We start from the raw sequence: 98,271 nt of genomic DNA on the forward strand, positions 1-98,271 counted from the left end.
CGACGGTGCGCCAAGGGTGCTACCGGTTCCCGGCGGACGACCGACCGTCGGGGACTCTTTTCTAAGAGATCATTGGACACCGGAGCCATACCTCCAAAAAACCTTGAGTCTGGGTTCCGCGCGTTTCGGTCGGATGAGCCGGTTTTTTGACCGAGGAGTCCGAGAGCCACCCCGCCCATGAACCGCACCTCCGTGCAACAGGCTTTCCCATGTTCGCAGCACCAGCGCGAACCGCAAGGCAACAATCATTCGCAGCGGTTTGTCGAAAGACCAGAGCGAAATCTCGTCACCTACCCCGCAGATGTATTAGACAGCACCCGAGATGCGCGGTACAACGAGCTGCGCGGGCAGGGGTGGTTGGATAGGCAGGGGTGGTTGGATACCTAAACACTGTTTTAGTCACAACTTAGAAACTGCACGACCCATTCCGTGGGAGGGCCAATACTTGAAATACGGCCAATCCGTCGTTCACCGCTGTGAAAATACGGTCTCAATCTTGCCAAACCGCGACGGAGTAGCTATTTTGCGGGGCCTGTTAAACCACGTTTCACTCGAATTTTGACCTCATCGAGCCTCAATATGACTATGGATCGCAGCCTCAAGGTGCAAGCTGGGGCGATTAAATCTCGAAATGTAATGACCCGGGCCGAGCGTATTGCTCGGCTGAAAGAACTCAACCGCTTCGATCCCGAAGCCAGTATCGTTGGGATGCCGAAGGTGCGCGTTCCCAAGGTCTCGCTGAAGAAGAAGAAGAAGGTGAAGAAGGACGAGGATTCGGCGGACAAGTAGTAGGCGATTTCTCCCATTCGACGCCCTTCATGAGGCCATGTTATCGCTGCTTCCAATCCACGCGCTCACGATGTGCCAACGGAAGAAATTGAATTGCCGACGGAGGGGATTGATCCGCAGCGGTTGCCGCTGCCCGAAGCGACCCAGCCGCTGAAGATCCTTTGGCAGTATGTGATCGTTTTGTTGGCCATCCATGCGTTCGCTTTGCTGGCCCTGCTTCCGTACATGTTCACATGGTCAGGCGTGCTGTTGGCCATTCTTGGGCATTTCACCTTTGGAATGCTGGGGATCACGATCGGCTACCATCGCTTGTTGACGCATCGTGGGTTTGCTTGCCCGAAATGGCTTGAGCATACGTTCGCGGTTTTCGGCATGTGCAACCTGCAAGACAGTCCTGCCCGCTGGGTGGCCATTCATCGGATGCACCATCAACACAGCGATCATCAACCCGATCCGCATTCGCCCCTTGCCAATTTTTTGTGGGGGCATGTCGGTTGGGTCGTTTGCCGACATCGGGACCTCGATCGAACCAGCCACTATGAACGCTATGTCCGTGATTTGTTGCGGGATCCGTTCTACCTTCGCTTGGAGCGACGCGGTGGATGGTTTTTCGTCTTCCTTGCCCACGCCGTTCTGATTGCCGTCGCAGGAGCCCTGTTTGGATATTGGGCCAGTGGCGGGGTGACCAGCGAGTCGATCCGTTATGGCTATAGCTGGGCGGTTTGGGCCGTTGCCGTCCGGACCGTGTTTGTCTTGCACGGTACGTGGGCGGTCAACTCACTTTCGCATGTGTTCGGCTATCGAAACTACGAAACTCGGGACAACAGCCGCAACAATTGGTTGGTGGCGTTGTTCAGTCACGGCGAGGGATGGCACAACAACCATCACGCTCAGCCCCGCGCTGCGGCGCACGGCCATCGTTGGTACGAATTTGATATGTCGTGGCGAGTGATTCAATTACTCGAAGCGGTGGGCTTGGCCAAGGATGTCGTTCGTCCAAAAGCGAACGCGGCTGCCGAGGAGTAAGGACCACAAGCAGCCGATCGTAGATCGTGGTGGGCGACCGTCACTTTTGTGTTGGCTTTTTCTCATGAGCACTCTCACCACCTCGGTCATCGCCGCGCGTTGGATTTTTCCGATTTCGGGGCCACCGTTCTATCATGGCTGGATCCGCATTCGCGACCAACGGGTGACCGAATTCGGTAGCGGCCAAGCTCCGCGGGGGGCCGTGGACCTTGGGGATGTTGCGATACTTCCCCAACTCGTCAACGCCCACACCCATTTGGAATTCTCTGATTGCACGGTTCCCGTTGGTGAAGTTGGTGTAACGCTCGATCAATGGATTGGTGAAGTCGTGGCGGCGAGGAAGAATGCCACCGAGGAAAGCAAAGCCAAGGCGATCCGAGCCGGAGTGGAGGAATCAGCCCGCGCGGGCGTCGCTTTGGTGGGTGAGATTGCCACGCCACCGGTCGTCGGCACGATCGAGGCAGGCACGATCGAGGAAGGCGGGATGGAGATCATTTCCTTTGCGGAAACCCTTGGTTTGTCCGAATCGCGAGGGGCGGAAAGATTGGCGGCTGCCCGTCATCATTTGCAGAGCTTTCCCACGGCCGGCATTAGCCCGCACGCGCCCTATTCGACGACGCCCGAGGTGATTCAACAATGCATCGAATTGGCGATCCGTCACCGGCGACCGCTCGCGATGCATGTGGCGGAATCACCTTCCGAGCGCGAGCTGCTTGAGTCGGCAACAGGGCCGATGGCGGATCGGCTCAAAACGATGGGCGTTTGGCGCGAGGGGCTTTTTCCTTGGCCGAAAGATCCGTTTTGTCATTTGATTGCGATGCTCGCCAAGGCGCCTCGCTCGCTGCTGATCCACGGCAATGATCTGCGGCCCAATGAAATGGCATGCGTTGCCAAGCATCCCCAAATGACAGTCGTCTTCTGCCCTCGCACGCATGCATTTTTCGGCTACCCACGACATCCGGTCGACTTGATGCTGCGTCATGGCATTCCGGTTGCCCTCGGCACGGATTCACGAGCGAGCAATCCCGACTTGAACCTCTGGGACGAGGTCCGGTTCCTGCTCAACCATCGCCAAGACCTCGATCCGCAGGATGTCCTCGCGATGGCAACGATTCACGGTGCGAATGCGTTAGGACGACTCGATTTAGGCCGGATCCGAGGCGGCAGCCTCGCGCGATTCGGATGCGTGCCAACCGACGCATGCTCGCTTCAAGAAGCGATGGCGGATCTCGCTCGCGGTGATCGTCTTCAACCCGTGTTCATTCCAACTTGCAATCCGTCGGGTGCGTAGACACTTCGTCCTCCGTCAACCGGCAAACAGACGCCAGTGATGAAGTCGTTTTCGCACAAGAATTGAACGGCATGGGCAATGTTCTCTGGCGTTCCGATCCGTTCGACCAAGGTGCTGTTCGCAATCCGTTCGCGCTGATCCGCATCGACGTCGTCGCCAAGCAGCACCGGCCCCGGTTGCAGACAATTGACTCGAACGCGGTGATTGCGTGCCCCGAGTTCAACCGCCAACGATCGGGTCATCACTTCGATCGATCCTTTGCTCGGAAAGTAGGCGGCATGGTCGAGATAGGGTCGAACGGTCGCCCAATCGCCAAGGTTGATGATCGAGCCACCAGACGGTTGTTCGACCATCCTCAACCCGGCAGCGCGTGAACACAAAAACGTCCCGAGTGAGTTGATGTCAAAATAGCGACGAACTTCATCCGCCGTGACCGATTCAAGAGGAGTCGGATGCCAGATGGCAGCGGAATTGACGAGGATGTCGATGCGGCCAAAGTGATCGACCGTTTGCGACACGATTCGGTCGCCAACGCCCTCCTCTTGAAGTGCACCTTGCGTCACGATCACGTCGACGTTGTATCTCTGACGTATCTGGTCCGCGGCGAGGCTCGACTGTTCGGTGCTGCTGTTGGCGTGCAGCGCGATACGGCATTGCAGCTTGGCGAGCCAATCCGCGATCGCTCGACCGACGCGCGGTGCACCGCTGCCGGTCACCAATGCGACCGGAGCATCGCAATCAAAGGTTTGCTGTAACAGTCGCATCAGGTCACAAAATGGGAATTCGTTGCACGGAGCTTTCGTAAATGCTTACGGTCAAGGATCAGAAAAGGATCGACAAGCGGTTGCCACTGCTCCCCCCGTTGGACGATCCGATTCTCGTCAATCGGACCGAGTCGGTTGGCGGCAAGAGCGAGGTACGGTATGCGGTCTGGCAAGATATCCATCAAACGAGCCATGGTCGCATCGACGGCGGTCAAGTTCGTGCCCACCAGGATCAGGCCCATGTTTTTGGGGGTTCCTAAGATGGGCCCATCGCCCTCCATGCAATCGATACCGTCGACAATTGCGATCCGGCGGCCGACCGAAGCATTGATATCGTAAACCGTTTGGGGAATTCCGTTGAAATGCAATACATTTTTGGGCCACCCGTATTTGATCCCCGGGATGACGCCGTACAGATTTTTCATCGCACCGGTCATTCCCATCCAATGGTGCGTTTTCATCTTTGGCATGCTGACCACCAAATCCGCTTCAATGACCGCTCGCGGAAAGTAGAACTGCTTCAAATCACACGCTTTGCCCGCATTCGCAACCGGTCGGATTTCTTGATAGTTCAAATCTTCGAACGACATTCGTACCTCTTGGAGCGCTTCCATGACGCCTGATTCCATCAGCGCTTGTTCGGTATCACGCACATGGCCGGGGCCCTCGCCAACGGTCACGTCGGCGTCCCAGCCACGGAACACTTCGACCGCTGCCTGGATCACGATCGGATGGGTCGTCATCTGAGGGGACAACCGCGAGGGTTCGACGAGGTTCGGTTTCAGCAGGACCCGTTTGCCACGAATCGTCCCAGGATCAAATTCACAGGCCAACAATCCGTCGCGAATCGTTCGAACCAATTCACCCGTATACGATTGGTGCCTTGCAATGAAGACAGAACTTTTCCTCTGAGACCGATGAACCAAGTAGCCCGCGCCTGCAGCGGTGGCCGCCGTGGCAGCGGTTGCGACCAAGAATCCGCGCCGATCGGGTTGAGAAGGGCTCGCGGCGGTCTCGTTGTTGGGGTGGGGATCGCTCATCAATGGACACCGCTTTCGGCTGGGGCGATCCGGTGCGGTTCAACATTCAACAGCGGCGATTCGCGAGTCTTGGCCGCCAGCAGCAACAGGTTTTGGCGATGGGGGTTCTCTTCGATCAAGCGAAGCCGATTGATCGCCGATCGAAGGGGCCACTCAAACTCGATCTCAGACCGGTCCTCTTCGTCCCAGGCTGCGGAAACGAGTGCATGCATCACCCACGACAACGAGATGGCTGCCATCGGACGGTTCAGTTCGTTTTGTAGGTAGCGGATCGTCGCTTTGATCGGTTCCGGTCGTGGCGTCACGCGATGAAACGCCACCACACACATGGCGCTGGGCAACAGGTGAGGCCGAAGTTCTTGACCCAGCACAAAGGTATTTCCGTAGTTGGCACCCCCATCGGGCAATTGTCGATCAATCAACAACTCCGCGGCCTCGATGGCTCGCGGGTGATCGGCGTAACCACAATGTCGCATTGCTAGCAGCGCCATTGCAGTAGGCTCTAACCATGAATGAGTTCCCTGAACCCAAGGCCATCCCACCAATTGGCTGTCGTGGCCGAACGTGTCATTCGGCTCAATCTTCTCGCCACCGAAACCGGTCAGGAAATCGATTGCGCGACGATAGGCGTCGCGATAACGCCATTTGGCTGATTCGTTTGCAGCATCGGGCCACTTTTGTTCGAAGGTTCGCCAAGCGATCGCGGCGAGAGACGTCGCCCAAAAGGGCCCTTGGTCATGCAAGTTGACGGAGACCGCCCCGTGGCGGTTTTGGGCTTGAATCAGACAGCGGCAGGCTTCGATCGCGGCCTCCTTCAATCCGTAGGCCGATGCGGAAATCGCCGCAAACGCGACCGGTTCGGCCGCCGCAGGCTCACCGCGCGCGTATCCGATGATCGGCTGGGCATTCAATCGCTTTTGTTGCTGATCGATCCAGTCAGCGAGGGTCACATCCATGTCTTGATTTGGCATTTGTCGGAGGACTTTAAGATGCCACTTGGTCACGGTCTGCAATCGTACGAAGGACCCGGGACCAAGGCAAGGCAGATTGTGTCCACCCGTGCACCGAGGGTGTGCAGAGGGGGGAACGGTGCTTATTGCTGTCCCAATGCAACGAGGTATTGCTGCTGTTTCGGCCCTTCGATGACGGTCGTCCGGATCAACAGTCGATCGTCAATGGCAAGCGGTGTGGCAAAGATCGAATCGCCCGTTTGATTTTCGGCAAGCAAATCGAACCGATCCGGCGTTGCGGCCAAGACATAGACCGTACCTCGTTCGGACGCGATGTAGATCCGATCTCGGACCAATGTCGGTGAGGCGCTAACGCCCCCTCCGAAGAGTCTTTTCTGCCACATCGGTTTTCCGTCAACGGTTCGCCAACAAAATGCGACGCCGTTATCTGCCACCGCGAACACGTAGTTGGAAATCGTCAACAAGGATTGTTCATAGCATTTGATTTGGTTGTCCCAGATCAAATTGCGTGAACCGTCCCCCGCGACACACCACGTTCCCGAGTCGGGATTTCCACCACTGATGAGGACTCGGCGATCGTCCCAAACCACCGTTCCGCAGATCGCTTCGGTCGTTGTTTCGACTCGCCACAATTCTCTGCCGCTCGGTGGGTCATAGGAACAAATCAATTCGCCACCGGCCAGCAGGATTTGTCGCTTTCCAGCGAGTGTCGCGGCGATGGGGGATGCAAAGTTCAAATTGACGGGTCGCTTTGCGTTCCAAACCACTTGCCCCGATTGGACATCCAAGGCGTACAGCCCGCTATCGGCACCATCGTACTCTGACGCAACGATCACCAAGTCGTCCTCGACGATCGGACTGGCGCCATAGCCAAACTGAAATCGCTGTGGTTTGAAATCGCCGATTTTCTTTTTCCAAACTTCGCGTCCTTCGAACGTCAAAGCGGTCAGCCAAATCGCATCGTCGGTGTGGAAACAGGCAAACACACGCTCTCCGTCGGATGCCGGACTTGGCGACGCGTAGGAGTTTTTCGAGTGGATCCGCTCGGGCAACGTGCCGCGGTGCAGAACCCAATTGTCCATCAAACGACCACTTTGGCGATCCAGTTTCAAGACGCTCTGAGTCCCAGCGTCTTCATCGGCCGTCGTCAAGAAAATCGAATCGCCCACGACGATTGGCGTCGAATGACCGTAGCCTGGGATCGCCGTTTTCCAAGAGACATTTTCCGACGTGGTCAGATCCCATCGAAGTGGGGCATCGGTGGACGGGTCCGCGTGGTTGTCGCCATTGGGGCCACGCCACTGAGGCCAATCTTGGGCCAAAGCTGCATGACCGAGCAAGACATAGGTCGAAAGCACGAGCCAGAGTCGCGGTTGAAGCATCGCTAAGGTATTTCGAAAGAGAAGAAGCCTCTCCAAATGCGCGAGACCCGCTGAGTGGATCGATCGCGTGATGGAGTCGACCGGAATCGGTCGGTGAGTAGATACTGGCTAATTGTACCGTGAAACCGCAACCAGCGAAGTGCGGTAGCGGCGTTAGCGACCGCCGACGAGAATTTGGCCGACAATCAACCAAACAGCAGTGAACAAAATGCCAAGGGCAGCATGAAGCGTATCGACATTCATCGTGAGCGGGCCTTTTCCTAAAAAGGATATGAACGGTGTGGTTTGGCCCGTTCCCTGGCCCGTCGTTCGCGATTCCGGTGGGTGGACCCCGCCGATCACGAACGTTTGTTCAATTGCGCTCCATTCCAGTGCGCATGGTGTTTCATCGGGTGCCGTCGACCCCAAACTGGCGATAAAATCCTCGTCTCCGTATAAACCGCTCATCCCCTACACTTTGCCATTTGCGAGCCGATGACGATCAAATATTGGTTAATGAAGACCGAACCCACGACTTTTTCGATTGACGATTTGGCGGCTCAGGTGGACCAGACGACGTGCTGGGAAGGGGTCCGCAACTACCAGGCTCGCAATTTACTGCGTGACGAAATCGAAGTCGGTGACCGAGTGCTGTTCTACCATTCCGCATGCAAGCAGCCTGCGGTGGTCGGAACGGCGGTGGTCTGCAAGGGCGGTTACCCCGACCCGTTCCAATTTGACCGAAAAAGCAAGTATTTTGATCCCAAGAGCGATCCGTCGAATCCTCGGTGGTACCTCGTCGACATCAAGTTAGAGCGGATCTTCGACACCCCGGTGACGTTAGCGCAACTTCGCGATCGGGCGAGTTTGAAGGAGATGGTGCTTTTGCAAAAAGGGAGCCGATTGAGCGTTCAGCCGGTGCGAAAAAAGGAATTTGACACCGTCGTCAAGCTAGCGAAATCGCTGTAATCGACGATTCAATCGCGAACAAATCGGTTGCAGCAACGGTCCAAACCCGCAGGGGGCTTGTCGAAAGAACCTCGATCAAGCAAATTAACCGCTTCGGACATGTTTCAGAGTGGATTCGCCTCTGTTTTGGAACGCGTTCAGAGCCGAAGTGGCGGAATTGGCAGACGCGCTGGATTCAAAATCCAGTTCTCGCAAGGGAGTGAGGGTTCGAGTCCCTCCTTCGGTATTCGAGGCCTAGAATGGCCGCAAAGGGTCTGGAACGGACATCATCCGTTCCAGATTTTTTTTTGCACTTACGATTCCTCTGCCGCCGTGATTTTTAGAGCAGCCTGCTGCATCGGACGTGCTTGCTGACGCCGGTTGGTACGAAAAAGGGGTTGCAACCATTTGCGGTGGCCCTATTTGCGATTTCTCCACTGCGGATACTCACGTTCCAAGAGAGCCTGAGGCCAAGTGCCATACCAAGCGGTGCCAGTTCTTCGTTCGCGTTCGATCGAAGCCAATTCGTACTTCTTGATCCCATCGCGTCCGGCAAAGACGGGGCGATCGGTCTCGATTTCATAGTGCCTTGCCCAAATCGGTTTTCCATTCGGATCCTGAATGACAACGACATCGATGTCCGTATCGTGACGCAGGAAAGATTCTCGGGTCGACTTGACCTTCTCGATTCGAAGGTTGGTTAGACGAACGGTCTTGAGCCATGCAATTGCCGAATCAACCGATTCATTCACTTCGTCGGACGGTGAAGCATCACGCATCAGAAATCGAACGATCTCAGTCGTCTCTTGCGGACAGAGGGAAGCCAGCTCAAACGTGCGTGCTGGCTGTGGCTGGAAGGTTTCCTCGTGATGTTGTTGGCACCAACCGGTTCGCTTGCCATTGCGTTGAATCTGACAACGCAAAATGCAGTCGATTCCACTCGCAACCGCTCGGCGAGCTTGTTGGCGTCGATCATCGTCGAGCCATGCAAAGTGCTTGGCGCCTTCGGCAGCATCCTGCAAGACATTCAAGATCCCCATCATGACGCCATCATTGAAAGTGATATGCGCATGATAGCTGTTCGGTTTGGGGAAGCGCTGAGGAAAACCTCCATGAGCGTATTGAGATCTGAGGATAAAGTCGAACCCGCTCTGACACGCGTTTCGCCATCTTGGATCATTGACTTGCGATACGGCACGAGCCAGATAGGCGACTTGAGAATGGAGATTACCGTTGTCATACGACGTGTCGTCGTTGTCTCTTGTGGCAATCACTTGGGCACGTTGGTTTGCAGTCAGCACGGCAGTCATGTCATAGTCTTTTGGCCAGCCACCATTGCTGCGTTGAAAGAGCAGAATATTGTTGACGATCTCGCGCACCTGCTCAGGGCGATACGAAGGCTGGTCTTTTTCCACTTGGATAAAGCGTGACTCGTCGCGCAGGTCGCGCCAGTGATGAATGCAACTGCCAAAAGGCGATAGATCGATCGGTTCTAGGTGAGAAGCCTTTTCGGATTTGAGCGGACCCTTGGGGCCGGTTGGACCCTCGGCACATGCCTGGTCAAGCGCGGCAGCGAATGAACCACAAGCCATGGCGACGAGTGCAATCAGTTTCGCGTTCATACAGGCAATCGTTTCGGTTGACGGAAAGGGAGGGCCGTGAAAATAGCATTCTATCCCTTTGCGGTCTCATCATGCATTGCACTCGTATTCCGTCTCAGCTTGTTTTGCGGGCAGGCGTTCGAAGTAGGGCCGGTTCCCACCGGCCAATTCATTTGAGAGTGTGGCCGGTAGGAAACGGCCCTTCACGAAAATTGAGCTGCGGCGGAATACTAGCCCGGGTTATTCATCCATCCAAACCTATTCCCCATAACCCTTTGAATGCAATCAGCTTACATCGGTTGAGTCAATAACAGACTGCGCATGTTGGAGTCGCAGGCTTTAGCCGATTCAGCAAGGATCCAGCACGCAATCGGCTAAAGCCTACCACTCCAACGAATCATCCGGGCTCGTATGCGGCCAACATGGGGATCAAGTCCGTCAGCGAATCGATGACGACGTTCACCTCATTGCTCCACGAGGGTGAACCCTTTGGAATGTAGCCAACAACCTGCATTCCCGCAGCAATGCCTGCTCGAACGCCGGCTTCGCTATCTTCCACCACGATGCAACGCGAGGCGTCAACGCCCATTTTCTCGGCCGCGTACAAGAACAATGCAGGGTCGGGTTTCCAAGTGTCAATGTCGTACGCACTAAAGCATCGCTCAAGCGGAAAAAAGGAAGCCAGATTCGTGACCTCCAGATTGATGCGAATCTTTTTGTGAGGCGCGTTCGAGGCAAGGCAAAATGGAAGTTGCATGACCTCCAAAAGCTGGCGGGCACCCGCAATCGGTTGGAGCTGGCGTCGAAGTTCGATTTCTTGACGGCGGCGGAACTCCTCCGTAAACCCCTCTGGCAAGTTGGCTCCAATTTGCGATTCGATGTAGGCCCGGATCGCTGGCATATCGACGCCAGCGAACATCGCCAGCGCGTCCGCGAATTGCATCTCAAAACCGAATTCGCCGGCATACTCGACCAGTACGCGCGTGGTGATGGGCTCGCTGTCGACCAGCGTCCCATCGCAGTCAAAGATAACGACATCAAATTCAGAGGTGATCACGTGGCGTTGGCTGGCTAAAGGAGGATCCCGTGCAGTGAATCGTTAACACTGTAATGGACTGGGCTCTGGAGTCGAACCGCTTGGGGGCATCGAATTCATCACTGCAAGGTTTGTTTCATTGATCCTGCCGAAGGCATTTCAGCAATGAGCCCCAGATCGCGGATACCGCATCTGGGGTTGAGAATGAAAATCAGCTTTTCGACCCCGAAGCGGGTCGCAGAGAACGCAGGATGAGCCGCGACGCCCTTCGGGGTCATGGTCTCGCGGGTAGGGTCACCCCAGCCAGCCCCTCCCGAGTGGGTGGCCTGACGAATCGGTGGGGGTTTGGAGACCGATGGAAAGTAACACCGATTCGAGAGTGGTCGTATGGAGCAAGTCAATGGGGTGCCAGGAAACCCTCTCCCTCGCTGCGCTCGACATCTCCCTCTGCGCGGCTCGTTGTACCGCGCATCTCGGGTGCTGTCTAATACATCTGCGGGGTAGGTGACGAGATTTCGCTCTGGTCTTTCGACAAACCGCTGCGAATGATTGTTGCCTTGCGGTTCGCGCTGGTGCTGCGAACATGGGAAAGCCTGTTGCACGGAGGTGCGGTTCATGGGCGGGGTGGCTCTCGGACTCCTCGGTCAAAAAACCGGCTCATCCGACCGAAACGCGCGGAACCCAGACTCAAGGTTTTTTGGAGGTATGGCTCCGGTGTCCAATGATCTCTTAGAAAAGAGTCCCCGACGGTCGGTCGTCCGCCGGGAACCGGTAGCACCCTTGGCGCACCGTCGACCGGGATATCCCTTGTCAAGTTGCACCTCTGCAGAGCTCGACTCCGTTTCTACCGGCAACTGCACGATAACCAGTGAAAATAGCTCCTGCCAGCAATCATGGGACACCGGAGAGATGCCTCGAAAACCTCCTGCGCACGCTTCCGCCGGATGAGCCAAAAAACCTAGGTGCGCAAGAGCCTCAGTAAGCTTACACCTTCGCAAAAATCGGACAAGCGACGTAGTCCCCCCATCTCCGAGAAGGATAGTATTCGTTGGCTCGAAGGATCTTCCCCCGAGCGTCCGCGTCAACGTGGTGCTGTGCGAAGAGGTCAATCTTGTAAGTCTTTTTTAATTAACAACTTAAAAACCGGACGACCACGGAATGGGTGGGTGATCGTATCCAGGCTGGCGGTTTTCTTAGGCATGACAGGGCAAACAGCTGTCCACCCATTCCGTGGGAGAGCCCAAGTGTTTTTGACGGTCGAAGCGTTCCGCAGCCCCAGCGACGCTGGCCGGTCTGGGGCCGGTGTGACTCCCTTTAGCGTCCCGCAAGGATTGCGGTATGATCAGAAAGGAATCGCTGAATTTCCGCCCACCCCATCGCTACCCCACACCCTGTCAAATATCGGGAGACACCGATCATGCCCATTCATTTTGCATCCCAGTCCCGTCGAACCTTTTTGCGCAGTCTTTCGGCGGCCGGAACCGTCGCCTTCTTGGCTTCTCACGATCGCGTTTCCGCCGCATCCGAATCAACCCGCTCTCCTGCGATCGACAAGAACCTCATCGCGCTGCTTTCGGACACCCATATCCCCAGGAACCCCTCGGTCGAGGCGCATGGCGTCAACATGACCGACAACTTGAATGATGTGATTTCGCAAATCAGCAGCCTTTCGGTTCGTCCCGCGAACCTGTTGATCAACGGCGACTGTGCCTACCTGAAAGGTTTGCCCACGGACTATGCCAATCTGGCGAATTGCCTCGCACCGCTGGATGATCTTGGGATTTCGCTTCACGTCACGATGGGCAACCATGACGATCGCACAGCGTTGTACGAAACGTTTAGCGAACAGCGTCCCGCCGCCGCGGCGGTCGCGAGCAAACACGTCAGTGTGCTGGAATGTGAATTCGTCAATTGGTTCTTGCTCGACACGTTAACGCAAGTCAATGTTGTGACCGGTGAAGTCGGCAACGAGCAGTTGCAGTGGCTTGCTCGAGAACTTGATGCCCGCCGTGACAAGCCCGCTATCGTGATGGCCCACCATACGCCACAGTACACCGAACCTGAACCGGGGAAACCGTGGTCCGGGATCTCGGACACGGCAGCGTTCTTTGACGTCTTGGACAACCGATCGCACGTACGCGGCTTCCTGTATGGCCACAGTCACAAGTGGAATGTCGAAGAGCGAAGACATATTAAATTAGTGAACTTGCCACCGGTTGCCTATCTGTTTAGCCAAGGACTGCCCAACGGTTGGGTTTCCGCACGAATGAGCAACGATTCGCTTCACCTTGAACTGCAAACGCTTAATCCCAAGCATCCTGACTCGCATCAACAGGTCGAGATTTCATGGAGCTGAAATTGAGGATGGGATGTGTTGAATGATGACTCTTTTTGAAAGAACACAAGCTTGAGCGAATCGATGTGGGTGGCGTGCCAGTTAACGCTGGGGCTTGCCTGTCTTGTCGGCGGTGGCGAATTATTGGTTCGCGGTGCGGTAGCGATTGCCGCGACGCTACGGATTTCGCCCTTGGTGATCGGTTTGACGGTGGTAGCCTTTGGCACCAGCGCGCCAGAACTCGGGGTGAGTTTGCAAGCGGCGATGAGTGGCAACGCAGACGTCGCGGTGGGCAACGTCGTCGGCAGCAACATCATCAATGTTCTATTCATCTTGGGGGCGGCATCGATCATCACACCGTTGGTCGTTTCAAGTCAATTGGTGCGGCTTGACGTTCCGGTGATGATTGTTTCGTCGATCACCGTTTGGTTCATGGCCTCCGATGGATCGATTTCACGCGGCGAGGGGCTGCTGCTATTCGGCTCCTTGATCGCCTACATCACCTACTGTATTCGCAAGAGTCGCAGTGAGAATCGAAACGCCAAACCAGAATTTGCCGAGGATTTTCCGCATCGACCCGAGTTAGAAAAGGGGCTATCGACCCAGCAATCGCTTCTTTTGAACGTCGCTTTTGTGGTCGGGGGATTGGTGCTGCTTGGGCTGGGGTCAAAATGGTTGGTCGGCGGGGCAACGACGATCGCGACGGCATTGGGGGTCAGCCAATTAGTGATCGGGTTGACAATCGTCGCCATCGGCACTTCGCTTCCGGAAGTCGTGACGTCGATTGTCGCCAGTTACCGTGGCGAACGCGATATTGCGGTAGGAAACGTCGTCGGCAGCAATATGTTCAATCTGCTCTGCGTTCTCGGTTTGACAGCCACTGTATCGCCGGCAGGCGTGAACGTGGCGTCATCCGCGATCCAATTCGACATTCCGGTGATGGTTGCCGTCGCCGTCATCTGCTTACCGGTTTTCATGGACGGCAATATCATCCGTCGCTGGGAAGGTGCACTGTTTCTTCTCTACTACGCCACCTACAACGCATTCGTTGTCTTCACGGCGAAGAACCCGCTCTCTCCACCACGAGCTTCGCTGCTTCTCACCTGGGTCGTCGTTCCGCTGACGGTCGTTCCCGTGATCGTTTCGATCGTAACGCGACGAAAAAAGCGACGGTCGAAAAAAACAAGCTAGTGGACCGTCAGCATTAAATTTGGGGGTAGTGGATTTCGCCAGAAATCGGTAACTCAAATGTTCTTAGGGACTTCTGGCGAAGTCCACGACGTTCGCTATTGACCCCGCGATGCTAAGCGCTGATCACACATTGGTTCAGTTGTTCGACAATCATCGCCAACGCCGCACTCACCATCGGTGTGCTCATACTGGCTAAGCGTTCGCCGTCGCGCGCGACTTGGGCGGGGGAAAGCGGCAGATGAATGAATGCGCTTTGAGTTCGCATCCCAAACGAACGCGAGTAGTGCTGGCTGAGGTACAAGGCGGCGTTGCAAAGGTACGTTCCCGCGTGATGTGAGACCTCGCAGGGGATTCCCGCATCGACAAGCGAACGCTGACACCGATCGAGCGGCAGTGGGGATCGGTAGGCAGCGGGTGAATTGTCAAGCAAAACGGTGCCGTCGCTGCGCACGTTCAAACCAATCGACTCGAGCTTGATCAGGGTGGATCCTGGGGATTGGCCAAGATGAATCGCGAGATCGTAGTCGTCCTGCAGATCCTTCTTCAGCCGTTCGCTCATCCCCGTCAACTCGACCGGATAGCGACGGGTCACGATTTCGGCGTGGCCATCGTACCATCGTGTCAACTCGACGAGCGCTAGCCAGCTACTGTTTTCTGGCCACCGATCATACGGCTCGAACGCGGTGAGAAGAACGCGAGTCACAAATCACAATCCACTGAAAAACGATCCGGCGATAAAGGCTGACGACCCACAATGATAGTTCACAAAAGGGAGTGGCGGGGCGGAAACCTCATTCCTCGGTGATCGTTGGCGGCACTTCTTTACCCTCGGCAATGAACCGCATCGAGAGGGAATTGACACAATGCCGCGTGTTTTTCGGCGTAAAACGCTCGCCTTCGAACACATGTCCGAGATGCCCGCCGCAATTGTGGCAAACAATTTCGATGCGTCGGCCATCGGCATCGGTGTGCCGGTCGACCGCACCGTCGATTTCATCGTCAAAACTGGGCCATCCACAATGGCTCTCGAACTTGGTGTCCGAGCGGTACAGCGGTGCGTTGCAGCGACGGCAAATGTAGGTTCCCGGATCCTTCGTGGACGTGTACTCGCCGATCCCCGGCGCTTCGGTCCCTTTGTGCAAGATCACGCGAGCCTCTTCGGCCGTCAGCGGATTGTAGTTGGCTTTGCTTGCGTTCTCAGAATCGCTCATAGATTCCTTCATGGGTTCCTTCGTGGTTTGCGTTGTAGTTTGCTCAAGTTCGGCAGCAGGGGCCGCGGTGGTCTCGGCCTGAGGCGGTGCCACGGTCGGTCCAGCGGCCGTTTGCTCGGACAGCGTTCCCGCCGCTCCGCTGTTTGCTTGACCGTCCGCTCCGGTGGCCCCGTCCGCTCCGGTGGCCCCGTCCGCTCCGGTGGCATTGGTCGACCGCAGCTTGGCGTCACAGCCAACGCCCACCAGCGATCCGACAATCAAGAGTAGGCAGACAATTCGCAATCGATTTATTCCTGTCACTGGGTCAAGGCGGACAATGCTTCGTCGCAAGTATTCTATCTTAACCGCCAAGTCTCGTGGCCCCGTCGCCTGGAATCCCAATCGCTTTGGAAATTGCGTTACACTGATTTTGAACCCGCCACGGCTGTTGCCGTAGGTAGAAGGTTGGTTTTGCGGTGGTTTTTCGGATCCGGCCGGTCGCGGGCATCCATCGCTGGAACCGGTTGCGGGCGAGCCGCGCGACGGAAATCTCATTTTGACTTCATCTTTTCTGGAAAGCGTTTCTATGACTGACTCCTCCTCAGGCCAAATCGACCATGTTTTGATCGAAGATCGGCTGTTCCCGCCCCCTGCCGAGTTTTCTCAGCAAGCGGTCTTTTCATCGCAAGCACAATATGAATCGATGTACCGTCGGGCCGCCGAACAACCGGAAGAGTTCTGGCGATCCGAAGCACTCGAGCATCTGCATTGGTTCGAACCGTTCGACGAAGTCTGCCGCTGGGACCCGCCCCACGCGGAGTGGTTCGTTCATGGCAAAACCAACGCCAGCTACAACTGTTTGGATCGGCACATTGACGCGGGCCGCGGCGACCGCACGGCGATCATCTGGGAGGGTGAACCGGGTGACGAGCGTACGCTCAGCTATGCGGAGCTTCGCAGCGAAGTGAGCAAGTGTGCAGCGGGACTAAAACAACTGGGGATTTCCGCAGGCGACGTCGTCAGCATCTACATGCCGATGACGCCAGAATTGGCGATCGCGATGTTGGCGTGCGCCCGCATTGGTGCCGTCCATTCCGTCATCTTTGCGGGCTTCAGTGCCGAGTCGATCGCAGATCGCAACAATGACGCCGGAGCAAAATTGGTGATCACCGCCGACGGACTTTATCGTCGCGGCAAGGTGTTGCCGCTAAAAGAAACCGTCGATGAAGCCCTCGCCAAATCGCCGACGGTCGAACATTGTCTGGTACTCCGTCGCGTGGGCAACGACGACGTTTCGATGACACAGCCGCGCGATGTTTGGTGGCATGATGTGGTCGATACGCAATCCGATGATTTCCCCGCTGTGCCGATGGATAGCGAAGCGTCGCTGTTTATCCTGTACACCTCCGGCAGCACGGGAAAACCGAAGGGGATCCGTCACACCACCGCGGGTTACAATTTGTGGGCCAAACGAACGTTTGAGTGGGTTTTTGACCATCGCGAGGACGACATCTTTTGGTGCACCGCCGATTGTGGCTGGATCACCGGACATAGCTACATCGTTTATGGCCCCTTGTCGGCTGGGGCGACCTGTTTGATGTATGAAGGCGCGCCAAACTTTCCCGCCGAAGATCGGTTTTGGGAACTGGTTGAAAAGTACAAAGTGACCATCCTCTACACCGCGCCGACCGCCATTCGGGCCTTCATTAAATGGGGGGACGAGCATGTCGACAAGCACGATTTGTCGAGCTTGCGATTGCTGGGTAGCGTCGGTGAAGGGATCAATCCCGAGGCATGGATGTGGTACCACAAAAAGATCGGTAACGAGCGATGCCCGATCGTCGATACGTGGTGGCAAACCGAAACGGGCGGCATCATGATGAGCCCGTTGCCGGGGATCACCGCCACCAAACCAGGGTCGTGTACCCGTCCGTTGCCGGGCGTGGTGCCTGTGATTGTGGACGAGACAGGAAATGCGGTGGACGACCAACATGGCGGCATGCTCTGCATTTCCAAACCGTGGCCGGGAATGTTGCGCGGTATTTGGGGTGACGAAGATCGTTTCGTGCAACAGTATTGGTCGACCGTGCCCGGTAAATACCTGACCGGGGACAATGCGCGGAAAGATAGCGATGGCTATTACTGGATCATGGGGCGCATTGACGATGTGATCAACGTTTCAGGACATCGGCTCAGCACGATCGAAGTGGAAAGTGCTTTGTGCAGTCACGAAGCGGTTTGCGAAGCGGCGGTTGTGGGTCGACCGGACGAACTGAAAGGCCAGGCGATTGCGGCCTTTGTCACCATCCGCGACCGAGAACCGGACGAGGCATTGCGTCAAGAACTGTTGCTGCACGTGCGGAAACAGATCGGCGCACTCGCTCAACCCGATGACTTGCGATTCACCTCAACGCTGCCCAAGACTCGAAGTGGCAAGATCATGCGTCGATTGTTGCGAGACATTGCATCCGGAAACGAGGTCGCGGGAGACACCTCGACCCTGGAAGACCTAACGGTCCTCGCCAAACTCCGCGACGATGAAGGTTGAGCCGCAAAAATAGCCGCCCGAAATATCCGAAGGAGACCTTTCGTGAACCCATCCGGCGTACGACGGCCTGAAATGCCGTCAGAACGGTGCGTTTGGGCCGTTTCGAGAGAAAACGCCGCTCGGTTGCCATTGGCGATATAATGACGAATGTTTTGGCACCCGCTGGAATGCTCGGCCTGACGAATCGGTGCAAGTTTGGAGACCGATGGATAGTATCAACGATTCGAAAGGGGTCGTAGGGAGCAAGTCAATTGGGTGCCAAGAAACCCTCTCCCTCGCTGCGCTCGACCTCTCCCAAGGGAGAGGTAATCCACTCCTCCCGCAAGCGGGAGGGGTCGAACGCAGCGAGGGGGAGGGCGCAGAACGCGCGCCCCACTTTTCAAGACGTCTTACTATCGATTCGTCAGGCCACCCGGAAGGCTCGGTGTGGTGCCCAAACCGATAAGTGTCGAATCACATCGTCGATCGACTTAGAGCGTCGATCGATTCAATAAGGGAACTCGATGAGCACCGAAACGTTGTCCATGGAACAAGAAGCGGAAGTCGTCCATCAAATTCGCGAAGGACGCGATCGAATTGCCGCCGAGTTGTCGAAAGCCATTGTCGGCCAAAATGATGTGATCGAACAGTTGTTGATCTGTTTGATGGCCGGCGGTCATTGCTTGATTACCGGAGCCCCAGGGTTAGCCAAGACGTTGCTGGTGCGCAGCGTTGCCAAGATCTTTCACCTGAATTTTCAGCGAATCCAATTCACTCCCGACTTGATGCCCGCTGACATCACGGGAACGGAAATTTTGGAAGATGCCGCCGATGGTCACCGCCGCATGACGTTCGTGAAAGGCCCCATCTTTGCCAATGTGATTTTGGCGGACGAGATCAATCGCACGCCACCCAAGACACAGGCCGCCTTGCTCGAAGCGATGCAGGAACATCAGGTCACCGCAGCCGGGCATCGCTATGAACTTGATGAGCCTTTCTTTGTGCTGGCGACTCAAAACCCGATCGAAATGGAAGGGACCTACCCTTTGCCGGAGGCTCAACTCGACCGGTTCATGTTCAACGTCCTGATTGACTACCTTCCCAGGGACCAAGAATTGGCGGTCGTGATGCAAACCACCTCGGGGCGTTCCGAACCGATCGAGCCGCTTTTTACCGGCGAGGATGTGATGCGGTTCCACGCAGCCGTCCGCCGCGTCCCGATTGCCGAAGAGGTGGGCGCCTATGCGGTCCGACTGGCCTCCTCGACACGGCCCGAACGTGAGGGCACGCCCGATTTTATCAACCACTGGGTTAGCTGGGGGGCCGGACTTCGCGCCGCACAGACGCTGGTGCTTGGCGCAAAAGCGCGAGCCCTGCTGGCCGGCAACGCGCACGTTCGGCACGATGACGTCCGAGCGCTTGCTCATCCTGCCCTTCGACATCGGGTGCTGCTGAGCTACAAGGCCGAAGCCGAGGGTGTCACCATCGAAGATGTCATTGATCAATTGCTGGAAACCGTCTCGACAACCGGAAACGAATGACCCTTATCCCAAGCCCCCAATCGGATGCGTCCACGCCGATGCAGCGTGGTTCGATTGATCCTTCGGCCGTGATGCGAATCAAGAATTTGCAACTTCGCGCTAAAACGATCGTCGAAGGTTTTTTCAATGGCCTGCACCGCAGTCCACTGCACGGATCGTCGGTCGAGTTTACCGAATACCGTCCCTACTCGGTTGGCGATGACCTCCGTGGACTCGATTGGAAGCGGTTTGCACGGAGCGATCGGTACTTCATCAAGAAGTTTGAAGACGAAACAAGCCGCCGCTGCTACTTGGTGGTCGACCAAAGCCAATCGATGGGGTTCGGGTCGCTCGAGTATTCCAAGATCGATTATGCCAGAACCTTGGCTGCGACGTTCGCCTACTTCTTAACGCTGCAGCGAGACAGCGTTGGCGTGTTGACGTTCGACGAACAAGTTGCCGACTACATTCCCGCTCGCCGTCGACCGGGACACTTGCATCAGCTGCTGGGTGTTCTGTCTCGTCCTCTGAGCGGTAAAGGAACGGATATCGATGCTCCGCTGAAACAGATTGCATCCCTGGTGGGCCGACGCGGTTTAGTGATCTTGATCTCCGATTTACTGACACCCGTTGACACGCTGCGGACCAATTTGGCTTACTTGAGATCGCGCGGACATGAGGTCGGCATCCTGCGGATCCTCGACCCCTCGGAGGTCACGTTCCATTTGGATGCACCAAGCATGGTGGTCGATATGGAATCGGGCCGCGAGATGTATCTCGATCCCGATGCGGCTCGCGATGTCTATCAACGGGCGTTTGACGAACACAAACATCAATTGCAACAGGTTTGCGATTCGCTGGCCGTCGATCTGCACATGATGGTAACCGACCAACCGCTCGACGATTCGTTGTTCCATTTGGTCCAATCGCAACAGCGTCGGACGCGTGGTACCGCCCGGTCAGGGATGCTGGCTCGTTCGGCTCGTGGTGCCGTCAACAGCGAACGAGGTGGAAAATGAGTCTGCTTGCGCCCGTTTTCTTTCTCGGTGCGTTGGCAATCGGACTGCCGATCCTGTTTCACCTGATTCGCCAACAACCCAAAGGTTCGGTGTCGTTCAGTTCGTTGATGTTTCTGCGGCCGACACCACCACGCTTGACTCGCCGCAGTCGGTTGGAGAATTGGCCACTGCTTTTGATGCGTGCATTGGCAATCCTACTGCTTGCCGCCGCGTTTGCGCGGCCCTTCTTTCGAACGGCTGACAATGCCGATGTCAAGTCGTTCGGCCGCCGCTTTGTCTTGATGATCGATACCAGTGCTTCGATGCAGCGAGCCGGAATCTGGTCGAGCGCGGTCCGTATCGCGAAGGAATTCATCGAGGAACTTGGGCCTGGGGATCAATTGGCGATCGTCACTTTCGACAACCGCCCCGAACAGGTCTTTCGCTACGACCCATCGCAGAGTCTGACCCCTCCGCAACGGCGGGATGCGGCAATGCAAAGGGTCAACGGACTGAAACCCTCCTGGCGAGCGACGCAGTTGGGCCAAGCCTTGCGGTACAGCGCCGATGTCGTGTTGCAGATGCAAGCCGATGAAGAGGCCGACGCGGAAACCAGTACGGACCCGCTGCCGACGCAAGCGACCTTGGTTCTCGTCAGCGACCTGCAATCGGGCAGCGAGATCGAGAGTTTGCAGTCCTACGGTTGGCCAGAACAAATCAAGGTTGATCTGCGACGGGTTCAACCCACAAAGGCAACGAACGCCTGGGCGCAAGTGTTGTCCGACGTGAACGATCCCGCTGCCAACCGAAAAAGAGACGATGGCGTGGACCGTACGCGAGTGCGTGTGTCGAACTCGGCCGACGCCGGACAATCACAATTTCGCCTCTCATGGCAAACGGACAAACCTTCCGCCGGATCCGAGATTCCCGTTACCGTTCCGCCCGGCCAGTCGCGTGTGCTCATGGTGCCTGCGGCGACACCCGAGACGACGTCTTTGGTTCTTCGCGGCGACGATCATCCGTTCGACAATCAGCGGTTCCTTGCCGCCCCAAAAATCGAACTCGCGCGAGTGCTCTATCTCGGCGACGATTCCGACACAACCGCGCCTCGGGATAGCTTGTTTTACTATTTGAACCGTGTCCCTTTTTCCAACTCGCGGCGTACCGTATCAACCGAGCGAGTCGAGACGTTTCCAACGCTCGAGGCGGATGAGACGCCCCTTCCGTTGGTCGTCGTGAGCAAGCCGGCGACCGAAGCGGAGGCAACCCAGATTCACCGCTATGCCGAACGCGGTGGCAGCGTTTTATTGGTCCTTGCCGATCAGAACGCTCGTTGGGCATCGTCCATCGCTCAAGTCGCCGCGGTGGATCCGATCCAGGTGTCGGAGGCGAAAATCGATGACTATGTGATGCTGTCGTCGATCGCATTTGACCATCCGTTGTTTTTGACGATGTCCGATCCCCAGTTCAACGATTTTTCCAAGATCCGATTTTGGGCTCACCAAACCATCAAAGGGATCCCCGAGTCGGCCAGCGTTTTGGCCACCTTCGACGACGGCGATCCTGCGATTGTCGAGATCGAGGTGGGGCAAGGACGCGTTTGGATTTTGACCGCGGGTTGGCAACCGCGGGTCAGTCAGTTGGCTTTGTCCACGAAGTTTATCCCCTTGATGTTTCAGTTTTTCGAGGCCGGGCGGCGTGGACCGGCAACCCGTCCCTCCTATTTCGTAGGCGATCCCGTTTCCTTCGCCCCCACACCGACCGCAAAAATCGTCAAACCAGACGGTTCGACTTTCGATTTCGCCTCGACATCAACGGCGGAACAGATCGACCGGCCTGGGGTTTATCAATACGTCGATGGCGACGACCGTCACCGGTTTGCCGTCAACCTGGACCCGGCCGAAAGTCAAACCGATCCGATGGACTTCGATTCGCTGCAACGGTTCGGTGTCGTGACAGGCAAGACGACGTCGGTAGCGGAAGCGGAAACCCATGCACGTCAACTACGTGACGTGGAACTCGAAAAAAGCCAAAAGGTTTGGCAATGGCTCATTTTAGCGGCGTTAGCGTTGATTGCCGCCGAAACCCTCTACAGCGGTCGCAGAAAAGGATTGGCTCATGAGTGATGCACTACGCCATCGGATCGACCAAGTCACCGACCGATTTCGCAAACGCTGTTTTGGCTGGTCAGCCGCGGTGATTGCGATGGCCGTTGCTGTGGTCGGCGCAATGCTTTTACCCGCTGCGCGTTCGGGACAAATTTCAGGTTCAAACTCGGCGATCGCCTTGGCCGCCATTGGCATGCTTGGACTCTTGCTGGCCTACGTTTTGTCAAGACGCAGTTATACAAACGAGCGTGGCATTGCCACGCGAATCGAAAATCAGTTTCCCAGCCTGCAGCAGCGCTTGCTAACCGCGGTGACCCTAGCGAACCAAACCGAGCCACTCGGTTTTCTGCAACGGCAAGTCGTTCGCGAAGCCTACGACCACTCTCGAATCTATCGCTGGCCCGACACCGTGCCAAGCGGTCAATTGGTCATGAGCCGGCTGTTAGGTGCCAGTGCGACCGTGATGATGGGGGCCGTGCTCGCGACCCTTTTCATTTCGCAAGGGTTGACCCGCGACGCCGGAGCCAGTTCCAAACGCATCATGCCTCTCAACGTGACCGTCGAACCTGGAAATACGGAAATTGAACGCGGCAGCAGCTTGGTCATTACGGCGCGATTCGAGGGGCTACGGTCCGGCGCTGAACGAGGTTCGAGTGGAAAAGGTCAGAGTAGACAGGGCGATGAGGTCGCTCCAACCGATGGCGAGCTGTTGTTGACCGCAAAGGACGGCACCCAACGGCGGCTAACGATGACTCAAAACTTAAACGATCCGATCTTAGCGGCATTCATCGCTGCGGTGGATGCACCGCTTGATTATCGGATCACCACGCCTGTTTGGACAAGCGACACCTATTCGGTCGATGTCTTCGATTTCCCCGCCGTGCTGAGAAGTGATGCTGATTTGGAGTTTCCTGATTACACGGGGTTGCCCGCGAGGCACATTGAAGACACCGTCCGAGTCGCTGCGGTGGAAGGAACCCAATTGACCTGGACCTGCTTCTTGAACAAGTCGGTTCGCACCGCTGAACTGATTGCAGAAGACGGAGTGACGTTACCTCTGGTAGCAACGGAGGACACGACCAATACGTGGTCGGTGGGGTTCACCATGGATGAAACACGCCGATTCAAGGTGCGGCTGATTGACGATGCTGGCCGCGAAAACAAGTACCCTCCGCAATGGGTTGCTACCGTTTTGCCCAACCAGGCCCCCGAACTCAAACTAAAGCAAGCAGGCGATGCAACGGTGTCGCCGCTCGAAGAGTTTCCGATCGTCGTCGAAACCAGCGATGACTTTGGTGTTCAGCGGGCCGGACTTTCCTATACGTTTGCGGGGCAAAACGAAGAGATCATTTTAAAACGCGATGTCCCGCGCGGCGCGACCGAAACAATCGAACACCTCGTTGAATTCGAAAAGCTGAAAGCAGAACCCGATCAATTGTTTGCCTATCATTTTTGGGCCGAAGATATCGGACCGGATGGACAGCCACGCAGGACACAAAGCGATATGTACTTTGCCGAAGTACGCCCGTTCGAACAAATTTTTCGTGAAGGAGAACCACCACCCAATGGTCCGCCATCGGCGCAGCAAAGCCCCAATGGCCAGGAGGCGGAAGAATTGGCGGAACTTCAAAAAGAAGTCATGAATGCGACTTGGCGAGTGATCCGCGACGAAACCGAGAATCAACTTGGCGAGGGGGCGGGCGAGAGTGTTGCCTTATTGGTCGAGGGACAACGCGAAGCACTCGGATTGCTGGAAGATTTGGCTTCCAAGCTTAGCGATGCCAAATCGATCGCGATCGCCGACAGCATTCGAAGCCAGATGAGTGAGGCGGTTACGCAATTGGAGATTGCGCTGGGGGACAACAAGACTTCACCCTTGCAACAAGCATTGTCAGCAGAACAAGCAAGCTATTCGGGGCTCTTGAAGTTGCGAGCTCGAGAGTTTGAGGTGACGCGTTCTCAAAGACAAAACCAGAGCAGCAGTTCAAGCGCCTCGCAGAAAAGACGCCAACAGCAACTGGATGATCTTGAGTTAGAGCAAAATGAAAATCGTTATGAAACGCAAAACCAGGCCGAAGCGAACGATCCTCAAGAGCAAGCCGAACGCGAGAACCGCCAAATCCTAAGTCGGCTCAAGGAACTGGCTCGCCGACAAGAGGACTTGAACGAGCAATTGGCTCAGCTGCAATCGGCACTCGAGCAAGCCAAGACTCCTGAGCAGAAAGAGCAGGTCCAACGACAGTTGCAACGACTTCGAGAACAGCAACAAGACATGCTGCGGGAAACGGATGAGTTGTCGGAACGGATGCAGCAACCCGAAAATCAAGCAGCGATGCAGCAAGCCAATCAGCAATTGCAAGAAACTCGAGAAAACGTTCGCCAAGCTGCTGAAGCCCTTGAGCAAAACGACGCATCCAAGGCACTCACCTCGGGCAAGCGAGCGGAACGCGAGTTCGAGCAAATGCGAGATGAATTTCGCCGTCAATCCGCTGGTCAATTCAATGATGCGGTTCGACAAATGCGCGATCAGGTTCAGCAGTTGGACGAGAAACAACGTGCCTTGTCAGAGGCCATGACCGAATCGGAACAGCAACCCACGCCGGGACTGCGTGAAGGGGAGAGCCGTCAAGAAATCGAAGCGAAGATCGCGGAACAACGAAAGAGGTTGTCGGAGCTGCAGCAGCAAATGCAGACAACGGTCGAAGAAGCCGAGGACGCCGAGCCGCTATTGGCCGAAAAGTTGTACGATTCGTTCCGACAATCGGAACAGCGGCAAATCGACCGGCGTTTGGGACAAACCAACGAACTGCTGAGACGAGGCTACGCCGCACAAGCTCAAGAGACGGAACAGATGGCCGCAGAAGGGATTGAGGGCCTACGTGAGGATCTTGAAGCCGCAGCCACCGCCGTGCTCGGCGACGAGACCGAAGGGCTCCGGCGGTCGCTCGGAGAATTGGAACAGCTGACCCGAGATTTGGAAAAGGAAATGGAATCCGCACGGTCTTCGCCATCCAATGACCCGTCCAACCCAAATCCTCAATCGAACCAAGCCGACGAGCCCCAGCAAGGGCGTTCACCGCAGCAGGGATCGAGTGGGGAAAGCGGGGAAAGGAGTGAAGACGATTCTCAATCGACCGAGTCGCAGAATGCTGGGCAGTCCCAAGGTGACCCGCGAAGCGAAGGGGATCAGCGCCCCCCGACGACACCTGGAAATGGTCCATCCCAACAACCCGGCGACGGTTCGCAGCCCAGCGATGGGGGCCAACCGACCTCAGAACGACAACAACAGCAACAATCCCAATCGCAACAATCGGGAACGCGTAGCGGGGGGCTAAGCCAGTTCGCGGCCGATAGCCCGAATGAATCGGCCAGTGGATCCCCACTGACCGGTGATGGCTTTCGCGAATGGACGGACCGCTTGCGTGATGTCGAAGAAATGCTTGATTCACCGGAACTTCGTTCGCGTGCAAACCGCATTCGCGATCGGGCGCGTGACGTGCGGGTCGATCTACAACGCAAATCGAAGAATCCTCAATGGGATCTTGTCGACGAAATGATTGCCGAGCCGCTTCGAGAACTTCGCCGTGATGTTCAAGAGGAACTGATGCGTCGTTCTGCGGAAAAGAACTCGCTCGTCCCAATCGATCGCGACCCTGTACCGGACCAGTATTCGGATGCTGTTCGCCGCTATTACGAAAACTTGGGGAGTGGTCGCTAGTGATGATCGCGACGATCGAAATGCTTGCCGATATCTTTTGGGGGTCGGCCGATTGGATGATTCCGGTCATCGGCGTCGCCGTCGTCTTGACCGCGTTAACGATCTGGAACTACTCACGGAATCGACCTGTCGGCGTGGTCGGAATGCTCGCGGCGATTTCCAAAATTCTCGCCATCGCTTTGATCGCGGTTTGTCTACTCGAGCCGATGCAAAATGGGACTCGGCCTCGTCCGAAGTCGAACGTCTTTCCAATCATCGTCGACAACAGTCAAAGCATGCAGTTGAAACCCAATGATGCTTCGGAGAGTCGCGGCGAACGCGCTCAGCGTTTATTGACCAGCGGCAACACCTGGGTCGACCGACTAGAACAAGACTTCGATGTTCGACGTTACTCGTTCGATTCACGTCTGAAGAGCATCTCGTCGGGTTCGTTCGATTTGCCACTCGATGGCTATGCGACGTCACTCTCAGCCAGCATCGAGGCATTGGGGCTTCGATTTGCGTCTCGTCCGGTTGGCGGCGTCTTGCTTTTTACGGACGGCAACGTCACCGACACACCGACGGCCGATTTTGATTGGTCCAAGTTAGGATTTCCCGTCTATCCGGTACTTCCCCGTCGAGAAAGCGACATCCGCGATGTCCGCATTACGGATGTCAGCGTCAGGCAAACGGATTTCGAATCGGCGCCGATGACATTGCGTGTTCAAGTGGAAAGCGTCGCGATGGGAAGCACGCAACTGATCGTCCAACTTCGTGAAATCGGCTCTGGGACGCTGATCGAGGAACAATCGGTTGTCCCCGAGGCGTCGGGACAACCGGTCGAAGTGACGTTTCGATTTCGTCCAAAATCCAGCGGTGTCCTGTTCTATCGCGCCGTTGTCTTTACCGAAGCAGACCGTGAAGCGGTCGAAGCGACGACCGCAACGTCGCTGCCGCGGACAACGACCGAAGCGACGCTTGTCAACAATGAGCGGATCATTACCGTTGATCGAAAATCAGGGCCTTACCGTATTCTGTATGTTGCTGGGCGACCGAATTGGGAGTTCAAATTCCTGCGCCGGGCGCTATCGGAGGATGCAGAAATTCAGTTGGTCGGGTTAATGCGAATCGCTAAGAAAGAGCTCAAGTTTAGTTTTCGCGATCAGGGTGTCTCTCGTAGCAACCCGTTGTTCCAAGGACTGGGGGACGACCAAGAGGAAATCGCTGAGCAGTATGACGAAGCGGTGATGATCCGTTTGGGAGTCAAGGAATCCGAGGAGTTGAGTGATGGTTTTCCTGAAGCTGCCGATGAGCTGTTCGCGTATCAGGCGGTGATTTTGGATGACATTGAGTCCGATTTCTTTTCTCAGGATCAATTGCTGTTGCTGCGGGAGTTCGTCGGATCACGCGGCGGTGGGTTGTTGATGCTCGGCGGTCAAGAGTCCTTCGCCGGAAAAGCGTTTGCAGATAGCCCGCTTGGCGATTTGTCGGCGGTCTACGCGGCGCGCGGTGACAACGAAAGTCGTCCAGGAGCCTACCGTATCGAAATCACTCGCGAGGGGATGCTGCAACCTTGGGTACGACTGCGTGACAAGGAAGAGGCAGAACAGGATCGGCTCAAAGCGATGCCCCCCTTCACGACGCTCAATGCTGTTGGTGATCCGAAACCGGGTGCCTCCACGTTAGCAGTGGTTCCGCTGGCTGGCCGGAAATCGGCGCCGGCACTTGTCACCCAACGTTTTGGCAAAGGACGCACCGCTGCGATGCCGATTGGTGATTTGTGGCGCTGGTCGATGCGACGCAGACAAGATCAACGAGATGACCCGGCGCAAACTTGGCGTCAACTTGCGCATTGGTTGGTCGGTGATGTACCGCGCCGAGTCGAGGCGACCGTGAAGGTCAATCCCGATCCCAGCCAACCCGCCGATGTGATCGTGACCGTGCGAGATGAAGGCTACTTGCCGATGGACAACGCGAAAGTGACGTTGAAGGTCACGCCGCTCGGTGGTGAGGCTTTCGAGATGATTGCTGACGCGGACGATTCGGAGGCTGGCGTCTACAAAGCCAATTACTGGTCAAAGGAACCGCAAGCCTATCGTGTCGATGCGACGGTCAGGGCGGCCGATGGAAGCCGTGTCGGAACGGCTGCGACCGGATGGACCGCTCAGCCGGATGCGGCGGAGTGGAAAGAACTACGAATCCATCGCGAACGGCTCGAACAAATTGCCAGCGACACCGGCGGCGAAGTTGTCAATGACGATCAATTGGACGCGTTTGTCAACGATTTACCTAATCGAAAAATGCCGGTCAACGAAACCTGGGTGTACCCTTTGTGGCATCGCGGTTGGGTCATGATGTTGGCCATGCTCTGTTTGTGTAGCGAGTGGGGACTGCGGCGATGGAAGGGATTAGCATGATACGTTCATTCCGATGGGCTCACTTGGCTTTGGTCCTCTTCCTTTCCGCAGCCAGCGACCTGAGTGGTGCAGATACAACCACACCGGCTGACGTCGAGTTGATTGTCGTTGTCGGTGCCGACGGAACCGACCAGTATGGCGAGCAATTTCGTGATTGGGTTGGCCAATGGACGCAAGTCGCGACCAGGGTGTCCGCCCAGTTGACGACCATCGGCCAAGCCACGCAGGACGACCCCAGCGATCGCCAGCGTCTGAAAGCTGCATTGGAAGCACTGGATCCAAGCTCGGAAATCCCCATCTGGATCGTGCTGATTGGCCATGGAACGTTTGCTGGAAACGAGGCGAAGTTTAACCTACGAGGGCCCGATGTTTCGGCAACGGAGATGGCCGATTGGGTCAAGCGGTTTGATCGTCCCATGGTGATCGTCAACTGCACTTCTTCGAGCGGCCCGTTTATCAACCAATTGTCGGGTCCCAAACGTGTCATCGTGACGGCGACCAAAAGTGGCAGCGAACAAAACTTTGCTCGTTTTGGTCAATACTTTGCTGAGGCGGTCACGTCGGCGGATTCGGACCTGGACCATGATCATGAAGTATCCGTTCATGAAGCCTTTTTACGAGCAAGTGCGGACGTCGAAGCCTTCTATGACTCGGCCGCACGAATCAGCACCGAACATGCTCTGATCGATGATAACGGCGACGGCCTCGGGACCCCTGCGACAAGGTTTCGTGGCGTACGACCCATCCCATCCGCAAACGATAAGGAAAAATTGGATGGAAAAGTCGCGTCGCGAATGACGTTATCGCCCAGCGCCAATGCCTTGCGACTGTCCGCGGAAGCGGCAGAAGAACGAAACCAGATCGAAAACCAGCTTGATCAATTGCGTTTAGCGAAGGAATCGATGTCATTGGATGATTATTTGAGTAAAATCGAACCCTTGATGATTCGATTGGCAATCATCTACCAAGCCGCCGAAGGCGGCACTCACAACCATCTGAGAGAGTGATCCATGAACTACAAATTCGTTCTGGTCGACACAACGACGGGAAAAGACGTCGCCGAATGGATCCTACCGCCGCCCGTCACGGTTGGACGTTGCTCGACGACGGAAGTCACCTTAGGCGACGTTTCGATCAGTCGTCGACATTGCCAGTTTTTCCTCGATCCCTACGGTTCACTGGTCGTGCGTGATCTGGCATCCAAGAACGGCATCTATGTTGACGAGCGTCGCGTTGACAAAGCGGTTGTCATTCCAGGGACGGAAGTTCGTATTGGCAAAGTCACCATGCGAGTGGAATTGACCGATGAGGAAATGGACAGCGGACCGGAACCAGCCGACATTCTCGATCTCGACGAAACGCAACCCATGAAAATAATCGAAATCGACCCCGAGTTTTCCTGAACCTTACTCTTGTTCGACCACTAACTTTTCAACACGATCATCTGCCATCATCAAAAGCTGAGGGATTTCGACGTAGCGGCTGACGTTGAGTAAATCGGGGGCATCACGGTTCGACATCGGAAGATCGCGAAGTTCAAGGTTGCGGATTCCATCCACGAATAGCGATGCGTACAGCGCCCAAACCGCTGACTCACCACGACCGACAAGATCCCGTTGCCCGCCGCCCAGTGACTGAACTTGTGACGCGGCGCGCAAGGCTTGACAAACATCAAAAATCTGCATTCCCGCAACGGTTTGACCAAGCAGCATGAAGCGACGACGAATGTGAATTCGTTCCTTTTCATCGCGCGTCCATTGCGTCGGTCCGACACCGCGTGGAGCTATCATCACGATCGACTTGCCCTGCATCGTCTGCGCCAAGGCCTGCCACGCCTTCGCGTCCGGTGCAGCGGTGACTACCTGATTGGGAAAAACGTGTGCCAAGGCCGGCGCGACTTCGTCCCAACCCTTCGAATCCAACACGCGGACTTCGACCGCTGGCCGTTGAGGCACACGCGGCGGATCAGGCGGGATGGACTCCAGCACATACATCGTTAACCGATACGGCGTCTGCGCCGTGTAGTCGATCGCACGAAGGTGGAAAGCATCCTGGTCCACTTCGGACAGGACTTGGATCTCGACCGGTTCCGATGGCTCAGGCCAACCCCGGAAACACTTCTCGCGTAGGTCGCCCGTCCACCGAGCGAAGGCATCTTGCCGTTCGGCTTTCCCCCGCGGCAACTCATCCATCAAGACCTTTGGCACGAACGTTTCCTGAATCGTTGTCACCACCTCGTCCGCTGGCAGCTCCTCGAAAACTCGAAGCTGCTGTGTTTCGAAAAAGGGTATCGCAGTTGTTTCAATCAGCGATTCATCTTGTTTCAAGTGTCGATTGAACCAACGAAATGCGTGTACTCGTAATTCTTGCGTGTCTTGATGCGGCCCCTCGGTGATCTGCAACCCAAGGTTCGCTTCAGCACCATAAAGTTTGTAGATCTGACGGACCTTTAAGTGGACGTCGACCACACCGTCAAGCGGAAAGATCTCGTCTTTGTCGGTATTCGAAATCAACAAGGGCCGCGGAGCAACGAGGGCCGCCACCATGGGATAGTCCCAGCGATAGGTGTTGACCATGAACATGCAGTCACAATGCCCTTCCACACAGCCATCGACAACATGGTTTTTCAAACTGGTGATGCCCGCAACCGGAACGGCAACCTTGATCCGTTCATCCAAAGCAGCAGCCCACCACGAATAAGCACCGCCACCGCTACGCCCGGTCATGCCAATCCGATCCGGGTCGACCTCGTCACGAGATTGCAAGTAATCGATCGCTCGGATTGAATTCCAAGCCTCGACACCCGCCGGCGTGTACCCACGGTTATTCCACCACCACAGATTGTGCCGGTACGTTCCATGATGCAAGCCTTCGATTTCACCGAGTTGAATCGTGTCGATCATCAAGCAGACGTAGCCATTGCGTGCGAACCAGGCGCCATGATGTTGATAGTGCGTCTTATTACCAAGACTCACCCCGTCCTTCTGTTCGCGACCGTGACCACAAACATACAGAATTGCTGGCAACGACCCACTCCGCTCGGACGGACGATACAGATTTGCGGTCACGTACAGACCAGGCGACGATTGAAAATGGAGTCGCTCAACGACAAACCCCTCCCCTTCAAGAGTGCCCGTGACCACGGGGTGGAGTTCCGTTCGCTCAGGCATGGGAAAGAGGCCCAGCATTTCTTCAAGCTCACGGCGATACCGATCACGTCGGCTTGTCCAATCTTCAAGTGTCTCGATCCCCGCAAACGCGCCGTCGGTCAACTTTGCCGTTTCGCTCGAAAAATACTCGGCAACCAAGCGGTCACCCTGCTCGGTCGACGAAACCGCATCGGTCGCCTGGACGCTTTGTGGTTGCAACAGAACCAACAAAAGGACGAAAACAACGTGACTTCGATACATGCGAGTACTCCCTCTCACCAACGTTGCGATGAACCGTGTCTACCCCATGCGACCCTTTCAGGATCCTTCATTGAGGGGAGTGTTCCCCCGAGACATGCGTGATTTCGATCCAATTCACGGTAGCCCAGCGATTGGAATCGGATTCACCTTGATAGAACTGCAAACTAACGTAGGGCGTTTCCGGCGCATCGATCTTGGGTAACGTGCAGTGCCCCGCTTCGACCCAATTCGTCGAACCGAGCCGTCGATAGTCGCCATGGATCTCGTTGCCATGGACCGAGAGCCGAAGTTGGACAGCAGGGTCCGCGTAGGGAATGATCGCCAGTGTCTTGGTCTTGTCCCTTTCCTCGCGGCCCATGACGATATTGGTTTCGCCGTGCTCAATTTCGAGTCCGATTTTCACCATCGCACGGTCGCTGTAATACCAAACCAAATCCGCTTGTTCCCAGCGTTTCTCGGGCTTGTGCGATAACTCGGCACAGACCTGGACCGCGTCATCCCAACCATCGGGGACGCGTCGCAACAGGACATTCTTGGCATCGTTCGCGCCACCCCACATGTTCCCCGGTTCGATCAAGACCTTCAATCCCTCGTCCGAGACACGCCACCCGGCCTTGTTCTCTCGAAGCCATTGCCAATCGCTCCCCAAAGCATCACGAAAATCATCTCGAAAGGTTGCGTCGGACCGATCCGCAGGCGACATCGCCGCGGCCGGCTGGCCCAGAGGCGCGGCCGGCTGGCCCAAGAGCGCGGTCGGCTGGCCCACAAGGTGGGTTGCGACCACAAAACGGATCGCCGCCAATAGCAAGAAACGCTGAATCATCGGAATCCCCACCTTACAAGCGGCGCATGATATCGTTGGCAAAGACAACCACCATCAGCAACAAGATCGTTAACACACCGGCCATGGTCAGCCGCATCTCAAGTTGCTCATCCAACTTTTTGCCACGAATGGCCTCGGCAATCAAAAACACCATGTGTCCTCCATCGAGTGCAGGAATCGGCAAAAAATTCAAGATTGCCAAGTTCATGCTCAACATCGTCAAGAACAACAATTGTGGTGAAATGCCTCGCTCGGCTTGGTTCTTGGCCATGTTCACAATTTCAAGCGGCCCACCCACATGGCGCATTTTTACGCGTCCTTTGGGGATCATTTGCAAGAAGCGAAAAACGTCAGCCAAACGTCGCTTGCCTTCACGGAATCCAAGCGACAAAGCGCTCGCAAACGAGTCTGCGGTTTGCGTCGCCTCGACCGCTGTCAGTGCCAAGCCACGTTCGGGCCAAACTCGATCATCTTGCTGGACCGTTGCAACCGATTCAATCACTCGACCCCGTGGAGACCGAGTTGCAAAGACTCGCAGAGGTGTTCCTTCGGGCAACAATTGAATCGTTTCAACCAGAGCTCCCAAAGGCATCGGACCATCGGCTTTCCAACCCTCACGTAATTGTTCGAGGATCGGCGCGAATCGATCGTCCTTCAATGGCTTCGGCAATTCAGCGTCGCTGAGGATCAGCCGAACCTCTTTGATCTCGTCACCCGGTTCCAATTCGGTATCGGAGGAGCCACTCCCCTTGGACAACAAATTGGGCATCACCGTAGCGACCGTCGCACGCGGTGAATACGAGAAACCAAAGCGGTTGATCGCTATCTGTCCATCAATCCCGGACGTCGTTGACAACGTCTGCGGTGATGACTCAGCCGTCAATTCGACATCGATCGTTCTGCTCTGTTCACCCTGACCGCGACGCAGTTGCAACGATACAGGACCCTCCGACGCGAACAGCATCAACGGCAAGCCGTAAGCATCGATGTCGGTATTGCCGTTTACGGCGACGATCACATCGCCCACCTGGATACCGGCCTTCGCTGCGGCACCCTCTTCGACCAAAGCGGTGATCGGGCTGATGGCGTAACGAAAACCGATCGATTTGGCTTGCTGAGGCGGCAATTCGACGGTATGCGTTGTGTTATCGGCACGTTCAAGCGTTAACGAAATCGTCTTGTCAGGATGCGAATACAAGTAGTCAAAGAACGGAGTCGATGGAACGATCGAATTGGGACGGACTTCGTTTCCATCGTAGGCAATGATGCTTGCACCACCATCGGCTTCGCTCAGCACGCCATCAGCAACACTGCCCGGCAACGCGGGCGTTTCGCTGCTGAGTTTTAGAGAGGTCGGGTTGGTAATCCCAATCATTCGCAAATCCGAATCCACCGGATGCGGATCGGTTTTCAATTTGTATTGACGGATCCCATCGTCGTAGCGAATCGCGACGTCGATCGGTTTGTCGGGGTACTCGAGACCTTCGCTAACGATCGCGACCCGCATCTCACGAAAATGCATCTGATCATCGCTAAGTTCGCCGACCGAAATCACCTGCCCCCCCGGTTCAATCCCCGCACGCCAAGCGGGACCACCTGGGCTCACTCCGCCGATGATCGCGGGATTGTAGGAGACGCCATAGCCAAACGCGATCGCAGCGAACAACACACCGGTCACCAAATTCATCACGACACCGGCACTGATGATGATCATCCGCTGCCAAACCGGTTTTGCGGGATAGCTACGTGGATCAAGCCGTTCCACCTCTTCTTCGCCGTCGCCCGCCTCTCCACCCGATCGGATTCGCTTCGCTTCCTGTTCGGCTTTGCGCGGATCGTCATCTTGGCCGAGCATTTTGACGTAACCTCCAAACGGCAGAATCCCAATCCCGTACTCGGTTTCGCCATATTGGAATTTGCCGAGCGTCCGAGGAAATTTGATGGGCCCGATTTTGATCGGCACGTCAAAGCCCACGTAAAACTTCTCGCATTTGACGCCAAAGGTCTTCGCCGCCAAGAAATGCCCCAGCTCGTGGACAAAAATCACCAAGCCAATGCCTAATGCGACCTGCCCCCACAACAAAATTTGCGTGAGCAATGCCGACACGAAGCCGGTCTCTTCGGTGGCGCCAAGCGGCAACGATTGGGAAATGAAGTCGAGGAACATAAGGGCGTCTGTATTGGAATTCATATGAAAGTGTCTGGTTTCATTCTCCCGACCTGCGGAGCGGTCGGTCGACGTTGGCCTGCTTGGCAACCTCTTTACGCGCCCAACGGTCGAGCCGAAGGAGCGTTTCAAGCGTCGGATTTGGCTCGAACGAGTGGTTTTCTAGACAGGTGCGGCAAGTTGGCACGATGTCAGTAAAGCGAATTTTGCCTTCCAGGAATAGGCCGACCGCCGATTCGTTGGCCGCATTGACCACCGCTCCGGCCGTTCCACCCGCCGCAGCGACTTCGAAACCGAGGTCCAATGCCGGGAATCGTTCGCGATCCGCCGGTTCGAGGGTCAGATCCCAACGTTGTTCGCGGTCGAGCGGCGGAACTTGGCAGGCCAATCGCCGTGGATACGTCAAGGCATACTGGATAGGTAAACGCATGTCCGGTGGACTCAGTTGGGCGATCACCGATCCATCCTCGAATTCTACCATCGAATGAATAATGGATTGCGGATGCACGACCACCTCGATCGATTCGGCAGGCAAATCGAACAACCAACGGGCTTCGATCACCTCCAAAGCCTTGTTCATCATCGTTGCCGAATCGATGGTGATCTTTGGCCCCATGTCCCAGGTGGGATGATCGAGGGCCGAATCCGGCGTCGCCTGATCCATCTGCGCGGCCGACCAACTTCGAAACGGCCCCCCGCTGGCGGTGAGGATCAATTTTCTCGGTTTGCAGGACTTTTCACCCAAGCACTGAAAAATGGCCGAGTGTTCGCTATCGATCGGCAGCAATTCCGCGCCACTCTGCATCAACGTTGCATTCACCAGCGAACCGCCCACGACCATCGTTTCCTTATTCGCCAACGCAACCCGCTTGCCCGATTCAACGGCCGCCAAAGTGCTTTCCAAGCCCGCACGGCCCACGATCGCAGCGACCACGATGTCCACCTCGGGATCACTCGCTACCTCGACCAACGCGTCGGGACCCGTGCAAATTTGCATCGCCGCCGTCGCATGGCGTGACCGGAAATGGATGGCCGATTCGGGGTCCGACAACACGACACGCCGCGGCGGACGATGAAGACCATCAAGTAATTTTGCAAGCAAATCGAGATTGGCGTGACCCGACGCCGCCCACAAATTCCATTGGTTCGCCCCGTCGATACGATCAAGATGCTGCAGAACGTCCAGCGTGGCGGTGCCGATGCTGCCGGTTGCCCCCAAAACAGCAACGTTTTGTGTCGCCATGTCTCGATTTGCTTCGCTAGGCGGCATGGGCTTCGGCAGAACCATTTTGATGAAAAGTGTGTAACAACGGCACAGCCGGTCTTAACGTTACGACCCGCTCAGGAAAAGAGTTCCCACAAGATAGACTTGTCGGCGAGCATAGGCAATCAAACAATGCCTAACGAGACTGGGGTGGCAGCCCTGGCAGCCGGCTCTCAGTCGATTCGATTCACGGTCACCGTTTCAGCGGACCACCGTCATTCTTCCCTTGGAAACCCAATGAGCGACGAAAAGCGACGAAAACCCACTAGCAACGAAACACGTGGTGGCGGAAACATGTGGTTCGTGCTCGCCGCAATCATCTCAGCAGTCTTGATCAGCGCATTTTGGTTCGGAAATACCGAGCAACGACTCCGTTACCCCGATCTGCTGGCACTGCTGAAAGAGCAGTCCCGCTCGCTTGCGACCGAGCAGCCGCAAGGGGACCCGAATGTGAACCGCGAGAGTGCGGCGACCGAGGATGCGGAAGCCGAAACCGACGATGGCGTGATCGTGGTTCCGTCGATTGCCGATTCGTCGCGCCAGATCGAGTACAGCAATCCGCAAGACATCCTGGTCGCCGAGGACATGATCACCGGCACCGTGCTCTACCGCGAACTCAAAAAACAAGGCGACTTATCAGCCTCGCCGCGGACACGTGTGAAGTTCGAGACCATCCGGACGATGCGGAACGAAGCCGAAGACGCTCAATTGGCCGAATTGCTCGAGTCGTCGGGCGTCGTTTGGGACAATGACCGACCGAGTCGTTTTTTTGAAGACCATTGGCCAGAACTGCTGATGATCGGTGTCTTGGTGATGTTGGGCATCATGATGCTGCGGCGAATGGGTGGCGTCGGTTCGCCGATGTCGTTTTCTCGCAGCCGAGGCAAGCTTTACGGTCAAGAGGATTTGCCGGTCACGTTCGGAGACGTTGCCGGGATCGAAGAAGCGATCGATGAGGTCCGCGAGGTGGTCGATTTTTTAAAGAACAGCGAAAAGTACCAAGCGCTCGGCGGTCGGATTCCCAAGGGAGTCCTGTTGGTTGGCCCTCCAGGAACCGGTAAGACATTGCTCGCCAAAGCGATCGCGGGCGAAGCGGGGGTTCCGTTCTTTAGTCTGTCCGGCAGCGATTTTGTTGAGATGTTTGTCGGCGTTGGAGCGGCTCGTGTGCGCGACATGTTCCAACAAGCAACCAGCCGTGCGCCGTGCATTATCTTTATCGATGAGCTCGACGCATTAGGGAAGAGTCGCAGCGGCAGCGTCGTCGGCGGCCACGACGAACGCGAACAAACCCTCAACGCATTGTTGGTGGAAATGGACGGTTTCGATTCGAATTCGGGCGTGATGATTGTTGCGGCAACCAATCGACCCGAAACACTCGACCCGGCGCTGTTGCGTCCTGGACGTTTCGATCGACATGTCTTGGTCGATCGGCCTGATGTTGGCGGCCGTGAAGAAATCTTGAAGGTTCATGTCAAGAATGTTCGTTTGGACGATTCCGTGACGCTGAGGGATATCGCGTCGATTACACCTGGATTCGTCGGAGCCGATCTGGCCAACCTCGTGAATGAAGCGGCGTTGTTGGCTGCCCGTGCGAATCTCCAAACCGTGGGCATTGAGCAATTCAACGAAGCCGTCGAACGCGTGACCGCGGGCTTGGAGAAAAAGAACCGGGTGATGAACGAGGATGAAAAGATCCGCGTTGCTTATCACGAATCGGGCCACGCGGTCGTTGCCGCAGCGTTACCCAACACCGATCCGGTCCACAAGGTTAGCATTATTCCACGAGGCTTAGCCGCTCTGGGATACACCATGCAGCGACCAGAGTCCGAGCGTTATTTGATGACCAAGGCCGAGTTGGAAAGCAACATGAAGGTGCTGCTCGCGGGAACCTTGACCGAAGAAATGATTTTCCAAGACATCAGCACGGGAGCTCAGAACGACCTGGAACGTTGTACCGAAATCGCCCGCAGCATGGTGATGGATTACGGAATGAGCCGACTCGGACGAATCAATTTTCGGCGCAGCTCACGATCCCCCTTCTTAGCCGGTGGTGGAGGCGATGGGTTTCAAATGATGCACAGTGATGAAATGGCAAAAATGATCGACAAGGAAGTGGCCAGAATCATCGAAGACGCCTTGGTGCAAACCCGCGAGATCTTAGAGCAGCGTCGTGATGTCCTCGAAGCGGTGACCCAGAAGCTCTTGGATGTTGAAGCCATCGATAGCGACGAGCTGATGCGGTTGATTAAAGAGCATTCGCGGGGCCCGTGGTTGGTTCCTGGAACCGTCACCGCGAAACCACGAGCGGTGATCGCACCCGACACCAGCGCAACGGACGCTGCTGAGGGAACGTAGCACAACCTCTGCTTCCGTTTGCCGCTTGCGAAGTTCGCGAGCGTCTTCGAGGGGGTTTCGTTTGGTCATGCTTGGTTCGTTTGTGGGTAGACAGGTATTGGGTTCAACCCTCTCCCTCGCTGCGCTCGACCTCTCCCAAATGGGAGAGGTAAACAACCCCTGCCCGCGCAGCGGGAGGGGGCGAATGCAGCGATGGGGTTTCGTTTGGTCATGCTTGGTTCGTTTGTGGGTAGACAGGTATTGGGTTCAACCCTCTCCCTCGCTGCGCTCGACCTCTCCCAAATGGGAGAGGTAAACAACCCCTGCCCGCGCAGCGGGAGGGGTCGAGCGCAGCGAGGGGGAGGGCCCAGAGGGAGCCGCCGCCGGGAACTCTCAGCAATCTTCCCCGCGCGCGCGTGCGAGAACCGTGACAGACCACGCGTGAATCGAACGCAAGGGTTCCGCTTCATCGCAACGTGGAACGAAAAGACGCACCGCGTTGCGTCCGAGTTGGGTCAAGTCGACCGAGCCGTTCGATCGCCATTCGTGCTCGTCCGTCCAATCATACGTTTTCCCTTTGGCTTGGAACCGGAACTGGTTCTCCTCCGGCAGTAGCTTGCGGTCTTTCGGATCGCCATAGATCACGGGCTGGATCCCGATTCGTTTGGCCGCCTCGATCGCAATGGCAACACCGTAGGGCTCATTGTCCCAGCGACCCAAGTGCGGTCGAAACGTTCGCTTGCTTAATCGCTGCGATAACGAGGTGTGTGAAAAGCAGACGACGGGATATCGCTTGTCACTCGCGATCGTGTTAGCGACAAGCATTCCGCTACGAGCGATTCTCCTAAGCGTGTCGAACGCCGTTCGCTCCGTCAAAGAAGCGTTGCCGATCAGCAGATCGTCTTGGTACTGGTGCTCCGTTTCCCCCGGCCAAGCTCCGGAGCAGCCGCGCGTGCAGTGAATCAACCAGCCGTCGGAGTCATGAATCCAACGATCATCGGAATCCACTCTTACACCCTGACTTCTCGGAGCCGCCTTGGCACTTCGGTCGTCTTGATCCTCACTCGCGAAGTACCACCCAATGGCTCCCGCAGCAATCAGTTCCGTCGCCGCCGTCTTGTAATCTGGCATGACCGCCACACGCGTCGACGACGCAGGGGCCGCTTGGATTCTTGCACGCAGACAACTTGCAATCGATCCACGTTGGCGGACATAAATCCCATCGACGAAATCCGCCAACGCGATCACCCAGGCGTCTCGCGTCCAGGCCGATCGAGCCGTGGCTTGAACCTCGCAAACGGAGTCCTCGGTGTCGGTTGCCAATGGAGGTGGTTTGTTCACCCAGATGCGGACGCAGGGCACCTTGAAAATCGCGGCAGCGCGGAGCGCCAAGGGCTCGATGGCCGACCCCGCCGCGACCAGCAAGCGGGCTTCTTTGCGGCGCAGCTCATCGATCCGTCGAGCGAGAAATCGACTGACTTCGCGGTGCAGCTTCATGTCGTGTCCCAGCCGGCTGCTGACCGGTGCGACAAGAGGCCGCGGGTCGGCGAGCCAATCACTTGAGGAAAACGCAACCGTGCTGATCGACTCCCTTGTGAAGGCCTGAAGTCGCTTGAGCCGTCGTTCTTGGTTGATGCTCGATTGATCGGTCACCGTGAATCCCAGCGATTTTGGGCTCGCAACGTAAAACCTCTGTCTAACTTAGTGTATCGCGATTCCAGCAGTCTTGCCGAACACCGCCTCCCGTGGTGACAATGGGCAGCCTGCGACGTTTGCGTTGGCCTGTATTTTCTTCTGTCCGAGGACGCCCCCACGATGATGAGTCGAACTGATTACCGACCGCGGCAGCATCGATTTGCTAAGTTTTCAATCAGCCTGGTCCTTTGCATGCTGTCCTCAGTCACGACACCCTTGGTGACCGCTGAGGAACCGGCTGCCGTAGCGGCAAAGGTGGCCGAGGCGGACGCAGTGGTTCCCGTTTGGCCAACGGATCCTCCGGCCTGGAACGCTCCGACGATGGCTGAACAGGATACCAGTGGCCCGGATGGTCGCAACGTTGCGGGAAAATCGGTCATTCGGCTCGGGTATGTGACAAGCCCCGAACTCCACATCTATCGAGCAAAGGCGGGTGTCCAATCGGACACCGCCGTCGTGGTTTGCCCCGGTGGGGGCTATTCCATTTTGGCTTGGGACCTCGAAGGAACCGAGATTGCTGAACTGCTGCAAGAAATGGGCGTCACCGCGGTCGTGTTGAAGTATCGCGTTCCGTCGCGGGGCGAAGCCGAATCATGGAAACCAGCCGTCCAAGATATCCAACGAGCGATCAGCTTAGTGCGTGCAGGAGCCATTCCAGAAGTCAAGGTTTCCAAAGTCGGCGTGCTCGGCTTTTCAGCTGGCGGAAACGCGTCCGCTCGGGCTGCTACCGCGACCCAGCGGCACTACGACTCGGTCGATTCTCACGACCAGCAGAACTATCTGCCCGATTTTGCCGTTCTGGTCTATCCTGCTTGGCTGGTGGAGAAAGACAATCCGACCCAATTGATTGATGGCATCACGGTCAGCGACCAGACGCCGCCAATGTTCTTTGCCCATGCTCGCAACGATGGGATCAGTTGCTTGAACAGCATCACGTTGTTTACGGAATTGCAGAAGCGAGACAAACCAGCGTCGCTGCATGTGTTTTCAGGCGGTGGTCACGGCTTCGGAGCTCGCCCGAACGATCAAGAAACCGATGCTTGGCCTGAATTGTTAGAATTGTGGATGCGTGAGCAGGAGTGGCTAGGGAAGTGAGTGCTAGTAGTAACACCGTCATGATGGAAATTGGCGACGCGCCGATCAAGCTTGACCAGGAGTGGGCCAATGCGCTGACCCATGGCGTTGCAACGATCGTTTCGATTGTTGCTGCCACCCTATTGATCGGCCGAGCCGCCACCGTTGATGCCGGATTGTCCATCGCATGTGCGGCCTACATGGCCGGAGTGATCGGCACGTTTGCCTGTTCGACACTGTCTCATTTGATCCTTCGTCAACCGATGCTCGATACGCTTCGCGCATGGGATCAGGCGATGATCTACACCATGATTTCAGGAACGTACACCCCCATCGTGTATGCCTGTGCCCCCGACACCGTACGAACCCCATTGCTGGTCGCGATCTGGGTCACCGCCGCAGTCGGCTTTTTGGGAAAAATCTTCCTGCGGCATCGCATCAATTCAATCAGCACCGCGTCCTATCTGCTATTGGGTTGGTTGCCATCGATCCCGTTGATCGGGCAAATCCCCTCCTCACTGATCACCGCGATGTTTATCGGCGGATTGCTCTACTCCTTCGGAGTGGTGTTGTTGATCAATGACAGTCGCTTGCGTTACCTGCACGCCCTTTGGCATGTCAGCGTGATGCTGGCCGCGTCCTGTCATTTCCTAGGGATCTACTGGTTCTTGTTGGGGTAAGGCCGAACGATGCCGATCCCATAGAGCATCGAGATTTTCGGCAAGTGCCGATGCGTCACCCACCAACAGCCAATAACGATAGCGGTAGCTCGCTGCGGGTCCCAAGTTCGCTCGATCGATCGGAGCGATCAAGGTGGCGAGCAAGCGGTAACGTTGAGGCATGGTCATCAGGATCCGAAAAAAGGTGAACTCAGCATCGACTCGATCGATCACTTACCGTCGTTCCGCGTTGATGCTGCCGAACCAAGATCATCGTCGTCAACGCGATGGCTGCAAGAGCGCTTTGCGGGGTCCAACACAGAAAGATCCCTTTCAGCACCTTGTCGAACTCCATGCCCAGCCCATGTCCGACGGCAATGGCGACCGCAATCAGCGTGAAGGCAGCTGGCGTGATGATGGCGACTCGGCGTTGCCATGACAAACGACGTGGCAACATCGCAATGGCCACCAAACAGATCGGTCCAAGGACGTAAATGGCAACGAGGGTCTCGGGATGAATGGCCAACTTGCTCGCGACCGCTGCGAACACCGCAGCGAGGGTCGTGGCGACCATCAATCCAAACAGACTGAACTGCACCGGTTGCTGCATCGGGTTTGACTCTTCGGCATCCAGTGCTTCGACCAAACGATTGAGCCGATCATGCTTCGACACTGCGAGGAGCCCCAAGACCATTCCCAAGGCGGCAGCGACCAAAATATTGAGCCCCATCGCAGCATAGTCGGCAAACAGCCCACCATAGGTCCGGCCGCCTTCCCAAATCACAAAAGGAAACCCAATCGCTTCGGCATTTGATTTCGGCTTGCCAATCAGGCTACTCCAATCACTCGAACGGACGAAGTATGACAATGCATTGACCGTCGCCATGATCAACATGCCGACCGCTGTAGCTCGCAGGAACCAGCGCACCCGCGTACCGGTCAGCGGGGTTGTTGAAGCGGCGGTGTCGTGATCATTCAAACGCAATTATCCTGACGTCAAACAGCAGGTGCCTTCGCCGACCCTGCCTACACCGCTGGTTGCGTCGGCCGGGCGAATCCAAGTTCCGCCAAATGCTCTGCGGTTCGTTTGACCGTGAAACGGATCTGTTCTTCGCTGTGCTCACACGTGATGAAGAAACGCAGTCGCGCGGCGGACTCGTCGACGGCAGGGTACAAGATCGGTTGAACGTTGATGCCGTCCGCTTTCAATCGGTTTGATAAACGGAGCGCAACCATCGAATTCCCGGTAATCACGGGGACCACCGGCGTCCCTTCGCTATCGCCTGTATCCAATCCCGCTTGACGGCAGAGCGAGAGGAACAATTCGCTCCGCTGGTGAAGCCGTCGAACTCGCTCGGGTTCATCGGCAAGGGTTTCAATCGCAGCCAGGGCAGCTGCAACTTGCGCCGGAGGCATCCCCACACTAAAGACGAATCCGGGCGCGGTGTACTTTAGCAGTTCCACCAGCTCGCAGCTGCCAGCGATATAGCCGCCACACGAGGCACCGGATTTACTCAGTGTTCCCATCCAAATGTCGACGTCGCGCGCATCCATATGGTAATGCTCCGCCATGCCTCGCCCCGTCTCCCCCATGGTCCCGAAACTATGAGCCTCATCAACCATCAGCATCGCTCGATGCTTGCGTTTGACCGTGACGAACTCGGGCACATTCGCAAAATCGCCGTCCATGCTGTAAACGCCCTCGATCACGATCAACACGCGGCGATATTGTGATCGCAATTCGGTCAACATCCGATCGAGAGCATTGAAGTTGTTGTGAGGAAACGGTCGTCGTCGAGCTCCCGACAACAAGGCGCCTTGCACGATGCTGTTGTGAGCGAGCGAATCGTGCAAAATCAAATCCCCCGCACCAACGAGGTAACCGATGGTGGTCTCGTTGGTTGCATGGCCGCCAACCATCAACACCGAATCGTCAACCCCAATCCAATCGGCGATCGCTTTTTCGAGCTTCCCATGAATCGGCTTTTCACCGGATACCAATCGACTTGCCGAAACACTCGTGCCGTACTGGCGAACCGCTTTGGCAGCCGCGTCGGTCACTCGCGGGTGACCACTCATGCCGAGATAATTGTAGGAGGCAAAGCTGATGTATTCCTTGCCATCCACAACCGTCGTGTCGCGAACAATGCCGTCGTGAACCGTAAAGTACGGATTCGAACAACCGGTCATTTCCAATTGCTGCATCGTGGTCTTCAAGCGGCGATATTCCGCAAATTGGGCAATGTCGTCCTCGGGTTCGATCGCTGGCAAATCCTCTGCGAGGGTGCCCATTCTTTTCGACGATGCCGAATCCTCGCTATTGAGAAACGCGACGGCTCGCGTCTCGCCACCCGGCGGCAGATATCGCTCAATCGCTTGAGCGGTTTGACCTACCGTTTCAATCTCATCGAGAACTTGCTCGGGGAACCGTCCACCGAAGGTTCGTTCCAAACTGCGGGCGATTTCGAGTCGTTCGAGGCTATCGAGTCCCAGATCAAGAACAATGTTGGTATCGAGGTCCAACGTCAGGGCTCGCTCGCTGGCAACGTTGCGAATGTGCTTCTTAATCGCCTCGACGACCAACTCATTCACGTCCTCGGCACGGACGGTCGTGGCACGTCCCGTGGCGGCAGCGGCTTGCATCATCGGTTGCAAATATCGGTCGTCAACTGCGGCCGATTCTTCTTCACGCCGAACCCATTTGGCGATTAATTTCAAATCGCCGTCACGTACCGCGTGCAAGCACGCATGACGTTGGATCTTGCCACTGCTGGTCTTCGGCACACTACTGTTGCGAATCAAGTAAACCGCATCGGGCGGTAATTCGTGGTCGGCGGTCACGGCTCGCCGGATCGCTTGGAGGTGGGCATTCCAGTCGAGATCTCGCACGCGAACCGCTTCGGCAACGATCACCAATTGCTCACGACCGTCGTACTCCATCGCGAACGCCGCAACCGAACCCGCTTGAACCGCATCGCTGGCACCTTCAACCGTTTCTTCGATGTCTTGCGGGTAACGGTTGACGCCGCGGACAATGATCATGTCCTTCAACCGACCCGAAACGTACAGTTGGTCCTGGTGTAGAAACCCGAGATCACCGGTGCGCAGAAAGGGGCCTTGCCCGTCCGCAGTGTGGGCAAAGAAAGTCTGTTCCGTCGCGTCTTTGCGTTGATAGTAACCCTGGCCGACCGAAGGGCTCTGAATCCATATCTCGCCAATCTGGTCGTCGGCTAACGGCATCCGAGTCTCGGCATCGACGATCAACACGGTCTCCTCGGGCAACACGCGGCCACAACCGATCAGCGAACGGGCCGATTCACTATCCGGCTCGACGGCTTCGACGACTTTCTTATCAAGCTGTTTGCCGCTAAACGGGGTGATGACCGGCCGCGTTTCCGCTGGGCCACCGGTGACCAACAGCGTGGTTTCTGCCATTCCGTAGCAAGGTAAGAACGCACCACGCCGAAAGCCACTCGCTTCAAAACGCTCGCAAAATGCATGGATCGTAGACGCTCGGATCGGTTCGGCGCCGTTGAACGCGATTTCCCAACTCGACAAATCAACGCCTTGCAACTCGTCTTCCGCGATCTTGTCCACACACAATTGGTAGGCAAAGTTCGGTCCGCCGCTGATCGAAACCCCATACTTCGAAATGCCTTGTAGCCAACGGGCCGGCCGCTGCAAAAAGGTCATCGGACTCATCAACACGTTGGTCCTGCCAATGAACATCGGCATCAAAACGCCGCCGACCAAGCCCATGTCGTGGTACGTGGGAAGCCAAGACAGTCCACAAACGGCGTTATCCGGCTCAAAGGCCTGCAAGATCAACTTGCTGTTGGCGATCAGGTTGCCCTGAGTCAACATCACCCCTTTCGGCGAACCGGTTGACCCGGACGTGTATTGCAAGACCGCAAGCGAATCGCAACTGAGTTTGGGGATTCGCCACTTATCAATCCGGCGGCACGATTTGTCATCCGTGCCGAGCAGTTGCACTCCGACAAGGTCATCGTACTTTTGATCGCCTGTGAGTTGCTCAACGACCGATTGGGTCGACAGGGCCCAGCGGGTATCCGCATCGACCACAATCGACCGAATTCGTGACGCTTTACGATTCCGTCTCGGCGGATAGGCGGGAACCGCCACGGCTCCCGCAGCATGACAGGCAAAAAAACCGATCACGAAATCGAGCCCCGGCGGATAAAGCAACAGCACCCGGTCGCCGCTGCGGATCCGACAGCGGTCTTGAAGGTAGCCCGCCAAGGCGCGAACCTCGTGCCACAATTCCGCATAGGTGATGCGTTGTTCCGAAGCTTCGACGTCGGTGAACACAAATGCCGATTCGTCTGGCCGCTGCTCGGCCCAATACCCCAAGACCGAGACGTAGTGGTCCCGCGGAGGCGATTGCTTTCCAAAAAACTCAGTGAGGTCCACGAACGTTATTACCGCCTGGAATCGAGGGTCGCTGTTTGCGAGGTCATCCGCCGCACGCCAAACTCCCGCGCCGGGTGAACCGAAAACCAGCCTCCTAGGATAACGAAGCATCTTCCCGAGTCACTCTGTCAATATCGGATTCCGGCGAAAACGAAGCCAATTCGGAGGGATTTTTTGAGAGATTCGCCTTGGAGGTTTCAACGGATCTTCCGAGAGGGTGCTTTTTACCCCTTTGCTCTCGCGTGCAATCACCGAACCAGGACAAATGTCCACTTCCAAGGATGGGGGATCCGCTTTTTCGTCGCCTCGCTATGATGAACAACCATTCGGCCTTATTTCGATTCGTGCTCTCAGAGGACACCGCTGACGTGACCAACGACATGCCTCAAAACGCTGATGCGACCCTGCCACCCGATGTCGCCGATCCCGACACACCTTCGCACCGCGGTAAATCGCCGACACGCCATCTTTGGCGGGCGGGATGGGGGGCCACCGTGACGCTGGTGCTGATTGGAATGGTGCAAAGCTACGCCCCGAGCACCGATCACCAAATGGCCAACTTTGCCAGCTTCGCGGTCGGGCTGTTTGGAATCCTGTTCGTCGCCTACCAACTGCATCGTTACCTGTCCGCTCAGCGCCTCCCACTTCTGGTACCGCTGGTCACGTTGGCGGTTTTGTTGGGACAGCCGGTTTTGTATCGTTTTGATGGGTTCAGCGGCGAGATGCTGCCTCAGTTTCAACCCCGGTTCTGGGGAGCCGCTCGGTTGGATCGCGCCGCGATGGAAAACGAGTCCGACCTTGCCTTGCTTGCACCGTCCGATATCACGCAATGTCTCGAACCTTCGCTCGGATTCCTTGGGAACGATCGAACCGGCGTGATTTCCGAACGCCAATTCGCGATTCCGACCGCCGTCGATCAGGTGGAAACCCTGTGGGACCAAGGGGTCGGTGAAGGCTGGTCCGCGTTTGCCGTGTCGGGCGATCGCGCCGTGACCCTCGAGCAACGTGACGCAAAGGAGTGCGTGACCTGTTACCGTTTGGGGGATGGCAAGTTGAACTGGATCGTCGAAAAGGAAACTCGCCACGAAAACCCACTTGGCGGAGTCGGGCCACGTTCAACACCGCAAATCGAGGCGGACCGAGTTTACGCAAGCGGCGCAACCGGAATGCTCTGGTGCATCGACCTGATGACGGGCAAAACGATTTGGACCGTCGACTTGCTTGACTTGGCCGGCTGGGACCAGCCGACTTCGGAACAGGCCATTCCATGGGGACGATCCGCGTCCCCGCTGCTCGTCGAGGGGCTCTGCATCGTTCCCTTTGGCGGACCTGCCGACGCCGGTTCCGAGCTTGCCAAAGCCGGGCGAACGTTGATCGCCTTGGACGCCGAAACCGGCGACATTCGCTGGACGACCGGCGAGGATCAAATCAGCTATGCCTCTCCGGTGTTGATGACTTTAGCGGGGGAAAAGCAGGTGGTATCGGTTAACGAATCCAATGTCGGTGGATACCGCATCAGCGACGGCACTCGATTGTGGTCTTTCGATTGGCCCGGAAATTCCAATGCCGATGCAACGTGCACCTCCGCCATGCCTGCGGGGCCTAACCGGTTCGTGGTCGGCAAAGGTTACTCCGGCGGCAGCGCCATCGTGGAAATCACGGCCCAAAGTGATGAGCAACAGAGCGATGGACAACGTTCCGCCGACGTGATATGGGCGTCCAACCGTGTCCTCAAAACGAAATTCACGCACGCTTGCCTCGATGGTGAGACCCTTTACGCCCTCAGCGACGGATCGCTCCAAGCCGTTCGCAGTGAAGACGGGAAACGTCTTTGGCAGCAACCCCGCAGCGACCGTGCTGGCCAAGGACAAATCCTGTTAGCATCAGACACGATTGTGATGCAAACGGAACCGGGTGAAGTCGTCTTTGTTGAAGCGGCGCCCACACAATACAACGTGCTTTTTCGGCTGCCTGCGCTCAGCGCAAAGACATGGAACCTGCCGACGCTCGCTGGCCGCCACCTGTTGGTACGGAACGACCGCGAAGTCATCTGTTTCCTCTTGCCACCGTTGGAAAGGTCGTGAAAGTTCGTGCTGTCGTCGGAGCAGTGTGCGTGGCAGGTTCTCCTCAATCCTGGGGAGTTCCCAACCAAAACGAGACCGTCGCAACGACATCGTCATGGTCGAGAGCTTCATGGGCTAACAATTCATCCGACAACGCCGCAATGGCCGCCCAGAACGAATCCGCGGATATCTTTTGGTGCAACACGACCATCACAGACTCTAAAAAGCGAACCTGTTTCAAGGGGGTTGAAAAATAGCGTGCCGATCGTTGCACCGCTTGATGCCAATCCGATTGCCAAGGTGCGAACGAGGCCGGGTGCAGACGCTCACCGCGATAGACCATTTCGGCAACCGGTCCTGCCAAAATGGTCATGATTTCACACTGCGTTTGCCAATCGCATGCGGGGTGAACCGCCCCCCAATTGACGATGCAATCGCCAAATCGACGAGGCAAATCGTCATCAATCATGCTGCCAAGCCGAACCTCATCGATTCGCGCACCGAGCAAATAGCCAACGACCACATGGCCGGCTTCATGGTAGGCCGTTAACGTTTCGTCATCATCCAAAATTTCGAATCCTTCTGCTACACTGGTCGGGATCGTTTCAAGCGACGACTTGGAACTCCCCCGCGTTTTCAACTCACCCTCCTTGCGGACACGATTCCCATGAAAGCAGCACTTCTGACCGAATACAAGAAGATGCAAGTCACCGAGGTCGAGGAACCGGAGGTCGGCCCCGATGACGTTTTGGTCCAAGTTGAAGCCTGTGGAATTTGCGGAAGCGACATCCATGGCTACGACGGCAGCACCGGCCGGCGTATCCCGCCGCTGATCATGGGCCACGAAGCGGCTGGCACCGTCGTGTCCACGGGGCAGAGCGTAACCGATTTGGCCAGCGGGACGCGAGTCACGTTTGATTCGATGGTCTCCTGCGGCGATTGTGCGTTTTGCCGTCGTGGCGATCAGAACCTTTGTGATCACCGCATGGTCTTGGGAGTTTCCTGCGGCGATTTTCGGCGACACGGGGCGTTCGCGGAACGAATCAGTGTCCCACGACGGATTGTCTATGCCTTGCCGGATGCGTTGCCGTTTGAACATGCGGCACTGATCGAAGCGGTCTCGGTGGCGGTTCATGCTGCCAATGTGACTCGTGTTCAACTGGGGGATACCGCGGTGGTGGTCGGCGCCGGGATGATCGGGCTGTTGACGCTGCAAGCGATCCGCGCGGCAGGCGCCTCCACCGTGATCGCCGTCGATCTGAATGACAAACGCTTGTCGGTTGCCAAACAACTGGGTGCCGATGTCGTTCTTCGTGCGGACCACGTCGATGTGGCGGAAGAGATTCGCAAACTCAGTGGCGGTCGAGGTGCCGATATCGCATTGGAAGTGGTCGGGGCGACGGCGACGGTGCAAACGGCGATCGATTCGGTTCGTAAAGGCGGGGTCGTCACCTTGGTCGGAAACCTGTCTGCAAAAATAGAATTCCCCCTGCAATCCGTGGTCACTCGCGAAATCACGTTGCGAGGAACGTGTGGCTGTAACGGGGAATACCCGCAATGCATTGACTTGATGAACCGCGGGATTATCAATGTCGCACCGCTGATCACTCAAAAAATTCCCCTCGCAGAAACGCCGGCTTGGTTCGAACGATTGCATGCGGGGGACGCGGACCAGATGAAGGTGGTCGTGCTACCTCAACAGCTTTAGAACCTATCCGAAAAGGGGTCTGACCCTTTGTCGACCGACGTTTCGATTGCTCAAGAACTGGTTGTTTTCCAATGGAATCGCTACCGATGCGCTCAGACCAAGAGAGGGTCAGACCCCTTTTCGGATAGGTTCTTCGGTCCGGTTGCACCGATTATGTGCGATGATCCACGCTTGATCGTGCTAGCAAAGCCGGTTCTGCCAGTTTTCCTGGTTGGTCGATTCCGGTGCCGCCGATTAGTCCGATGATGCCGATCGACCGAATCGGGACCATGGATCCTCGTACATCGATGTTTCGTAGCCGTGCTGACCGCTCGCGAATTACCGACCTTGTTTCGCTTTCTGTTTGCCGCAGGTCCCGGCCGGATGACCGAGTTTCTAGGCAATCAGTTCCTCGGGCGATGTGGCACCATCGCGTCCATCTTGGCGATTCTGTGGGCCACCGTCAAATTGGCCCTGCGGCCTCAATCATGGACACCACCGGTTCGCGGCGTCCTTGCCCGACAATTGCTGTTTACCGGTGTCGATGGCATTGCGGTCGCCTGTCGCTTCGGAGCCGCCGTTGGAGTGCTGATCATTGTCCAGGCTGCGCTGTGGATTGATGCCTTAGGGGTGACCACCGATATCATCGCCCCCATGTTATGGCGGGCCATCGTTCGAGAGCTCGCACCGCTGCTGGCATGCATGGTCGTGATTGGTCGCAGCGGCATCGCGATCTCCACCGAACTTGCAACGATGTTGGTCAATGGGGAAATTGAGGTTCTCGATGCACAGGGAATCGATCCGATGACCGCATTGGTGATGCCTCGCATCATCAGCATGGTCGTCAGCGTGTTTGGTTTGGCCATCATCATCGCCAGCTCGATGGTGGTCACAGGCTACGTGATCGGATGGTCGATGGGCGCGATCCATGTTTCGTGGACAACCTTTTTGGATGGAATCATTCGTGAATTCAATTCTCTCGATTTGCTCTTCTTCGTTCCTAAAACGGTGATTGCAGCTGCATTTGCCGGAGCCATTTGTTGCATCGATGGGCTCAATGTTCGTGGCAGCATCACGGACGTCTCGCGTGTTTCGAGTCGCAGCGGCATTCGAGCCCTGACCGCCGTCTTCTTTGTCTCCGCAGTGCTTTCGGTGCTGATCTACGGACGCATCCTCGTTTTCAAGATTCTTTAGCGAGGGCCTGCGATGAATCCAACCAAAACGACCACCACCGAAAAACCTGAAGTGCTCACCCTGCGAGATGTCACGTTCGCAGGATCGACCGACAGCAGTGTTCAATTGGCAGCGGCCAATCTCGTCATTCGCGAAGGCGAATTGGCAATCGTTCGTCTGGATCGTTTTCAGAAAACACGAGACACCGTCTCGATGATGCAGGGTTTGAGTTCGCCCCTCCGCGGCGAGGTGCTGTTCCACAACAAGGATTGGCGTGGACAAGACTTCGAACGTCACTTTCGTATGCGCAGCAAGATTGGCCGCGTCTTTGACGATCATGCCTGGATCCAAAACTTGAATGTCGGGAAAAATGTCACACTGGCGAGCGAACATCACGCACTGGCGACCGCAACGATCTTCGATGAGGTACACGCTTGGCGAAAACGATTTGGCGTCAAGGATGTGTTGCGTCAACGACCGGCGTTCGTCGACGAGTCAATCTTGCAAGTCTACCAATGGATTCGTGCCCTCATCCTGAAGCCCAAGCTGATGATTCTTGAACGTCCGATGCAATCGGTATCGATGAAACTGCTTCCGAAATTCACCGATGCGGTCAACGGACTTCGCCGCAGCGGGACCGGGGTTTTGTGGTTCACCGCAAATCCCGCTGACGATGCAGCCCGTCATGATGCTCCCCAGGTAAGCTACAAGATTGAATCCGGAAAGTTTGTCCCCATCGCCGGAGGAATTGCCTGATGAACGAACCTTATCGATTGCGCTACACCAACCAAATTGTGGGTGCCTTTCTACTCATTCTGTTGCTGTTCTTGATCGTCTTGTCGATCCTGCTGCTGCGGGCCAGTGACTATTTTGTTGAACAGGACCACTACTGGATCGAAATCGCACAAGAGGACATCGACGATTTGCACAAAGGCGCCGACGTGATGATCTTGGGCGAACGAGCGGGCAAGGTTGAAAACATCCGCTATGTGGACGACAGCGATAAGGTTCGCGTTAACCTTGCGATCGACCCCCAGAAGAGCTCCGAGATTTTTTCGGATTCCATCGTCTTGCTCGAACGCAAGTATGGAATTGGCACTCCGATTCTTGACATTCGACGTGCCAAATCGGCCAACGGGGCGATGGTTCCACTGTTGCCTGGGAACCAACTCGCCAACTTCCGCGGTGAAGCCGATCGTATCGACCAAATGGCTCACGAAGTCGAATCGGTCAGCGAATCGGTCCGCCGCATCCAACAAAAACTCGATCCAACGCTATCCGGTATCGAACAAGCCGCAGACCGTTTCCGCGGTTCCCTCGACAATTCCATCGATCCGACATTGTCCCAAACCATGAAAGCTTCCGATTCCTTCTATCAAACCAACGAAGCAATCCGACCCGAGGCACTTGAAACCTTGCAGACGGTTCGTAAGGCAACCGAGAACCTTGAGTCCCAGGTCGAGAGTTTAACAACGAAGATCGAGTTATTGGTCGAAAACGATATGCGAGACACGTTGGTCGATGTGCGGGAATCAACGGATGACATCAGTGCGGCAGCAAGTCGCGTCAATCAAAGCTCGGTCACGGTCACCGAAAGCATTTCCGAAACGCTTCGTACCCTGCGCGATGCGGCGGAAGAGATTCATCAGCTTGCGACAGAAACACGCGAAGTGGTTCGAATTGTTCGCAAAGAAGCCAATGAGTTGCCTGGGACAACGCAACGCGTCAACGAGACGGTGAGTGACACGCAGGACCTTGTCGGAGAAGTCCGCAGTCATTGGCTGCTTCGCCGCTACAACACACAACCGACATCCACGCCGCAAGTTTCACCCTCGAGCCTACGCGGGGGGGCGGTACGTTGAAATCTTCTTTTATCACCTCTCTCTTGATCTTGAGTTCGTTGATGCTGTCCCTTGCATCCGGTTGCCGAAGTGCATCGACCCCACAGCGCAAGGTGGACACCTCACTCACGCGGTTTGCTTCGTCGGGCCATGAAGCCTTCGCCGAAGGAGATCTCGATGTTGCGATTGCCCAGTATCGCAAAGCGCTTCACCGAGCATGGTCGATCGATGACCCCTACGAGTCCGGAACCAGTGCGTACAACTTAGCGGCTTGCATGACAAGCTTGTCCAAAAATCAGGAAGCCAGGGATTGGTTAGTCGATGCGCGCGTGGAGCTTTGCCGGGCAAAAAGTTCTGCGGGAAACACTTGGTTGTTGGAAGCCAAGATCGCACAACAAGAATGCCGTTTTGAGGAAGCCAAGACCTTTGTGGATCGAGCCGCGTGCAGTCAGCCACCCTGTGATGCGGGCAGTGGCGATTGCCTTTGCGGCCCGAAGGATCCCTGCAAGGAATCGTGCGTCATGCGCATCCCCTGTGTCGGATCGCGAGTCAAGCAAAAGAAAGCTGCCGAGCAGTGCGAAGACGATTACACCGCTCAAATCCACCTGGCTCGAGCTCGATTGGCAGCAGAAACCTACGAGATTGAATGCGCCGAGATGCATTTCGCTTGTGCTTGCGAATTAGCAGCAGACGTTTGTAGCGAAAGCCTCCAGGCCGAATTGCAGAATGTTGCCGCGATGATTCATCTTGCCAAAGGCGAATACCTACAGGCCGCATGGCATTTTGACAACGAGGCGAAGCATCTTCGATTGGCAGGCAATTATCGAGAGATTCCCGTTGCCTTGGAATTGGCGTCGGCGGCCTATGAACAAGCGGAACGAGCGGATTTGGCGGCCAGTCGGATGTGCCGCGTTGCCAGGATCTGGTTCGGCCGCGGCGAGTTCAAAAAATCGTGGAGTTATCTTCCGCAGGCTCTATGCCTCGCGGAACACTGCCGTTGCCAGTCCGCCAAGATTCGCTTGGCGCTTCTCGCGAAGGAAATCGAGTTGGCGTTGGCAGACCAGGGGGAACCGATGCTGCCCAAACCGCCAAAGGATTCACTCCTGCTCGACAACTCGGAAAACCTCGAGAGTTCCTGATTTGCCTTTGACCCGCTGAGGCGGTTCGGCTTCGATCACAAACTCCTCGGTCAACCGGTCACGCGTGGTCCGCGTGATCAACAGCTGGCATCCCACGGCTTTGGTGAGTGCCTCGACGCGAGCGGCAACGTTGACGGTATCACCAATCGCCGTGTACTCCTGACGTTTCGGGGAACCGATGCTTCCCACGATCGCTGGACCGGAATTGATACCGATGCCGATTTGCAGATCGGGCCATCCAACGTCGGCAAACTTCTCGGACGCCTGTTTCATGCAGCAAATCATTTCCAAGCCCGCTTTGACCGCTCGTTGGGCATGCTGGTCCGAGTGCAAACCGATGCCAAACAGAGCCATCAAACCATCACCTAAGAATTTGTTCGTCATGCCTCCATGCGACTCAATCTTCTCGACCGCTTCTCGAAAAAAGACGTTCAGGGCTGCAACAACTTGCTCCGGAGAATGAGAAGAAGCGTATTGGGTGAAGTTGCGAATGTCGACGAACATCACCGTGATGTCTTGTTCGCGCCCAGCCAAGCTGTTTTGCTCACTCAGGATTTGGCGTGCCGCTTCCTGGCCCACATGCCGACCAAACGTTTGTTGCAATTGCTCGCGTTGTCGCAACCCCTCGACCATCGAGTTGAAACTCTCTATCAGCAGCCCAAAGTCATCGGCGCGAAGCAAATCCACTCGAACATCCAAGTGACCTCGGGCCACCTTGAGGGCGGCTTCCTTCATCAGCCGCACGGGGGTGGCGACCATCTTTCCGAGCATCCAGCTACTGCTGAGCCCGAACAGAATCGCGACCACTCCAACGGCCACCGCAAACGCAGGGGCTTCGTGTGCGGCGTCTGGGACGAGCAGGATCAAGACCAGCGAAACCACCGGGCTGACGACCGCCGAGAACGCCCACAACACGCCTCGTGTGGTGATGTTCAGAGGCACCGCGCCAGGAACATGAACGGGGATCGCATCTTGAAAGAAGACGGGAAACAAAGCCTTTTGAATCGTCATCTCGACCGCAAAAAAGCTGTGCGTTAGCGCGATCAGCGACGCGATGATGAACGACGTGATCAGGTGCGTGACCACATCGGCGGACAAAGGCTCGGGCACCGCGCGAAGTGCAGCCGGAAAGACCGGGATGCAACTCAGCCACCCAATGGACGCGACCAGCAGAAACCACCAAGGCAGATTGATCACGATCCGCCGAGCCCGTTGCAACCGATCCGGCGGCACCGACTCTCCTTGAAGCAAGGAGCGATGAATCGGCCTCAGCCAAAACAACGGTATCAAGAAACACCCGATCGCGACCGGGTAAACCAGCAGATTGAACCCTTGCCAACAAGCGTCGAACCGCTCCATCTGCGCGTCGCTGAGCAGCGGCCGAATTTGCTTTGCATTGTAGAGGACGTTGATAACGCTGCCGATTGCGTTTGCAAGGACCGGTGAAACGCAGACAAAGAACAACCCGTGTCGCTGCCACACACTCCAACGAACGAGCGGCAAGTTCTCCGATGGCTTCGCAGCGGCAACCGGCACCTCAAAGAGCCCTAAAATGGTGCGTCTTCTTCGCTCGCTTCGTTGAACGCATCATTGGGCGACTCTGAGACCCGTTCCGTCATCGTATCCCCGCCGCCATTGAGCACTCGAAACGATAACGCCTCGGCATTGAGAAAGAACTTAACTTCGCTTTGCTCGTCCTTTTGCCAACGACGGCCATTGAGCCGATAAACCACTTCAATCTCGTCGCCCACGTTCAATTCGTCGGCCAAATCGCAACCGTCCTTGATGAACTCAAGCGGCACAAAGTTCGTGAAGCTGCCCTTTTCCTGTTCCAGCACCACCAAACGTTTGCGAAACCCCTTACTTCCATAACTCTTGGTGTCCTCAATCAAATGCACGACACCGCTAACCTTCGACTCGCTCATACTTTTTGCTCTACAAACTGAATGGGTGATTTGCCAAGATCCATTATGGTTGAGTTCCCGGGCGTCTGACAACCCACAGCGTTTGATCGAGTTGCGGTCGCCAAGATCGCGTGAAAATGAGGTACGTCTCGGACGGAATCACGAATCCCAGTCCATTGGCAGCCGCTCATCCTCCGGATCCAACTTTCCAGGTTCGCGACGTTCACTGCCCCCTTGGTCGGTCAAACGGTCTCCGAGTTCCTCGCGTGCCTGAGCCGCGGCAGCCATCAATTTCGCCACCACCTCCGGATACTGGTCTTTCACATCCTTGGTTTCCGAGACATCGGCGTCGAGATCAAACAGACTTAATTGAATTTTGTTCGTTTCATATCCAACCGGGAAGCCACCCGACCCACCCTCGCGCCCGTTCAAGCTGCGATAGCCATGGGGGAACATCAACTTGAAGCGTTCGTTGCGAACCGCTTCCAATTCGCCTCCCTTGTAGTAGCACCAAAACGCGTCATGGGGTGATGCGGCACCGGCTTCGCCAAACATCAGCGGCCGAATGTCTCGGCCATCCAACTTGCGAGAGGGCAAATCCGCATCAATCAGTTTCGCGACGGTGGGAAGAATGTCGATGGTGCTGCACAGCTTGTCGCATGTCGTACCTGCGGGAATTTTCCCCTTCCAACGCATCAACGTCGGCTCGCGGTAGCCACCTTCAAACATCGTCCCTTTCCCTTCACGCAACGGTGTCGCCTTGCCAGCGTGGGCCCCGTACGAGAGCCAGGGCCCATTGTCGCTCGTAAAAATAACCAGCGTCTTCTCATCCGCTCCGATCTCTTCGATGGCCTTCATCACTTGCCCCACCGACCAATCAACTTCCATCACGACGTCACCGAACAACCCCGCGCCGCTCTTTCCGCGAAAATCTTCGGAGACGTACAGTGGCACGTGCACCATCGGATGCGGTAGGTACAAAAAGAACGGATGGTCGGCGTTGCTCTTGATGAATTCGACCGCCCGCTCGGTAAACTGCTTCGTCATCTGTTCTTGGTCGGCGGGTTGGATATTGGGATTCACAATCTCGTATCCCCCTCCGCGTGTCGCCGAAATCATTGGCAATGCGGGCCACGGTGATTTCGCATCCGGGTTCTTTTTACGCTTCGAAAGGAAATCGGGGTGAAGCGGCCACATGTCGTTGCTATAGGGAATACCGTAGTAGAGATCAAAGCCATGGTTGGTTGGCAAAAATTTCGGGTGATGTCCTAAGTGCCATTTGCCAAAGATGGCAGTCGCATAGCCCTTCGATTTGCAGATCTCGGCAATCGTCGTTTCGTCGGGGTTGATGCCGATTTCAGACTTTGGCCCGAGAGCACCAGCGATGCCGATTCGCCGATGATAACAACCGGTCATCAGTGCCGATCGCGACGCCGAACAGACAGCCGAGGAGACAACGAAGTCGGTAAACTTCCGGCCTTCGGCAGCCATCGAATCCAAGTGGGGCGTCGGATAATCGGTCCCACCAAACGGGTTAATATCGGCGTAACCCATATCGTCGATGAAGATCACAACGACATTTGGCGCAGCAGGATCGCCCCCATGAAGTTGGCCGCAAATCAGGGTGGCAAAAAGTGACAGGACGTAGAATCGAGACATCGGGCAACAGCTCACGATGGGAGGGAAGGCGGGTGTGTCAGAATGGACTATCTTAACCCTTCCCCCGCACCGCTGCAAAACCCGGGTGACGATTGCGTGCAGGAACCAGCTGCGACCCGCTCCGCGGTCGGTGCAGGATCCAACGCGGGATCACCGAGAAGCGTCGCGGCTGCGGGTCTTCTCTTGTCGACAAGTCGCTTGGGTGATGAGCTATGGCCGCGACGCAGGCAGCAAATGGCAGCGAGTCATTGGGTCGTGTAGAATGAAGTTCTGCATCCAACTGGCGTATTGGCCGGTCCCACCTTTGCTAAGAAAGTCCCACCGATGAGATTTCGTTGTTTCCCGCGGCTCGTGTGCTGCCTGTATGTCTTCTCGCTTGGCTGGTCGGCAAACGCCGCCGATTTCCACGTTGCAACCTTTGGGAACGATGCCTGGTCAGGAACCGTTGCGACGGTCAACCAAGCCGCGTCCGACGGTCCCCTCGCATCGCTCGCTGCGGCCCAGCAGCGCGTTCGGACGCTTCGCCAGCAACAGCCCAATCGGCAATCGCCGATCGTCGTCGAACTCGCCGAGGGAACCTATTTCCTGGAGGAACCCTTGGCGTTCAGCGCCGAGGATTCGGGGACACCGCAATCGCCCGTGATCTACCAAGCTGCCAAAGGTGCTCGGCCTGTGATCAGCGGTGGTGTGAAGGTCAGCCAATGGAGGACGAACGATCAAGGAGAGTGGTACACCGATCTTGAACCGGGAGCGTGGAGCTTCTCGCAAATGTTTGTGAATGACCAGCGTCGGTTCCGACCGCGATGGCCAGAGCAGGGTTACTATAAGATTTCGAAGAAACTCGAACCTTCCGATCAATCCGCTGGCAAAGGGCACGACCAGTTTGGCTTTGCGGCTGGCGAACTGAACCCGAATTGGCAAAACCTTCAGGATGTGGAAATCGTTGCCTTTCATCACTGGACGGCATCCCGTATCCCGATCGCCGAGGTGGATGATTCGCACAACCGGGTACGACTTGGCGGGCACACCACCGGGCTTAGTTCTTGGGCCGAGTTCAAGCAGGGGCATCGGTATTTCGCCGAAAATGTCAAGGAAGCACTCCGCAAACCGGGCCAGTGGTATTTCGACCGCCCGACAAGACGCTTGACCTACATCCCGCGTCGGGGTGAAACGCTTCAAAACACCACGGTGATCGTGCCAAAAATCAAGAATTTGTTGCTGCTTCGTGGCGAGGTTGCTCGGCGTGAATGGGTGCAACACCTTGGCTTCCGTGGCCTGACGTTCGCCCATGCCAATTGGTCGACACCCCCGACCGGTCAGTCGTTCCCGCAAGCGGAAATCAATCTGGGCGCGGCGATCGCGGCCATGGGGGCTCGGTACATCGATTTTGACCACTGTGCCGTTCGCCATGTTGGTGAATATGCGATGGGATTTGGACCTGGATGCCAGCACAACCGAGTCACGGCCTGCGAACTGGTCGATTTGGGGGCGGGTGGAATCAAGATTGGCAGCAGTTTGCCGACCGTGTGGGGCAACACACTCGCCGCCCCGAACGATGACGAAGCCTTGGTTTCCCATCACACCATCGAAGATTGCTTGATCGCTCATGCGGGGCGGTTGCACTCAGCCGGTATCGGTGTCTGGGTAGGTCATTCGCCGCACAACGCAATTCGCCACAACGACGTTTTTGACCTCTACTACTCAGCGTTTTCGCTCGGCTGGGTGTGGGGCTATGGCCAAAGCCGTGCCCACCACAACGAAGTGGCCTCCAATCATGCTTTCGACATCGGGCAGGGTGTTCTGAGTGATATGGGATGCATCTACACACTCGGGATTTCACCCGGCACCTCGATCCAAGACAACCACTTCCACGATGTGATCTCGTATGACTATGGCGGTTGGGGATTGTACACCGATGAGGGATCCACCGGCGTCACGATGCGCAACAACCTGGTCTATCGTTGTTCTCGAGGTGGATTCCACCAGCATTACGGGAAAGAGAATCGCATCGAGAACAATATTTTTGCGGAGGGCGGCCAGCATCAACTGCAACGTACGCGAAGCGAAGACCACACCTCGTTCACGTTCGAGCGCAACCTGGTCTACTGGACCAAGGAAAGCCCCTTGCTCGGAAGCAACTGGTCTGACAACCACTTTCGCTGCGATCACAATTTGTATTGGAATGGGGGGCGTCCGATTCGGTTTGCCGATGGCTTGACCCTTCATCAGTGGCAACAAGAACGCGACCAAGACACTCACTCACAGATCGCGGATCCGGGCTTTGTCGATCCCGCCAATGGCGACTTTCATTTGAAGGCGGATTCGCCCGCATTCCAAGTTGGTTTTGTGCCTTTCGATTACACCGCTGCGGGGCGACGGATCCCCTTGGAATTGACCGCCGATCTGCCGGAGGTGCCAGCGGCATTTGAATGATCGCGCGACTCGAACTCGCTGAAATCGCCGATGCGCTTCTCGGTTCGAAGAAGCCCCTCACCCCCGACCCCTCTCCCCGCTTGCGCGGGGCGAGGGGAGCCAGGGTGGTTGAGCCTCTGCGGTTTAGCCAGGGTGTTGATCGTCTGCGGTCTACTAAGTCGTGTCGTAAGCAATGAAGTTGGGCTCCCTTCTCCCCGCGCCGCGGGGGGAGAAGGGCTGGGGATGAGGGGGCTCAGCAGACGCACACGTCCAATAAGGTGCGAGCAACCTGGCACGGTGAAAGCCCCTCACCCCCGACCCCTCTCCCCGCTTGCGCGGGGCGAGGGGAGCCAGGGTGGTAGAGCCTTTGCGGTTTAGCAACTGATGCAGACACCGATCGGATTGTGCTCGCGTCTCCGCTTGCGCGGGGCGAGGGGAGCCAGGATGGTAGAGCCTGTGCGGTTAGCCAGGATGGTGATGGTCTGCGGTCTACTGAGTCGTTTAGGAAGCCTTGAAGTTGGGCTCCCTTCTCCCCCGCGCCGCGGGGGAGAAGGGCTGGGGATGAGGGGGCTTACGCTTGTTGTTCGCGGCGATGACTCCGAGAACGCTTTCAGAGTGCAGTTGGCGGGGCTTTGGAATCCAACCGCCTCGTGGTAATGTTCCCAACGACAACAGCCTTTTATTCCGAAGCTCGCTCTTCGACCTCCGGCGCAACGGCATTCATTGCTTGATCCAACTGCTTCATGTTTTCCTCGGCGTCTCGCAACATCAACATCGCGGTCTGTTGCGTGCTTTGCCGAATCATGGCTTCGTTTCGGTCGCTGGTCGCCGCCTTTAATTGCTTGTTCGCCTTTTCTAATTCGACCAAACGGAGCTTCACCGTTCGCTGCGTCGATGTCGCATCGATCAATGGCTGACGCGACGGACAGTAACACCTCCTGACCCCTGTACCCGATCGTCGGAGTGTAGGATGAGCTGCTATTCTTGGGAAATGCTTGAAAACCTGACTCACATGAAGACTTCCGAAATCCAACCTCCCTGCTGATTCGTCTTACCCGTAGACCCATGGAACCTCGGCCCGAAACGTCCGATGCAACCGAATCGCGACTCCGCCATCGGCTGGAGACGCTGTTTGACGATGCGCAGGGCGAAATTCTGGGGACGTTGTTCTATTTGGTGGGCAACCGGGAAGATGCTCGCGATGCCTTGCAGGAAACGTTCTTGAAGTGTTGGCGGAATCGTCAACAAATTGACCAGATCAGCAACCTGCGTGCTTGGGTCTTTCGCATCGCACTGAACACTGGCCGCGATTGTCGCAAGGCCGCCTGGAACCGGCGGCGGCAATCGTTGTCGGATCCATTTTCAGGGGACAACCTCATGGTATCAACAGCGGAATCGCCCGAAACGGGGGCCATCCGGGACGAAGAACTTCAGCAACTGCAACGGCAGGTGATGAAGCTTCGATCGGAGGAACGCGAGGTCTTTTTGCTGAGACAGAACGGCTCGCTGACCTACGAACAGATTGCCGAAGCGATGTCGTTACCGCTGGGGACCGTCAAAACACGGATGCGCACGGCGATCCGAACCCTCCGCGAAGCTGTGGGAGGACGATCATGAATCCAAAACAACCTTCTCGTCCAAACGAACTTCGCCAGACGCTGCTCGAGCTGCACTACGACTTACTCGACCCCGAGGAAGCAAACGAGCTTCGTGGGCAAATCGCGAGCGACCCCGAAGTCGCCTCCGCTTGGGCCGAGACGTTGAGGCTGGCCAGCAAGATTGCCGATGCGGCCAAGGCGCCCGGTCCCGTTGTCGCCGCCACGTTGCCACCCGACGAAGTCGCTGGTGAGGTCGTGACGGGCAAGTCGCCCAAGGGTGTTTGGATCGGCCCGACCGTTGCGGCTGCCCTTGCCGCATCGATTGGGATGATGGTTTTGGGAGCTTCGTACCTTCGACGCGTTCCAGAAAATCCTGTTGCGGCCGTTCGGATCGAAGCAAACGTTGCGCCGTCCAAAGACGTGAGTGTCGATAACCAATTCGAGATTTTGACGACGAAACTCGACGCTCGCGGATCGTCGATCGGTGGTTTTGCGGTGACCCCCGCTTCTTTGTCGTTTTCGGTACTGGCTCGTGGAACCGTCCTGTTTGCGGGCCGTGCGGAAACGGATCAAACGGGGGCAGGCCGAATTGTGCTGCCGCCGGAATTGGTGATTCCCGAAGAAGCGAAGTTGACGGTGACGGCGTCGTCTGGCGTCGCGAACGTGACGCCGTCGACGATCGAAGTGCCGCTCGAGCCGACACGATGTTTGACCTATATAACAACCGACCGGCCGGTTTACCGGCCCGGCGAAACGGTCTTTTTTCGATCGTTGACCTTGGAACGGAAATCGTTTCGAGCCAAAGTCGATGTGCCGATTCGCTATGAAATCATCGACCCCAGCGGTTCGATGGTCGCCGGTTTGGCAACCGAAGGTGTTACGGACGGGGGTGTCGGCAATGGAGCTTTGTCGATTCCTTCGACGGCGCCGGGTGGGCCCTACACGTTGGTTGCAAAGAGCCTTGATGGGTTCTTTCCCGAGGAACGGTGTGAATTCCAAGTCCGAGCCTATCGCGTTCCCCGTTTTAAAACGCAGCTCGAATTTGACCGTCGCAGTTATGGGGCGGGCGAAATGGTGAATGCGGATTTGATCGCCGAGCGAGCCGAAGGTGGCCCCGTTGCCGGTGGTACGGTTCGTGTCACCGCAACCGTGGATGACCGCGTGATCCATTCCCAAACGACAACGATGACGGATCAGGGAACTTGTTCGATTTCGTTCCCGTTACCGACGCACCTCAATCAGGGCAAGGGTCAATTGTCGGTTTCGATCGATGACGGAGGAACTCAAGAAACGAGAACCAAGACGATTCCGATACAAACGGGGTTGGTGGCTGTGGAGTTTTATCCTGAGGGCGGCTACCTGGTCGGCGGCTTGCAAAACCGTGTTTACTTCGTTGCTCGCAATGCACTTGGTAAGCCGATCCATTTGGCGGGTGAGATCCAAACACGCGACGGCCAACGTGTCACGGAGATTGAAACGGAACGGGACGGGATGGGGCGTTTTCAGTTTGTACCGCAGCGTGGCGAGCGGTATTCCTTGAAAGTGACGGCCCCCGTCGATATCACCAACTCGCCGAAGTTGCCGGTCGTGGCGAAAGACTTGCCGGTCCTCGATACCGGTGTCGGCGTTTTTGGCGCCGACGAGCCGATCACCATGACGATTCGCTCGGATCAGCCAAGACCAGTCGTCGTTCGTGCCGTGTGCCGCGGCCAATTGGTGGGTGAAAGATCGCTCGAACTGCATCCAGCCACCCCATCAATCACGCTGCCGATCCGCAAGAATGCCTCAGGCGTGATTCGAGTGACGGTGCTTGATTCGGCAAGAAAGCCGGCGGTTCCGCTCGTCGAACGATTGGTGTTCCGCCGGCAAACGGAGCAGTTGCACGTCGTGATCGCGGAGGAGTCGTTGCCGCTGCAGCGATCCCCTGGCGAACCGCTTCGATTGAATCTCGAGGTGCGTGACGAAACGGGGGAACCGACCGCGGCGATGCTGGGAGTCGCGGTGGTCGATGATGCATCTTTGAGTTTGAGCGAGGCCGAGCAGCCAAGCATGCGGACTCATTTCCTGCTGACGAGCGAGGTTCAAAAACCAGAAGATTTGGAACATGCTAATTTCTATTTGGCCGATTTGCCCGAAGCGGCGGAGGCTGTCGATCTGTTGCTCGGTACTCAGGGATGGCGGCGTTTTGTCAGCGGCACCGGAAACGTGCCAAACGTCGATTTTCGTGAGCAACTTGTTCGTCTGCTTCAGCTCGACGGCCCCGAATCGGCGAGACAAACGCAGACGTTTCAGAGCAGCAACGAGCATGCCTACGAGTGGTCGAAATATCGCGAGACGGTGGCCTCCGCATGGCGAGCTTTGGTGCTGCAAACTCGATTGCTCCTGTCGGCGATCTTCGTGATTTGGTTGATCACGATTGCGATTCGAATGCGCCGTCGGCGGCGATGGGAGATGGCGTCTTGGATGCTCGTTGCCGCAACGTCGTTGGTGATCTATGGCTGTGGCGCACCGGTTAATTCGACGGTCGAAATGGCTTCGGACGCGGAAATGGCGATGCCCGAGCGATCCGGTGCGGTCACCAATGCAGCGATCGAGCGGCCCGAGGCGTTGGATCCCGAATCTTTGGGGCCCGAAGCGATTGAACCGGGACCAAACACGGGACAGGACCGCGTCTTGTCGCTCGACGAGTTTGGCGAGTTCGACGATCAGGGCAAACGTTTGCTGCGGACGGCAACGCAAGATTTGCCTGCTCGATCCTTGACCCAAGCCGATCTGGAAAAGCTGCTGGCCGCTCGCGGGATCGACGCCGAAGCGATGGCGGATCAACTCATCGACGAACTTCGTTTTCCCGTTCGGCAATATGCCCATCAGCATCCATCGGATCGCGAGGCCGCGAGAAACGATTTTACGGAAACACTCTATTGGAACCCGCTCTTGATCACCGATTCGGAAGGTCGAGCGACGATGCGATTCGACTTGTCGGATTCGGTAACGACCTTCCGTGTCAGCGTTGACGCCCATGCCAGCGGTGGTCGGATCGGTTCGCTCCGCGGTGAGATTCAATCGCGGCTTCCGTTCCAAGTCGAGCCAAAGATGCCGCTCGAAGTGACGGCGGGCGATCGTATTGATTTGCCGGTTGCGTTGATCAATGCAACCGATTCCCCAACCGAAGTCACGTTGTCGCTGAAGTCCGACTCCGTGCTGCAGCGAAGTGACGAAGCAATGGAGGATCGTACCGTTTCGCTTTTGGCAAGCGAGCGAAAACGCGAGGTCTTTTCGCTGCATGTCGCCAACGACGCCGCGGCACAAGACGCTGCCATCGAAATTCGTGCAGCGGGTGATGCGGTTTCGGATTCGATTCGCCGTACGGTCCATGTTTCGCCCTCGGGGTATCCTCAGACCCAGTCCTTTGCGGGAAGACTTGACGGACGGACGACCGTGCTTCTTCCTCTTCCGGACGAGATCGTGGCGGGGTCGTTGTCGGTGACCGTGCGAGCTTATCCCTCGCCGGTTGCAGAAGTGATCTCGGGGATCGACAGTCTGCTGCGTGAACCCCATGGTTGTTTTGAACAAGCGTCGGCGACGAATTATCCCAACACGATGGTGTTGCGGTACATGCAAGAAAGTGAATCGGTTAACGCCGAGGTCTCGCGCCGGGCGATGGGGATGCTCGACCGTGGCTATGAAAAGTTGACCCAATTCGAATGCGCCCAGCGCGGCTACGAATGGTTTGGTGATGACCCCGGACATGAAGCGTTGTCCGCTTTCGGTTTGATGCAATTCGCCGACATGGCCAAAGTCATGGAGGTTAGCGAAGAAATGGTCGCCCGAACGCGAACGTGGTTGATGGGGCGGCGTGATGGCGCAGGCGGATTCAAACGCAACCCCCGCCACTTGCATGAGTGGTCGGTCCAGCAACCGATCGTCAACGCGTACGTGTTGTGGGCGATCAGCGAGGCGGATGTTGCCTCAGGGCAACCGCACCGCACGGCAAGTGATTTGGCATCGGAACTGGATCAATTGAACCAGTTTGCTCAGCAATCGAATGATCCGTATTTGATCGGATTGTCCGCAGCAACGTTGATGAACGTCAAGCGAACGCGCGACGCGGAGGTGTTGCTTGAAAAACTAACGCCGCTACAGAACCCCGACGGAAGCTTGCAAGGTCAAACAACGGTCGTTTCCAGTCGCGGATTGTCGCTGACCATGGAATCCACCGCGATCGCCGTCATCGCATGGGCGAAGCATTCTGGTTTTGGCGAACGGGTTCAAGCGGCAGTCGGCTGGATCCGCGACCATCGAACCGGCGACGGAGGTTTCGGGTCGACCCAGGCGACGGTGCTCGCTTTGAAGGCTTTGGTTGCAGCCGGCAACCAGACACCAACGCATTTGGGCGGTGGCGAATTGAAGGTGATGATGGATGGCCACGTCATCGGGCGAGCGGCGATTCCGGATCAGACAAGTGGTGCAGCGGTTGAAATTGTGGGTCTTGGCAAGATCGTGGGCCATGGCACCGACGTCCGTTCTTCGAAACCCAGGCGACCGGTGCCAGTCACCTTGGTCGCTGACAACGGGAACGCACTCTCGTACAGCATCGACGTGTCTTACCACGTGTCCACGCCGAGCAGCGAGGATGCTTGCCCCCTGCATTTGACAACTCGGTTGAGCAAGGAATCCCAGGATGTGGACCGCATCGCAGCGGGGCAAACGTTGAGCATGGAAGCGGAATTGGTCAATCTGACCGGCGAAGGACTGCCTATGACGGTCGCGATCCTTGGTGTGCCGGCAGGCTTGGAGCCGCGCACGGCACACCTCGACGAGCTCAACGCAGCGGGGCAGTTTGACTACTACGAGCTACGGGGTCGCGAGGTGGTCTTGTATTGGCGGATGATGAAGCCAAACGAAACCAAGTCGATTCGGTTCGATGTGACGGCCGAGATCCCCGGTTCGTACACCGGCCCGGCTTCGCGGGCCTATTTGTACTACACTTCCGAGCAGAAACAGTGGGACTTGCCTTTAAAACTGCAGATTCAGTAGCGGTTTTGATGCATCTTTTTCGGGCATTCGTCACTCGATGTGTAGAATACGCGAGTTGACTCTTCTGACGGCTTCTCTATCTTAGTGCCTCGGCATGCTATCCGCTTCCTAGCTCTTCAAGGATTGACCGCTTTGACCGATCAAAGGCCCTCGCTTTTCGCAGCTGCGACGCTGCCTCGTGACCTCGTTTCCGGTGGAGTGGTTTTTCTCGTCGCGCTGCCACTCTGTTTAGGCATTGCGCTCGCTTCGGGTGCGCCCCTGTTTTCGGGCCTGTTGTCGGGGATCATCGGGGGCATCGTTGTCGGCAGCCTCAGTGGATCGCACACCAGTGTGAGCGGACCGGCTGCGGGGCTCACGGCGATCGTTGCAGCTCAGATTGCGATCCTTGGTTCCTTCGAGGCCTTTTTGTTGGCTGTCGTGATCGGCGGCTTGATGCAGATCGGCCTTGGTCTTGTTCGTGCAGGTGCCCTTTCGGCATTCTTCCCCTCAAGCGTGATCAAAGGGTTGCTTGCGGCAATTGGCGTGATCTTGATCTTGAAGCAAATCCCTCACTTGGTTGGACACGACGCGGACCCCGAGGGTGATTTGGCTTTTTCCCAGCTTGATAACGAAAATACGTTCACAGAGTTTGCAAGCATGTTGGGCGATATCCATGTCGGTGCTTTGGTCATCGGACTGTTGTCGCTTGCGTTGTTGTTGTTTTGGGATCGCTGCAAACCGCTGAAACAGTCGATCGTGCCGGGGCCACTGGTCGTCGTCCTACTCGGTGTTGCGCTGAATTTCCTGTTTCACAAGATCGGTGGGCCGTGGGTGATCGGCGTCAAGCATTTGGTGCAGATCCCGGTTGCCGAAAGTGCGTCGGAGTTGGCAGGTTTCTTGAGGTATCCTGATTTCTCAGCGGTCTTGAATCCGGCGGTCTACATCGGTGGCGCAACCATTGCGATTGTTGCCTCGCTCGAAACGTTGTTGAATCTCGAAGCGGTCGACAAACTTGATCCCCAACGACGCGATTCGAAGCCCAGTCGCGAGCTGGTCGCGCAAGGAATTGGCAATGTGGTCGCAGGGTTTGTCGGTGGATTGCCAATGACATCGGTGATCATTCGCAGCAGTGTCAATGTGAATGTCGGTGCGAAGACCAAAATGTCCGCCGTCTTTCACGGTGTCCTGTTGGCTGTTGCGGTTGTGTTGTTTCCTACCTACATGAACATGATTCCGATCTCGGCTCTCGCAGCGATCTTGTTGGCAACCGGATTCAAGTTGGCCAGTCCAACGCTGTTTCGTCAAATGTGGAACGAAGGACGCTACCAGTTCATCCCGTTTATTGTCACCGTGCTGGCGATTGTCTTTACCGATTTGTTGAGCGGAATCTTGATTGGTCTCGCCATCAGTTTGCTGTTTATTCTCAACAGCAATCTGCGGCGGCCCATCCGTCGGATCGTCGAAACGCATGTTGGCGGCGATATCATGCATATCGAACTGGCTCATCAAGTCAGTTTCCTCAATCGTGCGGCACTCGACAAAGTGTTCATGGAAGCCCCCCGCGACAGCCATGTTCTGATCGACGCAACCGACACCGACTACATTGACCCCGATGTTCTCAGTTTGATTCGTGATTTCAAAGACAAGACCGCAGCCGTGCACGGTGTGAAGGTGAGCTTGAAGGGTTTTCGCAGCAAGTACCAACTGCATGACGAAATCCAGTTCGCGGATTACTCGACGCGTGAATTGCAAGATCGGGTCACCCCGGAGCAGGTGCTTGCGTTCCTTCGAGAAGGCAATCGTCGATTCCGGACGGGTCAGCGTTTGACGCGGGACTTCGGGCGCCAACTTGAAGCAACCAAAGAGGGTCAGAACCCATTGGCTGTGATCCTCAGTTGCATCGATTCTCGAGTCCCTGCGGAATTGGTTTTTGACCTTGGACTCGGCGACATCTTCAGCGTTCGCGTCGCCGGCAATGTGATCGGAACCAAGTCACTCGGAAGCATTGAATATGGCGCCACCGTTGCCGGTGCCAAGTTGATTTTGGTTCTCGGCCATACACGATGCGGCGCCGTGACGTCCGCGGTCGAACTGCTTTGTTCCGACCAAGACACCGAGCAAGCGACCGGGTGTTCGCATCTGCATGCGATCATTTCGGAAATTGAACCCTGTTTGGATCGCGAGAAGTGCTGGATCCCCAAGCAAAAGGATGAGCAGCAAACCAAGAAGCTCATTGACGAAGTGGCGGAACGCAACGTACATCATACGGTCAACGCCATCCTCGACCGCAGCGAAGGAATTCGCCGCGCGGTCGATGAAGGGCGATTGTTGGTTGTCGGTGCGATGTACGATGTCGTCACAGGAAATATCGAATTCCTCAACGACCGCGTTCCAACCGGGGGCTGAAGCCTGAACTCCAGCACATGTTGGAGTTTAGCCTTTAGGCGATCTTCGTGTGGATTTCCCCATTCCGGGCGGCTGAAGCCTGAACTCCAGCGATGCACTCTCTTCTTCCGCCGGGTCAGACCTCTTTCCACAATCCGGCGTGCGGGGCCGGGAAGTAGCCTTCTTCGTTGGCCGTGACCGGTGGGGGACTGTCGTCGGTCAAGTCGTCCAGGTAGCTGCAGAATTGGAATTCGGAGTTCGTGATCTCATCCCAGGTGACGATCTTGTTGGTGTGTGCCGCTGCCCGGCCCATCAACGATGCATAGTCCGCATAGACCGCTCGCTTGCATTCATTGTGCGGCTTGTCGTTGCGGATGCTGTTGACAAAGTCGATCCACTCGTAATCCCATGGTGAGCTTGCATCGGGCGTCGGTGACCATTCGATGTTGTCCTTATCGATATGATGGTCTTTGAACATGTGCACGGTCGCTTGGTGCACGTTCCCCGAAAACTGACCTGCCTTCTTGTCACAATGCACATAGGTTGCAAACTCGCTGTACCCTTTGAGAGCACGACGGAAACCACAAAACGCTTTCTTGCCGCTGGGGAACGTGAACTCCATCGAATAGGTGTCGATGTTTTGACCATGGTCGTCGCTACCCACTTCGCGTCCGCCCATCCCGTGACACGAAACCGGCCAATCGTCCATCAACCAACAACATTCATCGATCTGGTGAATCAAATTGTCGACCATGTGTCCCGATCCAACCCACAGCAAGGCCGTCTTGCCAAACTTCAATTGCTGTTTGAAATCATTCGATTGTGCGCCTTGGTTTCCGAGCCATCTGCGGCCGGTCAATCGATTGGCTCGAATGTACGACAAGTCGCCCATCACGCCGCTGTGGATCTTGTCGATCAAGGCGGCTCGCGCGGGTGAGTGTCGGCACTGCAAACCGGCAGCGATCTTCAGCCCCTTTCGGTCGGCTTCTTCCCCAGCACGTAGCAACCGCTTCAGCCCCATTGGGTCGGGCGAAAACGGTTTCTCCATAAAGACGTTGATCCCCTTGCTGATCGCATACTCGACATGCTTCGGTCGGATGTAGGCTCGCGTGGTGCACATCGCGATATCACCGGGTCGCAACACGTCGACCGCTTGCTTGTAAGATTCGAATCCAATGAACTTGCGATCCTCGGCGACGTCCACCTGCTCGCCATGCTTTTTCCCCAACAGATCGATGCGACGGTTAATGTTGTCTAAGTCCAAATCGGCCATGGCATGAAGCTTGATCGGCCCTTGGTCGCTGGTTCCCAACGCGTTGCTGACGGCGCCGGTTCCTCGGTTCCCACATCCGATCAACGAAAGCCGAATCGTATTATCTTCGGCCGCGTGCACGGCGGGGATGTTGTGGTAGGCAAGCGAGACACCGGCCGCGACGGCGCTGCCTTGTTTCAGGAATTGGCGGCGGGACGATGGGGAAGTGGCTGAGGAGGAGTTTGCAGAGGACTTCGGTTGAGGCATCTCGGTTTCCTTGCTTGGATTGTGGTAGGTCTGATCCACGACGGTCCGCCGCAGATCATTTGATGAGGGAGGGATACCCATGATAGGACACACGTGGTCCTCATCCTATCATAACCATCCTCCCGTCATGGGGGTGCTGCGGTTCGGCGCAGGCCTACGTTTGTTGCAGCGCGCGCTTCGCCCGACTGTAGAGCCTCTGCGGATAGTCAGGATGTAGAGCCTCTGCGGTTAGCCAAGATGTAGAGCGTCTTTGGTCTACGAGTCGCGTAGGAATCATTGAAACCTGGCTCCCTTCTCCCCCGCGCCGCGGGGGGAGAAGGGCTGGGGATGAGGGGGCTCACCAGACGCTCACATCCAATAAGCAGCGATCAATCTGGCACGGCGCAAGGCCCCTCACCCCCGACCCCTCTCCCCGCTCACGCGGGGCGAGGGGAGCCTTTGCGGATAGCCAGGATGTTGAGCCTCTGCGGTTAGCCAAGATGTAGAGCGTCTTTGGTCTACGAGTCGCGTAGGAAGCATTGAAGCCTGGCTCCCTTCTCCCCCCGCGCCGCGGGGGGAGAAGGGCTGGGGATGAGGGGGCTCACCAGACGCTCACATCCAATAAGAAGCGATCAATCTGGCACGACGCAAGGGCCCCTCACCCCCGACCCCTCTCCCCGCTCACGCAGGGCGAGGGGAGCCTTTGCGGATAGTCAGGATGTAGAGCGTCTGCGGTTAGCCAAGATGTAGAGCGTCTTTGGTCTACGAAGTCGTGTAGGAATCATTGAAGCCTGGCTCCCTTCTCCCCCGCGGCGCGGGGGAGAAGGGCTGGGGATGAGGGGGCTCAGCAGACGCACATCCAATAAGCAGCGATCAATCTGGCACGGCGCAAGGCCCCTCACCCCCGATCCCTCTCCCCGCTCACGCGGGGCGAGGGGAGCCTTTGCGGATAGCCAGGATGTAGAGCGTCTGCGGTTAGCCAAGATGTAGAGCGTCTTTGGTCTACGAGTCGCGTAGGAAGCATTGAAACCTGGCTCCCTTCTCCCCCGCGGCGCGGGGGAGAAGGGCTGGGGATGAGGGGGCTCACGCTTGTTGCTCGCGGCGATGACGGATGGCTTGTTCGATTTCGTTTCTCACCCCGAGGCGGTCTTGTGTCACACGGAATCCGTTAATCCGTATGACTTCAAACCCTAATGCTCGAAGGTAAGCGTCTCGACGTTCATCATGCTGCTTGCCTTGCTCGGTGAAGTGATCTTTGCCGTCGATTTCGATTGCAAGTTTCAAGTCCAAGCAGACGAAATCGAGAGTGTAGGGACCGACCGGATGTTCACGTCGGAACTTTTCACCCCGGATGCGGCGGGCACGGACCAGTTCCCAAACGTTTTGCGAAAACTCATTCGCTTGTTGTCGCTGTTGGCGAGCAAATGCGATTTCTTCGGGAACGCTGCGGGGTGGTTCGTTTGGTTCGGTCATCTGCGGTTCTCGGCACGATGAAGCTTCTCTCCCTAGAGCAAACCCCCCGACCCCCGACCCCTCTCCCCGCTCGCGCGGGGCGAGGGGAGCCAGGATGTTGAGCGTCCACTATTTACCACGTCGTGTTGACACCTCTTTGCATAAAAAAACCGGGGCGATCTCGCCCCGGTTTTTCGAACGCATGCTGTCGCTATTGGCGAATCGCCTCTTTGCCTTCTTCGCCAAACAACATCAAGATCGGAACACCGCCTTGTGCCCCGCCGTTGTAGGTGTACCCCGCTTCGAGGGCACGGGCGATTCGCTCGGAGGCTTCCGATAAATGGGCTCGCGAATAGGCGTCCATTTTACCGCCACACTTTTTGACCATGCCGTCGATCTTCGTGCGAAGGTCTTTCAGTTCCATCCGAGCCAAGTTACTGATCGGTTTGTACGCCGCCGTGCCAGCCGAATCTTCTAAGACCAAATCGACCAACCGTTGCAGGTGCTCGCGTTGCAAGTTGCGACGCAGCGAACTGATCATCGGTTGGCGGTCGTTACGGCCCTCGGGGCACTCACCATCCAATTCGGTCCAAACGGCCGTGCCAACGGTGTCCAACAACTCGGGCAGCGTCAATGCGTCTTGATCCTCTGGCAAACGCAATTCATTGTCGTAAACACGTCGTAGCGTGGTTGGATTCATCAACAACGTCAACGCAGAGGCTTGAGCACCCAAAATCCGATCATGGATGGGCCAAGTCGCCTCGCTGCCCATCGAAGAACGCGCGCCACCGTCGAGCCACTTATCGACACTCATTCGTTCGAGCAATTCGGGAGTCAAGCCGAACGCGTCGTCATTGAACGTGGTGTCAATGACAAACTTCAAGGCATCTCGCTGCTGATCCGCAGGAACCACTTCGACTGGGGGCCGATTGCCGGGATCCCCTTTCTTGTCGCGATTGACAAAGGCTCCGCCGATCCAATTCGCCATCATGCTGACGGCTCGCGTCTGTAATCCAAGCGTCAATTCATAGCCTCGTCGCGCCTTGGCCCAACTGTCGCCCTCTTTGACAAACTTGTCCAAGATGCGGCTGCGATACAAATCGATCAGCTTCATTTGCTCCTTCGCATACTCCAACGGATCGGCTGCGAAGTCGTAACGTCGTGCCAACGGATCCGGACCGCTGGTGTCTTCGTCCGTCGCGTATTGCAACTCAGGTTCGCTACATCGTTTCAAAATATCAGCCAACTTCTTGTCGTCCGAAGTGTAACCGTACTCGATGGCCCAGTAATCGTAGGGGCCGATGTCAATCATCGCGTAATCGCCTTGCACCTCACCCGCTTCGTATCGGTAATTGATCGGCGAGTAATCCATCACCGAAGAGGCAAAGGTCTTCTTGCCTTTCACTTCTTCGCTGTTAATCTCCGCAAGTGTCATCAGGGCAGACGCTTTGAAGTTGTGGCGTAGTCCGAGCGTATGCCCCACTTCGTGAGCCACCAAATCGGACAACAATGGACCAACGAACCATTCCGGCATCCCGTCGAGCAATTCGCCTTCGGCCACCTTCTCGGGTTGTTCCGATTCGTCTTTGTCTTCGGCTGGCTCCTCGGCTGGCTTCGCGTCGTCGTCTTTGGCAACGTCTTCTTCCTTGGCTTCCGCATCGGCAGCTTTGTCTTTCGCTTCGCCTTGCTGCTTGACCTCCGCCTCTTCGTCCTTCTTCTTTTTCTTCTGCTTCTTCTCCTTCGCGACTTCTTCGTCGGCCAACAAAGCTAGGCTCCAATTCATCCTTGCGATGGCGAGATCAAGGTTCTTGCCACTGGCGGCCATACAAAGACCATTTTTTTGGCTGATCTGACCAAACAACCCATCAAACTCGTCGTCGCCCATTAGCGACGGGTCGGCCTGGGCCATCACGTAGCCAGCCATCGGCGTTTGAGCTTGTCGTGCGTAACGCATCTGCAGTTCCGCGGCTTGTTCCGGCGGAGCCAATCGGATTCGAGGGTCCCACGAGGGGTGTTTCGCCAGCCATGCTAACGTTTCAGGACTCGTGCCTTCCATCGCCAACTTCGGCATCAAATCGTGATAGTTGAAATTGAAATGTCGAATCCAACCATCGGTCAGGATGATGTCGGCATCTAAGATCTCACCCGTTTCCGGATGGACGCGACTGGGACCGATCGCGGTGCCGACGTCATTATTGAGCCAACGAATGAAGTTAAACCGGACATCCTCAGGATCCTTTTCCATGTGAACGCCACTTTGAGCATCTTGATACTCGATCACAATCGCATCGACCAAACCAACTTTCTCAAAGGCTTTGTTCCAATAGTCGACGCCGTTCTTGATCCAACGTCGATAGCGAACCGGCGCGGTGTGTTCGACATAGAATCGAATCGGTTCCTTGGGTGGACTGAGTGCGAGTTTGGGATCGCGTTTTTCCAGATTCCACCGGTTGATGTAGCGGACGCGTGTGTCATCGTCTTCGTATTTGCTGAGGTCCGAGAACGAGGTGGTGAAGAAGCCAACTCGCTCGTCGGCAACGCGTGGCTTGAACCCGTCTTTCGCCTGGGGGACCTCGCTAAACGAGTAGTGGATGGTTTGCAATTTTCCGCCGCCGCCGACGATTTCAAAGGCAATCTCGACGTTGTTCGGAAACACTTTCGCCGAGTCAATCTTCGTAATCCGAGAGTTGGTCACTCGAACCGAGGAACCAAAGAAACGGGTCGCATTGCCGACCAACAACGAGTCCAAATCGATGACCGGCCCACCGGCTGGCCCCATCGCCAAAATGGGCAAATCCAACAAGACTTCATCTGTGAATAAACGTTTTACCGACGCTTTGGATTCCGCATCGCCGGTCGCCCGAATGGCGAGGTTCGGCGAAATGAGCGCCAAGCGGTCGCCGTATCGCCGCCACTGGATCACCCAGTCGCCCGATTGCAGTCCCGCAAATTGATCACCGCTGCCAACGGTTAACGCCAAAAAATAGCTCTTGCCCGCAAAACTCTTGGGTAGCTCGCCGATCAATTGGGCTTCACTTTCCTTTTTCCATACGTTGAACAGCCCCTTCGGATTCTGTTGGTCCGAGACAGGCACTTGGGTGTAACCTTCGGATACTTTGTCAAAGGTCGGCAGCTCGCCGTAGCTCGAGGAGGTGGACGCCGCCACCACGGTAAAAAACAGGGCAGCAGCTAATGGGATTCGTTTCATTCCGATCACTTTCGGCTCTCGATAGGGTTTGCCAGAAACAGGGGGATCGTGCGAAAAAAGCGCACTATGCGGGATGTCAGGTGGGTGCTTCTTAGGATAGCTCCAGGAACGGCCACCGGTGTAGTTTACGCACCGCAAGCCAACGACGGTTCAGCTAACCCTCGCTTCCCCGTCTACTTTATCCAATAAATCGCTACAAACCAAACATTTCTTGGCAGCGGATGAATCGAACGCGGGCAAAGGAGGTCGTCGCGCAGGTTGGAGTTTAGCCTTCAGGCGATTACGGGATGTGCTGGAGTTGTAGCCTTTAGGCGATTACGGGATGTGTTGGAGTTGTAGCCTTTAGGCGATGGCGGTGTGTGCTGGAGTTGTAGCCTTTAGGCGATTACGGGATGTGTTGGAGTTGTAGCCTTTAGGCGATGGCGGTGTGTGCTGGAGTTGTAGCCTTTAGGCGATGGCGGTGTGTGCTGGAGTTGTAGCCTTTAGGCGATGGCGGTGTGTGTTGGAAGCGGCTAAAGCCTGAACTCCAGCGCCTCGCCTACTCTACGGGTACGAGGGCGTCGATGCCGCAGTCGATGAACTGCCCTCCGCGGGTTTGGTGGCAATGGATCGCGATCACGTTTCGCCCCTGGCGGAGCGACGAGGCGGGGATTTCGACGAAATCATAATCCGTGGTGTACCCGCTCAGCAGGGCCACTTGAGTTCCATTGATGTAGACCTCGGAGTCCTCGTCGTAGAAAATCCTCAGCCCAACACGATCCGGTACGGCCGAACCCAGCTCAAAGCTGCGACGCACCCAGATGTCCGAACCGTCCCAACGCGTCCCGATCGACGCGTTCGGAGTCCCCTCGGTACCAAAGCCTCCTTGTCCGGACTTCCATGATTCGGAGGCAAAGTCGGTTGCGAACCAATCGCCGGGGGGGTGCTCGGTCGTGTAACTCCAGATCACTTCGTCACCCTTGCTGGTCCCGAGAAGCGTCTTGACCTTGGGCGGCATGGGCATCGGTGCCCAGCGAGAGGCCTGAGTTTGATCCATCGAAGCATACTTGGACCACGTTGATTCGTCGTACAGCATCCGCAGGAACACCCCACCGACAACCGGCCGCGCGGTGAATCCCCGCTTCTTTGCGGTCGACGTGAAGTACCAATCGGTCATCGGCGATCGGTCAGGCGTCACGTTCAAGAACTTGTGTACTGGCGCGACGATCGCTTCAAAGTCGTCGCGATCGTTCGTCAAGGTCGCCGTCCAAAGCACCCAGTCCAATTTCGTGTAATCGGATCGATTGTCCAGCGGTAAGCCGTACTCATTTTGGATGGAACGATAGAAGGCCATCTCCGTTTCAACGACTTGCCTTGGAAACAAACCAAGATCCAAGATCTGGTCCCACACCAAGTTGTACTTCTGACTCCACGTTCCGGTTTGATCGAAGGCCAATCGATAGTGATCGCCATCATTTGCCGTCTTGACCCACTTCGCCGCAAACTGCTTTGCAAGCGATCGGTACGTTTCCGCCTCGTCATCAAGCCCTCGCATCTCGCACAGCATGGCGTAGGCGCCCAATCCGCAGATCGCTTTGGCACTCAAGTTCACGTTGTGCGCCATGTGCCCGGCAAAGTCATCGGTACAAAGTTGGTTCTCGGGATCAAAGCCTTTCTGCTGCAAGTAGTCGGCCCATTGACTCAATTGTTCCCAATAGTTACCGGCGAAATCGGCATGGCCTTCCATTTTGGCCAATGCACCGAACAACACCAACATGTTGCCGCTTTCTTCCACCGGCATTTGGTTTTCTTCCGACGTCTCGCCACCACCATAGCGTTGGCCGTTTGCTTTGGGATATGTTCCAAGGTCATGGGGTGCAAAGGGGAATTTCCATCGGTCTGATGCGGCGTATTCCATGAAGGGGACCAACACCGACTTGGTGAGCGTGGGCCCAAGCAAGAGGAACTGGGGCGCCATGGGGTAGAAGACGTCCGACGTCGCGATGCAGCCGTTGGAGTGGTTCTCTTTGCAAAACTGAAGCGGCTGGCCGTTGGCGTCCGCAACAAACTTGCCCGCTGCGAAACATTGCCGGTAAGCCAACGCGGCAATTTCTGCGTAGGGCTTGCCTCCTTGTTCGATCAAGTCCGCCATCATTTCGGCGTCGAATTGTTCGCACCGGCTGACCAGCGAATCGTATTGGTCGATCGCCGCTTCAATCAAATCGGCCGCTTCCCAGCCATCCTTGCGCCAATAGGGTCGCAGTTTCGCTTTCATGTATTCGATCGAGTACAAGTCATCATAGGCAAGCAGCACGTAGGTCGAGACGGGCTCGCTGCCAACTTGTCCGATTTCGATCGCGGTCGCTGCAGCGACTTGTCCGGCTTCGGCCGGAAAGCGAGCGGAGGAATCGCCAACAGACTTCGATCCACTCTCTACAAACGATTGTCTCAGAGATTGTGGGTTACCCAGTGCCATCACGCCATCGGCGTCCCTTGGCGTGGCGAGGTAAAGGTATCCCCAATCGATGCGCAGATCGTCGCCCGATTTGCCGAGGACATGCTGCGACACGGTTCCGATTTTCAACGCTTCCGCATTGGAAAACGATTCCTTGGTGCCTGCGACTCGCTGCTGCCGCGTGTTGGACGCCAACTCACCCCCAGCGTCCAAGTAAAACGCGACCGCGTGCTTGTTCGCATCACACGACACCACTTCACAGCTGACATAGGTGGTCGGCCGGCTGAGGATCATCAAATCGGCGGGCAGCGCGGGCGTCAGGAACGTCAACGTCGCCTGCACTTCGTTGCTGGTGAAGGTATAGATCGTGCGAGTCGGCAACACGGTTACCGATGTCTGATCCATGGGCGTCGCCGTATCTGGCTCGGCTCCCATCATCCGATAGGTTTTGCCATCGACACGAAGCATCGCCGTGAGCGAATGCGGTTTTCCGGTCCAGTGGGTCGTGGTCGAACCATGCAGTAGGTCGGTTTGTGACCAGATACTGAAGTAAGGATCGCAGGCGACCAACGGAACCGCCGGTGGGCGAAACGCTTCCTCACCGGTTGCGGGGCTGGCCAGCATCAACCCAGCGAGGACCAACGCGGAAAGGGTGGCAATAAAACTCAAGTGTTTGGGAGGAAAGAGGTGGCGCATGGGTTCCGTTTAAGTGGGAGGCGGGAAATGTGTCGCATTTTCAGAGGCGAAGGCGATTATAGGCCAAGATGGTCGGTGCCAACCAGTCGCAGGAAATCACAGGCGTAGAGGAAGGCTTTGTTTCAACCAAGAAAAACAGGGATGGCATGGCAACGCCTCCCCTCTGAGGCCACTCAGGCCGTCACACAAACTGCGGAGGGATTTGAACTCCGCGCACCGGACCACGAAGTGGTCCAAGAGGGTAGCCGGGGGTCGAGCGAAGCGAACACCCCCGGAAACGCGGGACGTCCCCCACACGCTTTCGACCGCAACGCGGTCGCAGAACCTGCATCTGCGATCCCTCCAGGATCGACGTGTCATGTTGAACCGATATCCGTGGGTGCGCGATCGCGACCCACGGCTACCCTCTTCGATCCCATTCGGGATCACGCTCCAACCGGACCACGAAGTGGTCAAAGAAGGTAGCCGGGGGTTTGAGCGAAGCGAACACCCCCGGAAACGCGGGACGTCCCCCACACGCTTTCGACCGCAACGCGGTCGCAGAATCCCACGTCTGCGATCCCTCCAGGATCGGCCCCATCATGTTGAACCGCTATCCGTGGGTGCGCTTATCGCGACCCACGGCTACCCTCTTGGATCCCATGCGGGATCAGGCACGGATTCGACCGCGATCACCTATATTGACGGTTTCAGACTCGACCCTCGTGAAAGGTATCGGCCCATGTCCACCTATCACTCGCTGCATTATCACTTGGTGTTCTCGACGAAGAACCGAAAGCCCTGGATCAAGGAGGCGTGGATCGGTCGTTTGCACTCCTATCTAGGAGGAACGCTTCAGGGGATGGATGTAAAACCTCTTGACATTGGTGGAGTCGAGGATCACGTGCATTTGCTGATGGGGATGAAGCCGACCCATCGGATCAGTGACGTCGTGAGGGAATTGAAGAAGTCGGCAACCGAATGGGTCCATCACGAGATCGACTTTGCCCCATTCGGATGGCAAGATGGCTACGCGATCTTTTCGCTCAGCCCCGATGCCTGCCCGACCGTCAGTAGGTACATCCGTCACCAAAAGGAACACCATCAAAAACGATCTTTTCGTGAGGAACTCATCAAGATGCTTGACCGAGCTGGCATCCAATACGATCCCACGTACCTCCATTGAGTCGTCAAGCCACACCCACCGACCACGCATCGGACCACGAAGTGGTCGAAGACGGTAGCCCGCCGTTTGAAGTCCGCGCATAGGACCACGACGTGGTCCAAGAAGGTAGCCGGGGGTGAGAGCGAAGCGAACACCCCCGGAAACGAGACGTCTCTCGCATAACCGACCGCAACGCGGTCGCAGACCGGCATCCTCTGCGATCCCTCCAGGATCGAACCATCGCGGCGGGTCCGATATCCGTGGGTGCGCTATCGCGACCCACGGCTACCCTCTTGGATCCCATTCGGGATCGTGCCCGGATTCGATGTGGATCGCGCCGACCACGTGAGTGGTCGCAGAGGGTAGCCGGGGGTGAGAGCGAAGCGAACACCCACGAAAACGAGATCGCCCCCCACGTCCGTCGACGGCTCACGCCGTCCGACGACGTCGGCGAGCAACGATTGCTCCGGCGACCAAACCACAAATTGCAAACGACCCCGGCTCGGGAACCGCGGTGGCTCGGACCAGGACCGGGGTGACGTTGATGAAGTACCCTTCTGCATCAAGTTTCACCAACGGACTATCGAAGATCGTCATCACCTCATCCTCCGAAAGCGTCGTTTCGTGATTCAACACCGGCCCCATCAGCCCCGCGCCGCTGGTGTGTTGGAGGCCAAGGTTATGCCCGATTTCGTGTGCGATCAATTCAGGCCCATCGATCGGATGGGCCGCGAATCCTGAATCGAGTGCAACCAGAAACCCTGGAGTCGATCCACAACCGATGATGTTCGCCCCCGGCGAGCCGCAAAAATTGATGGCGTCGACGTAGAACAGATTCACATTTGTGAACGGGTCCGGAGCCCACGTCGACAGCTTGTTGAAATCAGCGTCCGAATCGATCGTGATCAGATCAGGATCGATGATCGTTAAGGTCGGAAAAAAACGAATATCGATCGAATCTGCCCCGAACGAAGCTTGGGAAAAAATCGCATCCAAACCTGCCTCCTGGGTCGTGACCAGTGCGGCGGCGGCAGGCGACGCGACAAGGCAACACGCCGTTGTCAGCGTCAGAATCAGAGTTCGAAACACGAGGAGCACCTGGAAAAACGCTAGAACGGGCTGAGAAGTTAATCTCGGATTATAACTCGCATCGCTAGCTCGTGACATAGATTCCCCGACCTTTTAAGATCCACACGATCCGCATTTTTCAATCCGGATGACCATCCGGGACGGAATCCTCAATACCCGCGGCCCGGAATCGATGGAACCGATGACAAAATCAATTCAGCCGCCACAAAATGACCAGACAATTCCCTGTCAACGTGTTATGTCCCCGTCGAGTCCTGAGTGTTGTTCTCGAACGACACGGGCACTCCCTGTTGCAGTAGGCTGTCACAGAGCGGTCCGAGATGCCGAGCATAGTTTCGCCATCGTCCTACCGATCCGCGGTAAAGCGGTTGCCGAACCTGCCAATTACTCGCCGTTGCAACGACTCGCTGGTTACGCTGAAATGACAAGCATTCCTGTTGCCAATCCAATCCTGAAAACTCGATCAACTTTCGAGAAACGCCCTCTTGATCTTCGACCAACTTTTCGTAGTCCACATGCATGATCGGGATCGTCGAGACCTCGTCCCAATACCTCATCAGACGATCATACTGGCCGTAGTAAACCGCAATATCATCAAGATCGTAGCTGTATTCCTGTCCTTTCTTAAAATTGGTGACATAGCAAGACAGCGAGGTGTCCATCGGATGCCGGCGGCAATGGATCACTCGCACGTTGGGAAACAGTGCATGCATTAATCCAATGAAGAAGAAGTTATTGGGCGACTTGTCACAGAACACCTTGGCAGGACCCGTCGCTAGTTCCTGAATCCGCTGCAGGTAGAAATTACCGAGCCCGATAAAGGTGGTTTCATCCACATCGTTTACCGAATATGGGAACCTTAACTCCGACGGCGAATGCTTCGTCAACTCGCCCGAGATCACGTTCAAATCGGGAAGCTCACCGGCGCCAAATACGTCGCTGTGCGATGAAACAATTTGCTCAACCAGCGTCGTACCACTGCGTGGCATTCCGACAATGAATACCAAATCGGCGGTCGGACGTGGTGGCGATCGGATGCGTTTGAGCGTCGCGAAATCAAAGAACTGAATCGATGAGTCGACCAATCCACGCCAGTGGTCTTGATCGAACGAGGCTTCTTTTGCTTCGTTACCCGCAAGGAAATGCTCGAAAGCCTGATCAAATGCACCAAAATCATCATAGATTTTTCCAGCTGCAAAATGCAAATGGCAGCGTTCCTGCTCAGAATAAGTGGGATCTTCCAGCAGTTCCTCGATGGATCGATGGACTCCATCGACTTCGGTAAACTTCTTGATTCTGGCGTAGTTATGAAAGAAGTCAGCATGCCGCGGTTTGAGTGCCAAGGCTTCGGCATAATGAGCTTCCGCTTCAAGCAATCGGCCGAGGAACGACTTTGCCGAAGCCATCGCGTGGTGCAGTTCTGCGGTCGGGCCCTGAACTTTCATGGCGTGCTCGAAAGCAATCACCGCGTCAGCTGCTTTCAATTGATCAAGCAGCACTTGGCCGAGACCCAACCAGCCAACTCGGCGATTGGGTAGCTGCTCGGCGATCTGCCGAAATAGGCTCTCCGCTGCATCGTACTGCCCCGACTCACGCAGCTGTTTCCCTTTAGCCACCGCCTCGGTAAGCCGAAACGTATCCGTCGTCTGTGTCATCCTGTTTCCTCAAATCCTACGATGTCGGGAATTCATACGATGCCGGGAATTTCGGTTGGTCGTTCCAGCCTAAATCAGTGATTGGACAACATCTCGCTATCTTACGACGATTCCTTACGGAGCGGACTGCGGAAGATCACTGATTGTGGCTAAGCCGCCCTGCGGCGATGTCGATAACCTATCGCAGCAACCATGCCTAGAAACACCACCGCGCTGGGTTCGGGCACCGCAGTGGCGTACGGACTCGACTGCGCAAGTGTCGTTTGAGCCGCGTTCAGTTGGGCGTTGATCGGAGGTAAGGTGTCCATGGCCAGCATCATGTTTCTCGGCTCCAGACTATGGTCCAAGCCAAGATTATGACCGATTTCGTGAGCAATTGTCTTGGCAGCTAACTCTTGGCCGAGTGGTTGACCACCAATGATGGCGCCCGGCAGGTTATCGCCGATGTGCAGCGCACTGCCGTTGCCCGGCGTCAAAGATAGGCCGTTCGCAGTCAACAGTGTCGTTTGCGAAAAGCCAGGCACGATTTCGACGAAGTACATGTTCAAGACCAATGGGTCGGGGTGAGCAACCCCGCCTATGATCCCATCAATCACGATCTGTCCCAAATCCGCTTGCGGGCGGCGTTGGGTCGACAGCAAATTCCCGACGTTCGCAAGCGAGTTGTTCCACAGATTGGGCGCGAGCCAATCGACATCAATCCCAGCCTGAGACCAAATGAGGTCGATGTTGAACTGGATGGCAGCGGTTTGCGCCACGTCGCCCATGTATCCAGCCGTGTTCGAGCCATCCGTATTGGACACGATGATCGGCTGGACCGTCACCACATGACTAATGGGAAGCGAAAGGTTGGTGACGATTTCCGCCCATGCTTCGCTGACGCAACACGAAAACAGTAGCGAACACGCGATGCGCCCGACGAAACCGGTGGCGCGACGACTAAGAAGAATTGGCATGTTCGGCATGAAGGATGAGAAGAAGAGCGTGAACCGACACAAAAAAACGCACAGAGAATATCCCTGTGCGTTAAACGTTTAAACTGAAGTTGGTGTCTCAACACTCCCGCAGTAGAACTAGCACGCTAACGCACTCGCCTTCTTGTTGCGCCGACGTCGCAGCACTCGTCCGCCCGCTCCTACTGCCAATAGGGCGCAGAAAGCGATCGAACTTGGCTCAGGTACAGCAGTGACCGTTCCGGTTCCTGAACCGGCGTACAACTGTGTTCCAGTTGTTGACACAATCCCTCTTAAGAACGGATTCGGATCGGGTACATCGTCGAATTTGAACTGAAAGGAGTCAACTCCAGGAGACAACGCACTCGGCAACGTGAATGCGAAGGTCCCAAACGTGCTCGGAGTTGTTGTGACCGCGGGAGCCGTAACGAAACCCGCTATGGTAAACGGATTGGGAGGAATCGCGGTCCCGTTGGGTGTATTCGGCCCAAATGGAGTGAAGACGACGCCTCCCGCTGCAGTGAAAGAATTGATTGTTACTGACGATGCGGCACCGGTGAAATTGATGGCCATTAGATCCAAGCTAATGGATCCAACAGTATCGGATCCGGTACTGACCCATTGAACATCAACAGCCCCCGTCGTCGACCCTCCTGTCAGCACGGGATTTGGATTGAATGACAATGTAATTGCCGCATTGGCAATACCGCCAGTAGCGACGAACATCGTCGCAACGCATGCAAACCGCACAAATGTAAACATCTGAAAATCTCATTAAAGTGTAATCAATGAACCAAAGTTGAAAGGGGGGCCTCAAGCCGATCATACCGATTCAAGGCCCCCATACTAGCCATACCACCTAGCCTTGTCAATCTACCTAAACCAGAAGAGTGATTGTTTCTTCCAGTTCGGGGGCTAGGGTGTCGTCATCATCAGCAGCCATCAATTGATCGAGGCTGGCGGCAAATGGCAACGCGGAGAACAAATTGGGCGACATGATCCCAAGGTCGTCGAATCCGACAGCCCCATTACCGTTGAAGTCAGCCGCGGCGTCGTAAGAACCACCTCCGAGCAACGAGCCGAGAGCTGGCGACATGATTCCGAGATCATCGAAGCCAACGGCACCGAATTGTTCGGGATTCAGTTGGAAACTGGCGTTAGCGGGCGAAACCGCGAATCGCATCGAGAAGTCGACGCCCGGCGTCCCATTACCGCTCGTCGCATAGGTATCCGACTCGTTGACGAACTCACCGTCCAGCGCCAAACCGGTAGCTGTGGCGACAATCGTATCCTTTACGACCAAGGTGTAGTGATCGCGTCCCATCGGGCCGCTGAGGACCAATGTCGCACGTGGCGTACCGGGTACGTAGCTGACACTGACGATCGTCACCGGGTTGGGACCAACCGCATTATCCGGCGTCAACGCGAAGTCGGTGGCATCTGGCAGTGAGCCAACGCCCGAGCCTTGCACATCTTCACTGAAGTCAACGTAAACCCGGTTCATGGTGCTCCATGACATCGGTGAAACCTGGGCTACCGAACCGGTTGGGATCGAGAAACCTAGACCCTGACCCGACGGAGCCGAGTCAACTTCTTCGACAAACGCTGGAGTCCAACCCGCTAGGACCGGGCCGTCCGTCACGGCTGCAACTCGCACATTGGTAACGGTTGGTGGTGGTGGCGGAGCGTCATTGTCGGCGATCACACCAAATCCCTGATCGCTGTCGTCAATCATCACACCAACGATAGCAGGCACGGCAGTGATCTCGATTCCGAACAGTTCGGACGGCTCGACATCACTATCGTCAACAATATCAATCGTGATCGACTTGACCGTTCCCACCGGATCACTTGGGTTGAATGTCACCGTCGTTGACGCAGGAAGGGTGTAGTCCGTACCAAGCGTGGCACCCGGCACGATGTCGACGAAGTTCAACGTGACGTCAATCGAGCCAACGGATGCTGCCATTGAGCTATCCAACTTCACACCCACCGTTGCGGTCGCGTTGTCCTCGCTCGTCGATACATCGACGATCGTGAACTTGACCGGATCGTTGTCCGTGATGTTGACCGTCGCCGGTGTTGAGTCGACGACAAACGTGCCAGTCGTTCCGACGGGCGGCGTTCCACCATAGCCGGCTGTCACGACACCTGATGCAAGCGTCACAATGACCGTTTCGGTCGGCTCGGGAATCACATCGTCTTCAACGTCGACTTCCAACAAAGCACTGGTTTCGCCATCACCGAAGAAGACCGATCCGGCGGATAGACCCGTATAGTCACCGGATGAACCAGCGGTTGCCGTGCCCCCCTTGGTGTAGTTGACCGTTACCCCACCAGATGGTGCTGGAACCGGATTGCCCGAAGCGTCCTTCAACTCAATCAAGAACGCGCCGTTGGTTTCTGGTTCGCTACCGTCACCCGCATTGGTGATCGACACGATGATGTTGGAATCATCGTCAGCGATCACCACGGTGTCGGTCAACGATGTTCCCAGTTCGATGTCCGCATTCGACGGACCACCGAACGTGAACCCGGTCAAGGTGACCGTGACGTTTTCAGGGCCTTCGATGATCGAATCGTCCTTCACATCAACATCAAACGTTGCCGTCGTATCGCCAGCCAGAATCGTGACCACGCCGTCGAGCAACACATAATCGGAACCATTCGTGGCATTCCCGACACCCGTTGCGATCGAGTAAGTGACTTCTGTATCGGTGTCACTCTTTTCGCTCAAGGTGACCGTGAACTGGCCATCGGTCGAAGGTTCGGCCGCATTGGGCGTGGTTGCGGCCAGATTGACCACCGCGGTATCGGTATCCTCGATTCTCACCTCTTCCATCTCGCTATCATCATGGATCGAGATATTCGGATCGGCGTTTCCAGCCGGAATCGGATCGACCAAGGTAATGCGGACGAATTCGTCATCCTCTAGCAAGATATTGCCGGCATCGTCGAGCACGTTGACATCAATCACTGCGGTCGTTTGTCCCGCAGGGATCGTGACCACGCCGGAAAGCGTCGTGTAATCGACACCTGGGGTGGCACTGTCACTGGCAACTTGCACCGAGTAAGGGATCTTGGCGTCGTAGCTGCTCGGCTTCGACATGGTGACCTTGAATTGGCCGTTATCGGCCGGTTCCTTCGCCAGTCCGTCGGTTACCGAGAGCAGAACGTCCGCTTCGTCAGCGTCACCGCCCGTAACGTCATTGATCTTGCCAATGGCCGTATCATTGTCGTTAAAGGAGCGATCGCCAAGCGTTGCCGAGGCGGTGGTGATGTTCAGGCTGGCCAAGAATCGTTCAAAGCCAGCATCATTGCTCAGGCCACCCTCGACCGTCATGTCATCGCGAATTGCGACGGTGACGGTATGAGGTCCCGTTGATCCCACACCGAACGTGATTTCGTCGGTGCCGCTGTCGTAGTCCGTATCGGCCGGAAGCGATGGTTCACCTGGTCCGTCAAAGTCTTCATAGACATTGCCTTCGGCATCGGTCGTGTTCAGCCCTGGCGAATTCGCCACCGCACCGCCCGGTGTCGTGTAAGAAACGTCCAGGTCGACAGCAATGTCACTCGGTTTGTCAGCCGTAATCGTGAACGTCATCGTTCCAGCGTCCTCATTGACCGTCTGATCACCGATCGTGAACTTCATCGTGTCGTTGTCCTTGATCGTGATATTACCCTTGTCGGAAATATCAACCGCTCCAGCAGGTCCCGTTTGAGGGGAAACCGGTGCAAGCGGAGTGTAATTGGACAGTTTCAATAAGAACTTCTCCGTTGCTTCGACAACATTGCCGTTGACAATCGGAATCGTGACGGTCTTCGTTTCACCGGCGTTGCCCGCAAAGGTCAGGGTGCCGGACTTGGTCGTGTAGTCACTACCCGCCTCCGCACTGTCGTTGGCCGTGGTGTAATCGACCGTAAACCCGGCTTGTGTCGCGACATCCAGCTTGACCGTTACATCGACTGAGTTCGGTGAAACACCTTCCGTGACGGTCGGGTCGGACACCGTCAGCTTTGGCGAGTCATTGTCCTCGATATCGATCGAAGCCGTTTTGTTGGCACCATCAATGCTGATTTGGGACGCATTGTTGTCACCGGCGTTCGGAACGATTCCCGTCAACTCAACACTGACATTTTCAGTCGGCTCACCGACCGAGTCATTCTTGACATTGATGGTCAATGTCGTCTGAGTGCCGAAAGCAGGGATCGTCACGGTACCGGTTAGTGGCGTCGTGTAATCGCTCGGATTCAAAGCGGTGTCGGAATTGGCTGGATTCAGCTTGTAAGCAACCACGGTTGGCTGATCACTTTGCTTATCGATGCTGATGGTGAAGGTACCGTTCGGACCGCCTTCTTTACCATCAACCCCTGCGGCAACACTGACCTTGCCCAAATCATTGCTTAAGATGAATGCAGTATCGGTGTCGTTCGCGGTATCGATCGTCACGCCCGAAGTCGTGCCAGTCGATCCGGTCGTCAAACCCGTCAGCTTGACGGTGACCCCTTCCGCATCCTCGATCAGCAGGTCGTCCAAGGTTGTGACGTCGATGTATTTAAACGTCTGACCCGCTGAGATCGTGACGGTACCCGAAAGAGTGACGTAGTCGATTACACCTGGGCCCGTCAACGGACCGGCCGCTGCACCCGGCACTGCGTCATTTGGCGGCGTCAGGATCACGTCGTAGGTCACCACGGTCGCCGTATCGGATTTGACGCTTTGGTTGACGCGGAAGAAGCCAAGGTTGCTCGGTTCCAATCCGTCGTCAGTCGCTTCGAGCGACACCAATGCATTGTCGTCGTCAAAGATCGTGGCGACGGCCGAACCGCTGCCACCGACCACGTTGGATCCGGTGCTGCTAACACCATCGATCTTCACTTCGACATACTCATCGGATTCCACCACAGCCGGCGTATCGTTCAGAACGTCGAGGGTCAAAGTCGTGGTCGTTTGACCAGCCGGGATCGTCACCGTACCGGTGGTGATGGCGACATAATCCGTGCCAGCGGTCGCATCGGTTCCCGCTGGAACCAACTTGTAAGTAATAACCGTGTCATGCGCACTCTTAACGTTTTGAGTGAACACGTACTTACCGTCGTCGAGCACTCCGCCTGGCTCCGTACCGTTGACGGCACTGATCGTGACGTTGATGTCGTCATTGTCCAGGATGGATTCCTGGGCGATATCCGAACCGCTGAGTCCAATCGACAACAGTGGATTGTAGAACGAATTGACTGCCGAGACCGCCGTGACTTTCACGTCGATCGTCTCGGTGCCTTCGCTCAGCAAATCATCAATCACTTCGACGTCCAAGGTCGCCGATGTTTCACCCGCTTGAATCGTGACAATCTGCGTCACCGCCGTCGGCGACGAGGCACCACCAAATTCGTAGTCATCGCCGAGCGTTGCGGAGCCACCTTGTAGCGTGACCACAACGTTCACGTCGACCGGCAAGTCATTGCTGATGTAGACGGTGAATTGGCCGTTGAAGCCACCCGCACCGAGTCCCGGCTCTGCAGCGGGGCTATCGGTCTTTTTGATCGTCACGTCAAACAATTCGTCCAAAATCGTGACCGTGTCGGTCGTCGATCCAAAGCTGACGTTGGTATTGTTGCCAGGATCGGACGTTCCGGCATCCAACATCGTGAAGGTGTCCAACGTCACAATCACATCTTCGGACGCTTCATTGATGAAGTCTTGGATCACATCGACTGGCAACGTCACAACCTTAGTGCCTGCCGGAACCGTGATTGTGCCACTGTAGTAGTCGGACCCTGCGGTCGTTCCGAGCAGCGGTGCATAGTCGTCACCGACGGCTCCGAGTCCAGGAACGGCCAATCCAGCCCCCGGCCCACTTACCGTGTACTCGATCTTGACATCTTCGTCGCTCTCGTAATTCAGTTGAATTTCGAATTCGCCATCATCCGCACCTTCGGTTGCGGTGGGATCGGTGGCAACGACGGAGATGACCAAGTCGTCATCGTCGTCGATGATCGCGGTTGCCGTGTTCGACGCCGGATTGGGATTCAATGTGATGTTACCTGGCGTGGCCGAATCCAATGTGATCGTGACGGTTTCATTGTCTTCGTTGACAAAGTCCTCTTTCACGTCGATTGGAATCACCACACTCGGCTGGTAAGCCGGCAACGTGACCGTGCCCGACAGCGTTGCATAATCGCCGCCATTCGTTGCTGTTCCGGTGATCGTGTACTCGATCAACGTCGCTTCGTCACTGACCACATCCGTGGTGATCGTGAAACTACCATCGGTTGGGCTGCCTGGGTTGTTCTCGGCTGCGTTGGTTTTGCTGACGGTCAACTTACCGACTTCGTTGTCGTTAATATCAACATTCTCGACCGTGTTGCCACCAAGCGTGATGTTACCATCCGTTCCAAGCCCGTAGTTGATACCCGTTAAGGTCACAACCACATCTTCGGTGCCTTCACTGATCGTATCGTCCAAAACTTGCACACGGATCGTAGTGGACGTGGTTCCAGCATCAATCTTCGCTGTACCACTGGTCGCCACATAATCGGTCCCTGCTGTGGCCGTGCCGTTGGTGACGGTGTAGTTAACGTACGTATCCGTTGAAGCAGCTTCGCTCAACTTAATGACCGCTTTGGCTGCGTTCGCGGCACCCGTCGGGTTGCCAAGAGGTCCACCCGGTTCTTTGCCGGCCGTGACACTATCGATTTCAACCGTCGCATCATCATTGTCGATGATGTTGATCGTCGCCGAGACGTTCAGGTCGACAGTCAACATCGGATCCGAGGAGCTGTTTTCCGAATAGAAGTCGACCGAATTGGCTGCACCACCCAGGGTGGAGAATAACGACCAACCGTAATTGGAATCGCCATCCGACCAATCCTGAACCGTCGAAGTGACGTTCGCGAACCCGCTACCGCCGCCGAGAAGAGCCTCGGCCAAGGCTTCGGCTTCGACGCCATCGGTCTGGATACCACCGCCGAAACTATCCCAACTGGCGGTCGACTGGCTCCAGTCAACCAACATTTGATGGAGGGCGACATTCGCTCCCACGCTGTCCACGTCAACTTGCAATCCGGCGAAGCTGATCACTGCTCCGAGTGGAATTTGGCCCGCGCCGCTACCAAAAATGTTGTCGAAACGCAACAAGCCTTGTGCTTCGCCAATGCCAGGTCCGCCAGGACCTTCGACATGAATGAGCAAGTCACCACCGTTGATGACCGCAGTACCAAAAGCTTCCAAGAAAGTATCTTGAGTTGCACCAAATGTCAGTGTTGGCCCAGCAATTGAACCAATTTTGATTTGTGGATCCGTCGGAGCAAGCAACGAGTCCAGCGTGATCGTGATCGATTCGCTGTCAAGTTCCACGAGGCTGTCATCGATAATCGAGACATCGATGTCCGCACCCGTCTGGCCAGCCGGAATGGTAACGGTAAGCGACAGCGGTGTGAAATCGCTGTTCGGCCCCGTATTATCGGTCACCGAGTACTTAATCTTCGTATCGGTGCTGCTGGTGATCGGAGTCGTTCCCGAGGGATCATAAAGCGTGACACGGAACTTGCCATCCACCGGGCCTTCTTCTTCACCGTCGTTGACCGCGGCGATGTTCACAAAGCCGGCGTCGTCGTCGCTGATCTTGACTTCAGCTTTGTCGGTCGAGCCAATCGTGATATCGGGATCGGCGGTGTTGCTGACCGAAAGCAATTCAATCTTGACATACTCATCGCCTTCGGTTTGCAGATCGTCAAACGGTGCCCCGGTGACGTCAACCACGATGTCAGCCGTTAGGTCACCCGCAAGAATCGTTACCGTACCGGAGAGCGTCTCGAAATCAGAACCCTCGTCCGCATTGACCTTCGAACCGCCTGCAGAGATAATTTTGTACGTGATCACGGTATCGGCCGCACTCGGCGTTTCAATCGCCACTCGGAACTTGCCATCGATAACGCCTTCGGTGGCGTTGTTCACCGTAACCACGTCCACGGTTTGATCGGCCAGAATCGGCAATTCAGCGCGAGAACTTGGTGCACTGTAGTCAACACCCAGCGGAGCGGAGTTTCCATTGATGCTGTAGCCACCCAAATTGCTCAAGAAACTAGTGATTTCAACCGGAATCACTTCCAAGCCTTCGGTGTCAGTGTCGTTCAACACAGGAACGGGAATCGTCACGCTGGTTTCGTTCGGCAAGAAGGTGATCGTGCCATTGTACAAGGCGTGATCGGTTCCCTGAGTTGCCACGTCCTGACCGGTATCGCTATCACCAGGGTCATCGTCGGTATCAAAGGTGTTCACACCAAAGGTGATCACCGTCACGTTGGGGCTTTTCCCATCGAGAGTAAAGGTCAAGGATCCATTTTGACCTGGCTCACGAGCAGGCGTGTAACTGCTGATCGAGACTTCACCGGTTTCATTGTCGATGATGTTCAACGTGTCGCTGTTCATCGCGTCGAGCTTGACGCCCGAGCCGCCGAGTCCGATTGGGTCTTGCGACGTGATCGTATCGAGGGTAATCGTCACGGTTTCGTTCGGGTCGAAATACTCATCGTCCTCCACGAGAATGTCGATCGTCGCAGTCGAGCTGCCAGCCGGAATCGATACCGTGCCGCTCAGCGTGGTGTAATCGAGTCCATCACTTGCAGTGCCCGTTACCGTGTAGCTGATCACAATGGGACCGACAGCGTCCGTCGTGTACTGAGCGATCGCACCTGCGTCACCGACAAGTGAAACCAAGAATTGGCCATTGGTCACACCTTCCTCTCCATCAACCACATCTTCGATCTTGACCGTCAACTCGTCGTTATCGGAGATCGTCACGGTGTCGGTGATGCCGTTCGGCTCGATGTCCAAGCTTACGCCTGAGTCGCCGATGATTTCACGTGGAGCCGAATCGACCAATTGAATCGAGACCGTTTCGGTTCCCTCTAGATCCAAATCGTCAAGGACCGTCACCGGGATGATGGCGGATGTTTCACCGGCGAGAATCGTGACGACACCGCTCAATGCGACATAGTCATCATCTGGCGTGGCCGATGTGCCGCTGACCAACACGTCGTACTCGATGATCGTATCGACGCTTGAGGTCACCGCAGTGATCGGCGGTGCCGAAGTGGTTCCGGGCAACGCCAATTGAACACGGAAGAAACCGTCATTGCTTGGCTCGCCAGCCACCGAATCGACCGCGTCAACGCGAACGTAAGCTTCGTCTTCGTCCAGAATCGTGTTGGTGGCGGTACTGGTTCCCAACGAAATGTCATCGTCGCCGACGATTTCCGCGGTGGGTGACGGACCATTGAGCAACTCGATGGTAACCGTTTCGTCATCTTCGACGACCAACTCATTGATTACGTTCAAATCGATGGTCCGCGTGGTCTGTCCTGGAGCGAAGGTGACCACGCCCGTGACAGGATCCGCCGGGAAGGTGCCCGGTTGAGTGATCGCGATTCCTGGTCCGCTGAGCGTATAGTCGATTCCGTATTGAGCAATATCGCCGCTGGGGAAGAGCGCTCCGGCGTCCACAACGAACGGCACCTTCGTTTCGGTCGACGAAGGATTCGTCAACGTCACGGTGAAGGTGGTGTTGGTGGCGGGCTCGGTCGCATTGACGCCGCCCACGATGTTTACCAAAGCCGAATCGTCATCAGTGATCTCAACCGTTGTCTCCTGAGCAGGTGATGCCTCGGTAATCTGAGGGTCGCCGTTGACAGCGGTGATCGCGAATTCGACATCCTCGAGCGCTTCGACCTCGTTGCTGTCAATCACGAACAAAGGAACGGTTGCTGAGATTTCGCCGGCTGGAATAATCAAATCAGCTGGGACGGGGGTAACCACTGGTGGCGTGTCAAGCGACACATGCAACTCATAGGAATCACCGCCAGGGATGTTGCCCGCTTGCGACCCATGCGCCACGCGAACAAAGTAGGTACCGCTGGTAAGTGCAGTGTAGGTAATCATCGAATCGTTGGCGGATGAACTTCCGGAATCGCCAGCAGAGTTATCGTTGTCATCAAGCTCGTCCGTACCTTTGAACAACGTCAACCAGGAATCCATTCCACCGCCGGTGTTGTCAATATCCAGAATGATCTTCTCACCCGCTTGGACATCGAACTTGAAGAAATCGACACTGCCATTGCCGGTGCCTTTAACGGTCACGTGCGGCATCACGGTCGAATTGGCGATGTCATCATTGAGTGCAACGGTCCACGCGGCACTGTTCAAATTGTCTGCTTGAGAGTTGTTGTTGTTATTTTCGGATTCGTTATAGAGTGCAGCCGGTCGATTGGTCACGTAGAAATAGTCCGTGCCATAATCAGCACCCTCACCAGCCCCAGGAGTCGCACTTAGAACGACGGCTGTATCAGTGCTCGACGGGCTTCCTGGATCCGAAAGTGACAAGGTAAGCGAAGCGTCGCTGTTCGGCTCAGCTCCGTCCGTGCTGTCCAGTTCGACTTTGTTGTCATCGTCGTCGATGATGTTGGTTGTTTCGGTCGAGGAGTTGTAAGTCACGCCAGGCAATGTCGTGGCGACACCGGTTAACTTCATCGTCACCGTTTCGTTCGCTTCGACGATCGAATCGTGGACAGGCGAAAAGGTTAAGGTTTTCGAAGTTTGGCCAGGGGTGAACGTAACACTGCCTGATGCCAAGTCGTGATCAACGCCCGGAACGGCCTCACCACCGATCGTGTAATCCACCGTGATATTCGCCGAAGCGCCACCACTGGCACCGACCAATTCAATCTTGAAGGAACCGTCATCGGTGTCTTCGGTATTGGCGTTGTTGCTGGCAGTGATTTTCACCTCTGGCGGCAACTCATCGTCGGTCAGAATCATCGAGGCCGAACCGGCGATCGGGCTGATCGACGCTCCGGTGCCGACCACACTGGTGATCGTCAAGACGATGTCTTCATCGGCTTCATAGATCGAATCGTCTTCGACGTCGATGTCCACGACGACCGAAGTTTGTCCCTCAGGAATCGTCACGGTACTGCTCGAAGGTACGGCAATAAAGTCCTTGCCGGCACCTTCCTCCGCAACACCGCTGAGCGCGTAGTTGATGACAATGCCGCCAACCGGAGCAGGGCTATCGACCGAGAAGGTGAACTGGCCGTTATCGCCAGAGGTGATCCCCGGTTCGTTCGGATCACTATCGGTGGCAACAACGCTGACCGCAGTTGGAAGAACCGTCGGGCCATTGAAATTCGCCACGGTGTCGATCACGAACGCCCAGTCGGCCAAATCGGTGCCGGCTGCGTTCGCCCCATTGGGAGCCGCATCAAACCAGTCGTAACCGACAAAGGTCACTGATCCGCTGCCCACGGGAGCGTAGAACACGGATGTGTCGGTGCCATCGTCATACACGCTTACCGCGCCCGCCGGCAGGGATGAGGTCTCAAAACCACGAGTTCCATTGTCGCCATCGAGCGTGGCCGGGCCAGCTGCGAAAGGCGTGGTAGCTGCTGCAGCTGTCTTCGTGGTCGAGAAGTTAATCGCAGAACTTTCTACCAAACTCCAACCGAATGTTGCGTTCAGCAACTCAGCTGAGTTCTCATTACCAAAAGAATCCGAATGGACCATCAGATGCCCGCCGCCATTGACGAAGTTGCTGATGACCGTTCGCGCTGGTGCATCGATCTCCGTCAGCGCATCGCCCCATTCCATTTCGGGAATGGCCAACACATCCTGGCCCGCGACCCCGGCCGAAATCCCAGCAGCACTCAGGTCCGTGAACCCGGTGACTGTGTGTCCCAAAGTTGTCAAGGATTGACTCAGGTTCGCGACCTCGTCATCGCTACCACCGCCACCGGAATTCAATTCCACGCGATGATCCATCAGCGCGATATCGCCAGCCAACAACATTCGTTGCTCCAAGCTTTCCGCCATGAAGGTGCGTCCGCGACTGGTGGCGAAGCGGGGTTGGCTCTTCTTGTTCTTCTTGTTCTTTTTGCGACGAAGTGATTTGCCAAATCGACCGAACAAGCCATTGCTACCGGAGACAACACCCATGCTGGGCTGAGCACCCGCCATGTTGCGAACGAAAGGCACCGAGAGGATCGCTCGGACGATCATCGCCAAGCCGAGGCCGATCTGAGTCAGCCAAGATCCTCGGAAGGCGTTCTTGTAGCGCTCCAGCCGAGCGGCTCGCTTTTCCATCCAGGATTGGCGGCGGGCTTCGATACGGGCGGTCCAGCGGCTCGCGCGTTGGCGAAGTCGTTCCATCCGTGAAGGGTTGCTGTTGTTCGTGTTGGAAAGACGGAAGTTACGGCGAATCGACATTTTCAAATACCTAAACTAAGCGGGAAGTGACAATGCCACGGGTTTGCTTAAGCGACTCGGGGAGAACCCGAGTGAGCACAACGCGTGGCCGCTGTGTCGCAACAATTGAGAAAAACCAAGGTGAATAGAGACATGCGCGAAAACCATCACCTGACAACGCCCTGCTATTAGGCCCCTGATACCGCTCTCGCCGTTCTCTCTCAGACGGGGCGAGCGAACGACGAGAGATCGAACGGCACCACTCGAAAGCGGTGTTCTCAGCGAAGCCACGCCAAAAGGTGCGACACCAACGGAGGTTCGATCATGCAAACGGGTTTTCATGGAGGCGAGTTCTTACTGGCAAAAAACAGGCAATCAATTGACCAACGCGGTCGACGGAATCGCTTGTTTCGCCTGGCAGAATTCTTCCTTTTAGGAGAGTTAGGTTGACTGCACAAATTAGCGCAGCGGTGGGGGTATTCGCGGATGTTCCAGCTATGATGATAGACGCGCCGACGGGGGGTACAAGTAGCGAGTCAAGTTTTTTTCGAATTTCTCCAGATACTGTTCATCTGTGGCCTTACCAAAGCAGTTGGTTCGTTTTCCTCGATGTCCGAACCGCCGCTGGACACTTCCGCGGCGGTCCAGAAGGGTAACAAAACGGCAAATACCGAGGCCTGCGAAATGGCGCCTCAGATTGAGAACAAAGAATCGCACTTTCTTTATCCGTTTCCTGAGTACGATCGAATGAGCTGTGCGTTTTTAGTGGCGCAAGTTGGAAATCGCATCGGATATTGATCGTGGAGGGCTCGAAAAACGTGGCTGGCAAGTCAGTTTTTCACCGTAAATTTCGACATTCTTAACCAAAACAAGGCGGTGGAGCGAGGATCCATTGGCGAGAGAGGGGATGCATCCAATCGCCGGCGAAAAGAGAAATCGGTTTCCCTTCTTGCCGATGACCAAATGGAGACGGTTGAGCAATGATGGACGGGCGAGTGGTGATTCACGGCTTTGCTTAACGGGGCGCATTTCCTCACCCGTCTCCGCTGGGCGGCGAAGCACCCCCACACGGGCGAAGTGGCAAATTGTCACAGAAGGCTAGGTCCATATGGACACCTGGTATAGGGAGAAACACCCACAAATGAAACACCTGTCCATCACCCGGGTGTTTTGCAAGGGACCGAGAAGGGAACTTTTTCGGGGAGGGAAAGGGAGGGCTGATGAGGAGGCTGGGGGCAGATTCAAGCAGCAACTCGCAATTGATCGGACTTCCGTTTCCCCCGAAAAGACCTCGTGCAGTTTCTAATTCGTTGATTGAACAAGGCTCACGAGATTTACCTCTCACACTGGGTAACCTGACGAATCGGTGGGGATTTGGAGACCGATGGAAAGTATCACCGATTCGAAAGTGGTCCTATGGAGCAAGTCAATTGGATGCCAAGAAACCCTCTCCCTCGCTGCGCTCGACCTCTCCCAAAGGGCGAGGTACACCCCGCCCGCTGCGCGGGTCGTGAAGCCCTTAAGTCGTTTAATGAAAAAGATTTACAAGATTCACCTCTCACACTGGGAGAGGTCGAGCTTAAGCGAGGGAGAGGGGAAACGGACTGCGATGACAGCATGAGATTCCAGCACGGTTTCTATACCGGCCCTCCCCCTCGCTCCGCTCGACCCCTCCCGCTGCGCGGGCAGGGGTGGTTGGGTACCTAAACACTGAATTGGTAACAACTTAAGAACCGCATGACCTTATAATCGTGGGAGAAGGGAGCCTTAATTCGGCTATCGGCTATCGGCTATCGGAACGCTCGTCCGATGCCGGATGCGACACGCGGTGAGCGTAAATGCGAACACAGTTTCTTGTCAGGCGGCGACTGACAAGCAGCGTCAGGAAACCGCTTACTACGGATGGAAGAAAGGGTGCCGGTTGGAGTCGTAGCCTTTAGGCGATTGCGGAAGGTGCTGGAGTCGTAGCCTTTAGGCGACTGGGATGCGTGCGGTCCTTTTCCGTTCTGCTTGTGCTTGCGCCCCTCACCCCCCAACCCCTCTCCCCAAAAACGAGGTCGTGCAGTTTTTAAGTTGTGACTAACACAGTGTTTAGGTATCCAACCACCCCTGCCCGCGCAGCGGGAGGGGTCGAGCGCAGCGAGGGGGAGGGCCGGTATAGAAACCGTGCTGGAATTTCATGTTGTCATCGCAGCCTGTCTTCCCTCTCCCTCGCTTAGGCTCGACCTCTCCCAAAGGGCTCGTTGTACCACATAACTCCTGCGTTTTGCATGCATTGACGGGTTGGTTTTGTGTGCAACTCCACTGGACTTTTTGCTGGACGCCGCGAATTATCCTCAATTGAGGATCCGCGTTGGTGCTGC

The 98,271-nt window shown here is 56.2% G+C and carries 59 protein-coding genes and 1 tRNA gene; 29 read left to right on the plus strand and 31 right to left on the minus strand.

Translation table 11 applies throughout. From position 1 onward, the window contains the following. The first annotated feature begins 579 nt into the window (after positions 1-579). The 3 genes from Poly41_RS09125 to Poly41_RS09135 all read left to right on the plus strand — a co-directional run bounded on the left by Poly41_RS09125 (position 580) and on the right by Poly41_RS09135 (position 3,106). Positions 580-789, plus strand: a complete 210-nt coding sequence (locus tag Poly41_RS09125) for a small basic protein (RefSeq protein ID WP_146525578.1) — start codon at positions 580-582, stop codon at positions 787-789. 72 nt (positions 790-861) lie between these two features. Beyond that, a complete protein-coding gene (locus Poly41_RS09130) occupies positions 862-1,815 on the plus strand; it encodes an acyl-CoA desaturase (RefSeq protein ID WP_231615528.1) in 954 nt (317 codons plus the stop codon). A gap of 64 nt (positions 1,816-1,879) precedes the next feature. Continuing rightward, the gene (locus Poly41_RS09135) at positions 1,880-3,106 is read left to right on the plus strand and encodes an amidohydrolase family protein (protein WP_231615529.1); all 1,227 of its coding nucleotides are present in this window, start codon (positions 1,880-1,882) and stop codon (positions 3,104-3,106) included. Here the strand turns inward: Poly41_RS09135 and Poly41_RS09140 are convergent. From Poly41_RS09140 to Poly41_RS09160, 5 genes are all read right to left on the minus strand, one after another. After that, complete coding sequence (locus Poly41_RS09140; RefSeq protein ID WP_146525580.1) at positions 3,064-3,870, minus strand: SDR family NAD(P)-dependent oxidoreductase; 807 nt, start codon at positions 3,868-3,870, stop codon at positions 3,064-3,066. The two genes, Poly41_RS09135 and Poly41_RS09140, sit on opposite strands and share 43 nt — an antisense overlap. After that, positions 3,870-4,910, minus strand: coding sequence for a DUF362 domain-containing protein (locus Poly41_RS09145; protein WP_146525581.1), 1,041 nt, complete (start codon positions 4,908-4,910; stop codon positions 3,870-3,872). Before Poly41_RS09145 ends, Poly41_RS09140 begins: the two co-directional genes overlap by 1 nt. After that, positions 4,910-5,881, minus strand: a complete 972-nt coding sequence (locus Poly41_RS09150) for a prenyltransferase/squalene oxidase repeat-containing protein (protein WP_146525582.1) — start codon at positions 5,879-5,881, stop codon at positions 4,910-4,912. The genes Poly41_RS09145 and Poly41_RS09150 overlap by 1 nt, the downstream gene beginning before the upstream one ends. Before the next feature lie 122 nt (positions 5,882-6,003). After that, positions 6,004-7,263 carry an outer membrane protein assembly factor BamB family protein gene (locus Poly41_RS09155; RefSeq protein WP_146525583.1) on the minus strand — a complete coding sequence of 420 codons (1,260 nt, stop codon included), beginning with the start codon at positions 7,261-7,263 and terminating at the stop codon, positions 6,004-6,006. 153 nt (positions 7,264-7,416) lie between these two features. Further along, entirely contained in the window at positions 7,417-7,710 is a 294-nt protein-coding gene (locus Poly41_RS09160; RefSeq protein ID WP_146525584.1) for a hypothetical protein, read from the minus strand. 48 nt (positions 7,711-7,758) lie between these two features. Here Poly41_RS09160 and Poly41_RS09165 point away from each other — a divergent pair, with 48 nt between their 5' ends. Both Poly41_RS09165 and Poly41_RS09170 read left to right on the plus strand, forming a co-directional pair. Further along, entirely contained in the window at positions 7,759-8,211 is a 453-nt protein-coding gene (locus Poly41_RS09165; RefSeq protein WP_231615530.1) for an EVE domain-containing protein, read from the plus strand. 142 nt (positions 8,212-8,353) lie between these two features. Continuing rightward, positions 8,354-8,437: transfer RNA gene (locus tag Poly41_RS09170), tRNA-Leu, on the plus strand. A 172-nt stretch (positions 8,438-8,609) separates the two neighbouring features. Here the strand turns inward: Poly41_RS09170 and pelA are convergent. Next, positions 8,610-9,812, minus strand: a complete 1,203-nt coding sequence (pelA, locus tag Poly41_RS09175; protein WP_146525585.1) for a pectate lyase — start codon at positions 9,810-9,812, stop codon at positions 8,610-8,612. Between the two features lie 376 nt (positions 9,813-10,188). Further along, positions 10,189-10,848 carry an HAD family hydrolase gene (locus Poly41_RS09180; protein WP_146525586.1) on the minus strand — a complete coding sequence of 220 codons (660 nt, stop codon included), beginning with the start codon at positions 10,846-10,848 and terminating at the stop codon, positions 10,189-10,191. Between the two features lie 1,396 nt (positions 10,849-12,244). On the opposite strand from Poly41_RS09180, the gene Poly41_RS09185 reads away from it, so the two are divergent. Together Poly41_RS09185 and Poly41_RS09190 are read left to right on the plus strand one after the other, a co-directional pair. After that, on the plus strand, positions 12,245-13,183 hold the full coding sequence (locus Poly41_RS09185; RefSeq protein ID WP_146525587.1) for a metallophosphoesterase family protein: 939 nt from the start codon (positions 12,245-12,247) through the stop codon (positions 13,181-13,183). A gap of 51 nt (positions 13,184-13,234) precedes the next feature. Beyond that, positions 13,235-14,353: a calcium/sodium antiporter gene (locus Poly41_RS09190; protein WP_231615531.1), complete on the plus strand. Its 1,119-nt coding sequence runs from the start codon at positions 13,235-13,237 to the stop codon at positions 14,351-14,353. A 112-nt stretch (positions 14,354-14,465) separates the two neighbouring features. On the opposite strand, the gene Poly41_RS09195 is transcribed toward Poly41_RS09190, so the two are convergent. Further along, positions 14,466-15,056, minus strand: a complete 591-nt coding sequence (locus Poly41_RS09195) for a pyroglutamyl-peptidase I (protein WP_146525588.1) — start codon at positions 15,054-15,056, stop codon at positions 14,466-14,468. Between the two features lie 88 nt (positions 15,057-15,144). After that, positions 15,145-16,098 (minus strand): methionine-R-sulfoxide reductase, encoded by a 954-nt coding sequence (locus Poly41_RS33885; protein ID WP_197231173.1) that lies wholly within the window; start codon positions 16,096-16,098, stop codon positions 15,145-15,147. A gap of 31 nt (positions 16,099-16,129) precedes the next feature. On the opposite strand from Poly41_RS33885, the gene acs reads away from it, so the two are divergent. From acs to Poly41_RS09240, 8 genes are all read left to right on the plus strand, one after another. Continuing rightward, positions 16,130-18,091, plus strand: a complete 1,962-nt coding sequence (acs, locus tag Poly41_RS09205) for an acetate--CoA ligase (RefSeq protein WP_146525589.1) — start codon at positions 16,130-16,132, stop codon at positions 18,089-18,091. Between the two features lie 503 nt (positions 18,092-18,594). Then, positions 18,595-19,611 carry an AAA family ATPase gene (locus tag Poly41_RS09210; protein WP_146525591.1) on the plus strand — a complete coding sequence of 339 codons (1,017 nt, stop codon included), beginning with the start codon at positions 18,595-18,597 and terminating at the stop codon, positions 19,609-19,611. After that, on the plus strand, positions 19,608-20,609 hold the full coding sequence (locus Poly41_RS09215) for a DUF58 domain-containing protein (protein WP_146525593.1): 1,002 nt from the start codon (positions 19,608-19,610) through the stop codon (positions 20,607-20,609). Before Poly41_RS09210 ends, Poly41_RS09215 begins: the two co-directional genes overlap by 4 nt. Next, positions 20,606-22,714: a BatA domain-containing protein gene (locus Poly41_RS09220; protein WP_146525594.1), complete on the plus strand. Its 2,109-nt coding sequence runs from the start codon at positions 20,606-20,608 to the stop codon at positions 22,712-22,714. The genes Poly41_RS09215 and Poly41_RS09220 overlap by 4 nt, the downstream gene beginning before the upstream one ends. Continuing rightward, positions 22,707-26,414: a DUF4175 family protein gene (locus Poly41_RS09225; RefSeq protein WP_146525595.1), complete on the plus strand. Its 3,708-nt coding sequence runs from the start codon at positions 22,707-22,709 to the stop codon at positions 26,412-26,414. Before Poly41_RS09220 ends, Poly41_RS09225 begins: the two co-directional genes overlap by 8 nt. Positions 26,415-26,416: 2 nt before the next feature. Beyond that, positions 26,417-28,810 (plus strand): glutamine amidotransferase, encoded by a 2,394-nt coding sequence (locus Poly41_RS09230; RefSeq protein WP_146525596.1) that lies wholly within the window; start codon positions 26,417-26,419, stop codon positions 28,808-28,810. Next, the gene (locus Poly41_RS09235) at positions 28,807-29,817 is read left to right on the plus strand and encodes a hypothetical protein (RefSeq protein ID WP_146525597.1); all 1,011 of its coding nucleotides are present in this window, start codon (positions 28,807-28,809) and stop codon (positions 29,815-29,817) included. The genes Poly41_RS09230 and Poly41_RS09235 overlap by 4 nt, the downstream gene beginning before the upstream one ends. A gap of 3 nt (positions 29,818-29,820) precedes the next feature. After that, on the plus strand, positions 29,821-30,213 hold the full coding sequence (locus tag Poly41_RS09240; RefSeq protein ID WP_146525598.1) for an FHA domain-containing protein: 393 nt from the start codon (positions 29,821-29,823) through the stop codon (positions 30,211-30,213). A gap of 3 nt (positions 30,214-30,216) precedes the next feature. Here Poly41_RS09240 and Poly41_RS09245 read toward each other — a convergent pair whose 3' ends face one another. The 4 genes from Poly41_RS09245 to dxr all read right to left on the minus strand — a co-directional run bounded on the left by Poly41_RS09245 (position 30,217) and on the right by dxr (position 36,453). Further along, the gene (locus Poly41_RS09245) at positions 30,217-32,220 is read right to left on the minus strand and encodes an alpha/beta hydrolase family protein (RefSeq protein ID WP_146525599.1); all 2,004 of its coding nucleotides are present in this window, start codon (positions 32,218-32,220) and stop codon (positions 30,217-30,219) included. Between the two features lie 67 nt (positions 32,221-32,287). Continuing rightward, positions 32,288-33,043, minus strand: a complete 756-nt coding sequence (locus Poly41_RS09250; RefSeq protein WP_146525601.1) for a beta-xylosidase family glycoside hydrolase — start codon at positions 33,041-33,043, stop codon at positions 32,288-32,290. Between the two features lie 13 nt (positions 33,044-33,056). After that, a complete protein-coding gene (locus Poly41_RS09255; protein ID WP_146525821.1) occupies positions 33,057-35,210 on the minus strand; it encodes a site-2 protease family protein in 2,154 nt (717 codons plus the stop codon). Positions 35,211-35,250: 40 nt separating this feature from the next. Next, on the minus strand, positions 35,251-36,453 hold the full coding sequence (gene dxr, locus Poly41_RS09260) for a 1-deoxy-D-xylulose-5-phosphate reductoisomerase (protein WP_146525823.1): 1,203 nt from the start codon (positions 36,451-36,453) through the stop codon (positions 35,251-35,253). 258 nt (positions 36,454-36,711) lie between these two features. On the opposite strand from dxr, the gene ftsH reads away from it, so the two are divergent. Beyond that, complete coding sequence (gene ftsH / locus Poly41_RS09265; RefSeq protein WP_146525603.1) at positions 36,712-38,829, plus strand: ATP-dependent zinc metalloprotease FtsH; 2,118 nt, start codon at positions 36,712-36,714, stop codon at positions 38,827-38,829. Between the two features lie 372 nt (positions 38,830-39,201). Here the strand turns inward: ftsH and Poly41_RS09270 are convergent, their stop codons facing one another. After that, entirely contained in the window at positions 39,202-40,461 is a 1,260-nt protein-coding gene (locus tag Poly41_RS09270; protein WP_146525605.1) for a hypothetical protein, read from the minus strand. 162 nt (positions 40,462-40,623) lie between these two features. Here Poly41_RS09270 and Poly41_RS09275 point away from each other — a divergent pair, with 162 nt between their 5' ends. Beyond that, a complete protein-coding gene (locus Poly41_RS09275; protein WP_146525607.1) occupies positions 40,624-41,598 on the plus strand; it encodes an alpha/beta hydrolase in 975 nt (324 codons plus the stop codon). After that, the gene (trhA, locus tag Poly41_RS09280) at positions 41,595-42,257 is read left to right on the plus strand and encodes a PAQR family membrane homeostasis protein TrhA (protein WP_231615532.1); all 663 of its coding nucleotides are present in this window, start codon (positions 41,595-41,597) and stop codon (positions 42,255-42,257) included. The genes Poly41_RS09275 and trhA overlap by 4 nt, the downstream gene beginning before the upstream one ends. On the opposite strand, the gene Poly41_RS09285 is transcribed toward trhA, so the two are convergent. Genes Poly41_RS09285 through Poly41_RS09295 form a run of 3 tightly spaced genes read right to left on the minus strand, consistent with a single transcriptional unit; the run spans position 42,228 to position 46,667 of the window. Continuing rightward, complete coding sequence (locus tag Poly41_RS09285) at positions 42,228-42,470, minus strand: hypothetical protein (protein WP_146525609.1); 243 nt, start codon at positions 42,468-42,470, stop codon at positions 42,228-42,230. The two genes, trhA and Poly41_RS09285, sit on opposite strands and share 30 nt — an antisense overlap. After that, positions 42,448-43,215, minus strand: coding sequence for a hypothetical protein (locus Poly41_RS09290; protein WP_146525611.1), 768 nt, complete (start codon positions 43,213-43,215; stop codon positions 42,448-42,450). The genes Poly41_RS09285 and Poly41_RS09290 overlap by 23 nt, the downstream gene beginning before the upstream one ends. Before the next feature lie 47 nt (positions 43,216-43,262). Then, positions 43,263-46,667: an aminotransferase class I/II-fold pyridoxal phosphate-dependent enzyme gene (locus Poly41_RS09295; RefSeq protein WP_231615533.1), complete on the minus strand. Its 3,405-nt coding sequence runs from the start codon at positions 46,665-46,667 to the stop codon at positions 43,263-43,265. Positions 46,668-47,035: 368 nt separating this feature from the next. On the opposite strand from Poly41_RS09295, the gene Poly41_RS09300 reads away from it, so the two are divergent. After that, on the plus strand, positions 47,036-48,751 hold the full coding sequence (locus tag Poly41_RS09300) for an outer membrane protein assembly factor BamB family protein (RefSeq protein ID WP_231615534.1): 1,716 nt from the start codon (positions 47,036-47,038) through the stop codon (positions 48,749-48,751). Positions 48,752-48,794: 43 nt separating this feature from the next. Here Poly41_RS09300 and Poly41_RS09305 read toward each other — a convergent pair whose 3' ends face one another. Continuing rightward, the gene (locus Poly41_RS09305; RefSeq protein WP_231615535.1) at positions 48,795-49,298 is read right to left on the minus strand and encodes a cell division protein FtsH; all 504 of its coding nucleotides are present in this window, start codon (positions 49,296-49,298) and stop codon (positions 48,795-48,797) included. Positions 49,299-49,397: 99 nt separating this feature from the next. Here Poly41_RS09305 and Poly41_RS09310 point away from each other — a divergent pair, with 99 nt between their 5' ends. The 5 genes from Poly41_RS09310 (at position 49,398) to Poly41_RS09330 (ending at position 54,570) form a co-directional block, all read left to right on the plus strand. Further along, positions 49,398-50,438 carry a galactitol-1-phosphate 5-dehydrogenase gene (locus Poly41_RS09310; RefSeq protein WP_146525613.1) on the plus strand — a complete coding sequence of 347 codons (1,041 nt, stop codon included), beginning with the start codon at positions 49,398-49,400 and terminating at the stop codon, positions 50,436-50,438. A 300-nt stretch (positions 50,439-50,738) separates the two neighbouring features. Further along, a complete protein-coding gene (locus Poly41_RS09315; RefSeq protein ID WP_146525615.1) occupies positions 50,739-51,611 on the plus strand; it encodes an ABC transporter permease in 873 nt (290 codons plus the stop codon). Positions 51,612-51,623: 12 nt separating this feature from the next. Beyond that, complete coding sequence (locus tag Poly41_RS09320) at positions 51,624-52,346, plus strand: P-loop NTPase family protein (RefSeq protein WP_146525617.1); 723 nt, start codon at positions 51,624-51,626, stop codon at positions 52,344-52,346. After that, a complete protein-coding gene (locus tag Poly41_RS09325; RefSeq protein ID WP_146525619.1) occupies positions 52,346-53,452 on the plus strand; it encodes an MlaD family protein in 1,107 nt (368 codons plus the stop codon). Before Poly41_RS09320 ends, Poly41_RS09325 begins: the two co-directional genes overlap by 1 nt. 92 nt (positions 53,453-53,544) lie before the next feature. Further along, a complete protein-coding gene (locus tag Poly41_RS09330; RefSeq protein WP_231615536.1) occupies positions 53,545-54,570 on the plus strand; it encodes a hypothetical protein in 1,026 nt (341 codons plus the stop codon). Here Poly41_RS09330 and Poly41_RS09335 read toward each other — a convergent pair. From Poly41_RS09335 to Poly41_RS09345, 3 genes are all read right to left on the minus strand, one after another. After that, positions 54,529-56,106 (minus strand): adenylate/guanylate cyclase domain-containing protein, encoded by a 1,578-nt coding sequence (locus Poly41_RS09335; RefSeq protein WP_197231175.1) that lies wholly within the window; start codon positions 56,104-56,106, stop codon positions 54,529-54,531. The two genes, Poly41_RS09330 and Poly41_RS09335, sit on opposite strands and share 42 nt — an antisense overlap. An 11-nt stretch (positions 56,107-56,117) precedes the next feature. After that, positions 56,118-56,495, minus strand: coding sequence for a DUF3127 domain-containing protein (locus Poly41_RS09340; RefSeq protein WP_146525623.1), 378 nt, complete (start codon positions 56,493-56,495; stop codon positions 56,118-56,120). Between the two features lie 138 nt (positions 56,496-56,633). Further along, positions 56,634-58,133, minus strand: a complete 1,500-nt coding sequence (locus Poly41_RS09345; RefSeq protein ID WP_146525625.1) for a sulfatase family protein — start codon at positions 58,131-58,133, stop codon at positions 56,634-56,636. A gap of 324 nt (positions 58,134-58,457) precedes the next feature. Between Poly41_RS09345 and Poly41_RS09350 the strand changes: the two genes are divergently transcribed. Then, positions 58,458-60,566 (plus strand): right-handed parallel beta-helix repeat-containing protein, encoded by a 2,109-nt coding sequence (locus Poly41_RS09350; RefSeq protein WP_146525626.1) that lies wholly within the window; start codon positions 58,458-58,460, stop codon positions 60,564-60,566. Between the two features lie 658 nt (positions 60,567-61,224). Here the strand turns inward: Poly41_RS09350 and Poly41_RS09355 are convergent. Next, positions 61,225-61,425 (minus strand): hypothetical protein, encoded by a 201-nt coding sequence (locus Poly41_RS09355; RefSeq protein ID WP_146525628.1) that lies wholly within the window; start codon positions 61,423-61,425, stop codon positions 61,225-61,227. Between the two features lie 185 nt (positions 61,426-61,610). On the opposite strand from Poly41_RS09355, the gene Poly41_RS09360 reads away from it, so the two are divergent. From Poly41_RS09360 to Poly41_RS09370, 3 genes are all read left to right on the plus strand, one after another. Continuing rightward, positions 61,611-62,162 carry an RNA polymerase sigma factor gene (locus Poly41_RS09360; RefSeq protein ID WP_146525630.1) on the plus strand — a complete coding sequence of 184 codons (552 nt, stop codon included), beginning with the start codon at positions 61,611-61,613 and terminating at the stop codon, positions 62,160-62,162. Next, positions 62,159-67,180, plus strand: a complete 5,022-nt coding sequence (locus tag Poly41_RS09365; protein ID WP_146525632.1) for an MG2 domain-containing protein — start codon at positions 62,159-62,161, stop codon at positions 67,178-67,180. The genes Poly41_RS09360 and Poly41_RS09365 overlap by 4 nt, the downstream gene beginning before the upstream one ends. 132 nt (positions 67,181-67,312) lie before the next feature. Then, positions 67,313-69,565: a SulP family inorganic anion transporter gene (locus Poly41_RS09370; RefSeq protein ID WP_231615537.1), complete on the plus strand. Its 2,253-nt coding sequence runs from the start codon at positions 67,313-67,315 to the stop codon at positions 69,563-69,565. A gap of 115 nt (positions 69,566-69,680) precedes the next feature. Here Poly41_RS09370 and Poly41_RS09375 read toward each other — a convergent pair whose 3' ends face one another. The 4 genes from Poly41_RS09375 to Poly41_RS09390 all read right to left on the minus strand — a co-directional run bounded on the left by Poly41_RS09375 (position 69,681) and on the right by Poly41_RS09390 (position 78,832). Next, entirely contained in the window at positions 69,681-71,063 is a 1,383-nt protein-coding gene (locus Poly41_RS09375; RefSeq protein ID WP_146525636.1) for a Gfo/Idh/MocA family protein, read from the minus strand. A 1,062-nt stretch (positions 71,064-72,125) separates the two neighbouring features. Continuing rightward, the gene (locus Poly41_RS09380; protein WP_146525638.1) at positions 72,126-72,515 is read right to left on the minus strand and encodes an endonuclease domain-containing protein; all 390 of its coding nucleotides are present in this window, start codon (positions 72,513-72,515) and stop codon (positions 72,126-72,128) included. 190 nt (positions 72,516-72,705) lie between these two features. Further along, a complete protein-coding gene (locus Poly41_RS09385) occupies positions 72,706-75,702 on the minus strand; it encodes a zinc-dependent metalloprotease (protein WP_146525640.1) in 2,997 nt (998 codons plus the stop codon). Between the two features lie 538 nt (positions 75,703-76,240). Further along, positions 76,241-78,832: a glutaminase family protein gene (locus Poly41_RS09390; protein WP_146525642.1), complete on the minus strand. Its 2,592-nt coding sequence runs from the start codon at positions 78,830-78,832 to the stop codon at positions 76,241-76,243. 721 nt (positions 78,833-79,553) lie between these two features. Between Poly41_RS09390 and tnpA the strand changes: the two genes are divergently transcribed. Continuing rightward, positions 79,554-79,997, plus strand: a complete 444-nt coding sequence (tnpA, locus tag Poly41_RS09395; RefSeq protein ID WP_146525644.1) for an IS200/IS605 family transposase — start codon at positions 79,554-79,556, stop codon at positions 79,995-79,997. Positions 79,998-80,405: 408 nt separating this feature from the next. Here tnpA and Poly41_RS09400 read toward each other — a convergent pair whose 3' ends face one another. The 5 genes from Poly41_RS09400 to Poly41_RS09420 all read right to left on the minus strand — a co-directional run bounded on the left by Poly41_RS09400 (position 80,406) and on the right by Poly41_RS09420 (position 95,929). Next, positions 80,406-81,065 carry a matrixin family metalloprotease gene (locus Poly41_RS09400; RefSeq protein ID WP_197231176.1) on the minus strand — a complete coding sequence of 220 codons (660 nt, stop codon included), beginning with the start codon at positions 81,063-81,065 and terminating at the stop codon, positions 80,406-80,408. A 236-nt stretch (positions 81,066-81,301) separates the two neighbouring features. After that, positions 81,302-82,720: a sulfotransferase gene (locus Poly41_RS09405; RefSeq protein ID WP_146525646.1), complete on the minus strand. Its 1,419-nt coding sequence runs from the start codon at positions 82,718-82,720 to the stop codon at positions 81,302-81,304. Positions 82,721-82,869: 149 nt separating this feature from the next. Further along, positions 82,870-83,676, minus strand: coding sequence for a zinc-dependent metalloprotease family protein (locus Poly41_RS09410; protein WP_197231177.1), 807 nt, complete (start codon positions 83,674-83,676; stop codon positions 82,870-82,872). A gap of 117 nt (positions 83,677-83,793) precedes the next feature. After that, positions 83,794-84,435 carry a hypothetical protein gene (locus Poly41_RS09415; protein ID WP_146525649.1) on the minus strand — a complete coding sequence of 214 codons (642 nt, stop codon included), beginning with the start codon at positions 84,433-84,435 and terminating at the stop codon, positions 83,794-83,796. A 115-nt stretch (positions 84,436-84,550) separates the two neighbouring features. Then, positions 84,551-95,929, minus strand: a complete 11,379-nt coding sequence (locus Poly41_RS09420) for a Calx-beta domain-containing protein (RefSeq protein ID WP_146525651.1) — start codon at positions 95,927-95,929, stop codon at positions 84,551-84,553. Positions 95,930-98,271 lie beyond the last annotated feature (2,342 nt).

Origin of the sequence: Novipirellula artificiosorum (assembly GCF_007860135.1) — a bacterium.
Classification (GTDB): Bacteria; Planctomycetota; Planctomycetia; order Pirellulales; family Pirellulaceae; genus Novipirellula_A; species Novipirellula_A artificiosorum.

Bases quoted from the DNA above. Each gene is read 5' to 3' on its own strand.
- Poly41_RS09365 (WP_146525632.1), top strand. From the start codon at position 62,159: ATGAATCCAAAACAACCTTCTCGTCCAAACGAACTTCGCCAGACGCTG.
- Poly41_RS09225 (WP_146525595.1), top strand. From the start codon at position 22,707: ATGAGTGATGCACTACGCCATCGGATCGACCAAGTCACCGACCGATTT.
- Poly41_RS09375 (WP_146525636.1), bottom strand. From the start codon at position 71,063: ATGCCTCAACCGAAGTCCTCTGCAAACTCCTCCTCAGCCACTTCCCCA.
- Poly41_RS09250 (WP_146525601.1), bottom strand. From the start codon at position 33,043: ATGATTCAGCGTTTCTTGCTATTGGCGGCGATCCGTTTTGTGGTCGCA.
- Poly41_RS09405 (WP_146525646.1), bottom strand. From the start codon at position 82,720: ATGACACAGACGACGGATACGTTTCGGCTTACCGAGGCGGTGGCTAAA.
- Poly41_RS09360 (WP_146525630.1), top strand. From the start codon at position 61,611: ATGGAACCTCGGCCCGAAACGTCCGATGCAACCGAATCGCGACTCCGC.
- Poly41_RS09415 (WP_146525649.1), bottom strand. From the start codon at position 84,435: ATGTTTACATTTGTGCGGTTTGCATGCGTTGCGACGATGTTCGTCGCT.
- Poly41_RS09185 (WP_146525587.1), top strand. From the start codon at position 12,245: ATGCCCATTCATTTTGCATCCCAGTCCCGTCGAACCTTTTTGCGCAGT.
- Poly41_RS09245 (WP_146525599.1), bottom strand. From the start codon at position 32,220: ATGTATCGAAGTCACGTTGTTTTCGTCCTTTTGTTGGTTCTGTTGCAA.
- Poly41_RS09390 (WP_146525642.1), bottom strand. From the start codon at position 78,832: ATGCGCCACCTCTTTCCTCCCAAACACTTGAGTTTTATTGCCACCCTT.
- Poly41_RS09310 (WP_146525613.1), top strand. From the start codon at position 49,398: ATGAAAGCAGCACTTCTGACCGAATACAAGAAGATGCAAGTCACCGAG.
- acs (WP_146525589.1), top strand. From the start codon at position 16,130: ATGACTGACTCCTCCTCAGGCCAAATCGACCATGTTTTGATCGAAGAT.
- Poly41_RS09255 (WP_146525821.1), bottom strand. From the start codon at position 35,210: ATGTTCCTCGACTTCATTTCCCAATCGTTGCCGCTTGGCGCCACCGAA.
- Poly41_RS09420 (WP_146525651.1), bottom strand. From the start codon at position 95,929: ATGTCGATTCGCCGTAACTTCCGTCTTTCCAACACGAACAACAGCAAC.
- Poly41_RS09275 (WP_146525607.1), top strand. From the start codon at position 40,624: ATGATGAGTCGAACTGATTACCGACCGCGGCAGCATCGATTTGCTAAG.
- Poly41_RS09160 (WP_146525584.1), bottom strand. From the start codon at position 7,710: ATGAGCGGTTTATACGGAGACGAGGATTTTATCGCCAGTTTGGGGTCG.
- Poly41_RS09320 (WP_146525617.1), top strand. From the start codon at position 51,624: ATGAATCCAACCAAAACGACCACCACCGAAAAACCTGAAGTGCTCACC.
- Poly41_RS33885 (WP_197231173.1), bottom strand. From the start codon at position 16,098: ATGAGATTTCCGTCGCGCGGCTCGCCCGCAACCGGTTCCAGCGATGGA.
- Poly41_RS09150 (WP_146525582.1), bottom strand. From the start codon at position 5,881: ATGCCAAATCAAGACATGGATGTGACCCTCGCTGACTGGATCGATCAG.
- Poly41_RS09215 (WP_146525593.1), top strand. From the start codon at position 19,608: ATGACCCTTATCCCAAGCCCCCAATCGGATGCGTCCACGCCGATGCAG.
- Poly41_RS09240 (WP_146525598.1), top strand. From the start codon at position 29,821: ATGAACTACAAATTCGTTCTGGTCGACACAACGACGGGAAAAGACGTC.
- Poly41_RS09210 (WP_146525591.1), top strand. From the start codon at position 18,595: ATGAGCACCGAAACGTTGTCCATGGAACAAGAAGCGGAAGTCGTCCAT.
- Poly41_RS09340 (WP_146525623.1), bottom strand. From the start codon at position 56,495: ATGAGCGAGTCGAAGGTTAGCGGTGTCGTGCATTTGATTGAGGACACC.
- Poly41_RS09125 (WP_146525578.1), top strand. From the start codon at position 580: ATGACTATGGATCGCAGCCTCAAGGTGCAAGCTGGGGCGATTAAATCT.
- Poly41_RS09385 (WP_146525640.1), bottom strand. From the start codon at position 75,702: ATGAAACGAATCCCATTAGCTGCTGCCCTGTTTTTTACCGTGGTGGCG.
- dxr (WP_146525823.1), bottom strand. From the start codon at position 36,453: ATGGCGACACAAAACGTTGCTGTTTTGGGGGCAACCGGCAGCATCGGC.
- Poly41_RS09220 (WP_146525594.1), top strand. From the start codon at position 20,606: ATGAGTCTGCTTGCGCCCGTTTTCTTTCTCGGTGCGTTGGCAATCGGA.
- Poly41_RS09410 (WP_197231177.1), bottom strand. From the start codon at position 83,676: ATGCCAATTCTTCTTAGTCGTCGCGCCACCGGTTTCGTCGGGCGCATC.
- Poly41_RS09135 (WP_231615529.1), top strand. From the start codon at position 1,880: ATGAGCACTCTCACCACCTCGGTCATCGCCGCGCGTTGGATTTTTCCG.
- Poly41_RS09145 (WP_146525581.1), bottom strand. From the start codon at position 4,910: ATGAGCGATCCCCACCCCAACAACGAGACCGCCGCGAGCCCTTCTCAA.
- Poly41_RS09140 (WP_146525580.1), bottom strand. From the start codon at position 3,870: ATGCGACTGTTACAGCAAACCTTTGATTGCGATGCTCCGGTCGCATTG.
- pelA (WP_146525585.1), bottom strand. From the start codon at position 9,812: ATGAACGCGAAACTGATTGCACTCGTCGCCATGGCTTGTGGTTCATTC.
- Poly41_RS09230 (WP_146525596.1), top strand. From the start codon at position 26,417: ATGATCGCGACGATCGAAATGCTTGCCGATATCTTTTGGGGGTCGGCC.
- Poly41_RS09350 (WP_146525626.1), top strand. From the start codon at position 58,458: ATGAGATTTCGTTGTTTCCCGCGGCTCGTGTGCTGCCTGTATGTCTTC.
- Poly41_RS09380 (WP_146525638.1), bottom strand. From the start codon at position 72,515: ATGACCGAACCAAACGAACCACCCCGCAGCGTTCCCGAAGAAATCGCA.
- Poly41_RS09235 (WP_146525597.1), top strand. From the start codon at position 28,807: ATGATACGTTCATTCCGATGGGCTCACTTGGCTTTGGTCCTCTTCCTT.
- ftsH (WP_146525603.1), top strand. From the start codon at position 36,712: ATGAGCGACGAAAAGCGACGAAAACCCACTAGCAACGAAACACGTGGT.
- Poly41_RS09325 (WP_146525619.1), top strand. From the start codon at position 52,346: ATGAACGAACCTTATCGATTGCGCTACACCAACCAAATTGTGGGTGCC.
- Poly41_RS09155 (WP_146525583.1), bottom strand. From the start codon at position 7,263: ATGCTTCAACCGCGACTCTGGCTCGTGCTTTCGACCTATGTCTTGCTC.
- Poly41_RS09165 (WP_231615530.1), top strand. From the start codon at position 7,759: ATGAAGACCGAACCCACGACTTTTTCGATTGACGATTTGGCGGCTCAG.
- tnpA (WP_146525644.1), top strand. From the start codon at position 79,554: ATGTCCACCTATCACTCGCTGCATTATCACTTGGTGTTCTCGACGAAG.
- Poly41_RS09345 (WP_146525625.1), bottom strand. From the start codon at position 58,133: ATGTCTCGATTCTACGTCCTGTCACTTTTTGCCACCCTGATTTGCGGC.